The sequence below is a fragment of the Kitasatospora sp. NPDC001095 genome, assembly GCF_053598615.1.
On record NZ_JBSFKQ010000001.1, the window covers coordinates 56,253 to 170,735 of the forward strand.

Below are 114,483 nucleotides of genomic sequence, written 5' to 3' on the forward strand. Positions count from 1 at the left end.
GCTCCTCCAGCGCGACCACCTCGTCCCAGTCCTCCTCCCGGAGCAGCCGGATGCGGTACTCGCTCATGCGCTTCCTTCCTCGCGGCGCCCGCCGACGCAGGTGTACGGCAGCGGCGCGAAGCCGTTGAACCCCTGGGTGGCGTAGGCCGTGGCGTACGCGCCGCAGGAGTGGATCCAGACCGGGTCGCCGGAGCCGAGCGCGCGCGGGACGCGCACCAGGCCGTCCTCCTGCGCGTACGCGTCGTCGCTGTCGCAGGTCGGGCCGGCCACCACGGCGTTGACGAACCGGCCGCCGGGGTGGGTGGGGAACTCCAGCCGGTACTGCAACTGGTCCATCTCGTACAGGCCGTTGAACTTGCCGCAGCTCAGGTAGAGCCAGTCGTCCCTGGTGCCGTCGAGGCGGCGGCGGGAGGTGAGCCGGGAGACGTGGGCGCGGATCGCGCCGTGGTCGGCGACGAGGTGGCGCCCGGGCTCCAGCAGGAACTCCAGCGGCCCTGCGTTGACGGCGCGCAGCCGTTCCATGCCTTCGCGGATCACCGCGAACATCTTGTCCAGTGGCGGGTCGAGCGGGCGGCCGCCGCGGTCGAGGACGCCGAGGGCGGGCAGGCCGCCGCCGAGGTTGATCCGGGTGGGGATGATGCCGCGCCGGTTGAGTGCCTCCAGCACGGCGGCCAGCGAGTCGATCGCCGCGGCCCAGGCCTCGGCGGTCATCTGCTGGGAGCCGACGTGCACCGACAGGCCGGAGGGCACCAGCCCGGCGGTGCGGGCTTCGTCGAGCACCCGCAGCGCATCCTCGGGCGAGCTGCCGAACTTGTGGCTCAGGCCCCACAGGGCGCCCTCGCCGCTGGTCGCGATCCGGCAGAACACCCGTGCGCCGGGGGCGTGTTCGGCGATCGCCGCGACGTCCTCCAGGCTGTCGGTGGCGAAGTCGCGCACGCCCAGCCGGTGGGCCTCGGCGATGTTGCGGTCGGACTTGACGGTGTTGCCGTAGTGGATCAGCCCGGGCGGCACTCCGGTGCGCAGCGCCTGGGCGATCTCCTGCGGGCTGGCCGCGTCGAAGCCGGAGCCGAGCGCGGCGAGGTGGTCCAGCACCTCGTCCACCGGGCAGGCCTTCATCGCGAACCGGACGGCCACGCCGGGGAGTTCGGCGCACAGGGCGGTGTACTGGCGGCCGATGCCGTCGAGGTCGTAGATGATGGTGTCCTCGGTGGCGGTGGCGAGCGCGGCGCGCAGCGCGCGGTGGTCGTGCTCGTCGGGGCGCGGCGGGTTCGCCGGGGGCGCGTCGGTGTGCACCGCGGAGACGACCGGGACGCGGTGTGTGGTGTTCGCGGTCCGGTGTCCCGCGGTCTGGTGTGCCATGGTCTGCGGTGTCACGGCCTGCGGCGGCGCCACGGACTGCGGTGTCACGGCCTGGTGTTTCACGGTCTGGCGTGTCACGTGGAGCTCCCCCTCGGCCTGCGCGGCAGCCGGTCGGCGGGGGTGGTCCTGCTCGCCCGCACCAGCGGGCCCCACGCGTCGATCAGTGTCGCGAAGTCCTCGATGTCCGCCTGCGCCTCGTCGAGCAGGCGCGCCCGCAGGGGCGCCAGGTGGTCCGCGAACTCGGCGTACTTCCCGCCGAGTCGCCGGTAGCAGCGGTCGAGTTCGGCGAGCCTGCGGTGGTTCTCCGCGCGGTCCGTCGCGGCGCTGCGGCGGGCGGATTCGGCGATCGGCTCGGGGCGGACGCGGTGCTGCTCGTCGAGCAGGGCGTCGCCGGCGGCCTCCATCTCGGAGTAGACCGGGTAGAGGTAGAGCATCGACAGCAGGAACTTGGCGTAGCGCAGCTGGTAGGCGGTGAAGCCGGGGCCGGTGCGCCGTTCCGGGGTGTGGTAGTTGACGATGTGGCGGTTGTGGGTGACGCCCGGCAGGGTCGCGTCACGCACCAGGTGGTGCAGGAAGTAGTCGCTGCCTATGGTGTCGGTGGCGGGCGGCAGCGGCACCCGTTCGTACACCTCGTGGTGGAGGGCGATGTTGCACATGTCGATGTGCCAGATGTCGGGCAGGTCGAGCACCGCGAGGTCGGTGGTGAACGGTTCGGTGCCGCCGCCGGTGAAGGATTCGGCGACCAGTTCGCGCTTCTCCTCCTCGCTCGCGCCGGTGGGCGCCCAGAGCGCGACCACGTCGTGGTAGACCTCGGGGTCGAGTTCGCGGATATCGCCGACGTCGACGGAGAGTTCACCGACGAAGGAGGCGCCGACCAGGGCGACCCGTTTGTCCGCGTGCACCGGGTCGAGGGTGTTCCGGGTGACGGCGGCGGCCGCGTCGGCGGCCTTCAGCCCGAGCGTGGCCAGCTCGTGCTCGATCGGGAACACCGGTTCGCCGTCGAGCAGTTGGTAGCGACTGTCGGAGTCCCGGCGGTGCACCGACTCGCAGCCGAGGGCGGCGGCCAGCAGGAACGCCCGGTTGGTGCAGGCCCCGTAGGAGACGGCGCCCGGCAGCATGAGGTCCAGCAGCCGGTCCGGTCCGGCCTCGCCGGCCGCTCCGGAGCGCTCGATCACCGAGCGCAGGAAGTCGCGTTGGGCGTCCTCGTCCAGGTGGTGGACGACCACGCCCTCGACGGCCGGCAGGGCGGCGAGGGCCACGGCGTGCCGCTCCCTGGCCGCCAGGTCGGCGGAGTCCAGCACCAGCAGGTGCACCCGGACGCCGAACCGCCGTACGGCGTGGGCGGCTTCGGCGCCGATCGCGGTGATGGTCTCCGCGCACTCGCGGTTGGTGGGCAGGGTCAGGCAGACGTCGCGCATTCCCGCTCCCCCGTGGCGGCCGGCCGGTCGTTCCCGTGCTCCTCGAAGGGCTTGCCGCTCCAGGACCGCAGGCCGAGCAACTTCTCCCCCAGTTCGGTGAGTTCGGCGGTCCCGTAGCGCTGGGCCTCGGGCCGGTCGGCGTCGCCGACCAGGGTGCGGTTCCAGTCCGGGGTGGCGAGCGTGCGCCAGGACTCCACCCGGGAGCGGCGCAGCTTCTCGGACTCCTCCAGGGCCGGCATCATCGACAGGTACTGCACCGCGCGCACGCCGTTCTCGGAGGTGTTGCGCTCCACGCCGTGGGCGAGCAGACCGTTCCAGATCAGCAGGTCACCGGCCTTCAACTCGGGCCGCACGACGGGGAACTCGGTGCGGTCGACGTCGGGGCGGATCGGGTCGCGGTCGGCCGGCTGGGCGGCCTGCCACTCGTTGAAGCGGCGGAACAGCTCGGGGGAGCACTGGAAACCGCCGTGGTCGGGGGCGGTGTCGTCGAGCGCGATGATGCCCTGGACGCGCTGCGGCAGCATGCCCTGGGTGGTGTCGACGTCCCAGTGCAGCTCGATGTCGAAGCCGCGGTCGGTGGGCTCGATCAGCGCGCGGTCGCGGTTGCGGATGTTGGGCGGGTTGAGGTTGAGCCGGTCGAGGGTGACCCAGAGCTCCTCGCAGTCCCAGACGTCCACGAAGGCGTCGTAGACGCGCTGCGACTGGCGGCTGTCCCAGAGGAGTTGGTGGTGGTAGGCCTCGACGAAGCCGTAGATGTGCAGGTGTCGGTCGAGTTCGTCGCGGTACTCGCGCTCGCGGTACCAGTCCTCGGGGCGGTCCGGTGACAGGCCCTGGAACTCCCAGGCGAAGTCGAGCAGTCGGCGCGCGGCCTCGGCCGGGATCGCCTGCTTCACCACCACGTAGCCGTAGCTCTGCCAGAACGCGTGGTCCTCCTCGGAGAGCACCCGCAGCGGGTGCTTCTTGCGGATGTCGCGCAGGGCGGTGCGGGCGAGGTAGCTCTCGGTGTCGGCGCTGAAGTAGGGGCGCTCCGACGCGGCCCGGTACAGGTACTCCCCGGCGGGCGCGTCGGGGCGTTCGGCAGGGCTCGGCATGGGCAGTCACTCCATGGTTCGTAGTCGGCGCAGCGCTTCCTCATGCGCTCGGTGCGGGCACGGCGGGTCGACGGCCGGTCGACGGCCGTGGCGGGAATCCGGGCGCGCGGCGGAGGGTCCGTCCGCACACGGTCCTTGCCACCTCGCCCCGACGGGCACGGAACAGCGCCACATCAGGGGGCCAACTCGCCCGCCCGGAAGGGTGTCTCACCCCACATCAGCCACTGCCGTACCGCGCTCCCCATACGTTGGACTAGACCAACTAATGGTGTCAACCCTTTCCCGAGGGTTGCCGATTGGGAAATCCGCGCAGCTCACAACGCCTCTCGGGGTTCGCTTTATGTTTCGGAGACTGACATAAGCGCGGGTATGTTTCCGGAATTGACATAAGCGCGAACGGTGAACCGGACGGGCCGGCCGTACGTTGGGCGTATGGCACGCGCGCTGACGGCTCCCCCGTGGCTGACCGAGGGCCTGCGGCCCCGGGCCGCGCCGATCCCCCGGGCCGCGGTCGCCCGCGCCTCCGTCGCACTCGCCGCCCCGCTCGCGGTGGGCACCGCCACCGGGCGGCCCGCGTACGGCGCGCTGGTGTCGATGGGCGCGCTGTCCGGAGTCATCGGGGACACCGCCGACGCGTACCGGATGCGGGTGTTCAACATCGCCGTGCCCCAGCTCTTCGGCGCCCTCGGAATGCTGTGCGGCACCCTGGTGTTCGGCTCCGGCTGGGCGGCCGTCGCGACGCTGACCGTCGTCGCCCTGGTCTCCGGCATGATCTCCTCGATCGGCGCGGTCGCCTCCGTCTCCGGACTGCTCCTGCTGCTCAACGCCGTCGTCGGGGCCGGCCTGCCGCTGCCCTCGCCCTGGTGGCTGCCGCCCGCCCTGCTGCTGCTCGGCGGCCTGGTCGTGCTCGCCCTGACCCTGCTCGCCTGGCCGCCTGCGCCTGGGCGTCCCCGAGCGGGTGGTGGTCGCCGACACCTACCGGGCGGTCGCCGACCTGCTGGCGGCCGCCGGCACCCCGGAGTACGACGGCCGCCGCCGCGAGCTCACCCGCTCGCTCAACCAGTCCTACGACCTGCTGCTCGCCCGCCGGGCCCGGCGGCACGGCCGCTCACCCACCCTGGTGCGGCTGCTCGCCCAGCTCAACGCGGTGATCCCGGTGGTCGAGGCGGCCCCGGCGGCCCAGCTGCGCCCGCCCGAGTTCGGCCCGCTGTCCGCCGGCTACCCGGCCGCCGTGCGCGCGCTGGCCGACGCCGTCGAGCAGGGCCGCACCGGCCCGCCCCCGCCGCTCGACCTGCCGGTCCCGGCCGGCCCGTCCACCCGCGCGCTGGTCGAGGCGGTCCGGCACGCCGCCGCCGTCGTGTACGAGGCCGCGCCCGACCCGTACGCCGACGAGGACCGGCTCGGCCGGCCCGCCCGCCTCGCGGTCCGGGCCCGGCGCGCGGCCAGGGCACTGCTGCTGTCCGACACCTCCTGGCGGTACGGGCTGCGGCTGGCGCTGTGCATCGGGCTGGCGCAGGTGCTGGTCTCGGCGATCGCGGTGCCCCGCTCGTACTGGGTGGCGCTGACCGTGACCTTCGTGATGAAGCCCGACTTCGGCTCGGTGTTCTCCCGCGCGGTGCTGCGCGCGCTCGGCACCGCGGCCGGGCTGCTGATCGCCATCCCGGTACTGGCCGAGGTGCCGCACGGCTGGTGGGACGTCCCGGTGATGGCGGCGCTGGCCGCGCTGATCCCCGCGCTGTCCGCCAAGGGGTACGCCTTCCAGACCGCGGCCATCACCCCGGTCATCCTGCTGCTCTCCGACCTGCTCAACCACCAGGGCTTCCACCTGGTGCTGCCCCGGCTCTACGACTCGCTGATCGGCTGCGGCATCGCGCTGCTGGTCGGCTACCTGCTGTGGCCCGAGTCCTGGCACACCCGGATCGGCGACCGCCTCGCCGACGCCGTCCAGGACACCGCTGCGTACGTGTCGCTGGCCCTCACCACCGCGCCCGGACAGGACGAACCGGCCCGCGCCCACTACCGGCGGCGGCTCTACCGGGACCTGTCCACGGTGCGCAGCGAGTTCCAGCGGGCACTCACCGAGCCCCCGCCGGTCGGCCCCCGGGCGGAGGCGTGGTGGCCGGTGGTGATCGCGGTCGAGCGGATCGTGGACACCACCACGGCCACCCGGGTGCGGATCGAGCACGGCGCGCCGGTGCCGGCCCCCGAGGACGTCGCCGCCGTCACCCGGGAGCTGACCGGCCTGGCCGAGGCGCTGCGCACCGGGGCGCCGCTGCCGGCGGCGGAACCGGACGTGCTGTCGCCGGACTGCGCCCTGGCCCGGCTGCACCACGAGGTGCACGCGGCCCGCTCGGTGGCGGCGCCGGTGGTCTGAGCGGCGCCCGGTGCGGCCGGTGTCGGCCGAGGGCGCCGCCGCCGGGCCTCGGTCCCGGCATCGCCGGGCTCAGTCCTGGATCCGCCGCCAGGGCCGGTCCGCCTCCAGTGCGTAGGCCAGTTCCAGCAGCAGCCGCTCCTGCCCGTGCGCCGCCGACAGGTGCACCCCGACCGGCAGCCCGCCGGGCGCGGAGCCGGCCGGCAGCGCGATGCCCGGGCCGCCGGTCACGTTGTTGACCGGGGTGAAGGCGACGTAGCGCATCAGCCGGTCCATCAGCTCGTCGAAGTCGACGTTCGGGCTCAGGTGCCCGATCGGCGGGGCGGTGTGGGCGAGCACCGGGGAGAGGATCGCGTCGTGGCCGCGGAAGATCCGCGCGTACACGCCCTCGGCCCGGCGCAGCCTCCGCAGCACGCCGGGGGTCCGCGGGAACTCGGCCTGGAACCGGCGGCGCAGCCCGGTGGTCAGTCCGTCCAGCTTCCCGACCCGGAAGCTCGGGTCGATCAGCAGTCGGCCGGTGGCCGCGATGGCCCAGGCGATGTAGCCCCAGTAGCTGACGAAGTCACGGGAGAACTCCTCGCCGAAGGGCAGTTCGGTCGGCTCGACCAGATGGCCCATCGCCTCCAGCCGGGCGGCCGTCTCCTCGACCACCCGCCTGGTCGGCTCGTCGGTCTTGGCGATCGGCGAGTCCACCACCAGGCCGATCCTCAGCCGCCGTTCGCCCGGCCCCTCGACCAGGCCGAGCGGGGGCAGCGCGGGGTTGGCGCGGTGCCGCTCGGCGGCGGCGAAGAAGGCGGCGGTGTCGCGCACCGAGCGGGTCAGCACGCCGTCGGTGACCAGGTCGATCGGCAGTTTGCCGCTCTGGGCGTTGGTGACCAGCCGGCCCCGGGTGGGCTTGAGCCCGACCAGTCCGCAGCAGGCCGCCGGGATGCGGATCGAGCCGCCGCCGTCGTTGGCGTGCGCGATCGGCACCACGCCGGAGGCCACCAGGGCCGCCGAGCCGCCGGAGGAGGCGCCGGCCGAGTGCGAGGGCTTCCAGGGGTTGCGCACCGGCCGGGCGGCGGCGAACTCGGTGGAGGCGTTGAGGCCGAACTCGGGCAGCCTGGACTTGCCGAGGACGGCGAGGCCGGTGGCGAGGAACTGGTCGGTGAAGCGCGCGTTGCGGCGGGCCGGTCGGGCGCGGTAGGCCGCGCTGCCCATCGCCGTCGGCAGGCCGCGCAGGTCCACGTTGTCCTTGAGGTACGTCGGCACGCCCCACAGCGGGCCGCCGATGCCCTCCCGGCTGATCCGCGGCCTGTCGTACGAGGCGTGGGCGACGGGCAGCAGCGTGCCGTCCACCCGGGCCGCCCGGTCGACGGCCGCGCGGACCAGCTCCCTCGGGTCGGCCTCGCCGGCCCGCACCAGTGCGGCGAGCGCCACCGCGTCATGGGCGCCCAGGGCGTCGTCGGCGAACGCGTGGACCCGCTCGTCGGTCATCCGAACTCCCCACTTCCTGCCGGGCGTCCCGCCGTCCGGCGATCGCACCGGCTGGTCGTTCCTGCCCGGTTCTACTGACCGGTAATCCCGCAAGGGCTTCGAGTGTAGGCGTGGCCGGTGGTCCCCGCCGAGCCGGGGCGCCGTTCCGCGAGTGAACGATTCGTCACATCGCAGAGGGCGCACGACCGTTCAACCCGCGCCCCCGCGTTCACCCCGTCCGCCGGTCCACGATCGTTTCGCCGCACGCCGCCGGGAAAGATCACGTTCACGATTCGTCCCGGTCCTCCCGCCCCAACCAAGGTGACGCCCGTGCCGACCCCCTTCTTCCCGACCACCCGGTTCACCGCGGCCCTGGCCCCCGGCGGCCTCCCCCTGCTCGGCCACGCCCCCGCCCTGCTCCACCGCCCGCACGAGTTCGTGGCCCGGCTGGCCGCCCACGGCGACCTCGTCCGGCTGCGGCTCGGCCCGCTCCGCGCGTACGTGGTCTGCCACCCCGAGCTGGTCCACCGGATGCTCGCCGACGATCACACCTTCGACAAGGGCGGGCCCCTCCTCGCCGAGGCCCGGGAGGTCGTCGGCAACGGCCTCGCCACCTGCCCCGCCGCCGTCCACCGGCGCCAGCGCCGGATGCTGCAGCCCGCCTTCCACCGTGAACGACTGCCCGGCTACGCCGCCCTGATGGCCGAGGAGATCGCCGACGCCACCGCCCACTGGCACGACGGCGACGTGATCGACGTCCCCGCCGCGATGCACCGCCTCAGCACCGCCGTCACCGCCCGCTGCCTGTTCGCCGCGCACGAGCGGGCCGGCTCACCGCCGGTGCACCGGAGCATGGACGTCGTGACCCACGGCCTCGCCCGGCGGCCACTGCTGCCACTGCTGCCACTGCCCGGCACCGACCTCCTCCCCACCCCAGGCAACCGCCGCTTGCGCCGCGCCCGGCAGGACCTCCGGGAGATCACCCGGCGGCTGATCGCCGAGCACCGCACCGCCGGCACCGACCGGCACGACCTGCTCTCCACCCTGCTCGCCGCCACGGACGAGGACGGCCGGAGCCTGTCCGACGCCGAGATCCACGAGCAGGTGCTCACCTTCCTGCTCGCCGGCGTGGAGACCACCGCCGCCACCCTCTCCTGGGCCTGGACGCTGCTCGCCGCCAACCCGGCCGTCCGCAGCCGGCTGCACGCCGAGCTGGACACCGTCCTGGACGGCCGTCCCGCCCGCCACGAGGACCTGCCCGCCCTGCCGCTCACCGCCCGGATCGTCAGCGAGACCCTGCGGCTCTACCCGCCGCCGTGGATCCTCAGCCGCACCGCCACCACCGACACGGAGCTCGGCGGCCACCCCGTCCCGGCCGGCACCACCCTGCTGTTCAGCCCCTACCTGCTGCACCGCCGGGCCGACCTGTTCCCCCGCCCCCACCGCTTCGACCCCGACCGCTGGCTCACCACCGCCAGCCCCGCCCCCGGCACCTACACGCCGTTCGGCCTCGGCGCCCGCCGCTGCATCGGCGACGACTTCGGCACCACCGAGGCCGTCCTCGCCATCGCCACCATCGCCGCCCGCTGGACCATCGCCCCCGCCCCCGGCCGGCCGGTCCGCCCCCGGCGCAGCTCCTCCCTCGCGCCCCGGCCCTTCACCGCGCGGCTGACCCGCCGCATCCGCTGACCGGACGCCGACCGGCGTCCGGGGACGGGGCTTCGATACTGTCCCGGCATGGCCGGCCGTACGGGCGCCGGCCGGAACCAGGCCGCTCGACCGGGACACCTCCACGCCATGAACGCTCGAACCCCACGGGGGCTCCTGACCGGGGCGCTGCACGCCGTCCGGACGTACCCGCGCCGCTCACCGCTGACCTTCGGCTACGTCGTCCTGCTCCTGCTCGGGCACGTCTGGGTCGAGAGCGTGCTCGCCGCCGACCGGGCGGACGCGCTCCGCGACCACATCAGCACCAACCTCGACAACCTGCACGACCACCCGGTCACCGCCCTGTTCGGCAGCGCGCTGCTCTTCGACGGCACCCTCACCGAGGTCCTCTCCACCGGCTTCGGCAGCACCCTGATCACCCTGGGCCTGGGCGTCTGCTGCTGCCTCGCCTGGACCGAGCGCCGCTACGGCAGCCTGCGCGCCGCCGCCGTCTTCCTCGGCGGGCACATCGGCGCGACCCTGGTCACCGCCGCGGTGATCGTGCTCGCCCTGCGGCACGGCTGGTACCCGCAGGACGTGCGGCAGGCCTCGGACTACGGCATCAGCTACGGCGCCCAGACCGTTCTCGCCCTCGCCACCCTCGCCGTACCCCGGTGGGCCCGACTGCCCTGGGCCGCCTCCGTCGTCGCCTGGCCGCTCGGCGGCGGCGAATGGCCCGGCCCGCTCCCGGAGTTCACCACCGTCGGCCACCTCCTCGCCGCCGCCCTCGGCTTCGCCCTGGCCGCCGCGGTGGCCCTCACCACCTCCCGCCGCCGTCGCGCCGGGGCCCCGGGGTCCGCCTGACGACACCCGCACCGGAACCGGGCGGGCGTCAGCGGGGCGAGCGTCAGCGGGGCGGGGGCGGGCGTCAGCGAGGTCGGCGTCAGCGGGGCGGGCGACGGTCGGCGGTGAGGACGGCGAGCAGCCGCTCGATCTCCGCCAGCCGGCGCCGCAGGTCCTCGACGTCGCCGCGGGTGGCGTTCTGCTCGTCCGCCTTGATCTCGACCAGCAGCTGCCCGTCCGGCTCCAGCCGGGCGCGGGCCACCTCGCCGAGGTCGTCGCCGTTCTGGATCCGGATGGCGTGCTCCAGCTCGGACGGGCGCAGCGCCAGGTCGTGCAGCGCGCCGGGCACCAGCCTGCCGTCCCGGACCACGGTGGTGGCCTTTCCCTCCAGGATGCGGGCGGCCCTCTGGTCGCGGGCGAGCCAGCGGGTGACGACGGCGTTCACCGCGACCAGGGTGACCGCCCCGATCGCGCCGCCGAGCAGGCTGTTGTCGTTGCCGATGATGGCGTTCTGCACCACGTTGGAGAGCAGGAAGACGACCACCATGTCGAAGGTGTTGAGCCCCGCCAGCCCGCGTTTCCCGGCGAGCCGGAACAGCACGAGGATCAACGCGTAGACGGCGATCGTGCGCAGGATCTTCTCCCCGATCGGGATCTGGACCGCCACCAGGTCGTGCCACACTGCCCCGCTCCTCCCGCCTCGGCTGTTGGGAACGGGGCAGAGGCTACGCCTCGGTCACCGCTTCGGCCTGCCGCGCCGGGCCGCCGCGCCGCGCCCGGCGGCCTTGGCGCCGCCGGCCTTCGCGCCCTTCGGTCCCCCGGCCCGCTGGCCGCCCGCCTTCTGGGCGCCCGTCTTCTGGCCGCCCGCCTTCTGCCCGCCGGACTTCTGCCCGCCGGACTTCTGCTGCTGCGGCTTGCCCTGAGCCGCCTTCCCGGGCCGGGCCTCGGGCGCCGCCTGCCCGGCCCCGCGGCCGCGCGAGCTGTTGACCGTACGGCCGCGGACGATCCCGATGAACTCCTCCACCAGGTCCGTCGTCCGCTCCTGCGGCCAGGACAGCGCCACCTGGGACTGCGGTGCCTCCACCACCGGCCGGTAGGTGAGGTCCCGGCGGTGGTGCAGCCGGGCCAGCGACTGCGGCACCAGGAGCACGCCGACGTTCGCCGCGACCAGCTCGATCGCGTCCGCCGTGCTGTCCGGCCGCGCGATGGCGGGGCGCCCGGGCAGGGTCTCGGCGGTGAAGCCGAGGGAGTCGTCGAGCGGGTGGAAGACCACCTCCTCGGCCAGGTCCGCCAGCGGGACCTCCTCGGCGGCGGCGAGCCAGTGGTCCTTGGGGAAGACCACGACGGTGGTCTCGGTGTAGAGCGGGATCGCGCTCAGCACGTCCTTGTCCACCGGCAGCCGGACCAGCCCGGCGTCCGCGCCGCCCTCGCGCAGGGCGCGCTCGGCATCGCCGAACGGGACCGCGAGGAGGTCCAGCGGCACGTCCGGGAGCCGCTCGCTCCAGACCCGGACCCATTTGCCGGGGATCACGCCCGGGACGTACACGAGCCGGAAGGACGGGTTCACCTGCATGTCTGTCACAGGGCAAGGCTACCGACCGTGACCGGAAGCGCCCGCGCGCTCCCTTACCCTTGTCACCATGACATCGCTCAAGCAGAAGACCAGCCAGACCATGAAGCCGGCCACGGCGGCCAAGAAGCTGGGGATCTACCTCGACGCCGCGCCGACCGACTTCCGGGAGGGCGTGGTCTCCCGCGAGGAGCTGAACGCGCTGCAGGCCGAGCCGCCGCAGTGGCTCCAGGACCTGCGCAAGAACGGCCCGCACCCGCGCCCGGTGGTCGCCGCCAAGCTCGGCATCTCGATCTCCGGCCTGGCCCGCGGCGGCGTGACGGAGGCGCTGACCACCGAGCAGATCGAGGCCGTCAAGGCCGAGAACCCGCTCTGGCTCCAGCACGAGCGCGCCAACCAGGTGGACGTCCGCAAGGAGACCGCCCGGATCAAGGAGAAGCACGAGAAGGAGGCCGCCGCCAAGGCCGCCAAGGAGGGCAAGGCCGCCCAGGCGCGCTGACCCGTCTCCCCTCGGTGCGGCGGTGGCGGAAGGGGTGGAACTCCCCTCCCGCCGCGGCGTATTGACCGGGCCGTCGATCGCTCCGAATAATCGGCGGGATCGGGCGCGGCGGTACGCCGCACCGCGGCAACCGCACCGGGGGAGCGACCAGTGATCGAGCAGCCTCAGGACGCAGCGCGGACTCAGGACACCGGACAGCACCAGCACGCAGGGCGGCCTCAGGACACCGGGCGGCCTCAGGACACCGGGCAGTCGCGGCACGCGGGGCTCGCCGCGCTCGCGGACGAGTTCTTCGCCGCCGAGAACACCCACAACCCGTTCGACGCGACCCTCAGCGGGGTCGAGGGCTACGCCCACCTGGTGCCCGACCCGTCCCGCGAGGCCGCGCACCGCCACCGCGGGACGCTGCGCGGCTTCGCCGACCGGCTGGCCGCGATCCCGCCGGACACGCTGGCCGGCGAGGACCGGATCACCCACCGGGTGCTCGCCCGGCTGATCGACAACGGCATCGGCCAGATCACCCACGGGCTGGCCGAGTTCAGCGTCTCGGCGACCATCGTCGCCCCGCAGAACGAGGCCTTCTCCGCGCTCGCCATGACCTCGGTCGAGCAGGAGGGCGCCGACGCCTACCTGGAGCGCCTCGCCGCCCTACCCGGCTACTTCGACGCCACGCTGCGCCGCACCCTGGACGCCGCCGCCGAGGGCCGCCGCCCGCCGCGCAGCGGGGTCGACGCCGCCGTCGCCCAGCTGGAGGCCCACCTGGCCACCGCCCCGGCCGAGGACCGGCTGCTGCGGCCGCTGGCCGGCCGCCGGGAGTCCGAGCGGGCCCTGGCCATCGTGCGCGACGCCGTCCGCCCGGCGGTGGCCCGCTACCGGGCCGGGCTGGCCCAGCAGCTGGTACCGGTTGCCCGGCCGGACGACAAGCCCGGGGTCTGCCACGTGCCGGGCGGCGCCGAGGGCTATGCGGACGCCGTCGCCCGCTTCACCCGGCCGGGGCTCACCCCGCAGGAGGTGCACCGGACCGGCCTGGGGGCCGTGGCGGCGCTGCGCGAGGAGTTCGCCGAGCTCGGCGGCAAGGTCCTGGGCATCACCGACCCCGCGGCCGTGCTGACCGCGCTGCGCGAGGACCGCTCGCTGCGCTTCGGCAGCGCGGCCGAGATCGTCGCCCTGGTGGACGGGGCGCTGGAGCGGGCCCGCCTGGCCTGCGTCGACTGGTTCCGCCCGTACCCGATCGCCGACTGCGTGACCAGGGAGATCGACCCGATCGAGGCGGAGAACGCGCCGCTGGCCTACTACCAGCCGCCGGGCCCGGGCGGGCTGCCCGGAACCCACTGGATCAACACGCTGCGCCCGGAGAGCCGGTTCAGCTACGAGTACGAGGCGCTCGCCTTCCACGAGAGCGTGCCCGGCCACCACCTCCAGCTCGCCGTCGCCCGGACCCTGCACCACCTGCCGCAGTTCCGGCGGAACCCGAGCGGCCAGCTGACCGCCCACGTCGAGGGCTGGGGCCTGTACACCGAGCGGCTCGCGGACGAGATGGGGCTGTACAGCTCGGAGCTGTCCCGGTTCGGCATGCTCTCGATGGACGCGCTGCGGGCGGTCCGGCTGGTGGTGGACACCGGGATGCACCACTACGGCTGGTCCCGGGAGCGGGCGATGGCCTACCTGCGGGCCAACACCGCTACCCCCGGGGCCAACGTCCGCAACGAGATCGACCGCTACATCGCCTGGCCGGGCCAGGCCACCGCCTACCTGATCGGCCGCCGGGAGATCGTGCGGCACCGCGAACGGGCCGAGGCCGCGCTCGGCGCCCGGTTCGACGTCCGGGAGTTCCACCACCAGCTGATCGGGCACGGCAGCCTGCCGCTGGGGGTGCTGGAGGAGCTGGTGACGGACTGGATCGCGGCGCAGTAGGCCGTACGTCCCGCTGCCCTGCCACCGCTGCGCGTCCCCCTCGGTGTGCCGTCCGGTCGTCGTCAGAACCGGACGGTCCGCAGGACCGAGTCACCGCCCTGGAGCCCGGCCAGGTAGAGGGTGCGCCCGTCCGCCCCGAGCTGGACCTGGACGACGGAGTCCAGGCCGAAGCCGGTGACGGTCTCGCCGGGGACGGCCGTGCCGGTCGCGGGGTCGTACGAGAGCAGCGCGGCCTGGGCGGTCTTCGCGCCGGTGAACACGAAGATCCGGCGCGAGTCGGGGCTCGCCCCGAGCAGCTGGGGGCCGTTGTCGAAGGGCCCCAGGGAGAAGCCGGACCGGAAGGTGTTCGTCGCCGGGTCGAGGGTGTCGAGGGAGACGGTGCCCCATTCGCGGTAGCCGCTCGCGTAGACGGTGCGGCCGTCGGGAGCGGGCACGACGGCCTCGGCGGAGCCGAAGTCCGCCACCCGGTCGATGACCTCCGGGACGGCGCCCTCGACGTCCAGGTGGTACAGGTTGTCCGCGGTGCCGACCCAGGCGTCGGTGGCGTCGGGGCCGAGCACCACCTGGTTCACGGTGAAGCCGGTGAGCGTCACGCTGCCGGGGAAGGTCCGGGTGGCGGGGTCGTAGGCGAGGACGCGGCCGGCCCGGCTGCCCATGCGCACGCCGTAGGGGCCGTACTGGGCCAGCCAGAGCCGGGTGCCGTCCGGGCTGACGGTGACCCCGTGCAGCCCGCCCTTGGTCATCGCTCCGGGGCGGGGCTGGTCGGGCGTGGCGACCCGGGCGAGCAGCCCGCCGGTGACGGCGTCGAAGGTCAGCAGGTCCCAGTTGACGGTCACGTAGACCCGGCTGCCGTCCGGGCTGACGGTCGGACGGCCGACCATGTCGAAGGAGGAGACGGTGAGCAGGTCGGTGCTCACTCCGGTCCGGGTGTCGATGCTGCGGACCGCGCGGGCGCCGTGTCCCGGGTCGACGTCGTAACTGGCCACCACGAACGCGCGGTTGCCGTCCGGACTGACGGCGAACGACTCGCCCTTCGCCCCCAACGCCAGGGTGTCCGGGGCGACGCCCTGCCGGACCGTCACCGCCGGGCCGGCCGGCGCGGCCGCCACCGCCTCCGTCCCGGTCACCAGCAGCGCTCCCGCCGCCACCACCGCGACAAGCCAACGCGCTTTGCGCACAAGCCCGTTCATGCTTTCCCTCCCGCCGGTCGGATCGCGGCTTCGCCGCGTCCGCGTCAGGCTACGACACGTTCGCGGGGCCCGCGTAGCGGTTCGGCCGGAGTCGGTCCCACTCCGGCCGAACACAGCCCCTTCACGACACCGCCGAAACCGGAGCCGGCCTCGGCGTCGGCATTGGCCTCGGCGTCGGCGTCGGCCTCGGCGTCGGCCTCGGCGTCGGTGTCGGCGTCGGCGTCGGCGTCGGCCGGATTCGCCGCCGTCGCGGAAACGGTTCCGCGCGCCCGGTGAAGGCTTCCCGCGCCCGAACCGGCGTCACCCCAACGGCTCTGCCGACACGGTAGGGTCCGCTGGAACGGCCACCGGCACGCCCGGCGACCGCCGCCCGCGCCCACCCGATGGAGGAACCCGTGCCGGCTCCCGCCCGCCGCACCCTGGCCATGGCCGCCGCCGTCCTGTTCGCCGCCGCGGCCGCGGGCTGCTCGCCCGGCGGCGGCCACACCGCCGGGAGCGTCAGGTCCGGCTCCGCGGCGGCCGCCCCGCCCGCCGTCTCGATCGTCACCGGCCCCGGCCCGATGGACAGTTACAAGGTCCAGCCGCAGCCCGCGCCGGGCAGCTGCCACTACCGCTACACCGCGGACCAGCAGCCGCTGCCGGACCCCGCCTGCACCCCGGGCGCGATCAGCCCGGCGGTCAGCCAGGACAACCTCAAGGACACGATCTGCAAGCCGGGCGGCTACACCTCGACCATCCGCCCGCCGGCGAACATCACCGGCAAGGAGAAGGCCGAGAACGCCAAGTCCTACGCCTACACGGGACCGTTGGCCGACGCCGAGTACGACCACCTGATCAGCCTCCAGCTCGGCGGCGACCCCAACGACCCGCGCAACCTGTGGGTCGAGCCGCCCTCCCCCGGCCACGTCCCCGGCAAGGGCCCGAACAACCCCAAGGACACGGTGGAAACCCACCTGCACACCGCGATCTGCAAGGGCCGGATCACCCTGGCCGCCGCCCAGCAGGCGATCGCCACCGACTGGACGACCGCCGAGGGCCGACTCGCCGTCGGCACCGGCTCCGCCCCGACCCCCGAGCCCGACGCCGACGGGGACTGACGGTCTCTCAGGGTCCAACTGCTGGTCACAGCACCGCTGTTGCGACCACTCGGGTGACGGGACACACGAGCGTCGGCCCGCCGCCCGGCCACCGAGGGGTCCGGGAGACGGGCGGAAGGCGCGGGCCCGGCCGGTCAGGCCACCAGCGGGACGACCGGCAGGTTGCGCTTGTGCTCGGTGCGGCGGTAGTGGCCGAGGACAGTCCGGAAGACCTCCTCGCTGACCGGCAGGCCCTCCAGGAAGTCGTCCAGGGCGTCGTAGCTGACACCGAGGGCGTCCTCGTCGGGGCGGCCGGGGGCGAGGTTCTCCAGGTCGGCGGTCGGGACCTTCTTGACCAGCTCGGCCGGTGCGCCCAGCGCCTCGGCGATCGCCCGCACCTGGCGCTTGGTCAGGCCGGACAGCGGCATCACGTCGGCCGCGCCGTCGCCGAACTTGGTGAAGAAGCCGACGGCGGCCTCGGCGGCGTGGTCGGTGCCGACCACCAGCCCGCCCTTGGCACCGGCCGCCGCGTACTGGACCACCATCCGCTGGCGGGCCTTGACGTTGCCGCCGACGAAGTCCTCGTGGCCGTGGTCGGTGTAGGTCAGTCCGGCGGCCTTGAGGGCGGCCAGCGCGCCGTCGGTGGCGGGCTTGACGTCGACGGTCAGCACCTCGTCGGCGCGGATGAAGCCGAGCGCGAGCTGGGCGTCCGCCTCGTCCGCCTGGACCCCGTACGGCAGCCGCATCGCGGTGAAGGTCACCTGGCGGCCCTCGGCCCGCAACCGCTCGACGGCGAGCTGGCAGAGCCGCCCGGCGGTGGTGGAGTCGACGCCGCCGCTGATCCCCAGCACCAGGCTGCGCGCGCCGGTGCTCCGCACCTGGTCGGCCAGGAACTCCACCCGCCGCTCGGCCTCCTCCGCGGGGTCCGGCACGGGCACGACCCCGAGGGCACGGGCGATCTCCCGCTGGACGTCGGCAGGCAGGGGCTCGGTCATTCCGACTCCTCGGGACGGTGGGTACGTGACGCGCAAACGAGGATACGACCCCCGGCGACACGGCCGTCACGGGCGGGGGGTCTCCCCCGGCTCCGCCCGCCCCTCGGGCCCGCCGGGCTTGCGCAGCGAGACCGGCTGCCCCGGACCCGGTCCCGGGTGCGCCAGGATGTCCAGCACCACCCGGCCGTCGACCGTCTCCTGGGCGACCAGCAGCGCCGCGAGCTCGTCCAGGTGGTGCCGGTGCTCGGTGAGCAGGTCGAGGGCCCGCCGCTCGGCCCGGCGCAGCAGACCGGCCACCGCCTCGTCCACGGCGCGCTGGGTCTGCTCGGAGTACGGGCGGCGCAGCAGGTCCTCGGGGTTGTCGCCGAGGTAGTGCGGGGTGCCGCTGGAGTAGCCGACCGGGCCGAGCTCCGGGGAGAGGCCGAACTCGCGGACCATCCGGGTGGCGACCGAGGTGGCGTTGGCGAGGTCGTTGGCGGCGCCCGTGGAGCCCTCGCCGAAGACCACCAGCTCCGCCGCCCGGCCGCCGAGCTGGACGGTGAGCAGGTCGGTCAGGTAGCCCTCGCTGTACAGGTGCCGTTCGGCCTCGGGCAGCTGCTCGGTGGCACCGAGGGCGACGCCGGCCGGGAGGATCGTCACCTTGGCAACCGGGTCGGCGCGCTCGCACAGCGCGGCCATCAGCGCGTGCCCGGACTCGTGCACCGCCACGGCGTGCCGTTCCTCGGGCAGCAGCGCGTTGGAGGACTCCCGGCGGCCGAGCAGCACCCGGTCGCGGGCGGCGTCGAGGTCGTCGGCGGTGAGGACGGACCGGTCGGCGCGCACGGCGTTGATGGCGGCCTCGTTGACCAGGTTGGCGAGGTCGGCGCCGGAGAAGCCGGGGGTGCCGCGGGCGAGCCGCCCGAGGTCGACGTCCGGGTCCAGGTTCTTGCCCCGGGCGTGCACGGCGAGGATGGCGGCCCGTTCGGCCTGGTTGGGCAGCGGGACGGTGACCTGCCGGTCGAAGCGGCCGGGGCGCAGCAGGGCCGGGTCGAGGGCGTCCGGGCGGTTGGTGGCGGCGATGACGACGATGCCGGTGCTCTGGTCGAAGCCGTCCATCTCGGCGAGCAGCTGGTTCAGGGTCTGCTCGCGCTCGTCGTTGCCGCCGAGCCGGGTGCCGCCCGCGCGGCGGCCGCCGACGGCGTCGATCTCGTCGATGAAGATGATCGACGGCGCGCGTTTGCGGGCGTCCTCGAAGAGGTCGCGGACCCGGGAGGCGCCGACGCCGACGAACATCTCCACGAAGCCGGAGCCGGTGACCGAGAGGAAGGGCACCGAGGCCTCCCCGGCGACGGCGCGGGCGAGCAGGGTCTTGCCGGTGCCGGGCGGCCCGACCATGATCACCCCGCGTGGCCCCTTGGCCCCGGCGGCGGCGTACCGCTCCGGGCTGCGCAGGAAGTCGACCACCTCGCTGACCTCCTGCTTCACCCCCTCGTAGCCGGCCACGTCGGCGAACCCCGTGTTCGGCCGCTCGGCCTCGATGATCTTGGCCCGGGACCGTCCGATGGCGCTCAGGCCGCCGCCCAGCGAGCGGGCGGCCATCCGGCCCGACCAGAGGAACAGCGCGCCGAAGACCAGCAGCGGCAGGAACAGCAGCAGGGTGGACCAGATCGAGCCGCCGCCGCTGGTCCGGCTGCCGGTGACGGTCACCTGGTGGTCGGTGAGCGCGCTGCTGAGCTGGGAGGTGTCCAGGGCGGTGGGGATCTGGGTGGTGAAGTGGGTGCCGTCCTTGAGCGTGCCGCTCACCCCGCCGGTGTCGTTGACGTCCACGGTCTGCACCTGGCCGGCGTTGACCCGGTTCACGAAGTCGCTGTAGCCGTAGCGGGTGCCGGGCTTGCCGGGGTTGGAGAAGAGCACCAGCAGGAGCAGCGTCACCAGCACGGCGACTGGCAGCAGCCAGCGGCGCCACGAGGGCGGCGGGGGCTTGCCGGGGCCGCCTGGACCACCCGGGCCGCCGGGCCCCGGGCCCTGGTTGCGGCCCTGGCCCGGGCCCTGGCCGCGCGGCTGGTCCCAGCCCGGCCTCGGGCCGGGTCCGGTGCCGGGGCCGGCGCCCGAGTCGGTGCCCGGGCCGGAACCGGACCCCGGTGGAGTCGTGGGGTGACGGGCAGCGCGCAGCCGGATTCGTACGATCATCCACGCTCACCGCCTCTCGGGGACCGAGCTCTCGGGGCTGAACTCTCGGGGGGCCGAACTCTCCGGGGGCCGAACTCTCCGGGGGGCGAACAGCCTCCGCCCCTCCATGGTGGGACGGTCCGCGCCCGGACGGGAGACCGAACGGGGTGGTAACGGTCCACCCGGGGCACAACGGCGCGTGCGGCGCCCCGGGCCGACAGCCGCAGAGCGCGGGCGTCCGCCGGGCTCCGGCCCCCGGCTGCTCCGCCGGCCACGGCGCCAGCCACGGCGTCGGCCACGCTCACGGCACAGCCGGGCACGGGGAGTTGGCGATCGAGCGGCCCGCGAGGGCGATTCGTGACCTAGAGTAGCCACATGGTCAACGAGGAACTGCCCGCCGTACGCACGACGCCCGAGGCCGCCATGGAACCCCGGGCCGGGGACAGCGACCGGGAGGCGGTGGCCGAGCAGCTGCGGGTCGCCGCCGGCGAAGGCCGCATCGACCTCGCGGAGTTGGAGGAGCGGCTCGACCTGACCTACGCCGCGCGGACCTACCGCCAACTCGACGTCCTGGTGGCGGACCTCGGCGGGCGGGTCGGGCCCGGCGCGGAGTCCGCGGAGGAGGCCCTCGTACTCCGGCCCCGGATGAACAACATGGTGCAGGCCGGCCGGTGGTCGGTGCCCCGCCGGATCGTCGCGGAGACCAGGATGTCGCTGCTCACGATCGACTTCACCGAGGCCGTCTGCCCCCACCGGGAGGTCACGGTGGAGGCGTCGACCGGCATGGGCCACGTGCGACTGATCGTCCCGCGCGGCTGGGGCGTACGGATCGATCCGTCGAGCACCAACACCGGGAACATCGTCAACAAGGCCGCCGAGTCGGCGGAGCCCGGCGCCCCGACGCTGGTCCTGATCGGCCACCCACGGTCGGGGCCGATCAGGATCAAGCAGCGCCGCCGGGACTGACGGGCGGGGACGGTCTGGCCTGGCCTCTGGCCTCGTCGGGCCTGGTCAGGTCGGGCCTGGCCTGGCCTGGCCTGGCCTGGCCTGGCCGGGTCAGTCCTGGTCGGATCAGGAGAAGTCGAGGCCGCCCGTCCGGGTCCGCTTGAGTTCGAAGAACTTCGGGTAGCCGGCCAGCAGCCGCACACCCTCGAAGACCCGTACGGCGTCCTCGCCGCGCGGGATGGCGCTCAGCACCGGGCCGAAGAAGGCCACGCCGTCCACGTGGATGGTCGGCGTGCCGACCTCCTCGCCGACCGGGTCCATGCCCTCGTGGTGGCTCTTGCGCAGGGCCTCGTCGTGATCGGTGCTGTTCGCCGCCTCGGCCAGCTCCTCCGGCAGGCCCGCCGCCGCCAGCGCCTCCCGGATGACGGTGTCGTCGGCGGGCCGGTCCTGGTCGTGCAGCCGGGTGCCGAGCTCGGTGTACAACTCGCGCAGCACCTGCGGGCCGTACTGCTCGGCGGCGGCGATGCAGACGCGTACGGGGCCCCAGCCGGTGGTCATCAGGCGCTGGTAGCGCTCGGGCAGGTCGGTGCGGCCCTCGTTGAGGACGGACAGGCTCATCACCCGGAAGTTCAGGTCGAGTTCACGCTGCCGCTCGACCTCCAGGATCCACCGCGAGGTGATCCAGGCGAACGGGCAGACGGGATCGAAGTAGAAGTCGACCTTGACGGTGTCGCTGTCGGGCCCGTGGCCGTTGTCGAGGGGCTGGATGGCGTGCTGGGCGGGGTGCTGGTCGAGCACGCTGTTCGTCACATCGTTCGTCACGTCGTTCGTCACGTCGAAGAGGCTAGCGGCCGAATGGCCCACCCTCCAGGGCCAATCGACAGCTGCTGTGATGGGCCACTCTCGGACCCGAGCTCACGCCCGACCACCCCGCTCAGGCACACGTCGTCCCGTCCGCCGGCACCGTGCCGTCCAGCAGGTAGGCGTCCACGGTCTGCTTCAGGCACGCGTTGCCGGTGTTGTAGCCGCCGTGCCCCTCGCCCTGCAGGGTGACGCTGACGCCGACCCCCGCGCCGAGCTGCCGCGCCATCGCCCGGGCGCCCTCCACCGGGGTGGCCGGGTCTCCGGTGGTGCCGACCACCAGGATCGGGGCGGCGCCCGGCGCGGAGACCTCCGGATGGGCGGTCTTGCCGGGGACGGGCCAGCCGGTGCAGCCGGTCAGGCCCCAGGCGGTGAAGGTTCCGAACACCGGGGAGGCGGCGCGGAACTGCGGCAGCTGCTGCTGCACGTCCTGGTCCGAGTAGCGCTGCCGGGCGTCCACGCAGCTGATCGCCCGGTTCGCGGCGTTCAGGTTGTTGTAGTGCCCCTGCGGGTCGCGCCCGTTCAGCGCGTCGGCGAGCTGGAGCAAGGTGTCACCGGTCCCCTGTTCCATCGCCTCGGTGAGCCCGCCGACCAGCGCGGGCCAGGTCGCCTGGCTGTACAGGCCACCCGCGATGCCGGTGACCGCCAGGCTCTCGGTGAGCTTCCGCCCCTGCTTGGTGGGCAGCGGCGACTGGTCCAGCCGCTGCAGCAGTGCGGCGACCTTCGCCGTCCCCTCGTCGCCGCCCGCGCCCGTCGGGCAGGCGGCACCGGCCTGGGCCGCGCAGGCCTTCATGAAGTCGCCGAGGGCGAGTTGAAAGCCCTGGGCCTGGCCGAGCGCGGCCTGCTGCGGGTCCTGGGTGGGGTCGACCACCGAGTCCAGCACCATCCGCCCGACGTGCTGCGGGAACAGGTGGGCGTAGACGCCGCCGAGCTGGGTGCCGTAGCTGAAGCCGAAGTAGGACAGCTTCTGGTCACCCAGTGCCTGGCGCATCAGGTCCATGTCGCGTGCGGCGCTCCCGGTGTCCACGTACGGCAGCACCGCGCCGGAGTTGTGCTCGCAGGCGGCGACGAACCCGGCGTTGGTGGCGTCCAGGGCCTTCACCTCGTCGGGGGTTTCGGGGGTGCCGTCGGAGGCGGTGGCGGCGTCCATCGCCCGGTCGTCCAGGCAGGTCACCGGGGCGCTGGCACCGACTCCGCGCGGGTCGAAACTCACCAGGTCGTAGCGGGTGTTGAGGGAGGCGTAGGTCGCGGCGAGGGCGTGCAGGACGACCACGCCGGAGGCGCCGGGGCCGCCGAAGTTGAACAGCAGCGAGCCGATCCGGTGCTGCTCGTCCTTGGCGGGCGTGCGGATCAGGGCGAGGTCGATCGTCGCGCCGTCCGGTTTGCCGTAGTCCAGTGGGACCTTGAGGGTGGCGCACTGCCAGTCGGCCGCGGGCGCGGTGCCGGCGCCCTGGGCGGTGGTGGGGGCGGTGCAGGCGTGCCAGTCCAGGCTCCGGGTGGCCAGGGCGGTGGCGACCTCGGAGGTGCCGGTGGCCGGCGAGATCGGTGCGGGCTCGGCGGCGGAGGGCCCGTCGGCCTGGCAGCCGGTGGCGGCGGTGAGCAGCAGGACGGTGAGGCCGAGCGCTCCGGCGCCGCGGACGACGGTGTGCATGGGGTGGGTCCACCTCTCGGTCGGCCGGGCGCCCCGGCGCGGCCCGGGCCCTTGGGCCTGCGGGCCTGTGAGCTGGCGGGCCTTTGGGCCTGCCGGACGCCCGTGCGCTCGGCGGGACGGCGTACGCCCGGCGGTCGGTTCGTCGACGCACCGCAGACCCTAGGGGCTGGAGCCCGCCGGTACCGTGCGGAGGCCCACGGACGGGGGCGCGCGCCGAACCGGCTGCCACCGGCCGAACGGGTGAGGGACCGGTCTGCGCGGCCCGGCTGCGGGACGCCTGCCTCCCTCACCCCCTGGTCTCCCCCTGCCGATCGGCAGGGGGAGACCAGGGGTTACGCCTCGGGAACCTCCCGATCGGCACATGCGCGACGGGCCGGCAGCACGCAAGGATGACGGGCATCGGGGCCCCGCCGGTGGGGCCCGGGAAGGAGCCCTGCCGTGACCGCCCTGTTCCTGTTGCTCTTCCTGTCCGCCGTCTTCTGCGTCCGCCTCCGCTTCGCCCTCGGCGCAGGCCTCGGCTCCGCGGACTTCGGCTCCGCAGGCCTCGGCTCCGCAGGCTTCGGAGACAGCCGACGTGCCTCCTCAGCGCAGCGCCATGCCCGGGGTTCCCCGCACCGCGTACGCCGGCAGGCGCAGCCCCCCGAGGGCCGCGCGGGGCAGACTCAGCCCGAAGCGCCGTTCGACGGCGCCGAGGGCACGTCGCCGGGCGGCGCCGTCGGCCTCCCGCCCGGGGTCACAGGAGGTCACGCCGTCGGCCTCCAGGACTCTGGCGGCGACGAGGTCCGGCACCAGCAGGTCCGGCTCCTGGCCCCAGCGCCAACGCTCCTCGCCGAGGCCGAAGCCGCACAGCACGGCGCCGTCGCGGGCGTAGTCGAGCAGGGCCGGCCGCTGCTCCGGCATCGGGCGGAAGTGCACCACCTCGGCTCCGTCACGCGCTATCTCGGTGATCAGCTCACCGCCGGTGGAGTCGCCGTACTCGATCGCGAACGACCAGCCTGCGCACCTGCCGACGCGGATCACGCCGTCGCCGTCGTCACCGGGGCGGTAGACCTCGATGTCCAGGTCCCGGATCTGGGCGTCGCTGATCGGCTCGGTCGCGGTGGCCGGGTCGGCGCCCATCCGGCGGGCGAGCTCCTCGGGCGTGATCCCCCGAGCGAAGACGACGCCGCCGAGCTCACCGTCCGTGTCGGCGCCGCCCGTCGGGCATCGCCCGGTGCCGGGCCCGCCGATCTCCGCGAGCCACTGGATGCCGTCGCCGTCCTGCCCCGCTCCCCCGTGCGTGCCGTCGCTCATGCCGCCCTCCCCTCGCGCGCGGCCTGCGGTGACCGGGCGCGCCGGTGGGCACCCTAACCGACCCGGCCGACAGCCGGACTCCGGTCGCCGGATCACTGCCGGAACCATCCGTACGCGGGCCGACAACCACCCCCGATCGATTGGAAGGGGACTGAGTCAAAGCCGAACTCGCCCGGCCCGAGCCGCCGTTCACCCGGACACGGCCGGCGCCTCCTGTCCCACCGCTTCGAACAGCATCTTCGCGGCGACCATCGCCCCGTCGGTGCGGATGCTGCCGGCCACGGCCTCCGCCCGTGTCCTGGTCTCCGGCGCCAGGGCCCTGGTGAGCGCGGCGGAGAGCGAGTCGACGGTCGGCGTGCGGTCGAGGTGCGCCGCACCGATGCCCAACTCCGCCACTCGGGCGGCCCAGTAGGGCTGGTCCGCGATCCGGGGGACGACCACCTGGGGCACCCCCGCCACGGCCGCGGTCGTCGTGGTGCCCGCGCCGCCGTGGTGGACGACGGCGGCCACCCGGCGGAACAGAGCCTGCTGGTTCACCTCGCCGACGACGTGGCAGTCCTCCCGGCCGTCGATCGGGGCGAGCCCGGCCCAGCCACGAGCGAGGAGCAACCGGCGGCCCTGCGCGCGGGCCGCTTCGACGGCCACCCGCGCGATGCCCTCCGGGGCGTGCGCGGCCATGCTGCCGAAGCCGACGTACACGGGCGGTTCACCGGCGTCCAGGAACGCCTCCAGGTCGGCCGGGAGCGGGCGGTCGTCGGGCAGGATCCACGCCCCGGTCGGCACCACGTCGAGTTCCGTCATGCCCTCGGACGGGCACAGCGTCGGGTCCGCCGCCAGCCATGGCCGCTCGGTGAAGACGTGGTCGCGGACGTTCTCCACCGACGGCAGTCCGATCGCCGCCCGGTGGCTGTTGAGCGCCTCCCCGTACAGCGCGTTCACCCGCTGGGCGTCCTGCTCCCACAGCTTCCGGTAGTCGGTCTCGTCCTCCGGGGACGGCGTTCCCGGCCGCTGCCCGGGCCGGAAGTGCCTCGAGGGCAGCCCGAAGATGTGGAAACAGGCCAGCACGTAGTGGAGGCCCAGCTTCTCGGCGACGTCCCGCGCCCCGGCTGGCATCAGCCCGGTCGCCAGCAGCACGTCACAGCCCTCGGCAGCGGCGGTCAGCGTCTCGAACCGCGCGGCGACCAGCTCGCGGGCAAGCCGGAACGCGTCCTCCGCCGTCGGCGGCTTCGGACCTGCGACCACCGACCGCACCGTCGGGCCGAGCGGCACCAACGGCACCCCGGCCCGCGCCAGTACCGCCACGAAATCCTCGTCCGGCGGCGCACACACCCGCACCTCCGCACCGAGCCCCCGCAGCGCCGCCGCCAGCCCGGCCAGCGGCTCGACGTCCCCGCGCGATCCCCACGTCGTCATCAACACACGCATTTCACGACTCCCGTTCCCGCAGGTCATGGCCTTACGAACGGGATTCTGCGACAGATCGGGGGCCTTGCCGCAAGCCCCGGGTCACGCTATAGCTTGATAGTGGCAAGGGGATTGACTCTCCTTGCCCCTTCCTTTGGCCGCGTGGTCCCGCCCGCTCTCCCGAACCGGCCATCCCGTGGCAATCCCGCCGGCCCCAGCGCAGACTCCCGACCGTCCCCAACGGCCCCCGCTGCCCTCGCCAACCCGCAGGACGCGCGCGGCCGTCACCACGCCGGTGACGGTCCGGCCCCGCACCCTGTTGCCGGCCGTCCCGGTCGCCCTCGCCGCGCTCGCCGTCCGGGCGCACGGGTGGGGGCCCGGCGTGGCCTCCGGCTATCTCCCGGTCACCATGATCGGTACGGGCCCACAAGCGGACGGGCCGACGGGCGGACGGGCACGAGACCCGCCCGGCCGGTCCGCGCGCGCCTGTCAGCCCGTGAACCGACCGTCCCGGGCCACCACCCGGCCCGCGCGGACCACCAGTTCGCGCGCCGGCAGGTCGACCACCACCTGCGGCAGGCACTCGCCCGTCACCAGCATGAAGTCGGCGGGCGAGCCCGGCTTCAGGGTGGCGGCCGGCAGGTCCAGCAGTTCGGCGCCGCCGTCGGCCGCCAGCGCGAAGCAGTCGGCCAGCTGCTCGTCGGTGCGGGCGTCGGTGGTCCAGCCGAGCAGGTGGGCGCGGTGCAGGAGGTCGGCGTTGCCGTACGGGCTCCACGAGTCGCGCACGCCGTCCGAGCCGAGGCCGACCCGCACCCCGTGCGCCCGCAGCTCGCGGAACGGCAGCACCTGGTGGGCGGAGGGCGCCACGGTGGTGAGGCCGACTCCGGACTCGGCCAGCTCGGCGGCGAGGTCGGCGAGCGGCGCGCCGGTCAGTTCGGGGACGCAGAAGGCGTGGCTGACGACCACCCGTCCGGCCAGTCCGGCCGCCCTGGTCCGCGCGGCGATCTCGCGCAGCGGGCCGAGGCCGCGCTCGCCCCGGTCGTGCAGGTGGATGTCCAGGCGCAGTCCGTGCTGTTCGGCGAGTCCGAACAGCAGCTCCAGCTGGGCGGGCCCCTCGCCGTCGGAACCCTCGGCCGGGAGGCCGTCGAAGCCCGCCGGGTCGATCCCGCCGATGGCGTCGATCAGGCCGCTCGCCGCCGCTTCGGCGAGCAGCGCGCCCGCGCCGGGCATCCGCCGGACGCCGTGCTGGGGGAAGGCCACCAGCTGGACGTCCAGCACTCCGGGCAGCCGTTCGCGTGCCTCGGCGAGGCCGGTCACCCCGGCCAGTCCGTACGCGGGCGCGACGTCCACGTGGGCCCGCACGGCGCGGTGCCGCGCGTCATCCTGCAGGCACCGCACCCCGTGCCCTTCCTCCCGTTGCTCGTGCTGGCCACCGGACTGCTGGTGCTCATCGGCCTGCTGCCCTGCCGGATCGGCGGGCACCCGGTCCGCTACCCCGTGTCCTGGTGACGGCCGCGCGGCAATGACGGCCACACGGCCACTTGGCCGCACGGCCGCGACCGGCCGCACGGCCACGACCGGCCTCGCGCCGGTGCCTGTTCTCCACTCTCCTGCCGAACGCCGACGGCCGGGTCGCCGTCGCCCGGCTGCTGGTCGAGGCCGGAGCGGACGTCAACGCGCAGGATCCCCGGCTGAACACCCCCTGGCTGGTCACCGGCGTCACCGGCAGCGTCCCGATGCTGCGCGCCCTGCTGCCCGGCGGCCCGGACCTCACCCGCCGCAACCGCTACGGCGGGGTGTCGGTGATCCCCGCCGCCGAACGCGGCCACGCCGCCTACGTCCGCACGGTCCTCGCCGAAACCGCCGTCGACGTCGACCACCTCAACGACCTCGGCTGGACGGCCCTGCTCGAAGCCGTCCTCCTCGGCGACGGCGGCCCGGCACACCAGGAGATCGTCGAGGTCCTGCTCGCCCACGGCGCCGATCCGCTTCTGCCCGACACCGACGGCGTCACCGCGCGCGCCCACGCCGAGCGCCGTGGCTTCCGCACCATCGCCGCGGCGCTGCGCACGGCGGAGACCGCCCACAATGACGGCACGGGCACTACCGGCTGAAGCCCATCCAGGCCCGACGGACCACGGAACCACGGAACCGCGGAACCGCGGAACCGCGGAACCGCAAAGGTGAAGACCCCGACCAGGAACCGTGGAACCGGCCCCGGGTGACTCCCCCGAGTCGGCGGGCGGGCCGGACGGGCACCCAGCCCGCCCCCGCCCGAGGGACCGGGATCAACGCTCGGGCAAGACCCGATCCCCCTGCTCGGCCAGCGACTTGATGCCGTCGAGGGTGGCCGCCATGCCGGTGCGCAGCTCGTTCAGCCGGAAGTCGACGATCTTCTCCTCCAGCTCCGGCGTGGCGTCGATGAACAGGCTGGGGCCGCTGCGGCCCGGACCGATCACCACCGACTGGCGCAGCCGGGTGCCGCCGTCCTCGGGGGTCAGCTCGAAGCGCCACCGGGCCAGCGCCCCGAGGAGGTCGGACACCGGCTCGCCGTAGCGGCCGTCCGCGTCCATCACGCCCCAGGCGAAGACGCGCCGGCCGCCCGGCCCGGCCGGTGCCGTCGCCCCGGTCAGCTCGGTGGTCTCGGTCAGCTCGGTGATCTCGGAGACCGTCCGCCAGTCGGGCATGCCCGCACGGCTGTTGTGCCCCTCGAAGCGGGCGCCCACCGCGGGGCCGTCCGCGCCGTCCAGCCAGGCGACCCGCCGGAGCTCCGGACTGAGCCGGGCGGGCAGGCCGATGTCCGTCACCAGCTCCCACACCCGCTCCACCGGCGCCGCGGCGAACACCTCGCAGTGCGTACCCGGACCTTCGGCGTACCGCATTCCCGTCCCCCCTCTGCCTTCCTACGTCACCGCTCTTGCGCATCGATGCGGGTCGACACCCGCCCGCTGTCCTCGCCGACGTCCGGACGCCGGTGAGGACAGCGGGCGGGTTGCCGCCCTGGGCCCTGGTTCGATGATCGATCCGGCGGAACATCCAAGTCAATCCGCCGATTTACTGGGACACCCCCAAGCGATACCTTGGACCTCCGTGACCATTGACGACCTCCGTGTCTTCGCCGCGGTCTGCCGGGCCGGTTCGCTCAGCGCCGTGGCCCGCGAGCTGAACTGCACCCAGTCCGCCGTCAGCCAGCACGTCAGGCGGCTGGAGCGGGAGGTCGGCCTCGCCCTGATCGAGCGCCACCCGCGCGGGGTCGTCCCCACCACTGCGGGGAGCCTGCTGCGCACGGCGGTCGCCGCCGGCCTCGGCAGCATCGACCACGCGCTGCACCGGATCGCCGAACTCGCCCGCGGCGAGGGCGGATCCGTACGGATCACCACCGGCGCCACCAGCATCCGGCACTTCATGTCCGCGGCCGTGGTGGACTTCCGGCGGCGCTTCCCCCAGGTCAGCCTGGAGTTCCAGACCGAGGTGTCCAGCCGTAGCTGCCTGGAGTCGCTCAACGCCGGGCGGGTCGACCTCGCCTGGATCACCCTCGGCGCCCCGGCCCGGGGCGTCGACCGGCGGCCGGTGGTCGAGCTGCCCTGGGTGCTCGCGGTCGCGGCGGGCGACCCGCTCGCCGCCCGGGCCCGGATCTCGCCCGCCGACCTCCAGGACGCCCGGCTGATCGGGCTGCCGCAGAACTCCGTCTCCCGCTCCCAGGTCGAGGCCTGGCTGGGGAAGTCGGGTATCCGGCCGGTCTTCGACACCAGCGTCGCCGACTGGGACACCGCGATCCTGCTCGCCGAACTCGGCCTCGGCCACGCCGTCGTCCCGGCCCTCCCGCAGTGGCAGGGCCCCGGCCACCCGGGCCTGCGGCTGCTTCCACTGCCCGACCTGCCCGCCCTCACGGCCGGTTGGGCCGTCCGCGACTGGGAGAACCTCGGCCCGCTCGCACGCGCCTTCGCCGACACCGTCGCCACCCACTGCGGCCGCGACGCTCCGCGGCCCGGAGGCCCGGAGGCGGGCTGACCGCGGCGCGGCCGACCGCCGTCACCCCTCGCCCTCCGGGGCCGTCCGGTCCCCGGCCGACAGGAAGCGGCCGACCGGCGTCCACACGCCGTGCCGCTGTCGCATAGTCGTCGTCAGCGGCTGTGGAAGGAGTGGCTGCGCCCGATCTGCGCGAAGCCCCGGCGGGCGTACCACTCGCGCGGCCAGTCCACCGCGTCCGCGAGCAGGAACAGCTGCGGGACGCCGGCTTCGGCCGCCAGTGCCAGGCCGGTGGCGAGCAGAGTGTCGCCGTGCCCCGCACCCCGATGCCGTGAGGCGGTCACCAGGTCCTCCAGCTGGGCCAGCTCGAGGGACGGTTCGAGGTAGAGGTCGCTCCAGGCCGCGATCTCGCCGACCGGCGTCCGGGCGGCCAGGAAGTGCACCCCCGCGGCGCCGCGCAGCCGGGCGGCACGGCGGTCGGTGAGCTGCCGGCCGAGTTCCTCGTCCTCGGTCCACTCCCGCTGCTGGCGCAGCACCGCCTCCCGCATCTCGGCCAACTCCACGGGGATTGCGGCCGGTTCGGGCCGCAGGCAGCCGCCCGTCGGCCGAGCCAGGATCACCACGCTCTCCCGCTCGTACCCCGCCGCCGTCAGCACCGGGGCGGCCCGCTCTCCCGAGGCCGGGTCCAGCACCGTGATGCGGTACCGGCCACGCCGCCCCAGCCATCGGGCGGCGAGCTCGGGCAGCATCGCCGGATCGGTGCCCGGCCCCTCGACGATCAGCTGGTTGTGCTCCTCCGAGCGGGCGAACTCGGCGTCTCGTACGGCGAACACCCCTGGGAACTCGGGACGTTCGAGGAGTTCAGCCGCCTGGCGGCGGGCGAATGCGGAGCGGAAGGTGGTCACGCGCGCAAGCAGATCCGACATCCCGCCATGATCACCCCCGCGGCCCCCGCGGGCAACGGCTTTCCCGGGCCCGCACCCCGCGCGCCCCCACACCCCGCACACCACACACCGACAGACCGGCAGACCGCGCCTCACACACCGCCCCCGGCGGACTAACGATCCAGGAAGCGCCGGATCCCGTCCCGCACGCCGTCCGTCGGCACGGTCGCCGCGAAGGCCGCCGCCTCGACCGCCAGCCCCTCGTCGATCGGCAGGTTGATGCCCCGGGTTACGGCCCGCAGGCAGGCGGCCACGGCGGTCGGCGCGTGACGGATGATCCGATCGGCCAAGTCGCGGGCGGTGTCCAGCAGTTCGTCCGCCGGGGCGACTGAGTTGACCAGGCCGAGCTCGGCGGCCCGGGTGGCCGGGATCGGGTCGCCGGTGAGGATCAGCTCCAGACCGTGCTTGCGGCCGACGTGCCGCGGCAGCCGCTGCGAGCCGCCGAAGGGCGGCGGGAAGCCGAGCGAGATCTCGGGCTTGGCGAAGGTCGCGTGCTCGGCCGCGACGGCCAGCGGGGCGGCCTCGGTGATCTCGCAACCGCCCCCGTAGGCCAGGCCGTTGACGGCCACGATGACCGGCTTGGGGAACTCCTCGATCCGCCGGGTGAGGGTGTGCCCGCGCCGGACGAACTCGCGCAGCGCCCGCTCCGGCCCGCCCGCGATGCTGGCCGCCAGCGACGGGATGTCGGCGCCCGCGCTGAACGCCCGCTCGCCGGCGCCGGTGAGGATCACGGCGCGGACGGTGTCGTCGGCGTCGATCAGGTCGAGCTCGGCGAGCAGCGCGTCGATCGTCGGGTAGTCGAGGGCGTTGAGCTTCTTCTCCCGGTCGATGGTGAGGGTGACGACGTGCCGGTCCCGCTCGCTGCGGATGGTCATGGCCGTGTGCTCCGTTCCTGGCCTCGCTGCTGGATGGGACGAGGCTAGGAACACCCGCCCAGGACAATCCACTTATTGTCCTGGATACACTCCGGTACCCGCCCGCACGCCCGGGGCGGGCCTCCGCCCCCAGGAATCCCGCTCCGAGAACTCCACTCCGGGAACTCCACCCCGAGGAACGGCAGGTGCCCCGTGCGGCCGCCCACCTACAAGGCCGTCGTCGACGAGTACGCGGCCGCCATCCGCTCCGGCGCGCTCCCGGCCGGCACCCGGCTGCCGACCCACCGCGCCCTCGCCCGCGAACGGCGGATCGCCCTCGCCACCGCCACCCGGGTCTACGCCGAACTGGCCGCCGCCGGACTGGTGGTGGGCGAGCAGGGGCGCGGCACCTTCGTCCGGCTGCGGTCCGGCTACGACGGCCCCGAACCCTCACGAGCGCTCCCGGTGCCCCGGGTGGCCGACCTCTCCTTCAACCAGCCGCTCGCCCCCGGGCAGGGCGACCAGCTCCGGCAGGCCCTGCGCGCGCTCGCCTCCTCGGGCGACGCCGAAGCCCTGCTGCGCCAGCACCCGCCGGGCGGCCACCGGCACGACCGGGCCGCGGTCGCCACCCACCTGCTGGACCGCGGGATCGACACTCCGCCCGAGAACGTCCTGCTCACCAGCGGCGCGCAGCAGGCCCTGGACTGCGTCCTGCGCACGCTCACCCGCCCCGGGGACGTCCTCGCCGTGGACGCGCTCGGCTACCCGGGCATCAAGCTGCTCGCCACCGCCCACGGACTGGACCTCGCCCCCGTACCGGCCACCGCCGCGGGCCCGGACCTCGACGCGCTCGACCGGCTCTGCCGCACCCGGCCGGTGCGGGCGGTGTACACCCAGCCCACCGTCCACAACCCGCTCGGCTGGGTGCTCGACGCGGCGCAGCGCGAGCGCCTCGTCCGGCTCGCCGCCGACCACGGCTTTACCCTCGTCGAGGACGGCACCTACGCCTTCCTGGAGGCCGCACCGCCCCCGCCCCTGCACACCCTCGCTCCCGAGCGCACCTGCTACCTCGCAGGCCTCTCCAAGAGCGTGGCACCCGGTCTGCGGTTCGGCTTCGCCGTCCTGCCCACCCACCTGGTCCGGGCCGCCACCACCAACCTGCGCACGGCGGCCTGGGGCGCCCCCGGGCTGATCACCGCCCTCGCCACCGGCTGGCTCACCGACGGCACGGTCGCCCGGCTGGAACGGGAACGCCGTACGGACGCCGCCGCCCGCCAGTCCATCGCCCGCACCGCCCTGGCCGGCCTGCCGACCACCGCCCACCCCACCTCGTACATCGTCTGGCTCACCCTCGAACCCCACCAGCGCCCGGACCACGCGGCCGCCGCCCTGGCCGCCGAGGGCATCCTGATCTCCACCGCCGACGCCTTCGCCACCACCCCCCACCATCCCAACGCCCTCCGCCTCGCCCTCGCCACACCCCCGCTCCCCACCCTTCCCGCCGTCCTCACCCACCTCCGCACCACCCTCGAAGCCATCGCCCCCTGACTCCCCCCCCCCAGCCGGCACGGCATCAGAAGTCGGCCTCGCCGACTTCTCCCTCCCCCGCCGCGCGGGCGAAGCGGGTGCTCCAGTCGGCGAGCAGGCTCCGCAGGGCGGGTGGGGCGAGTACGTGGAACTCGGCGCCGAGGGAGCCCAGGGCCATGGCGGGCCAGTCGAGGGAGTCGGCCGTCATCCGCAGGCGGCAGCGGTCGGGGGTGACGGGTTCCACGGTGGCCCAGCGGCCGACGCGGGCGCGGACGTGGTCGGCCGGCGCCTCGACGAGGGCCTCCACGAGGTGCGGCCGGGGCATGCCCTGGAGGCCCGCGCGGACGAACTCCGCCGCGTCGGCGGCCGGGAGGGCGCGCGGGGCGAAGCGGGCGCCGCTGCCGGACGGGGCGGTGAGGCGGTCGATGCGGAAGCTGCGCCAGTCGGCCCGGTCGAGGTCGTACGCCACCAGGTACCAGCGGCGGTTCAGGCAGACCAGCCGGTGCGGTTCGACGTGCCGCTCCGTGCCGCGCCCGTCGGCGGCCGTGTAGGAGAACCGCACCCGTTCGCCGTCCCGGCAGGCGAGCGCCACCACGGTCAGGACGTCCGGGTCGACCCCCGCGCCCGCCCCGGTCCCCCAGTCCACCGGGACGGTCACCGCGCGCAGTGCCTCCACCCGTCGGCGCAGCCGGACCGGCATCACCTGGACCACCTTCGCCAGCACCCGCACCGAGGCCTCGGCGATTCCCTCCACCGGGCTCTCGGCCGCCGCCTGCAGGCCCACCGCGAGGGCCACCGCCTCCTCGTCGTCGATCACCAGCGGCGGCAGCGCCGCGCCCGCCGCCAGCTGGTAGCCGCCGTCGACGCCGCGCTGCGCCTCGACGGGGTAGCCGAGTTCGCGCAGCCGGTCGATGTCGCGGCGCAGGGTGCGGACGGAGACGCCGAGCCGGTCGGCCAGTTCCTCGCCCGGCCAGTACCGGTGGGTCTGGAGCAGGGAGAGCAGTCGCAGCGTCCGGGTGCTCGTGTTGGCCATGCCCCGATTCTCCCGGGATTCAGGACAGGAAGTGGCCGCAATGGTCCGTAGCGTTGTTCTTGTCCGAGGGAGCAGGACCCGAGCAGGACCCACAAGACCCGCAGAACCAGAGCAAAACCACAGCAAGACCCGAGCAAGTCCCGAGCAGGAACCGTGCAGGACCCGAGCGAAAGGCCGTCACGATGACCACGTCCACCACCCCCGCCGCCACCCCCCGGACCCTCACCGGCGAGCGCGCCGACCTCCTGGGGGCCCTGGAGAAGCAGCGGCACTTCCTGCGATTCACCACCCGCGACCTCACCGACGAGCAGGTCGGCCTGCGGACCTGTGCGAGCGAGCTGTGCCTGGGCGGCCTGATCAAGCACGTGACCAGCGTCGAGCGGCTCTGGGCGGAGTTCATCGTGCAGGGGCCGTCCGCGATGCCCGACTTCACCAGTTGGACCGAGGAGGACTTCGCTCGCCGCGCGGACGAGTTCCGCATGCTGCCCGGCGAGACGCTGGCCGGTGTCCTCGCGGCGTACGCCGAGGTCGCCCGCCGCACCGACGAGCTGGTGGCCGGCCTCCCCGACCTGGACGCCACCCAGCCGCTGCCGAAGGCCCCCTGGTTCGAGCCGGACGCCGAGTGGTCGGCCCGCCGGGTGCTGCTGCACATCGCCAACGAGACCGCCCAGCACGCCGGCCACGCCGACATCATCCGCGAGTCGCTGGACGGCGCGAAGTGCATGGGCTGAGCCGGTCCCGGACCGGCCGGGGTCCGTCGGCAGCCGCCGCCGGGCCCCGGGACCCACGGACCTGCCCCGGAAGCGCCCCGGAACCGCCCTCAGGCCCGCCCGACGAAGGTGAACCCTGCGCCGTCGACCACGTCGCGGACCAGGGCCTCGTCCAGCGGCTGCGCGGAGGCCACGGTGACCCGCCCGCTCGGTGCGTCGGCGCTGACGTCGGTGACACCCGGCAGGACGGCGAGTCCGGCGCTGACCGTCTTCTCGCAGTGGCCGCAGCTCATGCCGTCGACGGCGAAAACAGCGGTGGTGGACATGGCGGCGCCTCCGATGGCAGGTCAGACGGAACGAGGTCGACCCGGACGGATCGACCTGCCCCCACCACACCCGAATCCGACGGCGGCGCCCAGGGACACGCCGCCCGGGTGACACCATCGAGCGGTTCCGGGAACCGCCCGGGCCTCCCGTCCGACTGGCGTCCGCCCGGCGGCCATCCGGCCACCACCGCCCTCCCGCCCGTCCAGGCCCCGAGCAACGCGCCCTGACCTGCCGACACCCGCCCCCCGTGCCGGGCCGCCTGCCGAAAGACGGATAATCCTGGTCGGACCGGACGCACCGCACCGCGCGCCCGGTCCCGGTCGTGTTCCAGTCGGTGCCGGTGGAGGAGAAGCGTTGAACGGTGTGCCCGGCGGGGAGATCCTGGACTGGCCGGTGCTGCTGGAGGCCGCCGAGGCGGCCGCCCGCGCGACCACGGGCCGGGGCCGGGTCGCCGACTACATCCCGGCCCTCGCCAGCGCCGACCCGGAGGCCTTCGGCATGGCCGTGGCCACCGTCGACGGGGAGCTGCACGGCGTCGGGGACTGGGAGCGGCCATTCTCCGTGCAGAGCGTCTCCAAGCTGTTCACGCTCGCCCTCGCGGTGGCCTACGGCGGCGACACGCTCTGGCGGGGCGTCGGCCGCGAGCCGTCCGGCAACCCGTTCAACTCCCTGGTGCAGCTGGAGACCGAGCACGGCATCCCGCGCAACCCGTTCATCAACGCGGGCGCCCTGGTGGTCACCGACCGCCTCCAGACCATGACCGGCGACGCCTCGGGCGCGGTACGGGAGTTCCTGCGCCGCGAGTCCGGCAACCCGCTGCTCGACACGGACCCGGTGGTCGCCGCCTCGGAGGCCGAACACGGCCACCGCAACGCCGCGCTGGCCCACTTCATCGCCAGTCACGGCAATCTGGAGAACCCGGTCGAGACCGTCCTGGAGCACTACTACGCCCACTGCGCGGTCGCCACCAGCTGCCGCGACCTCGTCCTGGCCGGTTCCTTCCTCGCCCGCTACGGCGTGCGCGCCGACGGCACCCGGCTGATGTCCCGCAGCGAGGCCAAGCGGATCAACGCCGTCCTGCTCACCTGCGGCACCTATGACGCCGCCGGCGAGTTCGCCTTCCGCGTGGGCCTGCCCGGCAAGAGCGGCGTCGGCGGCGGCGTCCTCGCCATACTCCCCGGCCGCGCGGCCGTCTGCGCCTGGGGCCCGCGCCTGGACCAGGCCGGCAACTCCGTCGCCGCGGTCGCCGCCCTGGACACCCTGACCACCCTCTCCGGCTGCTCGGTGTTCTGATCCCCGGTGGGGAACCGGGCCCCGGCCGTCCGCACAGCGACCGGGACCCGGTGGTTCGAAGGGCGGCCGACCGCCATCGGGGAGGGCTACTCCACCGTCACGCTCTTCGCCAGGTTGCGCGGCTTGTCCACGTCGCGGCCGAGGGAGACGGCGGCGTGGTAGGCCAGCAGCTGGAGCGGGATGTTGAGCAGCAGCGGGTCCAGCTCGGGCTCGCTCTTGGGCACCAGGATGCAGTGGTCCGCGAGCTTCTCCTCGGGCCGCCGGTGGGCGACCGCGATGACCCGCCCGGAGCGGGCCTTGATCTCGCCCAACGTGGTCAGGTTCTTGTCCAGCAGCTCGTCGTCCGGAACCAGTGCCACGGTGGGCAGTTCGGGGCTGATCAGCGCCAGCGGGCCGTGCTTGAGCTCACTCGCCGGGTAGGCCTCGGCGTGCACGTAGGAGATCTCCTTGAGCTTCTGCGCGCCCTCGCGGGCCACCGGGAAGCCGCGCACCCGGCCGATGAACATCATGCCCGTCGACTCGGCGTACTCGGCGGCGAGTCCGGCGATCGCCTCGCTCTGCTCCAGCACCTCGCGGATCTGGTCGGGCAGCGCCTGGAGCGCCGAGACGATCCGGCGCCCGTCGGCGGGCGACAGGTCGTGGATGCGCCCGAAGTGCAGGGCGAGCAGCGCGAAGGCGACCACGGTGGAGGTGAAGGCCTTGGTCGAGGCGACGGAGACCTCGGGACCGGCGTGCAGGTAGATACCACCATCACACTCTCGGGCGATAGCGCTGCCCACGGTGTTGACGACGCCGAGCACCCGGCCGCCCTTGCGCTTGATCTCCTGGACGGCGGCCAGCGTGTCGTAGGTCTCACCGGACTGGCTGACCGCGACGTACAGGGTGTCCGCCTCGATCACCGGGTTGCGGTAGCGGAACTCCGAGGCCGGCTCGCTGTGCGCGGGGATGCGGGCCAGCTCCTCGATCAGCTGCGCGCCCATCTCGCCCGCGTAGTAGGCCGATCCGCAGCCGAGGATCTTCACCCGGCGGATCTCGCGCAGCTCCCGGGCGTCCAGGTTGAGGCCGCCGAGGTGGGCGGTCGCGAAGCGCTCGTCGAGGCGGCCGCTCAGGGTGCGCTCGACCGAGCCGGGCTGCTCGTGGATCTCCTTGAGCAGGAAGTGCTCGAAGCCGCCGGTGTCGTAGGAGTCGACCTCCCAGTCCACGGTGGACGGCTGGCGGTGCGTGGTGCGGGCGTCCGCGGTGAAGGTGCGGAAGCCGTCGGCCCGGACGGTGGCGAGCTCGCCGTCCTCCAGGTGGACGACCTGGCGGGTGTAGCGGACCAGCGCGGAGACGTCCGAGGCGGCGAACATCTCCTTCTCGCCGATGCCCAGCACGATCGGGCTGCCGTTGCGGGCGACGACGATGCGGTCCGGCCGCTCGGCGTCGAGCACCGCGATGCCGTAGGTGCCGACCACCCGGCTCAGCGCGGCGCGCACCGCGTCCTCCAGCTCCACGCCCTCGGCGACGTTCGCCGCGATCAGGTGGGCGAGCACCTCGGTGTCGGTCTCGGAGTGGAACACGGCGCCGTCGGCGGTGAGCTTGGCGCGCAGCTCGTCGGCGTTCTCGATGATGCCGTTGTGGACGACGGCGATCCGCTCGGCGTTGTCCAGGTGGGGGTGGGCGTTGGCGTCGCTGGGGACGCCGTGGGTGGCCCAGCGGGTGTGGCCGATGCCGGTGGTGCCCTTGAACCGGGCCGGCACGGCGGCGGCCAGGTCGGCGACCCGGCCCTTCACCTTGCGGAGCTTGATCCCGCCGCTGCGCCCGGTGACGGCGACACCGGCCGAGTCGTAGCCGCGGTACTCCAGCCGCGCCAGCCCCTCCAGCAGGAAGGGGGTCGCGTCCTTGGGGCCGATGTAGGCCACGATTCCGCACATGCGTGGTCTCCTCTTCGAAGTCTTCGGAAGGTCGGGAACGGCGGTCCGGTCGGAAGGAACGGCGGATCGGCCGGATCGGACGGCTCAGCCGTAGACGATCCGCCGCAGCTGGCGGGCCGACAGCTCCGGCGCCGAGACCCGGCGCTGCGGCAGCTCCTCGGCGAGCCGGGCGAAGATCCGCTCGTTGGTCAGACCGCGTGCCTGGAGCTCGGTGTGGCGGCGGCGCACGTACTCCTCGGTGCTCTCGGAGAAGTACGCCAGCACCTCCGCCACGACCCGCGCCGCCTCCCGGGGCCCGAGCGGGCTGGTCCGGGTGAGGTGGGCGAGGAGGTCTTCGTGAGGGTGGGATGAGCTCGGCACGAATGAGGAGCCTAGGTCGGGCTCCCCGCCGAAGCCAAAGTTTCTGCCCGAAATCGGGCAGACATTACGACTTTCAGACCACGTTCACGCCTCCTTCACATTGGACCGCCGATCGGCCACCCGGTCACCCCCGTTCTCGAAAGCCCCTTGAAGCGACGCCAACTCCGCACGTAGCGTGACCCCCTGAACACGAAGCGGAAGACCGGAGGCTTGCGGATGTGCGGGATCACCGGATGGGTCGCGTTCGAGCGCGACCTCACCGCCGAACGGGGGGTCATCGAGGCGATGACGGCCACCCAGGTCCGTCGCGGCCCGGACGCCGGCGGCGTGCACCTGGAGCCGCACGCCGCGCTCGGCCACCGCCGGCTCGCGGTGATCGACATCGCGGGCGGCGTCCAGCCGATGACGGTCGAGCACGACGGCCGGACGCTGGCCGTGCTCACCTACAGCGGAGAGGTCTACAACCACCGCGAACTGCGCGCGGACCTGGAGGCGGCCGGGCACCGCTTCCGCACCCGCAGCGACACCGAGGTCGTGCTGCGCGCCTACCTGGAGTGGGGCGAGCACCTGGCCGAGCGGCTCAACGGCATGTTCGCCTTCGCGATCTGGGACGTGCGGCGCGAGGAGCTGCTGCTGGTCCGCGACCGGATGGGCGTCAAGCCCCTGTACCTCCACCGCACCCCGGACGGCGTGATCTTCGGCTCCGAGGTCAAGGCCCTGCTCGCCCACCCCGCCGTCCGCCCGGTGGTGGACCTGGACGGGCTGCGCGAACTGCTCGGCTACACCCGCACCCCCGGCCTCACCCCGTACCGGGACATCCACGAGGTCCGGCCCGGGCACGTGGTGCGGGTGCGCCGCGAGGGCCTCACGGTGCGCCGCTACTGGGCGCTGGAGGCGCGCGAGCACCGCGACAGCCTGGAGGCCACCGTCGCCACCGTCCGGGCCCTGCTGGACGACATCGTGCACCGCCAGCTGGAGGCGGACGTCCCGCTCTGCTCGCTGCTCTCCGGCGGCCTGGACTCCAGCGCCGTCACCGCCCTCGCCTCCCGGACGCTGGGCGCCGCCGGGGCCGGCCCGGTGCGCTCCTTCTCCGTCGGCTTCGCCGGGCAGAGCGAGACCTTCCACGCCAACGACGTCCGGCAGACCCAGGACGGCCCGTTCGCCCGGCTGCTCGCCGAGCACGTGGGCGCCGACCACAGCGTCGTCGAGCTGGACGCCGCCGACCTGACGGACCCGTCCCGGCGCTCCGCCGTGCTGCGCGCCCGTGACCTGCCCAACGGCGTCGGCGACATGGACACCTCGCTGCTACTGCTCTTCCGGGGCGTGCGCCGGCACTCCACCGTCGCGCTGTCCGGCGAGTCCGCGGACGAGCTCTTCGGCGGCTACCGCTGGTTCCACGACCCCGAGACCATCGCCGTCGAGGACTTCCCCTGGGCGCTCGGCCTCACCGGCATCGCCGGCGGCGGAGCCACCCCGCGCGAGTACCTCCTGGACGCCGAACTGCTCCGCAAGCTCGACCTGGACGGCTACCGCAGGGCCCGCTACCGCGAGGCGATCGCCGAGGTCCCGCACCTGCCGGCGGCGGATCCGCTGGAACGGCGGATGCGCGAGATCTCGTACCTCAACCTGACCCGCTTCGTCTGCATCCTGCTCGACCGCAAGGACCGGATGAGCATGGCCAACGGCCTGGAGGTCCGGGTGCCGTTCTGCGACCACCGGCTGGTCCAGTACGTCTTCAACGCCCCGTGGGCGATGAAGACCTTCGACGGGCGGGAGAAGAGCCTGCTGCGCGCCGCCGTCCGGGACGTGCTGCCGCCCGCGGTCGCCGAGCGGCCCAAGAGCCCGTACCCCGTCACCACGGACCCGCACTATCCGGCGAAGCTGCGCGCCGAACTGGCCCGGCTCGCCGTCGAGCGCACCTCACCGGCCCTGGACCTGCTCGACCGGCGGCGCCTGACCGACGCGCTCGCCCCGGACACCGACCCGCAGTCCGTCCGGCTGGCCGTGGACCTCGCGCTGGACTTCGACGCCTGGCTGACGGAGTACCGGGTGACGCTGGAGCTGTGAACGCGGGCGCCCCACGGGCCCCCGGGAGAGGCCCGCGGGGCGCCGGGGCGCCGGGGCGCGGGTGCCACCACCCGGACGGCGCAGTTGGCGACGCCCGCGCCCCCATACTCCGTCCGGGTGATTGTGCGGAGCCCCATCCCGCCGGGCCCCGCGGTCCCCCGGTGCGGTAGCGTCGCCGACACCTCCCGAACGGCGGGCGAATACGCGGATTACCCGCTCATCTGCCGTCAGGATGGAAGCGAAACGTTCACCTCGATCCGCCGGGGGATCCCGTCATGCAGCCGCGAGTCTTCGCGATTCTCACCGCCCTGCTCCTGGGCGTCCTGGGCCTGGGGTCGGTGGCCGTCACCGACTGGTCGCCCGCGGCGGCCACCGCGCCCCAGGCCGCCGCCCCCGGGGGCACCGCCGCCGGCGCCAAGCCGGCCGCGGCCGGTGCCGCGGGCGCCACCCCGACCGGCGACCCGGCGGTGTGGACCCGCTCCACGCTGCGCAACAAGCTGATGGCCGAGATGGACGCCACCGACCCCGGCGTCGCCCTGGCCGACCTCGACAAGATCACCAAGGAGAAGCCGTACACCGTGCGCTTCTGCCACCCGATCGCGCACGAGCTCGGCCACGCGGCGGTCAAGCGCTTCAACGCCGACTTCCAGAAGGTCATCTCCTTCCCGCACGAGACCTGCGCGGCCGGCTACCTGCACGGCGCGGTCGAGGAGATGCTCAACGCCTCCACCCAGCCCGAGACGGACCTGCTCAAGCTCTGCGCGCCCAAGAACAACGGCCCCTGCATCCACGGCGTCGGCCACGGCACGATGTTCGTCGCCAAGCAGGACGTCGCCAAGGCCCGCGACCTGTGCAACAGGTTCCCCTCCGACCAGAACCGGATCCGCTGCTCCGAGGGCCTGTTCATGCAGCTCTTCGGCCCCGACGAGGAGGACGAGCAGGCCAAGGCCAACCTCCCGGCGGACAAGCTCGCCCAGGACCCGCTCTACCCGTGCAAGGACCAGCCGGCGCTGTTCCAGTCCGCCTGCTTCTTCTACGCCCCGACCTTCTACCTGTCCTCGCACGACTACCCGAACCACCCCGAGGTCTACGCCGAGGCCCTCAAGTGGTGCCTCAACGGCAAGGCCGGCGGCGGAGCGGTGGACTGCAGCCGCGGCGTCGGCTCGCGCACCATGAAGTACAACCTGGACCGCGAGGACTGGGCGGCCCAGCAGTGCGCCACCGCCGCCGACGGCTGGCAGCGCAAGGCCTGCGCCGAGGGCCTGGTCAGCTACTACACCGTCAACTACACCGACGGGGGCGCGGCAGGACGGCTCTGCGCCAAGATCACCAACAAGGAGATGCAGGGCTACTGCCGCTCGGCGAGCGGCCTGTCCAGCTCGCTGGACTGAGCCCCGGTCACCCGGACCGACACCCCGCTCTCAGCACGAGGGCCCGCGCCGCACGGCGCGGGCCCGTTTGCGTAGGATCACCCGATCATCGCCTGATCAGGGTGCGCCAAGGACGCCGCGCCCCGCCCCTCCCCGGCCTCCCTGGAGCACGCCATGACCACCGAGGACATCCCCGGCGCCGATTTCCGCCGTGCCGCCCATGCCACCGCCGACCTGGTCTCCGACTACCTCGCCGAACTTCCCGGGCGCCCGGTCTGGCAGCCCATGGACGAGGCCGCCCGACGGGCCCTGCTCGACGCCCCGCTGCCCGCCGAGGGCCGCCCGCTCGACGAGCTGGTCGGCGCCATCGGGCGGGACGTCCTCCCGTACCCGATGGGCAACGGCAACCCGCGCTTCTTCGGCTGGGTCAACTCCGCCCCCGCCCCCGCCGGGGTGCTCGCCACCCTCGCCGCCTCCGCGATGAACCCCAGCTCGGCCGGCGGCGACCACGCCGACGTCCACCTGGAGCGCACCGTGGTCCGCTGGACAGCCGAGCTGGTCGGCTTCCCGCACCCGACCGGCGGCGGCCTGCTCACCTCCGGCACCTCGATGGCGACCATCGTCTGCCTCGCCGCCGCCCGCAACCGCGCCGCCCGGCGGGCCGGCCGGGACGTCCGCGAGGAGGGCCTGGCCGGCCTGCCCCCGCTGGTCGGCTACGTCACCGGCGAGACCCACTCCTGCGTCCGCAAGGCCGCCGAACTCCTCGGCCTCGGCAGCCGCCACCTGCGCACCGTGGCCACCGCCCCCGACGGCCGACTGGACACCTCCGATCTGCGGTCGGCCATCGAGCGCGACCGCGCGGCCGGCCTGCTGCCCTTCCTGGTGGTCGCCTCGGCCGGCACCGTCGGCGCCGGCGCGGTGGACGAGTTCGGCCCGATCGCCGACCTCTGCGAGGAGCAGGGCCTCTGGCTGCACGTGGACGGCGCGTACGGCGCCTTCGGCCGGCTCGACCCGGCCATCGCCCACCGCTACGCCGGACTGGAGCGCGCCGACTCACTCGCCCTCGACCCGCACAAGTGGCTCGGCGTCCCGGTCGACTGCGGCTGCGCGCTGGTCCGCGACACCGAGGAACTGCGCGGCACCTTCAGCCTCGTCCCGTCCTACCTGCGCGACGAGTCGGCCGGCGCGCTCGGCTGGTTCTCCGAGTACGGAACCGAGCAGACCCGCCCCTTCCGAGCCCTCAAGGTCTGGGCCACCATCGCCCACAAGGGCCGCGCCGGCCTCGCCCAGGACATCGCCCACTGCACCGCGCTGGCCCGACGACTCGGCGAACTCATCAAGGCGGACGAGGAGTTGGAGCTGCTCGCCGAGGTGCAGACCTCGATCGTGGCGTTCCGCCACCGCGCCCCCGGACTGGACGAGGCCGCCCGCGACTCCCTCAACCGCGACCTCCCCGTCGCCGTCCAGCGGCGCGGCCGGGTCTTCGTCACCGGCGCCCGCCTCGGCGCCGCCGAGATGCTCCGCGCCTGCTTCCTCAACGCCGCCACCACGGAGGACGACCTGCACCTCCTGCTCGCCGAGGTCAAGGCCGCGGCCGCCGAACTGCTCGGATAGCGGCACCGGATCCGCGCCCACCGCCCCGGCCCGCCCTGCGGGCGCGGATCCGGCCGGCGGTCAGTCCCGCGCCTCAGTCCTCCGCCTCGACCTCGACCTCGACCAGGAACTCGTTCACGGAAAGGCTCCGTTCTCCAGGGGTCCGCGGCGGGGTCACACCTCTCGCCGCCCTTCGCACTCCCAGGTCTCGCAACTGCCCTGAGCCGCCCTCACCGCGCCGGCGGGGGCGCGGTGAGGGCGGGCCGGCTCAGCCCCGCCCGGCGGGGCGCACCGTGCAGGCCGCGTTGGCGAGCATCGGCCCGAAGCCGCCGAGCAGGGCGCCGATCACCTGGTGGCAGGCGGCGGCCTCCTCGGGCGTCTTGGGGCCGTTGTCGGCGGCGCCGGCCGGCCGGGCGAGGGCGAGCGGCACGGCCAGCAGCAGGGCGCAACAGGCCGTCGCCAGTGCGGAGTTCCTCACGGACGTGGAAGCGGACATCGGAAAGCCCCTTCGGAAGGAGTCGGGATCGGCGGAAAGCCGAGCCATCCCTATCCGAAGGGGCTCCCCCGCTCAGGGATCCTGGGCCATCCGTGAGCGTTTCCGGAGCATTCGATCAGAAGCGGCATCCGGTCAGCGGTGCCGTCCGGTCAGCGCCCCGGGCGCTCGCCGGGCACCGTCCGCTCCACCTCCCGGATCGCGGCGGCCAGCTCGGCCACCCCGTGCTCCCGCAGCACCCCGTAGTGGTCACCGGCCAGGTCGACCACGGTGGGCGGGGCGGCCGAGTAGCCGCTGCGGCCCTCGATGAAGGAGTAGTCGTCGCCCGCTGCCTTGAAGAGGGTCACCGGCGCCTCCAGCCGCCGCTCGGCGAGTTCGCGGAAGCTGTACTCGAACTCGTAGGTCTCACCGACGATCCCGGTGATCCGCCGGATCAGCTCCTCGTCCAGCTCCGGCAGCATCCGGTGCACGAAGGCGACGAAGGTCGACTCGTCCACCGTCTCGGCCAGGCAGCGTTCCAGTTCGGGGCCGCCGATCCGACCGGTGAACACCCCGAACAGGATGGTGAGGTACCCCGGGTCGGTGTACGAGGCCTCACGGCCCCGCCGACGGCCGTCGCCGTGACGCACCTTCGGGTTGCCGGGGCAGATCAGCAGCAGGCGCTCCACCCGCTGCCCGGCCCGCTCCAGCTGCCAGGCCGCCTCGAACGCGACCCGGGCGCCGAAGGAGAAGCCCCACAGCGTGTACGGGCCCCGCGGCTGCACCCGGCGCAGCTCGGCGACGTCGGCGGCGGCCATCTCCCGGATGGTCGGGTACGGCGTCTCGCCGGGGTTGATGCCGTACGCCTGGACGCCGTAGAACGCCCGGCCCCCGCTCGCCTCGCGGCCGAGCGGCCGCAGGTTCATCGGGTAGCCGCCGAGGCCGGGCCAGCAGAACACCGCCCGGCCGGCGTCGCCCGGGTGCAGCGGTATCAGCCGGGAGGCCGCGCCCCCGCCGCCGCTCTCCCCGCGGCCCCCGCCGTCGCCCTCCCCGCGCGCCCGCTCGATGCGCCCGGCCAGGTCACCCAGCCGGGGGCACTCGAAGAGCACCTGCAGCGGCAGGGCGACGCCGAACTCCCGGTTGATCCGGTTGACCAGGGCGACGGCGATCAGCGAGTTCCCGCCGACGGCGAAGAACTCGTCCGTCACCGACACGTCCTCGTAGTTCAGCGCCCGCCCCCAGGCCTCGGCCAGCCACCGCTCGCACCCGGTGGCCGGGGCGACGAACTCGCCGCGCACGTCGGCCGTGCGGACGGCCTCGGACGCGGCCAGCGCCTTGAGGTCCACCTTGCCGTTCGCGGTGAGCGGCAGGGCGTCCAGCACCAGCACCCGGCCCGGCAGCATGTAGTCGGGCAGCAGGGTGGCCAGTTCCTCCTTGATGATCTCGGCCGGGCCCTTCATGTGGACGGTGTCCTCGTGCATGCCCTCGCTGCGGATCTGCTCCTCGCTCACCTTGCCGCCGAGGAAGAAGTACGACGGTCCCGGCGTGATGCCGCGGCCGGCCAGGATCTCGTCGATGCGGCGGGCGGCGGGCAGCGGGTGGCCGGATTTGGAGCTGTAGCCGGAGGACATGAAGCCCATGGCCAGGCCGTTGCGCTGGAGGCGGTGCAGCACCGCGCCGAGTTCGACGTACTGCAGCCACTCCTCCTCGGTTCGGCTGACGGCGGTAATGCCGAACGAGGCCCGGGCGTAGACGGCCTGGTTGATCGCGATCACGTGCCGGGACTCCACCACCTCGTCCGAGACGTGCGTCAACTCGCCGTCGGCGTACCGGTAGAGGCCGCCGGGCAGGCCGTCCACCCGGCCCTCGTGGGCCTGGACGTACAGCTCGACGCGCTCGGCCCGCGCCGGGCCGCCGGCCCGGACGACGGCGAAGCCGCCCAGGTAGTGGTCCTCCTCGGCGACGTCCAGCCGGTCCTTGACCGCCGGGTCGAGGCCGAGCGGGCGCACGTCCAGCCCGTACCCGGGCAGCACCTCCGCCAGGACGCCCAGCATGTGGCCGGTCTCGAACTCCAGCACCTCCCGGATGTTGTTCTTGTAGACCGGCTCGACGGCGCCGTGCTTCCCGGAGAAGTGCAGCCTCAGGTAGGGCTCGGACGCGGGCTCGGCGGGCCCGATCCGGACCAGGACGTGTTCGACCGGGTGGTAGTAGTACAGCCCGGCGGCGAGCCCGTCCAGGCCGTCGGTCTCCAGGTACAGCTGGGTCGCGTACAGCGCGCCGGGCGAGGCGTAGGAGTACTTGGGCAGCAGCCGCTCCTCGCTGTGGAACTGGCCGAACCACCGCAGGACGCGGCCGAGTTCCGGCAGGCCCAGGAGCTCCGGGTCGCGGCCGCAGGCGCCGGCCGGGCGCGGGGCGAGCAGCGCGGTGAGGTCGTCCCGGGTGACGGCGCCGCCCTCGTAGAACCGGTAGGTCTTGCGGGCGAAGGTCTCCCGGCGCTGCTCCTCGGTCTCCTTCCGTCCGGGCAGCTCGACCCGTTCGCGGCCGGCCAGTCCGCTCCGGTCGCGCAGGCCCGGGTCGGACAGCTGGGCCTTGACCTGGAGCTTGCTGGCCTTGGACTGGTGGTGGCCGCCGTGGCTGCCCTGGTCCATCAGGGCGGCCTCGCGCGGGTTGAGTTCGACGCAGGCGACCAGGTTCGGGTGCCCGGTGCGGTCGTCCCCGGTGACGACCGCGGCCGCGCGGCGCACCCAGGTGTGCTCCTCGATCGCGCGGGCGATCTCGTCCAGCTCGACCCGGTACCCGCGCAGCTTGACCTGGTTGTCCACCCGGCCGGCGAACTGCAGGGTGCCGTCCGGGTTCCACTGCACGAGGTCGCCGGTGCGGTACAGCCGCTCGCCGGGGTCGAACGGGGCGCGGACGAACCGCTCCGCGGTCAGCTCCGGCCGGTTCAGGTAGCCGCGGGCGAGCTGGACGCCGCCGATGTACAGCTCGCCGACGCCGTCGGCGGCGACCGGCAGCAGCTCCTCGTCGAGGACGTAGCACCGGGTGTCGGCCACCGGCCGGCCGATCGGCACCGAGCCCGCGCCGTCGCCCGGAGCGGCCGGGTCCACCAGGTGCGAGGTGGCGTTGATGGTGCACTCGGTCGGGCCGTACAGGTTGACCAGCGCGGCCTGCGGCAGGGCCTGGAGCAGGTCGCGGGCGAGCCGCCGGGAGAGTGCCTCGCCGCCGGCGAACACCCGGGTCAGGCCGGTGCAGTCGGTGAAGCCCTCGGTGTCCAGCAGCGCCCGCAGCAGGGTGGGCACGCACTGGAGCGCGGTCACCCGGTGCCGCCGGACGGCGGCGACCAGCGCCTCCGGGTCGCGGTACAGGCCGGGCGTGCCGGCCACCACCCGGGCGCCGACGGCGGGGGCGAGGATCTCCCACTGCGCGGCGTCGAAGCTCATCGGGGTCTTCTGCAGCACCGTGACCTCGGGGTCCAGGTGCCCGGCGGAGTGCATCCAGCGCAGCTGGGAGACCACCGAGCGGTGCTCGATCATCACGCCCTTGGGCCGGCCGGTGCTGCCCGAGGTGTAGATCACGTAGGCGAGCGACTCCGGCGCGGCGGCGTCCTCCGCCGCGTCCGGCAGCGGCTCGGCGTCCTCGAAGGTGACGACCGCGGTCCCGGCGGGGGCCAGTGCGGCGAGCCGCTCGCGCAGGTGCGCCTGGGTGAGCACGATCCGGGTGCCGCTGTCCTCGAGCATGTAGCGGAGCCGGTCCTCGGGGTACTCGGGCGACAGCGGCAGGTAGCCCGCCCCGGCGTGGAGCACGCCCCAGGCGCCGGCGACCAGCTCGACGGACGGCTCGACGTACAGGCCGACGCAGCCGTCCGGGCCGGCGCCCAGCCGGCGCAGCCGTACGGCCAGCCGGCGGGCCGTCCCGGACAGCTCCCGGAAGGTGAGGCCGCCGCCCTCACCGAGGACGGCCGGCGCGTCGGGCCGGATGCCCGCCTGCCGGTCGAGCAGCCCGGTCAGCGCGGTGCCGACCGGAGCACGGCGGGCGTGCGGGACGGCGGGGGTGGCGGTGTCGGTGTCGGTGGTGGGGACGGACGGGGTGTCGCGCATGAGGAATGACTTTCGATGGTGCGTGGACGGACGGGCCCGGTGCTCCCGCTCACCAGGAGCACCGGGATCGCCACCCACCGTCGGCCGCCCGGCGTCCCGGCCGCATGAGGCACCGGTCGGGACCTGCGCGGGTGCCGTCCCGGCCGACCCGCCCGACGTCCCGGGCGGGAGCCCGCCCGGTCCCACGCCTCCCGAGCGCCGCCGGGCATTCGCGCGTTCACGATCACGTAACCGAACGGAAGCGCACCGTCGGTAGCGTCGGCGGCATGAAGGCATCCCGCACGCGCCCCGAACGGCTCTGGCACCGGCCCTTCCGCAGGTCCGACCGCAGGTGCGCGGCGCCCCAGGGCCAGGCCACCCGGCTGCCCGCGCTCACCGGCGGCCCGTACCGGACCGGCCGGCCGCAGCCGCCCGCGGAGCATGCCGCCGGCCAGGCACCGGAGGCCCCGTCCCGGCTGTCCCTGCCGGACGGGACCGAGCTGCTGCTGCGCCCGGCCGGGCCGGGCGACCGGGCGGCGGCACTGGCGATGCACGGCCGCTGCTCCCCCGCCGCGCTGCGGCTGCGCTACCACGGCCCGGTCCGCGACGCCGGCCGCTACCTGGACCACCTGCTGGACCCCCGGCACGGCCGCAGCCTCGTCGTGACCGCCCCGGACGGGCGGATCGTCGCGCTCGGGCACCTGATGTGGGACGACGGCGAGGCCGAGCTGGCCGTCCTGGTCGAGGACGCCTGGCAGCGGCGCGGGCTGGGCCTGGCGCTGCTGCGGCGGCTGTCGGCGGCGGCCCGGGCGGCCGGCGTGGGGACGGTGTACGCGGTGACCCACGGCGACAACGCCGGGCTGATCGCCGCGATGCGGCGGCTGGACGCGCCGCTGGACTTCCGGGCCGAGGACGGCACCCTGGTGATCACCGCCACGTTGGCCGCCGCGGATCCGGCCGGATGCGCCCACCGTCCGCACCGCTGATCATTTCTTCACCAGATCCTTACCCGGGTCGCTCGGGAACCCCGCGGTGCCCGTGGAGCGTCGTGAAGGAGTGGGGGTTTGGAGCCGATCCCTTGGGGCCGCTCCGTACACCGCTCTCCCCGGCAGGCCGTCAGCGACGCCCGCGAACGCGTCGCAGCAGGCGGCACGGGGTCCGGATCGTCCGGTCGGGCTACGGAGTCGGTAGGCTGACCCCCGTCCCCGCCGCCCGTCGGCCCGTTATCCGGCCACGGGTGGTGCCGCAGCAAGGAGGAACCACTGAGCATGGCAGGCACCGAATCGGAGCCCACAGGCGCACGCGACGCCTCGCTGCCGGCCCGCGCCAAGATCGCGGTCACCGCCGGCCGGGTCGCCGCCGCCGTGTCGCGCAAGGCCGGGCGCGGGAGCGGCTCGGTGATCGGCGGCAAGGTCGCCCTCAAGCTCGACCCCGACCTGCTCGCCACCCTCGCCGACCACCTCGACGTCGTCCTGGTCAGCGCGACCAACGGCAAGACCACCACCACCCGCCTGATCGCCGAGGCGCTGCGCGCCGCCGGCCCGGTGGTCTCCAACGCCCTGGGCGCCAACATGCCGGCCGGCATCACCTCCGCCCTGGCCGGCGGCACGGACGCCCGCTTCGGCGTGATCGAGGTCGACGAGAAGTACCTGGCGACGGTCGCCCGCGACACCCGCCCCAAGGCGATCGCCCTGCTCAACCTCTCCCGCGACCAGCTCGACCGCGCCGCCGAGACCCGGATGATGGCCGAGAAGTGGCGCGAGGGCCTGCAGAACACCGAGGCCGTGGTCATCGCCAACGCCGACGACCCGCTGGTGACCTGGGCCGCCTCCTCCTGCAAGAAGGTGGTCTGGGTGGCCGCCGGACAGGCCTGGAAGGAGGACGCCTGGTCCTGCCCCGCCTGCGGCGGTGTCATGCAGCGCCCCGGCGACGACTGGTTCTGCCAGGACTGCGGCTTCCGCCGTCCCAACCCGCACTGGGCGCTCCAGGGCACCCACGTGATCGACCCGCAGCGCGGCGCCTGGCCGATCCAGCTCCAGCTGCCGGGCCGGGCCAACCTGGCCAACGCCACCAGCTCCGCCGCCGTCGCCGCCGTGTTCGGCGTCGCCCCGCAGGTCGCCCTGGAGCGGATGCGCTCGGTGGCCGCCGTGGCCGGCCGCTACGACGTGGTCCAGTACCAGGGCCGGGACATCCGCCTGCTGCTGGCCAAGAACCCGGCCGGCTGGCTGGAGACCTTCTCGCTGATCGACGGCCCGCCCGCCCCGGTGATCCTCTCCGTCAACGCCCTCGACGCCGACGGCACCGACACCTCCTGGCTGTGGGACGTCGACTACGAGCGCCTCGCCGGGCACCCGGTCTTCGTGATGGGCCAGCGCAAGCTGGACCTGGCCGTCCGCCTGGAGGTCGCCGGGCTCCAGTTCCACGTGGTGGACACCCTGGAGCAGGCCGTCCGGATGGCCCCGCCCGGCCGGATCGAGGCCATCGCCAACTACACCGCCTTCCAGCAGCTGCGGAAGGTCGTGGCCGGCTGATGCCGCGCCCGCACACCAGTCTTTACGTGACGGAAGGCCTTCGAGGATGAGTGAGAGCAGCCTGCGCGTGGTCTGGGTCTACCCGGACCTGCTCAGCACCTACGGCGACCGGGGCAACGCCCTGGTCGTGGAGCGCCGGGCCCGCCAGCGCCACCTCAACGTGACCCGGATCGACGTCCGCTCCGACCAGGCGATCCCCACCAGCGGTGACATCTACCTGATCGGCGGCGGCGAGGACCGCCCGCAGCGCCTGGCCGCCGAGCGGCTGCGCGCCGACACCGGCCTGGTGCGGGCCGCCGAGAACGGTGCGATCATCTTCGGCGTCTGCGCCGGTTTCCAGATCATGGGCCACGAGTTCATCAACGACCTCGGCGAGCGCGAGCCGGGCCTGGGCCTGCTCGACGTCTGGACCACCCGCGGCGAGGGCGCCCGCTGCGTCGGCGACGTGCTCGCCGACGTCGACCCCCGGCTCGGCCTGCCGCAGCTGACGGGCTTCGAGAACCACCAGGGCGTCACCCACCTCGGCCAGGGCGTGCAGCCCTTCGCCACCGTCAACGTCGGTCGGGGCAACGGCACCGGTGACGGCACCGAGGGCGCCTGGCGGGACACCGTGTTCGGCACCTACCTGCACGGCCCGGTGCTGGCCCGCAACCCCGCCGTGGCCGACATGCTGCTGAAGCTCGCGCTGGACGTCAGCGCGCTGCCGCCGGCGGACACCACCTGGTACGACGCGCTGCGCGCCGAGCGCATCGCGGCCGCGACGCGCCCCCAGTAGTACATCCGTACGCCCCGGCCGGGTGCCCGCCATGCGGTCACCCGGTCCGCGGGCGGCCCCGGAAGTACCACAATGGGGCTGCCTACTGCACACCCTCCTCGGCAGCAGGCTGCAATTCCGCGCGGGGGCGCCGACGGCGCCGCTCCCGCGTCGGCTCCTGCCCGGCCGGACCAGGGGCCGTATGCTCGACTTCGCGGCCGTTTTCGGACGTTCTGTCCGGATCGGCCGGTCCTTCACCCCTCGGCCACCTCCCCGCCACCCCGGTGTGGGAGCGACCCGTTACGGTGACGGCTCGTCGTCCCAGCCTGTAGTCCGGCCGTTCCTCGGTTCTGCTCGGGAGTTGCAAAGCTAATGCGTATTGGAGTGCTGACCAGCGGCGGTGACTGCCCCGGCCTGAACGCGGTGATCCGTTCCGTGGTCCACCGGGGGGTGGTCGACCACGGCGACGAGATCATCGGGTTCGAGGACGGGTGGCGCGGGTTCCTGGAGGGCCACCACCGCCCCCTGACCCTGGACTCGGTGAGCGGCATCCTGGCCCAGGGCGGCACCATCCTCGGTTCCTCCCGGGTCCAGCCGAGCCACCTCCGGGACGGCGTCGAGCGGGCCAGGAAGTACTGCTCCGACCTCGGTCTGGACGCGGTCATCCCGATCGGCGGCGAGGGCACCCTGAAGGCCGCCAAGCTGATGAGCGACGCGGGCCTGCCGATCGTCGGCGTGCCGAAGACCATCGACAACGACATCGCCGCCACCGACGTGACCTTCGGCTTCGACACCGCCGTCTCGGTGGCCACCGAGGCGCTGGACCGTCTGAAGACCACCGCCGAGTCCCACCAGCGGGTCATGGTCGTCGAGGTCATGGGCCGCCACACCGGGTGGATCGCGCTGAACGCGGGCATGGCGGCCGGCGCGCACGCCATCGTCGTCCCGGAGCGCCCGTTCCACATCGACAAGCTCACCGAGGTCGTCCGCGAGCGCTTCGACCGGCAGAAGAAGTTCGCCATCGTGGTCTGCGCCGAGGGCGCCAAGCCCGAGCCCGGCACCATGCACTGGGAGGAGGGCACCAAGGACATCTACGGCCACGAGCGGTTCACCGGCATCGCCACCCAGCTCTCCCGCGAGCTGGAGCACCGTCTCGGCAAGGAGGCCCGCCCGGTGATCCTCGGCCACACCCAGCGCGGCGGCACCCCGACCGCCTACGACCGGGTGCTCGCCACCCGCTTCGGCTGGCACGCCGTCGAGGCCGTCCACAAGGGCGCCTTCGGGCACATCACCGCACTGCAGGGCACCAACATCAACCTGGTGCCGCTGGCCGAGGCGGTCGCCGAGCTGAAGACCGTGCCACAGGACCGTTACCTGGAGGCCGAGACGGTCATCTGACCGCCCGCCCGCACCCACAGGCCCCCGGACCCCGCCCCGCGCGGTCCGGGGGCCTCGTGCTCGCCGGATCCAGTGGACGACGGCCCCGGCTTCGGGTGGGCGCGGTCTCCCGCCTCGGGTGGGCGCGGCCCGACCCCGGCCGTTAGCGTGTCCGGCATGGAGATCCTCGCGTACGGAGTGCAGGCCGACGAACGGCCACTGCTGGAGCAGGCCTTCGCCGGCCGGCACGGGCTTCGCTGCCTGGACGTGTTCCTCAACCGCGACACCGCGCCGCTGGCCGTCGGCTACCCGGCCGTCAGCAGCAGCGTCAACGCCGTCCTCGACCCCGAGACCCTCGCCATCCTCGCCGCCGGCGGCACCAAACTCGTCGCCCAGCGCTCCACCGGCTTCAACAACATCGACCTCGACGCCGCCGCCAAACTCGGCCTCACCATCGCCCGGGTCTCCCACTACAGCCCGTACTCGGTGGCCGAACACGCCTGGGCCCTCGCCCTGGCCGTCAACCGCCGCCTCACCCGCGCCGCCAACCGCACCCGCGAGTTCGACTTCCGCCTCGACGGCCTGCTCGGCCGGGACGTCCACGGCATGACCGTCGGCGTGATCGGCACCGGCAAGATCGGCGAGTGCTTCGCCCGGATCGCGGCCGGCTTCGGCACCGAACTCCTCGGCTGGGACATCGCGCAGAACCCGGCCTGCCTGGAACTCGGCATGACGTACACCGAGCTCCCCGAACTCCTCACCCGCGCCGACCTGGTGAGCCTCCACGTCCCCCTCCTCCCCGCCACCCACCACCTGATCGACGGGGGCGCGCTGGCCCGGATGAAGGACGACGCCATCCTGATCAACTCCAGCCGCGGCGGCCTCATCGACAGCGCCGCCCTGGTCGAGACCCTGCGCGCCGGACGCCTCTCCGGCGTCGGCCTCGACGTCTACGAGGAGGAGACCGGCCTCTTCTTCACCGACCGCTCCATCCAGGGCATCACCGACGACACCCTCGCCCGCCTCGTCACCTTCCCCCAGGTCGTGGTCACCAGCCACCAGGCCTACTTCACCCGCACCGCCGTCGGCCAGATCATCGACGCCACCGCCCGCAACATCGACGACTTCGCCGCCGGCCGCCGCAACGAGAACACCCTCGTCCCCACGAGCAGGTGAGCCGCGGTGCGGCGGCATCCCGGGCCCCAACACGGCGCAGTAGCATGGCCCTTCGGGCACGCCCGCCCCAGTGAACCGACTGGAGGGTGGAACATGGAGCTCGTCGGCCGGCACCAGCAGGTGGGCCTCCTGACCCGTCTGCTGTCCGAGTCGCGGAGCCGGGGCAGTGCCGTGCTGGTCCGTGGCCCGGCCGGAATCGGGAAGACGGCCCTGCTCGCCGAAGCCGCCGTCCTTGCCGAGGCCTCGGGATACCGGGTGTTGCGCACCAGCGGCGTCGAGGCCGAGAGGGGCATCCCCTACGCCGGCCTGCGGATGCTCCTGCGCCCGCTGGCCGCCGGGACGGCGGAGCTCGCGGCGCCGCACCGACAGGCGTTGGAGGCCGCCCAGGGGCACGCCGAGGCCGACATCCCGGACGTCTTCCTGGTCGCCCTGGCGGCCCTCAACCTGATCGCGGACACCGCGGCGGTCGCCCCGGTGCTGGTGCTGCACGACCCGGCGGACCCCGCGTTCCAGGTCGCCCTGCGGCTGACCACCCTCGGCGACCTGGTCGACGCCGCGACGCACTGCGGACGCACGGCGGAGGTGCTGCCCGTCGTGGCGGAACTGGAAGCGGTGGCCGAACTGACGCCCGCCCCGGTCCTGCACGCCGACCTGCGCCTGGCCCGGGCGCTGCTCGCCGCCGACGGCGACGCCGGACCGCTGTTCGAGACCGCGCTGGGCACCGACCTCAGCGCCCTGCCACTGGTCCGGGCCCGCACCCACCTGGCCTTCGGCGAGTGGCTGCGCCGCCGCCGGCGCAGCGTCGAGTCCCGGGACCACCTGCGCACCGCCCGCGACATGTTCGACGCGCTCGGTGCCATCCCCTGGGGGGAGAAGGCCCGCCGGGAGCTGCGGGCGGCCGGCGAGACCAGCCGCGGCCGGGCGCCGGACGTGCGCGACCGGCTGACCCCGCACGAACTGCAGATCGTCCGTCTCACAGCCGACGGCCTGACCAACCGCGAGATAGGCCAGCGGCTCTACCTCTCGCACCGGACGGTCAGTTCGCACCTGCACCGAATCTTCCCCAAACCCGGCGTCGTCTCGCGCACCGAACTGCGCACGGTGGCCGGCGTGCTGCGCCGATCGGCCGTCATGTGACGCTCGATCATCACGCCACGGTGCGCCTACCGTTCCCCCGTCGGGGTTGCGAGGACGAGGGGGTCTCCATGGCGGGGCACGGGCCGCGGACCGGCGCGGGACGGCCACTGGTCGGCCGCTCGGCCGAACGCGAGGTGATCGGACGGTTGCTCGACGCGGTGCGCGAGGGGCTCGGCGGCGTCCTGGTGCTCGTGGGCGAGGCCGGGATCGGCAAGACGCGGCTGCTGGACCACGCGGCGGCCCTGGCCGCCGGCGTGGAGCTGACCAGGCTGGTCGGCGTCGAGGCCGAACAGCCGCTGGGCTACGGCGCGCTGCACCGGCTGCTGCGCCCGCATCTGCACCGCGTCGACCGGCTGCCCGGCAGGCAGCGGGACGCGCTGAACGCGGCGTTCGGCCGGGCCGACGCCGCCCCGCCGGACCGGCACCTGGTGGCCCTCGCGGCCCTGACCCTGCTCTCCGACGTCGCCTCCGAGCAGCCGATGCTCTGCCTGGTGGACGACGTCCACTGGCTCGACCGGGAATCGGCCGAGACGCTGGCCTTCGTCGCCCGGCGACTGCACGCCGACTCGCTGGGCCTGATCTTCGCGGCCAGGGACGACCCCGGCGGCCGCACACTCTTCGAGGCCGTGCCGCACCTGCGGGTCGGCGGGCTGCCCGCCGCCGACGCCCGGCACCTGCTCGCCCTCGCCGTGCCCGGCCACCTGGACTCCGCGGTCGCGGAGCGGATCGTGGCCGGCACCGGGGGCAACCCGCTGGCGCTCATCGAACTGGGCGCCAACCTGGGCGCCGAACAGCTGGCCGGGGTCGCGCCGGTGCCCGAGCCACTGCCGGTGGGCAGGCTGCTGGAGGAGCACTTCCGGCAGTCGGTCGCCGCCCTGCCCCCGGACACCCGGACACTGCTCCAGCTGATGGCGGCGGCGCCGACCGACGACATGGCGGTGGTGTGGCAGGCGGCGGGCGTGCTCGGCCTGCCGGCCCGGGCCACCACCGCGGCCGTCGACGCGGGAATCCTCAACCACGGGGCCGGCGGCGGGTTCCGGCACCCGCTGATCCGGTCGGCGGTCTACGCGGCCGCCTCCGGGGACGACCGGCGGCGGGTCCACGCCGCGCTCGCGGCGGCCAGCGATCCGGCCCGCGCGCCCGACCGGCGCGCGTGGCACCGGGCCGAGGCGGTCCCCGGCCCCGACGACTCCGCGGCGGCGGACCTGGACGCCGCCTCCGACCGGGCCCGGGCCAGGGGCGGCCACTGCGCCCAGGCACTGTTCCTGTCCAGGGCCGCCGAACTCACCACCGACCCGACCCGACGCGCCGAACGCTACCTCGCCGCGGCCGAGGCCCACCTGGCCTCCGGCGACCACGCCGCGGTGCAACCGCTGCTCGACCTTGCCGTACCCGCCCTCGACCGTCCCGCCGCCCGGGCCCGCGCGCTGCGCATCCGGGCCACGGTCGAGCTGTTCAACACCCGGATCGACCGGGTCCCGGCCATGATGCTCGACGCCGTGGCCGAACTCGGCGACGCGGACCCCCGAACAACCCGGGAACTGCTCTACGAAGCCGTCCACGCCGCCCTCATCGCCGGAGGCCCGGTCTACCGCACCACCTCGGCCGCCGTGGCCCGGGCCGTGACGGCCGCCCCGCCCGAGCCCGACGACCCGGCCTGGAGCCCCGGCGGGCTGATCGAAGGCTTGTGCCTGCGCTCGACCGGCGACTACCGCGGCAGCGTGACGGCCATCCGGGCGGCCCTGGCCCGGCTCCGCTCCGCGGCCGAACCGCGCAACACGGCAAGCCCGTTCAGCGTCATGGTGAGCATCGCCGCGATCGAGGTGTGGGACATCGAGGCGTACGTGGGGATCGTCGGCCGACTGGCGGCCGTGGACCGCGGCAACGGAGCGCTCTACGGCCTCAGCCTGTCCCTGTCGGACCTGGCGTACACCGAGATCTGGAACGGCCGGCCGGACGTGGCGGAGGCGCTCTACGCGGAGGCCGACGACTACGCCACCGCGATCGGGCTCACGACGCACGGGGACCTGCGCCGGGCCCTGCTGTACGCGTGGACGGGCCGGGAGGCCGAGGCGCGCGCCGCCGCGGCGATGACGGAGGCCGTCGCCGGTGCCCACGGACTGGGCCTGCTGCGCCAGTTGGCGCTCCACGCACTCTGCGTCCTGGAACTCGGCCGGGGGTGCTACGAGGAGGCGCTGCGCCATGCGCTGACCGTCTGCCGCGAGGACGCGCCGTCCCAGGGCAACCAGGTGCTGCCGCTGCTGGTCGAGGCCGCCGTCCGCACCGGCGACCGGAGCACGGCGGCGCGTGCGCTGGAGCGACTGGAGGAGCGTGCGCCGCTCGCCGGAACGCCGTGGGCGCTGGGGCTGCTGGCCCGGTGCCGGGCGCTGGTGGCCGAGGGCGACGAGGCGGAGGGGTGGTACGCGGAGTCGGTCGATCTGCTGGGGCGGGTGCCGTTGGCCGCGGAACGGGCCCGGTCGCGCCTGCTGTTCGGCGAGTGGCTGCGGCGGCGCCGGCGCCGCTCCGAGGCCAGGGTCCAGCTGCGGGCCGCCTACGAGCAGTTCGAGGCCGGGGGCGCGGCGCTGTTCGCCGAACGGGCCCGGACCGAGCTGCTCGCGACCGGGGAGACGGCGCGCAGACGCGTCCCGGGGACCAGGCTCGATCTCACCCCCCAGGAACGGCGGGTGGCGCTGCTGGCCGTGTCGGGACTGACCAACGCCGAGATCGCCTCCCGGCTCTTCATCACGACCTCGACGGTCGAGTTCCACCTGAACAAGGTGTTCCGCAAGCTCGGCATCACCTCGCGGCGGAAGATCGCCGCCGCCCTCGACCCGACCGCCCTCGACCCGACCGCCCTCGACCCGACCCGGCTCGCCGACGGTTCCTCGACCTCCGGGTAGGGCCCGCCTCCTGGACTCCGACGGATCACAGCGCGGGCACGGGCCCGTGGCTGCGGGTCTCAGGCAGGGGTCGTTCTCCTCCCGCGGCGAGGGAGGCGGGACCGCGCGTCGTCGCGTGGTCCCGCCGCCCCGGAGCCGGTCCTCGATGGTCAGGGCCGACCGAGGAAGTCGAGCAGTGCGGCGGTCAGCTCCTCGGGGTGCTCCTCGTAGATCCAGTGGCCGGAGTTCGGGACGGTCACGCCGGTGACGTCGGTGGCGTACGCCTTGACCTGGTCGCCGACGGCCGGGCCGAGGCTGCCCGACGCGCCGATGGCGAGCACCGGCATCGGGAGCGGGGTCCGCTGGAACCGCTCGTCGTCGTGGATGTCCTGCGGGAACACCCGGAACGAGGCCAGGCTTGCCGCCAGGTGGGCGGGGTCGCGCAGGTAGTGGGCGTACACCCGGATGTCGTCCTGGCTCACCGCGCCCGGAACGCCCTCGAACCCGCCGATGAAGCCGGCGGTCCAGGTGACCTCACGGCCCCGGATCATGTTCTCCGGCAGGCCGTCGGTCAGGTTGAAGAACCCGAAGTTCCAGACCCCGGGGCCCCGCTCGGTCAGCGAGGGGAACTGGTAGATGCCCTGGTCCGGGATCGGCGCCTCGCTGAGGACCAGCTTCTTGACGGTGGCGGGGTACTGCGCGGCGTAGGAGTAGGCGACCATCGTGCCGATGTCGTGGCCGACGATCCGCACGTCGTCGTCCTTGCCGAGCGACACCAGCAGCGCGTGCAGCTCGGCGGCCATCGTCTTCTTGTCGTAGCCCGAGGGCGGGGCGTCGCTCTGCCCGGCGCCGGGCAGGTCCGGGGCGATGACCGTGTAGTGCTCGGCCAGGGCGGGCATGATGCGGTGCCACTCGTACCAGGTCTGCGGGTAGCCGTGGAGCAGCACCAGCGTCGGCCCGTGGCCGCCGGTCACGTAGTGCAGGCCGATGCCGCCGGCCCGGGTCCGGTGCTCGCTGAACCCCGCGGGGATCCGTTCACCGGCGGACGAGAGGGAGGAGGCGGACGTGGGGGCAGCGGCGGTGCTGACCGCCGTCGTGCCCACGGCGACGGCCACGGCCAGGGCCGCGCCGAGCAGTCGGCGGTTGCCGCGGGTTCCGGGCAGGGGGAATCTCACTGGGCGCTCCAGGGCGGGTGACGGGTGATGGAGGATCGGCGACCCCTGGCTGGGTGCCGGGTTCGGCGGACGTCGGTCGTGCCGCCGTCCGCGAGGTGGTCAGGCCTGCCGGCTCTGGCGGCGCAGCCAGGTCAGCGCCGCGTCCGCGACCTCGCGCCAGCCGCTGTCGATGGTCAGCGAGTGCCCGCGGTCGGGAAAGGCCATGAACTCGGTGACCGCCTCGGAGTGCCGGTACTGCTTGAGCGCGGCCCGGGTGACCGACTCCGGGACGGTGTGGTCCTTGCCGCCGGACACCAGCAGCAGCGGGCCGCGTCCGGAGTTGGCGGTGGCGACCTTGGCCGGCGAGTGGGGGTTGAAGTTCGCCGCGGCGGCCTCGAACAGGGGCTTGCCCGGTGCCGGGATGGTCCACCGCTCGAACAGCCCGTCGGACTCCTCCTCGCTCAGCGCGTTGCCGAACGCGAAGCGGAACTGCTCGGCGGTCAGGGACACCGCGCGGTGCTTGTTCGCCGGGTTCTTGAACACCGGCAGCGTCGACCGCAGTGCGGACAGCGGAAGCGGCAGGACGCCCTTGATCTGGGCCGCGTCGATCGCCACGGCCGCCGCCGCCAGGTCCTGGCCGAGGAGCTTCTGGGCGATCATGCCGCCGAAGGAGTGGCCGATGAGGATCGGCGGTGTTGCCAGGCCGCGGATGATCGTCGCGTAGTGCTCGACGACGTCGTCGATGCCGTGGTCGGCGATGCTCTCCGGGTTCTGCCGGGCCTCCTCCACAGTGTCCGGGTCACCGGGCCAGCCCGGCGCCGACGGGGCGTAGCCCTCGTCGTGGAAGAGGTCGATCCACGGCTGCCAGGAGGCGCTGTGCAGCCACAGGCCGTGGATGAAGAGGACGGGGGTCGGGCCGGTCATGGTCGTGTGCCCTTTCTCGGGAACCGGATCGGGTGGCACTCGGGCCGCTCCTGACGAAGCGGCAGAGACGCGTCAGGGGCGGGTGCTGAAGGGGCCGAGGGTCCCGGCGTCGATCCGGAGGGACTCGACCATGGCCGCGGCGTTGTCGAGCGTGAACACGTCGGCCGCGGCGAGGACGCCGGTGTACTTCGCGATCACCGGTGCGGCGGCCCGCTCCGCCACCGCGTCGAGGTAGGTCTTGAAGATCGCCCACGAGTTGCCCTGCGGGCCGTACTTCGCGAAGTACGGGGTGGGGTCCAGGTTCATCGAGGCCCGGGAGGAGGCTTCGAGGTCGGCCGTGTAGGCGCGCTGGAGGTCGCCGTCGGCGCGCACGCCCAGCCGGCCGAGGTGGCCGCCGACCAGGGTCCGCCACGGGTAGCCCATGGCGATGTCCTGCGCCCGCAGCCAGGCCGGGATGTCCTGGGAGACCGCGAGGTTCTTGAACGGCACCCAGCCCGGGTACAGGACGTCGACGACCATCAGGGTCCGGTGTTCCGGCGCGTGGATGAAGATGTTGTCCGGGCTGTGGTTGGGGCCGTGGTAGGCCAGCTCCAGGCACTCGCCGCCGACCTCCAGTGTGTAGCGGTCCTCGAAGGTGACGGTCGGCGCGGGACGGTTCGGGTCGCCGTCGCGCAGCAGCAGGCGCCGGCATTCGGCGTGGCCGATCCGCACGACGTCCTTGCCGAGGATCGACGAGGCGCCCGCGTGGTCGGCGTGCGAGTGAGAGTAGACGAGGTGCGTGACCCGCGACGGCCGGCCGTTGGCCCGCGTCACGTCGGTGATCGCCCGCAGCAGGTTGTGCCCGATGGTCGGCGGGGCGTCGACCAGGACGACGCCTTCCCGGGTGCTGAGGAACATCGCCTGGTAGTTCCCGTCGGTGACCCAGTGGAGGTTCCCGTCGATCCGGCCGACGTGGTAGCCCGCGTCGTTGATCGCCGGCCCCTTCGCCGCGGGCGGGACCGGTGCGAAGTCGGGGAGGCCGGGGGTGCCGGTCGGGGCGGCTGCCGCTGTGCCGCCGAGGGCGGTGCCGGCGGCGGCGACCGCGGGCAGCACGGCAGCCGTGCGCAGCAGGGTCCGGCGGTTCGCCGGGGCGTTCATCGGCTGGCTCATGGAGTGGCCTTTCGCTTCGGTGGGCACTCCCGACAGGACAGCACCGGACCCGGTCCGTTCGAACCGTGGAAAGACCCCAGTCCCAGGGCGCCGTGACCGCATGGCACGACTGGGGACGGCCCCGGTGACGACCGCCGGCCCCCTTCCCGCCCCCGAACCTCACGATCGCCTTCTGAGCGGGATCGGCCGGCGGTGCCGGCACGATGACCGACGTCCTGGTCGTCACGGGCGTGCAGAGGAGCACCCCGACCGCGCTGCCGGCCCGGGTGCGCCGCCGACCCGTGTTCCGTCGCCGTTCTCCGAGCCTCCCTGCCGACCGGTCGGTCGGTCCGGCCAGGACGGGCGCGCGGTGGGGAGCCACCCGTACGGAGGGGGCGGGGGTAGGCCCGAGGTAAGGCCCGCCTAGGCTGTATGCCAAGCAAAAGGGGCGAACCGGACCCGCACCAGGGACCACGAGGACGGAAAGCAGGACCCGCCGATGGGCGACGGAATGTCAGGAATGCACCACCACGGCGGGATGACCCAACTAGGCCCGTTCACCTTGTCGAACGTCTGGACCTGGTCCCCGGACTGGGTGTTCCTGCTCGGCGGTCTCGTCGTCCTGGCGCTGTACGCGGCGGGCGTGGTCCGGCTGTACCGGCGCGGCGACCGCTGGCCGATCGGCCGGATGGTCGGCTGGGCCCTGGGTGTCGCCAGCATGCTGCTGGTCACCTGCACCGGGCTGAACGACTACGGCATGGTGCTGTTCAGCGCGCACATGATCCAGCACATGGTGCTCTCCATGCTGACGCCGATCCTGCTGCTGCTCGGCGCCCCGATCACGCTGGCCCTGCGGGCGCTGCGCCCGGCCGGCAAGGGCCGTCCGCGCGGGCCGCGCGAGCTGCTGGTGGCGCTGCTGCACAGCCGGTACATCCGGATCGTGTCGCACGCGGCGTTCACCATCCCGATGTTCATCGCGAGCCTGTACGGGGTCTACTTCACCCCGCTGTTCGACTTCCTGATGCAGTACCGCCTCGGGCACATCTTCATGATGGTGCACTTCCTGCTCACCGGTCTGGCCTTCTTCTGGCCGATCATGGGCGTGGACCCGGGCCCGCACCGCCCCGGCCACGTGATGCGGATCATCGAGCTGTTCATGGGGATGCCGTTCCACGCCTTCTTCGGCGTGGCGGTGATGATGGCCGGCCACCCGCTGGTCACCACCTTCACCGTGGAGGGCGCACCACCGGGGACGAACCTGCTGGAGGACCAGAAGCTGGCCGGCGGCATCACCTGGGCGTTCGGCGAGATCCCGACCGCGATCGTGCTGATCGCGCTGGTCTACCAGTGGATGGGCTCCGAGCAGCGGCAGGCCCGCCGCCGCGACCGTTCCGAGGAGCGCACCGGCGACGCCGAGCTGGAGGCGTACAACGCCTACCTGGCCTCGCTGCACAAGCGCGACCGCCGCGCGGGTGCGGCTCCGGCCGCCCCGGTCGCCGGCGCCGCCCCGGCGGCCGACGCGGGCTGAGGCCCGCCCTCCGCCGCGGAACGCTCGTTCCCGGGACCCCCGTTCCGCCTCCGGAACGGGGGTCCCGCCGTTACCGGGGCCCGGGACAGCGGTGCCACCCGGTGCGGAACGGTCGTTCCGGCGCGGGCGTTCGAACAGACATGCACGTCCTGCTGATCGTCGCCGTCCTGCTCTGCGGGTACGTCCTGCTCTGGCTGCTCGGCTTCCTCGGCTTGGCGCTGTACCACCGCCACCGCCGGCCCGCGCCGACCGGCTCGGACTACCTGGTGGTCCTGGGCGCCGCGCTGGACGGCTGTGAGCCCGCGGCCCCGCTGGCGGCCCGGCTGGACGCCGCGCTGGAACGTTTCGCCGCCGAGGAGGCCGCCGGGCATGCCCCACTGGTCCTGGTGACGGGTGGGAAGGGCCCGCACGAGGAGTGCACCGAGGCCGCCGCGATGGCCCGCTACCTGGTGGCCAGGGGCGTCCCGGCCGAGCGGATCCGGCGCGAGGAGCGCGCCGTGAACACCGCCCAGAACCTCCGCTTCAGCGCCGCCCTGATGGCCGCCGAGCGCCCCGGCTACCGCTGCACGGTGGTCACCAACGGCTTCCACACCGTCCGCTCCGCGCTGGCCGCCCGCCGGGCCGGCGCCCCCGCAGCGGTGCTCGGCGCGGACGGCCCGCTGGCGCACGGCCCGTACCTCCTGCTGCGCGAGGCCGTCGGCACCGCCCTCGCCCTGCTCGGCCGCGCCTGAACCGGGACAGCCCGAAGGCCCCGGGTCCGATCCGGACCCGGGGCCTTCGTCAGCTCGACTCGACCGGAATCAGCCGAGGTTGGCGAGCGCCTCGTTGAAGGTCTTCGACGGGCGCATCACGGCGGCGGCCTTGGCCGCGTCCGGCTGGTAGTAGCCGCCGAGGTCGACCGGCGAGCCCTGGACGGCGATCAGCTCGTCCACGATGGCCGACTCCTGCTCGGTCAGCGTCGCGGCCAGGCCGGCGAAGGCCTGGGCCAGCTCGGCGTCGGCGGTCTGCTTGGCCAGCTCCTGGGCCCAGTACATGGCCAGGTAGAAGTGGCTGCCGCGGTTGTCGATGCCACCGAGGCGGCGGCTCGGCGACTTGTCCTCGTTGAGGAAGGTGCCGGTGGCGCGGTCCAGGGTGTCGGCCAGCACCTGGGCGCGGGCGTTGTCCGTGGTGCTCGCCAGGTGCTCGAAGCTGGCGGCCAGCGCGAAGAACTCGCCCAGGCTGTCCCAGCGCAGGTAGTTCTCCTTGACCAGCTGCTGGACGTGCTTCGGGGCGGAGCCGCCGGCGCCGGTCTCGAACAGGCCGCCGCCCGCCATCAGCGGGACGACCGACAGCATCTTGGCGCTGGTGCCCAGCTCCAGGATCGGGAACAGGTCGGTCAGGTAGTCACGCAGCACGTTGCCGGTCACCGAGATGGTGTCCTCGCCGCGGCGGATGCGCTCCAGCGAGAACTTGGTGGCCTCGACCGGGGACTTGATCTCGATCTGCAGGCCGGCGGTGTCGTGCTCCGGCAGGTACTGCTTGACCTTCTCGATCAGCACCGCGTCGTGGGCGCGGGTCTCGTCCAGCCAGAACACCGCCGGGACGCCGGTGGCGCGGGCGCGGGTGACGGCCAGCTTGACCCAGTCCTGGATCGGCAGGTCCTTGGTCTGGCAGGCGCGGAAGATGTCGCCCGGCTGGACGGCCTGCTCCAGCACCACGTTGCCCTCGGTGTCGACCAGGCGGACGGTGCCCGCGGCGGCGATCTCGAAGGTCTTGTCGTGCGAGCCGTACTCCTCGGCCTTCTGGGCCATCAGGCCGACGTTCGGCACCGAGCCGATGGTCGCCGGGTCCAGGGCGCCGTGGGCGCGGCAGTCGTCGATGACGGCCTGGTACACGCCGGAGTAGCTGCTGTCCGGCAGCACGGCCAGGGTGTCGGCCTCCTTGCCGTCCGGGCCCCACATGTGGCCGGAGGTGCGGATCATGGCCGGCATCGAGGCGTCGACGATGACGTCGCTCGGCACGTGCAGGTTGGTGATGCCCTTGTCGGAGTCGACCATGGCCAGGGCCGGGCCCTCGGCCAGCTCGGCCTCGAAGGAGGCCTTGATCTCGGCACCCAGGTGCGGCACGTTGTCGAGGCCGGCCAGGATGCCGCCGAGGCCGTTGTTCGGGTTCAGACCGGCGGCGACCAGCGCCTCGCCGTACTTGGCGAAGGTCTTCGGGAAGAACGCGCGGACCACGTGGCCGAAGATGATCGGGTCGGAGACCTTCATCATGGTGGCCTTGAGGTGCACCGAGAACAGCACGCCCTCGGCCTTGGCACGGGCGACCTGCGCGGCCAGGAACTCGTTCAGGGCGGCGGCCCGCATCACCGAGGCGTCGACGACCTCGCCGGCCAGCACCGACACCTTGTCGCGCAGCACGGTGGTGGTGCCGTCCTCGCCGAGCAGCTCGATGCGCAGCGCACCGTCGGCGGCGATCACGGCGGACTTCTCGGTGGACCGGAAGTCGTTCTCACCCATGGTGGCGACGTTGGTCTTGGAGTCGGCCGACCAGGCACCCATGCGGTGCGGGTGGGTCTTGGCGTAGTTCTTGACCGACTGCGGGGCGCGGCGGTCCGAGTTGCCCTCGCGCAGGACCGGGTTGACGGCGCTGCCCTTGACCTTGTCGTAGCGGGCGCGGACGTCCTTGTCCTCGTCGGTCTGCGGGTCGTCCGGGTAGTCCGGCAGGGCGTAGCCCTGGGCCTGGAGCTCGGCGATGGCGGCCTTGAGCTGCGGCACCGAGGCCGAGATGTTCGGCAGCTTGATGATGTTGGCACCCGGCGTCTTGGCCAGCTCACCCAGCTCGGCCAGCGCGTCGCCGATCCGCTGCGCCTCGGTCAGACGCTCCGGGAAGCTCGCGATGATCCGCCCGGCCAGGGAGATGTCGCGGGTCTCCACCCGCACACCCGCGGTCGAGGCGTAGGCCTGGACCACCGGCAGGAACGAGTAGGTCGCCAGGGCCGGAGCCTCGTCGGTGTGCGTATAGATGATGGTCGAGTCAGTCATCGGTACTCCGCTTCACGTCTCCAACGTCTTGACGTCAAGATATCTCGTCACAGGCCTCCGACTCCACCTCCCCCCGTCTTCGGGCGCCCACCGGTCCGGCGGAGGGCGTGACCGGGGGAGGCGAGGGAGGCCGAACTCCACGGTGGTCCGGGTCGGGACGCGTGGCAAGCGGAGGGCCCGGGCAGTGGTTTGGCCAGTCGGGTGAGCCGGGCGTCAGGAGTGCGTCAACGCACGACCCCATTCGGTCAACGGCGCGTCAGGACCGGGGATCTCCGGGCCGGGCCGCCCTAGCGTCGAGGCAGTAGTTCCGGCAGGCACCACCACCCCACTCGGGAGCATCCGCATGGCCCGCGTCGTCTGGCACGTTCCGGTCACCACCTCCGGCACCGGAAGCACCACCGCCCTCCGCCTGTTCCGCCTGCGCGACGGCCGCCGCTGCGCGGTCGGATTCTCCAACCCCGAGGCCCTCGCCGCCCTCCTCGGGCCCGGCCAGGCCCACACCGAGCTCGCCGAGCCCGCCCTCCGCGAGCTCACCGCCCCGCTCGGGATCGACACCCTGGTGCTGGACCCGCGAATGGTCGCCCCCTCCGTGTCCACGCCGTCCGCGACCACACGGTCCCTGACGGCCCCGCCCGGCACCGCCCCCGTCGCCCCGGCCCCGACCGTCCAGTTCCAGCACCGGTGACCGCCCCGCTCCAGCTCGTCCCGGACGATCCGGCCCCGGGCCGGCCGGGACCGGGGCGGGCCCGGCCGGCCCGGGCGCTGCACGCGATCGCCCGGATCAGCCACGGACCGGTCCCGCTCGACTTCGACCGTCTCGCGGCGCAGTTCCCGGCCGTCCAGAGCGGTCTGGCCCTGGCCGGCGAGGCCGACCTCGAGCTGCGCCTCGCCTGTACCGGCCCCGAGGAGTTACGGGCGATCGCCGCCGCCCTGCACCGCGCGGGCGCCGCCAGGGTGCACATCGACCTCGTCCTGCGCTCCCTCACCCCCGCCCCGGTCACCCTGCGCCCGGTGCCGTGACGCCGGTGGCGGACGGCGCCCCGCTCCCCTGCCCGGGGGCGGGGCGCCCGGCCGTGCTCACTCCTCCCCGGGGCGCGGATCCGGGTTGATCGCCTGGCCGTCGATGGGCTGGCCCCAGGCGTCGTCGCCGGCCGCGTCGACGCAGTAGCCGCTGCCCTCGACGTGCCCGCCCGCACTCCGGCACTGGTCGGCGGTGACGTCCCGGCGCCCGCTCGCCGCCGCCGGTCCTGCGGCGGCGAGCAAGGCCCCGGCGGCGCCCCCGGCGACGGCGGCGAGCAGGAGGACGGAGGCGGCCGCGGCGGCCGACCGGGCCGGGAGTGAGCTGTTCATGCGGACCACGACAGCACGCCGCCAGGCCCCCCGGCGACCACAGGACGCCCGCCCGGGTGGCCGCCGCCCACCGCCCGCCGGTCTACGGCCGCGCCAGCGCCGCGATGGCCGCGAGCAGCAGCGCCGAACCCGCCAGCAGGCCCGCCGTCAGCGGCTCGCCGAGGAACAGCACGCCGATCACCGCCGCGGTCGCGGGCTCCAACAGGACCAGCACCGCGGCCGTGGTGCTGGGCACGGCGGTCAGGCCGGTGAAGTACCAGCGGTAGGCGAACAGGGTGGGGACCGTACCGAGGAAGAGCAGCGCCACCGCGCTCACCACCGGGTCCCCGCCCGTCGGCAGGACGCCCTGGGCGCCCTGGACGGCCGCGAGCGGCAGCAGGCAGAGCAGGCCGGTGGTGAAGGCGCCGGTACCGGCCCTGGCCGAGCCGCCGCCGCGGGCCCAGAGGGTGAGGCCGCTCTGGCCGGCGCCCGCGAGGACGGCCAGCGCGACGCCGAGCGCCGGGCGCGGGCCCGCCGCCGGGGCGGCGACCAGCAGGGCGAGGCCGGCCAGGGCCAGGGCCACCGCGGCCGCGGCGCGACGGGTCAGCCGCTCGCCGATCAGCAGGTGGGCCCCGAGGCTGGTGAACACCGGGCCGGCGCCGATGGTGATCAGGGTGCCCAGCCCGAGCCCGGCGTACCGCACCGAGCCGAAGTAGGCGCACTGGCTGACCGCCAGGGCGAGTCCGGTCAGCCCGGCGGCGCGCCACCGGGCTGTGCCGCGCTCACCGCGCGGTTCACGGCTCGGCAGCAGCACCAGGCAGAGCGCGGCGACGCCGAAGCGCCAGCAGGAGACGCCCGCCGGGCCGAGCCCGCCGGTGCGCATCAGCAGCGCGGACACGGCGCCGCCCACGCCCCAGGCGACGGCGGCGGCGGAGATGGACAGGAGGCCGTGCCGGAAGGGCACGGCGGCGTTCGAGGTCATGCGTAGGTACTCCACGATGAGTTGCCGGTTCGGGTCCGCGGGGTACGCGGGCGGCAGTCATCGCCCCGGCTGCGGGCTGGTCCCGTCAGGCCGGAGTGGGTGGAGTGGGCCGCCCGCTAGCGGGCCGGCGGGGCGAGGATCACGAGACGCACCGGAACAGCCTATGCCGCCGTTCGGTGATCGCTTCAGGCCCCCTCGGGCCACCTACGGGACACCACGGACCAGCCGACCTGCGGCGAGATCGGGTCGGCCGGGCGTCGGCCCCCGTCGAGCGGCGGGCGCTCCCCGCGCCCGCCCCGGCACAGCCCCTCGGCGCGAACCTCGGTGCCCGCGATTTGGCAGGCCGTCATTCCGGTCCGCCATCGCAGGCAGGCCGACAGCACTCCAAATGAGCGAGGGGGGCGGGGCGCGATCCCGCCAACCTCGTCCGCACCGTCAACTCGCGTTGCAATCAGGGGATTTGAGGCAACGTGACAGCCAGACAAATCGGCCCGGGGGACAGTTCGACGGCGCATCTGACCACCCATTCGGCCCCCGCCGTCAACCATTTGGCACGGATTAATATGACAAGGAATTAGCCAGTCGATACGTTCATTCATGTCGGCACCAAGCCGATCCAGTCCAGAACAGGAAACCAGGAGAAGGTCCATGAAGAACATGACCACCGCCATTGTCCTCGCGGCGTCGGCGGCCGTGGCCGTGACCGGCATCACCTACGCCTCGGCCGCCTCCGAGCCCGTGACTCAGGCGGCCCCGGTCGTTCAGAAGGCCGTCCCGGCGGCCGCCCCCGCCCCGGCGGCCGCCCCCGCCCCGGCGGCCGCCCCCGCCCTGGCTCCGCTCGACGGCGGCTCGAAGGGCAACGAGGGCAAGGGCAACGAGGGCAAGGGCGAGGAGCGTCGCCACCACAAGGGTCACGAGCGTCGCGGCATCATCCACGTCAACGAGCGGTCGTACTCCGCCGACGACTTCGGCTGCATCACCGTGATCAGCGGCCTGGGTGCCAAGTCGCTCAACGTCCGCAACGACAGCCACCGGTCCGTCGAACTCTTCAGCGGCGCGGTCTGCGACAACGGCGCCCCCATCGCCACCGTCGGGCCCCACAGCTCCAGCGACGGTGTGCGCCCGCGCCTCCACCACGGTGAAGGCATCGAGGTCGAGGACGGCGTCGTCGGCAGCTTCCGCGTCGTGAGCCACGACTTCGGCTACGGCTACGGCGAGCACGGCGGCGGCGGGCACGGCGGCGGCTACGACAAGAAGAACTGATCCAACGGCATAAGTGGAGCCCCGGCCCGCCGTAATCGGGCCGGGGCACCGACATGGGCATCCTCCCACAGGTCCACGCGCTCCGCCGCGAACGATCACCGCTGCGGCGGCGCGGCAGCGACCGCCCTCCCCCTGATCCGGATACCTGAACTCACCACATCCACAGCACCTCGGGGCGACGCTGCGCGGAGGTCCCGCGATCCGGTCGATCGGATCGCGGGACCTCTTCACGGTCACCCGCGGCCACCGCTCGACACCCGCCGGCCCGCGCCCGCCCACCCCGTGTCATGGCTATGCGAAAGCTGCCATTCCCATGCGCGGCCGGGCGCTCCACCTTGCCAGGACCGAAGAGGGAAGCTCAATTCGCGCTCAAACGGTGAACCTACCCACCGGTCACGTAACAGACGACTGAACAGACAGCCTCCTACCTGCAAGGACGTCCAGAAAAAAATGTAAACATTCAGTAATGAAATCTGTGCAGGGGCACCTGAAAAGTCCTACTGTGTGGCAACTCTCATCGCTCCGCCCACCTCGGGGCCCCCACCCACAGAGAGATCGTTCATGGCTTCCCTCAACCAGATCTCACCGCCCGATCAGGGCACCGGCTCCGATTCCGGGACCACCCACCGGTCGCTGCGTCGCCACGTCGGGCTCGTCGGCCTCATGTGGGCCTCGGTCGGCTCGATCATCGGCTCCGGCTGGCTCTTCGGCGCGAAGGAGGGCGTCATGGCGGCGGGCCCGGCCGCCGTCCTGTCCTGGGGCATCGGCACGGTCGCGATCGTGCTGCTCGCGCTCGTCCACGCCGAGCTCGGCAGCATGTTCCCGGTCTCGGGCGGCACCGCGCGCTACCCGCACTACGCCTTCGGCGGCCTGGCCGGCATGTCCTTCGGCTGGTTCTCCTGGCTCCAGGCGGCCACCGTCGCGCCGATCGAGGTCGAGGCGATGATCGGCTACGCCCGGCACTGGCCCTGGGCGGCCGGCCTGCTCAACGACAACAACACCCTCACCGTCAGCGGCTTCGTCGTCGCCACCGTGCTGATGGCGGTGTTCGTCGCGGTGAACTTCCTCGGCGTGCGCGTGCTGGCCCGCACCAACAACATCGCCACCTGGCTGAAGATCTTCGTCCCGCTGCTGACCATCTTCGTGCTGGCCGTGACCAACTTCCACGGCTCCAACTTCACCTCGCACGGCTTCGCGCCGTTCGGCGCCAAGGGCGTGCTCGCGGCGATCAGCACCAGCGGCATCATCTTCGCCCTGCTCGGCTTCGAGCAGGCCATCCAGCTCGCCGGCGAGAGCCGCAACCCCAAGCGCGACATCCCCCGCGCCGTGCTCGGATCCGTCGCCATCGGCAGCCTGATCTACACCCTGCTCCAGGTCGTCTTCATCGGCGCCCTGCCGGTCAGCACCTTCGCCAACGGCTGGGACAAGCTCGACTTCCCCGGCATCGACGGCCCGTTCGCGGGCCTCGCCACCCTGGTCGGCCTCGGCTGGCTGGCCTGGGTGCTGTACGCCGACGCCGTGGTCTCCCCCGGCGGCAGCGGCCTGATCTACACCACCTCGACCTCCCGCATCTCCTACGGCCTGAGCCGCAACGGCTACGCCCCGCAGCGGTTCGAGGAGCTGGACAGGAACGGCGTGCCGTGGTTCGGCCTGGTGATCGCCTTCGTCACCGGCGTGATCTGCTTCCTGCCGTTCCCGAGCTGGCAGGAGCTGGTCGGCTTCATCACCTCCGCCAGCGTGCTGATGTACGCCGGCGCCCCGCTGGCCTTCGGCGCGATGCGCCGCCGCCTGCCCGGACACGAGCGCCCCTACCGGCTGCCGGCGGGCGGGCTGATCTCCCCCGCCGCGTTCGTGGTCTCCAGTCTGATCATCTACTGGTCCGGCTGGCACACCCTCTCCCGCCTGGGCATCGCGATCGTGCTCGGCTACCTCCTGCTCGGCAGCTACGCCGCGTACGCGATCAGGAAGGGCCTGCCGAACGCGCCCCGGCTGAGCTGGAAGTCCGCCCAGTGGCTGCCCCCGTACCTGGTGGGCCTCGGCCTGATCTCCTGGCAGGGCGGCTTCGGGGACGGCACCGGCCGGATCCCGATGTGGGGCGACATGGCCCTGGTGGCGGCGTTCTCGCTGGTCATCTACTACTGGGCGATCCGGGTCGCGCTGCCGACCGAGGCGATCGAGCAGGAGATCGCCGACGTCGAGGTGGTCGACGAGGGCGGCCACTGACCGACCCCGGACAGACGCGGAAGGGCCCGCCGGCCGTGCGACCGGCGGGCCCTTCCGCGTCCCGTCCTCAGAGGCCCAGAACCGTCCGCAGCACCGTGGCGAACTCGGCCTCCGCGTCCTGCGCCGGGCCGGTCGAGCGCCAGGCGACGAAGCCGTCCGGGCGGACCAGCACCGCACCCTGGGGGCCGATGCCGTGCAGCGCGGCGAAGTCCGCGCCGGGCTCCGGCGCCAGGTCGTCCTCGGCGCCGTCGCCGATCCGGAAGCCGTCCAGCGGGACGGCCAGCCGGTCGGCCGCGCGCCGGGCGCCCGCCTGCCAGGCGCCGCCCTCCGGGCCGGTCAGCAGCACCATCGCCTGCTCGTACAGGTCCAGCGTGGACAGCCGCACCCCCGCCCGCAGCAGCCACTGGTGCGGGGCCCGGCTGCCCGGCTCGCCCGCCGACTCGAACTGCTCGGGGACGACCGGGCCGTCGCGGTCCGCGCCGACCACCGCGCCCACCGGGTAGCGGTAGCCCAGCGCCACCGCCAGCACCCCGGCCTGCCGGCCGACGCCCGTCACCACCGCGTAGCCCGGGTGGCTGTGCTCGGCGGAGCGGGCCGAGGCCCGCTCACTGGTCACCCGGGCGACCGGGCGGCGCTCCTGCCCGTACGACTCCAGCAGCCGCGGCCCGGCCCAGCCGCACAGCACGGCGGCGATCTTCCAGGCCAGGTTGTGGGCGTCCTGGATCCCGGTGTTGGAACCGAACGCGCCGGTCGGGGACATCTCGTGGGCGGAGTCCCCGGCGAGGAAGACCCGCCCGGCGCCGTACCGGTCCGCCACCCGCTCGGCGGCGTGCCAGGGCGCCCGGCCGGTGACCTCGACGTCCAGCTCCGGCAGCCCGACGGCGGTGCGGATGTGCCGCTCGCAGCGCTCGTCGGTGAAGGCCTCCAGCGCCTCGCCGTGCTCGGGGTGCCAGGGCGCGTGGAAGACCCACTCCTGCTGGTTGTCCACCGGCAGCAGCGCGCCGTCCGCCTCCGGGTTGGTCAGGTAGCAGGCGATGAAGTGGCGGTCGCCGACCACCTCGGCCAGCCGTTTGGACCGGAAGGTGATGCTGACGTTGTGGAACAGCTCGCCCTTGCCCGACCGGCCGATGCCCAGCCGCTCACGGACCGGGCTGCGCGGGCCGTCCGCGGCGATCAGGAACTTCGAGCGCACCACCCGCTCCTCGCCGCTCTCCCGGCTGCGCAGTACCGAGGTGACGCCGTCCGCGTCCTGCTCGAAGGAGACCAGCTCGGTGCTGAACCGCAGGTCGCCGCCGAGCTCGCGGGCGGCGCGCCGCAGCACCGGCTCCAGGTCGTTCTGGCTGCACAGGCACCAGGAGCTGGGGCTGAACCGGGCCAGCCGGCCGCCCGGGTCGATCTCCCGGAACAGCCACTCCTGCTCGGCGCCGGTCAGCGACGGCGCCTGGAGGATGCCGTGGTTGGGAGCGAGGATCGAGGCCGCCTCGCGGATCGCCGGCTCGACCCCGGCCACCCGGTACAGCTCCATGGTGCGGACGTTGTTGCCGCGCCCCCGCGGATGGTGCGAGGTGTCGGCGTGCTTCTCGACCAGCAGGTGTCCAACCCCGAGCCGACCGAGGAAGAGTGAGGCGGACAGCCCCACCAGCGAGCCGCCCACGATCAGGACCGGCACCCGGTCGTCAACCTTCGGATTCATCGATTGCTCCGCCCTGTCAGGGGATTCCGCGGCCCGGCGGTTGGGCTCGGCGCCGCCCACGACGGGCCCGCTCAGCCGGGGGCCCCGCTCTTCCATCCCCCGCCGGAGGGGGCCTGTGGCGCCCCTTCGCCCGGATGGCCCGCAAATCTCGCGCCGCGCCCGGTGCGCCGCCCACGATCGACCTCAGGCCTGGCGCCGACTCGCCCGGCCGAACCGCCGTCGCACCGCACTCCCAGGCCGGGGAGCACCCGCCGGACACGGCCGACACGGCCCGCAGCGTGCGGCCCAGAGCAGAAAGTGGATCATGACGACTCTGTCAGAACCCCAGCCGAAGCAGCAGGACGAGGCCGACACCCGGCTGCGGGTGGTGCTGATGCTGGAGATCCAGGACGGCGCCCAACAGCGCTTCCTCGACGTGTACGAGCAGCTGCGCCACCAGGTGGCCTCGGTCCCCGGCCACGTCAGCGACCAACTGTGCCAGTCGATCAACGACCCGCGCCAGTGGCTGATCACCAGCGAGTGGAAGGACCAGGAGACCTTCCTGGAGTGGGTGGACAGCCCGGCCCACCGGGAGATGGTCAAGCCGATGCACGGCTGCGTCAGCGACAACTTCCGCTCGCTGCGCTACGCCGTGCTGCGCGAGACCTCGGCGGCCGGCTCGACCGGCACCCGGGCCCCGATGGAGGTGCCACCCGGGCTGCCGCGCACCGCGCCCGCCGGGCACGTCGGCCCGCCCAAGGCCGAACCGGGCCCTGACGGCATCGTCCGCCACGCGCTGACGTTCACCGTCAAGCCCGGCAGCGAGCCCGAGGTGGCCCGCATCCTCTCCGGCTACTCCTCGCCCCGGGCCGACGTGGACCAGCACACCCGGCTGCGCCGCACCTCGCTGTTCATGCTCGGCAACCGGGTCGTCCGCGCCGTCGAGGTGATCGGCAACCTCGGCGACGCGCTGCGCCACGTGGCGATGCAGCCCGAGGTGCGGGCCGTCGAGGAGGCGCTCAACCCGCACCTGGAGGAGGCCCGCCAGCTGGGCGACCCGCAGGCCGCCCGGGCGTTCTTCGCCAGGGCCGCGCTGCCCGCCCGGCACCAGGCGATCGCCAGCTCCCCCGCCTCCGCACGGCTGCACCGGCACGCCGTGCTCTACCCCGTCCGCCCTGGCCGCGGGCAGGCCGTGGCCGAGCTGCTGGCCGAGCACGACAACCTGGCCACCGCCGACCCGACCGGGCCGGTCGCGGCGGCCACCGTCTTCCACCGCGAGGACGTGGTGGTACGCCTGGTCGACCTGCGGGTGCCGGCCGAGGCCGACCCGGCGGCCGCCCTCGGCGTGGCCGACGACGAGCGGGCCGCCGTGCTCGCCGGGCTGCTCGACCTCGGCCCGCACGGCGACCTGCGCACCGCGGCCGGACTCGGCGCCTTCCTCGCCGCCCGCGCGATGAACCCGGTCACCGACCGCACGTCCCCCGATCCGATCAACAACTGACGCTCCGACACCTTCACGGGAGAACTCCATGACCACGCAGTCCCCACGGATCGTCAGCGTCCACGAGGCACCGGAGAACCGCCGCCACGGCGCCGAGCTGCGCACCATGCTCACCCCGACCACCTGCGGCGCGACCAGCGGCTTCATGGGCCTGGCGATCGTCAAGCCCGGCGAGCGGATCGGCGAGCACTACCACCCGTACTCCGAGGAGTTCGTGTTCGTCGTCTGCGGCGAGCTGGAGGTGGACCTCGACGGGAAGCCCCATCCGCTCAAACCGGACCAGGGCCTGATGATCCCGATCAACATGCGCCACCGCTTCCGCAACGTCGGCGACACCGAGGCCCGGATGGTCTTCCACCTCGGCCCGCTCGCCCCACGCCCCGACCTCGGCCACGTGAGCACCGAGGGGACCGCGGCCTCCGGCCCGCCGGAACACGCCAAGGTGGGCTCGTGACCCGGCGCGTCGCCGTCACCGGGATCGGTGTGGTCGCACCCGGCGGGGTCGGCGTCCCGGCGTTCTGGGACCTCCTGACGGCCGGCCGCACCGCGACCCGGGGCATCACGCTCTTCGACCCCACCGGGTTCCGCTCCCGGATCGCCGCCGAGGTCGACTTCGACCCGGCGGCCCACGGGCTGGGCCCGGAGGACGTCCAACGGGCCGACCGCTACGTGCAGTTCGCGATGGTCGCGGCCGACGAGGCGATCGCCGACGCCGGCCTGGACCTGGCCACCGAGGACCCGTGGCGGATCGCCGTCTCGCTCGGCACCGCCGTCGGCGGCACCACCCGGCTGGAGCACGACTACGCCCTGGTGAGCGCGTCCGGCGCCCGCTGGGACGTGGACCACCGGCAGGCCGAGCCGCAGCTGCACCGGGCCTTCGCGCCCAGCACGCTGGCGTCCGCGGTGGCCGAGCGGACCGGCGCGCACGGCCCGGTGCAGACCGTCTCCACCGGCTGCACCTCCGGACTGGACGCGATCGGCTACGGCTTCCAGGCGGTCGAGGAGGGTCGCGCCGACATCTGCGTCGCCGGCGCCTCCGACTCCCCGATCTCGCCGATCACCGTCGCCTGCTTCGACGCCATCAAGGCCACCAGCGAGCGCAACGACGACCCGCAGCACGCCTCCCGCCCCTTCGACGCCGACCGGGACGGCTTCGTGCTCGGTGAGGGCGGCGCCGTCCTGGTGCTGGAGGAGCTGGAGCACGCCCGCCGCCGCGGCGCCCGGATCTACGGCGAGATCGGCGGCTTCGCCACCTTCGGCAACGCCTACCACATGACCGGCCTCACCAAGGAGGGGCTGGAGATGTCCCGGGCGATCGACCACGCGCTCGCCCACGCCCGGGTGGACCGCACCGAGGTGGACTACGTCAACGCGCACGGCTCGGGCACCAAGCAGAACGACCGGCACGAGACCGCCGCGGTCAAGCGCTCACTGGGCGGGCACGCCTTCGGGACCCCGATGAGCTCGATCAAGTCGATGGTCGGGCACTCGCTCGGCGCGATCGGTGCCATCGAGGTGGTCGCCTGCACCCTGGCGCTCGTCCACGGCGTGGTGCCGCCGACCGCCAACTACGAGACTCCGGACCCGGAGTGCGACCTCGACTACGTGCCGCGCACCGCGCGCGAGCTGCCGCTGAGCCACATCCTCTCGGTCGGCAGCGGATTCGGCGGATTCCAGTCCGCCGTCGTGCTCAACAGAACGGGGTGAGTTCCATGACGTCACGTCAGCAGGGCCGCCGGGCGGTGGTCACCGGCCTCGGCGTGGTAGCGCCGAACGGCGTCGGGGCCGACGCCTTCTGGAAGGCCACCAGGCAGGGCGTGAGCGTCCTGGACCGGATATCCCGCGAGGGCTGCACCGATCTGCCGCTGCGGATCGCGGGCCAGGTGAACGGGTTCGATCCGCATTCGGCGATCGACAACCGCTTCCTGGTGCAGACCGACCGCTTCACGCACTACGCGATGGCCGCCGCCGACATGGCAGTGTCGGACGCCGGGTTCCGGCCCGACCCGGAACAGCCCTTCGCGGTCGGCGTGGTGACCGCCGCCGGCTCCGGCGGCGGCGAGTTCGGCCAGCGCGAGCTCCAGCAACTCTGGGGCCAGGGACCGAAGTTCGTCGGCCCGTACCAGTCCATCGCCTGGTTCTACGCGGCCAGCACCGGCCAGATCTCGATCCGCGGCGGCTACAAGGGCCCCTGCGGGGTCGTCGCCAGTGACGAGGCCGGTGGGCTGGACGCCGTCGCGCACGCCGCCCGGACGATCGAACGCGGCACCGACGCGGTGGTGGTCGGCGCCGCCGAGGCCCCGCTGGCGCCGTACTCGATGGTCTGCCAGCTCGGCTACCCCGAACTCAGCCTGGCCGAGCGGGCCGATCGGGCGTACCTGCCGTTCACCGCGCAGGCCTGCGGCTTCTCCCCCGCCGAGGGCGGCGCGATGCTGCTGCTGGAGGACGAGCAGTCGGCCCGCCTGCGTGGCGCCCGCGTCCGGGCGCAACTGGCCGGCCACGGCGCCACCTTCACCGGGGCCTCCCGCTGGACGGAGTCCCGGGAAGGACTGGCGGCCGCCATCCGGATCGCGTTGGAGGACGCCCGCATCGCGCCCGAGGAGATCGACGTGGTCTTCGCGGACGCCCTGGGGCTGCCCGCCGCCGACCGCGCCGAAGCCCTGGCACTGGCCGACGCGCTCGGCCCGACCGCCGAGCAAGTCCCGGTCACCGCGCCCAAGGCCGGTACGGGGCGCGCCTACTGCGGCGCGCCGATGCTCGACGTGACCGCCGCCGTGCTGGCCATGGAGGACGGCGTGCTGCCGCCCACCCCCAACGTCACCGAGATCTGCCACGACCTCGCCCTGGTGACCGGCCGCGCCCGCCCGGCCGAACTGAACACCGCGCTGGTGCTCAGCCGCGGGCTGATGGGCTCCAACTCCGCGCTGGTGCTCCGGCGCGCGCGGCCCTGAACCACTCCTCACACCTCCGAAGGGAAACCCCGTGAGCAACACCCTCAGCTATCCGGAACTCGCCGAGCTGCTCCAGGCCCGGGCCGGCGTCACCGTCGCCCCGGGCGACCTGGCGCAGCCGGGCGCGGAGTTCGACACGTTCGGCATCGACTCGCTCGGCCTGCTCGGCGTCGTCGGCGAGCTGGAGAACCGGCACGGCTTCAAGGTCACCTCGGGCGCCGAGTCGGCCAAGACCCCGGCCGAGTTCCTGGAGCTGGTCAACTCCTCCCTCTCCGCGAAGGCTGGTGCCTGAGATGCCCGGACACACCGACAACGAGATCGTCATCGCCGCTCCGCTCGACCTGGTCTGGGAGATGACCAACGACCTGGAGAACTGGCCGCAGCTGTTCAGCGAGTACGCCTCGGTGGAGGTGCTGGACCGGCAGGGCTCCCGGGTCCGGTTCCGGCTCACCATGCACCCGGACGAGAACGGCCAGGTGTGGAGCTGGGTCTCCGAGCGGGAGACCGACCGGGACGCGCTCTCGGTGCGCGCCCGCCGGGTCGAGCCCGGCCCGTTCGAGTTCATGGAGATCCGCTGGGAGTACGCGGAGGTGCCGGCCGGCACCAGGATGCGCTGGATCCAGGACTTCGCGATGAAGCCGACCGCCCCCGTCGACGACGAGGGCATGACCGGCCACATCAACCGCAACTCCAAGATCCAGATGCAGCTGATCCGGGAGAAGGTCGAGAAGCGGGCGGCGGAGCTGTGACCGGCGTGCACAGGGCGCTGATCGTCGCCCGGATGAAGCCCGAGGCCGCACCGGACATCGCCGAGGTGTTCGCCGAGTCCGACCAGGGCGAACTGCCGCACCTGATCGGCGTCACCGGCCGCAGCCTCTTCCAGTTCGGCGACGTCTACCTGCACCTGATCGAGGCCGACCGCCCGCCGGGCTCGGCCGTCGCCAAGGTCGTCGGACACCCGGAGTTCCGGACCGTCAGCGACCGCCTGACCGCCTTCGTGCAGGCGTACGACCCCGCCACCTGGCGGGAACCCAAGGACGCGATGGCGCGGGAGTTCTACCGCTGGGACCGGTGACCCCGCGCCCCCGCTGATCCGCGGCTCCCTGATGGGCCCGCCCCCGGCCGCGTGCCGGGAGCGGGCCCACGCGTGTCCGGCGGCCGGGTGACCGGACGGATTCACCCGGATCGACCGGCCGACCGGGTGAACACTCCCGGGACTCCACCCGAAGGGCGCACGCTGCGCACCGGCGCTGCCACGCTCCGGTGGCAGGCGGCCGCACGGTGGATGACGGTGGATCAGGCGCACCCACCGCGAGTCCCCTTGTCCGACACCGTGTCGGACAGTCGCGGTCCTGCGCGCCGGAAGGATCATCCTCATGCGTTCTGCACGCACGCTGCTCGCCGGGGCGGCCGTCGCCGCCGCGCTCACCGTCGGCACCCCCGTCGCATTCGCCGACGGAGCCGCCGACCAGGGCAAGAACCTCACCTGGCAGGAGAAGCAGGACAAGTCCGAGAGGGCCTCCGACAACGAGCGGAACTCCGGCAATTCCAAGGGCGACGACGACAGGAAGGGGGGTGGCTCCGAGGAGCGCAAGGGTTCCGACGAGCGCAGGGGCGAGGACCACAAGGGCTCCGACGAGCGCAAGGGTTCGGACGAGCGCAGGGGCGAGGACCACAAGGGCTCCGACGAACACAAGGGCGAGGACCACAAGGGCTCGGACGAACACAAGGGCTCCGGCGAGCACAAGGGCTCCGAGGCCAAGGGCGAGGACCACAAGAGCCCGCACGGAGGCGTGCACACCGGTGGCGGCGGCCTGGCGCTGTCCGGTGGCGGGCTCGCCTCCGGCGCGGTGCTGCTGCTCGGCGGGCTCGGGGCGGGCGCGTTCGCCCTGCGCCGCCGCCGTTCCTCCGGCGCGGTCGCCTGATCCCCGGCGCCATGCTTCCGCCGCCTCCGGGCGCCCGCCCCGCACGGGGCGGGCGCGCCGGGGGCGGCGGGCCGTTGCGGAACCGGTCGATCGGAGGACAGGAATGACGGGCGCTCCCGCCTCTGGAATGCCCCGGCTGCTGCGCGCGGGAATGGGCGCGGCGGCGGTCGGGCTGCTGCTGATCTACAACTCGGTGGACACCGGGCCGAACGCCGGCGCGCAGGACGGCCGGCCCGCTCCCCCGGCGGCCGCCGCGCCGGCCGCCGCGCCGGCCGTCCCCGGGCCTTCCGCCGCCGCCCCCACGGCCCCGGGCGCGACGTCACAGGCGCCGGTGCTCAAACGCGCCAAGCCGACCCGGCTGCGGATCCCGCAGATCGCCGTGAACGCGCCGTTCACCGAACTGGCCCTCAACCCGGCCGGCCAACTGGACGCGCCGCCACCGAACGACAAGAACCTGGTCGGCTGGTACCGGGACGGCGTCAGCCCGGGCGAGCGCGGCAGCGCGGTCGTCGCAGGGCACGTGGACACCTCCAAGGGCCCGGCGGTGTTCCTGCTGCTGAGCTTCCTGCTGCCGGGCAACAAGATCGAGGTGAGTCGCGCGGACGGGACGGTCGCGGTGTTCTCGGTGGACTCCGTGGAGACCTTCGCCAAGAAGGACTTCCCCGACGCCAAGGTGTACGGCAAGACCCCCGACGCCCAGCTCCGGCTGATCACCTGCGGCGGCACGTACGACAAGAAGCGGCGGGACTACCTGGACAACGTCGTGGTCTTCGCCCACCTGGAGTCCTCGCACCCCGGGTGACCCGGCCGGCCGCGCGTGTACGACCGCCGGCCCCCGGCCCCCGGGGAATCCGGGGGCCGGGGGCCGGCGGTCGTGCGGCCGTACGCGCGTAGGGGTGTACGGGCCGGGGCGGCGGTTCAGCCGTTCACGACGGCCTCGAAGGCGTGCAGATAGGGGTTGACCGGGCAGACCCCGGTGACCGTCAGTCCGGCCTCGGCCATCAGCCCGACCATGCTCTCCTCGGAGTGCTTGGCACCTCCCACGTTGAGCATCAGCATCAGGTCCATGGCGGTGGTGAAGCGCATCGACGGGCTGTTGTCGACCAGGTTCTCCACGACCACGACGCGGGCACCGGAACCGGCCGCCTTCACCACGTTGGAGAGGGTGCGGCGGGTGCTGTCGTCGTCCCACTCCAGGATGTTCTTGATGATGTAGAGGTCGGCGTGGACCGGGATCTCCACCCGGCAGTCGCCGGGGACCAGCCGGGCCCGGGCGGAGAAGACGCCGCCCTCCTGGAGCCGGGGATCGGCGCCGGCCACCACCTTGGGCAGGTCGAGCAGGGTGCCGTGCAGCCCCGGGTGCTTCTCCAGCAGGCTGGCCAGCACGTGGCCCTGGCCGCCGCCGATGTCCGCCACCGAGTCGATGCCGGTGAGGTCCAGGTACTCGGCGAAGTCCTCGGCGGACTGCCGGCTGGAGGTGGTCATCGCCTTGTCGAAGACCTTCGCCGAGTCGCCCGCGTCGCTGTGCAGGTACTCGAAGAACTCCTTGCCGAACAGGTCGGGGAAGACGTTGCGGCCGGAGCGGACCGCCTCGTCCAGCTTCGGCCAGGCCTCCCACGTCCACGGCTCGGTGCACCAGAGGGAGATGTAGCGCAGCGAGTTGGGGGCGTCCTCGCGCAGCAGCCGGGACATCTCGGTGTGCTCGAAGCGGTCGTCGCCGCTCTCCGCGAAGATGCCGTAGCAGGCGAGCGCGCGCATCAGACGGCGCAGCTGGCGGGGCTCGGTGTCGAGGGCGACGCCGAGGTCGGTGACGCTGGTCGGGGTGTCGCCGAGCACGTCGGCGACACCGAGCCGGGCGGCCGCGCGGACGGCCGCGGCGCAGGCGGCGCCGAAGACGAGCTCGCGCAGCCGCATCGCGGCCTGGGAGGTGGTGTGGGCGGTTGCGGTGGTCATGGCTGGGTTTCCTCGGGTCCTTGGAGTTCCTGGGCGGCGGGCGGCGAGGGGGTGCCGGGGCTCAGCAGCGGTCGTCCGGCTCGGAGCGCTCACAGGTGTTGTGGGCGAAGGTGTTGTCCGCACCGGAGTCGCGGTCGGCGAGGTCAGCCGGGCCGTTCCCGCTCAGCGTGTTGCCGATGATCACGGCGCGGGCGTTGGAGACGCCGACGACGCTCCTGAAGAGGACGATGCCGCCGGAGAAGTCCGAGGTGCCCGTGTTGTCGCGGACCTCGTTGTCGGTCACCCGGACGTCCTCGGTGCCGGTGAGCACGATGCCGGCGCCCTGGATGGCGCCCAGGCGCGGGTTGGCCGGGCAGAACTTGTTGTTGGCGACGACGGTGTTGCGCCGGACGTCGAGGTCCCCGGCGCGCGGCACGCCCTCGTCGCCGACCACGAAGACGCCGGCGCAGTTGCCGCTGATCCAGTTGTCCTGGACGGCCAGTCCGCGCAGCCGGCGGACGGTGACGCCGACCCGGTTGCCGGTCAGCTCGTTGCCCTCGACCACGGTGCCGCCGGTGTCGGGCGAACCGCCCTCGCGATAGGCGTAGTTGGCGAGGAAGACGCCGGACTGGCCGTTGTCCGTCGAGCGGTTGTCGCGGATGGCGGCCCGGGTGGACATCTCCTGGCTGATGCCCTGCTGGGCGTTGTCGTGGACGTAGGTGCGGCTGACGGTCAGACCGGTGGTGCCGCTGGCGTCGATGCCGTTCTTGCGGAAGCCGGTGACGGCGAGGCTGTCGATGGTGACGTCGGACAGCGGCTGCTCCTCGGTGCCGACCACGCAGATGCCGTGCCCGGCGGTGGCGCAGGCGTTCTCGGTGCCGTCCCCGGGGGTGATCACGGTGTCGGCGCCGGAGCCGCGCAGGGTGAGGCCGGGGGTGGTGATGCGGACGCTGCCGTGGAAGGTGCCGGGGAGCACCTTGACGGTGTCGCCGGGGCTGGCGGCGTCGACGGCTTGCTGAATCGATTCGCCGGGGTGGACGAAGTGCATCGGGAAGCCACTGTCGGCGTGGGCCGCGGGGGCGGCGGCCAGCGTGGTGAGGACGGTGGCCAGGACGGTGGTCAGGGCGGTGGCGGCGGCGGTGGCCGCGGCGAGGTGGTGGACCCGTCGCGTGGGCATGAGTGGTGACCTGGTTTCTCTCGGCGCGTTTCTTTCGGCGCGCGCGGTGTTCGTGCGGGTGTGTCGTGGTCTCCCGCACGATCCGGCGGTGTGCGCTGACGCGCTGTGCACGGGCGGGGACGGCCGGTGGGTGCGGCCGTGTCGACGGTATGGGCGGCCGGGTGGGCCCGCCACCAGGGCTGGGCTGCGGGGCTGAACGGGGCGTCGACCGGAGGTGGGACGGCCCGGCGTGGCGCGGGGGCGGGCGCGCCGGGCGTGGCGCGGGGGCGGGGGCGGGCGGGCGACGGGGGGTGGGCGACGGGAGGCGCCTTGGTGTGAGCCTTGGGTGGATCTTGGGTGGGGGATGGGGCGACGCGCCCGACCGCGGGCGGCGGTCGGGCGCGTCGGGTGCGCCGGCTATGTCGCGTGTGTCAGGTCGCGGCCTGCGGCCCGAGGCGGACGGGCAGCGCGGCGAGGTGCCAGGCGGCCGGGTTCGGTCCGCGCTCGACGGCCTCCGGCCCGACGGCGAGCGCCAGCTCCGGGTACGTCCGCAGCAGCGTGCCGAAGGCGACCACCGCCTCCTGGTGCGCCAGCACCGCGCCCAGGCAGCGGTGGGTGCCGTGGCCGAAGCCCAGGTGAGCCTCGTGGTGCCCGGCGCGGTCCGGCCCGCCCGCCCGGCAGACGTCCAGGCGCTCCGGCTCGGCATAGGCCCGCGGGTCGTGGTTGGCCCCCGCCAGGATCGGCATCACCGCCTCGCCCTTGCGGACCGGGGTGCCCGCCAGGATGAGGTCCTGCGTCGCGTAGCGCGGCACCCCGCCGATCGTCGGGCCGCACCAGCGCATCAGCTCGTCGACGGCGGCGGGCAGCAGGCCCGGGTCGGCCCGGACCAGCTCCCGCTGTTCCGGGTGGGCGAGCAGCGCGGCCGTGCCGTTGCCGATCAGGGTGGCGGTGGTCTCGTGGCCGGCCACGATCAGGTTGAGGATCAGCGAGACGGTCTCCACCGGGGCGAGGGTGTCGCCCTCGGCGGCGGCCAGCCGGGAGACCAGGCCGTCGGCCGGCTCGGCCCGGCGGCGCTCGACCAGCTCCCGGGCGGCGGCCACCATGGCGCGCAGCGCCTCGTCCAGGCCGGGCCCGGCACCCCGGCCGAGGTAGGAGCTCCAGCGGCGCCACTGCGGGCGGTCCGCCTCGGGGATGCCGAGCAGCTCGCAGATCACCGCGACGGGCAGCGGGTAGGCGAAGTGCGCGACCAGGTCGACCACGCCGTCCGGGCCGGCGTGCTCGGGCAGCGCCCGGGCGTACTCCGCGGCGAGACGTTCGATCCTGGGCCGCAGCCGCTCCACGGCGCCGGCCGTGAAGGCGGGGTGCACCAGGCCGCGCATCCGGCGGTGCCGGGCGCCGTCGGCCCCGAAGACCCCGGCGCGCAGGTGTTTCCGGGCCGGATTCACTCGATCGGGGACAGCGGATCGTTTCTCCGGTTCGCCGGGAGCCCGGCCTCCGGGCCCCTGACCTGGCCCGCCCGACGACCGCGTCCGGGCGCGTGACATGCTCGGGGCCATGACCACCGTGCCCGTGCCGTCCGTACCCTCCGTAGCCGCCCTCCGCAACCCGATCGGCGCCCACGTCCCGGTGGCCGGTCGCGGGCTGGCGGGCACAGGACTGGCGTACGCGGACCGGGTCGGCGCGGAGACGGTGCAGGTGTTCGTGGCCAACCCGCGAGGCTGGGCCACTCCCCCGGGCAACCCGGCCCAGGACGAGGAGTTCCGCACCGCCTGCGCCGAACAGGGCGTCCCGGCCTGGGTGCACGCCCCGTACCTGATCAACTTCGGCTCGGACAACCCGGCCACCCGGGAGCGCTCGGCCGACTCCCTGTGGCACTCGCTGCGCCGCGGCCACGCCATCGGCGCGCTCGGCGTCGTCCTGCACACGGGCTCGGCGGTCGGCACCGCGCCCGGCGGCGGCTCGCGCCGGGCCGAGGCGATGGCGCAGGTCCGGGCGGACGTCCGGCCGTTGCTGGAGGAGCTGGACAAGCTCGGCGAGGACGCGCCCTGGCTGCTGCTGGAGCCGACGGCGGGCCAGGGCAGCTCGCTCTGCTCGCGGCTGGAGGAGCTGGCCGAGTACGTGGAGGCGCTGGACCACCACCCCAAGGTGGGAGTTTGCCTGGACACCTGCCACGCCTTCGCCGCCGGGCACGACCTGGCGAAGCCGGGCGGGGTGACGGCCGCGCTGGACGCGCTGGCCGCCGCGGCCGGGCCCGGCCGGCTGCGGCTGATCCACGCCAACGACTCCGAGGACGTCGTCGGCGCCCGCAAGGACCGGCATGCCAACATCGGGGCCGGGATGATCGGTGCCGAGCCGTTCCGCGAGCTGTTCGAGCACCCGGAGACGGCCGGGGTGCCGCTGGTGGTGGAGACCCCGGACCGCAAGCACGGCGGGGACGGCACCGGGCACGCGATGGACATCGCGGTGCTGAAGGAGCTGCGGGACCGGGCGGCGGTCCGCGCCTGAGACCGCCTGGCCGGACCAGCCACCGTCTGGCCGCAGGGCCGCGGCCGGACAGCCGTGAGCCCGGAGGCCGACGGACGGCCTCCGGGCTCGGGGAGCTGAGGAGATCAGCAGCCGCAGTCGCTCTCGCCGTGCTCGGCGAAGTTGAACCAGGTGGCGTGCGGGCCGAACAGGCCGACGCCCGCGCTGCCGGACTCCAGGCTCTGTCCCTCCGACTGCGTCGGAGCGAAGCCCCCCGCCATGGCCGAGGTCGGGACCGCCACCACGGCACCGGCCACGGCGACGATCACGGCGAGCTTGCGGATCTTCCCACGAAGCGACATCTGATGTCCTTTTGGTTCGTCTCTGGTCCTCGGACCCGTGCCCCCGACCGGCCGGACCGGCCGCCCGACGGACCGGGCGACGCCCCACCGGGGAGGCGCCGGGCCCACGCTTGCACACGAACCCGCACCTCAGGGCACGCGCCGCAACCGGGCTGAGGCATTCGGGTGAGGCAACTCCCCCGGCCGGGCGAACCTGGGCGCACACCGGACGAATCCGGGCGTACATCCGTGAATCCGATCGAACGGCCTGCCGGAGGGCGCCGGACGAGTGCCCGTCCGGGCGCCCCGCGACCGCAAGTCTTGCGGTGACGGACCGGGCGAACTGAACAAATCCCGGCGATTTGGCGCACGGTCCAGCCTCATCCGAGCATGAAAAGTCGCTCCACGGCGCTCCACCGGGAGCGAGCAGGACCACGAAAGGCGCACCACCCTCATGCAGACCAGTCCCGCCGCACCCCCGCAGGCGGCTCGACCGAGCGTTCCGGAGACCCCGGGGCCGGTCGGCTCCGCGTCCCCGGGCCCGACGCCCCAGAAGAACAGCCGCCGCTTCGGGCTGGCGACCGCCACCGCCCTGGTGATGGGCAACATCATCGGCGGCGGTATCTTCATGATCCCGGCCGCCGTGGCCCCGTTCGGGACGGTCAGCCTGCTCGCCTTCGCGGTGCTCACCGTCGGCGCGATCGCGCTGGCGCTGGTCTTCGGGCAGCTGGCCCGCCGCAGTCCGCGCACCGGCGGACCGTACGTCTACGCCCGCGAGGCCTTCGGGGACTTCGCCGGCTTCCTGTCCGCCTGGTCGTACTGGATCACCACCTGGGTCAGCAACGCCGCGCTGGCCGTGGCCGCCGTCGGGTACCTGGACGTTCTGCTGCCGCTCCACCACTCCATCCCGCTGGAGATCACCGCCGCGCTGGCCTTCCAGTGGCTGCCGGCGCTGGCCAACCTGGCCGGCACCCGTTACGTCGGGGCGGTCCAACTCGTCTCCACCGTGCTGAAGTTCATCCCGCTGGTGCTGGTCTCGATCGGCGGCCTGTTCTTCTTCGACCCGAAGAACCTCGGTCCCTTCGACGCCACCGGCCACGGCTGGGCGGGCGGCATGTCCGCCGCCGCGGCGATCCTGCTCTTCAGCTACCTGGGCGTGGAGTCGGCCGCGATGAGCGCCGGCCAGGTCCGTGACCCGGAGCGCAACGTCGGCCGGGCCAGCGTGCTCGGCACCACCGGTGCGGCGGCGGTGTACCTGCTCGGCACGGTCGCGGTGTTCGGCACCGTCGCGCACGAGCAACTCGTCCACTCCAGCGCGCCGTTCTCGGACGCCGTGGACGCCATGTTCGGCGGTACCTGGGGCGGCACGGTGATCGCGGTCGCCGCGCTGGTGTCGATGGCCGGCGCCCTGAACGGCTGGACCCTGCTCTCCGCCCAGGCCCCGTACGCGGCCGCCAAGGACGGCCTGTTCCCCGCCGCCTTCGGCAAGGAGCGGCGCGGGGTGCCGACCTTCGGTGTGGTGGTCGGCGTCTCCCTGGCCTCGGCCCTGACCGTGATCAACTTCGCCAGCGGCGCGAAGGGCGCCTTCGAGATCCTGGTGCTGGTCACCACCTTCACCGCCACCGTGCCGTACCTGCTCTCCACCGCCGCCCAGCTGTACTGGCTGGTGCGCGGGGCCGGCGAGCGGGTCGACCGCGGACGGCTGGTGCGGGACGCCGTCCTCGGCCTGGGCGCCTTCGGCTTCTCGCTCTGGCTCGTCGCCGGAGCCGGCTACGCCGCCGTCTACCAGGGTGTCCTGTTCCTGTTCGCGGGCGTCCTGGTCTACGTCTGGATGGCGGGCCGCCGCCGCGACTGAACGCCCGGCCGCACCTTGGCAGCGGCCGGAAAACCGGACACATCAACATGAACCACCGTGACGCGCACCGGACTTGTCCGGTGCGCGTCCAATATCCACGAGGATTTCACTTCCCCGATCTACCCGCGTAGGTGACGGGATCGCCACACTGGCGCACGCAATTCAGCAGTTCATCCGATCTGATGATGGAGCGTCCGCCATGGCCCCCACCGCACCCGCGCGCCGGTTCCTGTCCGTCATACCGGCCGCCGCCGCCCTCGCCGCCGTGACCGTGGTCACGGCCGGCACCCCCGCCCAGGCCGCCCTGCCGACCCCGATCTCCGCCGCCACCGCCCGCAGTTACCTCGCCGCGATGCCCGCCACCGCGGAGACCCACGGGGACACCTACGACCGCACGCTGTTCCCGACCTGGATCACCATCAGCGGCACCTGCGACACCCGCGAGTGGGTCGTCAAGCGGGACGGCAGCAACGTCGCCACCGACACCTCCTGCAAGTCCACCAGCGGCAACTGGTCCTCGCCGTACGACGGCGCGACCACCACCAACGCCTCCTCCTTCGACGTCGACCACCTGGTGCCGCTCTCCGAGGCCTGGGCCTCCGGCGCCTGGTCCTGGACCACCGCGCAGCGCCAGGCCTTCGCCAACGACGTCACCCGCCCCCAGCTGCTGCTGGTCTCCGCCAGCAGCAACCGCTCCAAGGGTGACCGCGACCCGGCCGAGTGGCTCCCCCAGGCCTCCTACCGCTGCACCTACGCCCGCGCCTGGGTGCAGGTGAAGCAGTACTACGGCCTCAGCGTGGACAGCGCCGAGAAGACCGCGCTCACCGGCATCCTCGACAACTGCTGAACCCGGCAACCACCGCGGCCCGGCGCTCACCCCGCGCCGGGTCGCGGTGCCGTGCGCGTCGGACCGGTCGACCGGTGCTCGGGGCAGCCGGCCCCGGGCCGGTCGACCGTCGAACCGGTCAGTCGGTCGAGTCCGGCGGGAAGGCGACCGGGTAGGCCTCGGCGAAGTCGGCCGAGCGGGCCACCTCGCGCCACCTGGTGTCCTCCGCCAGGAGCTGTCGGTCCATGGCGATCGAGCCCTCGGCCGCGTTCACCCCGAGCGGCAGGTGGTGCGGGATGTCGCGGCGCTTGGCCACCCGCACCAGGATCTCGGCGGCGCGCACCGGGTCACCCGCGGCGCCGGCGCCGCCCTGCCGCAGCCGCCGGTTCATGGCGCCGACCGTCTCCTCGTAGGCCTCCGGGACGTCGTGGACGACCATCGAGGAGCCGGCCCAGTCGGTGCGGAAGCCGCTGGGTTCGACCACCAGCACCCGCACGCCGAACGGCGCGGTCTCGGTGCGCAGCACCCGGCTGAACCCGTCGATGGCGAACTTCGCGGCCTGGTACGAGGCGATGCCCGGCGAGCCGCCGACCCGCCCGCCCACCGAGGAGAACTGCACGACCAGCCCGCCCTTCTGCTCGCGCAGCAGCGGGAGCGCGGCCTTCGTGACGTGGTAGACGCCCCAGAAGTTGGTCTCGAACTGGGCGCGGAAGTCCGCGTCCTCGGTGGTCTCGATCGGCGAGACGTTGGCGTAGCCGGCGTTGTTCACCAGCACGTCGATCCGGCCGAAGGCGGCCCGCGCCTCGGCGATGGCCGCGCGGGCCGCCGCCGGGTCGGTGACGTCCAGCGCGATCGGGTGGATCCGGTCGCCGAACTCCTCGACGAGATCAGCGAGTTGCTCGGGCTTGCGGGCGGTCGCCGCCACCCGGTCGCCGGCTTCCAGCGCGGCGCGGACGAGGGCGCGGCCGAAGCCGCGCGAGCTGCCGGTGATGAACCACGCCTGTTCCGTGCCCTGCTCCGTGTTCTGCTCCATGCCGCTAGTAAAACACCGTTGCGTTATTAGTGCAACAGCGTTGCGCTAATACGGCAACAGCGTTGCCCTACCATGGGTGAGTGGATGAAGCATCGGAGTTCCAGCGGGCGCGCTCTCCCGAGGCCAAGCGCCGGCGCGAGGCCGCGATCCTGGCGGCGGCGCGGTCGCTCGGCCGCGAGCAGGGCATCAGGGACATCACCCTGACCGACATCGCCGCGGCCGTCGGGATGCACAAGTCGGCGCTGCTGCGGTACTTCGAGACCCGCGAGGAGATCTTCCTGCGGCTGACCGCCGAAGGCTGGGCCGAGTGGTCGGACGCCCTCACCGCACGGCTGCGGAAAACCACGGAACCCGGCCCGGCCGCCGTGGCCGGGGCGTTCGCCTCCACCCTCGCAGCCCGCGGGATGTTCTGCGACCTGCTCGCCCACGCACCGCTCAACCTCGAACGCAACGTCTCGCTCGACGCCGTACGCGACTTCAAACTCGCCACGCTCGCCGCCCGCGTGCCGATCAGCGCGGCCGTCCGAGCCCAGCTGCCCGCCCTGGACGAGCAGGACGTCGTCGACCTGGTCGCCACCGCCGTCTCGCTGGCCGGGGCCCTGTGGCAGATCGCGAACCCGGGCAGCGAGGTCGCCGCCCTCTACCGCTCCGACCCCCGGCTGGCCCACGCCGTCATCGAGGTCGAACCCCGGCTCACCCGCATCCTGACCGCCACCATCACCGGGCTGGCCACCGGACGGAGCTGAGCGCGGCCCGCCCCGTCCGCCTGCCCCGTCCGCCCGGGCCGGCACCCGTTCCGGGCCGCCGCTGTGTGCACTCGGATGGATCATCTGACGTGCCGCGCAAGGGATTTGACCCTACGGTGCAGTGCCAGGGGGTCATCCGAGCGGAAGGCTGATTCTGAACATGGCTGGCAAATTCGAGCTGTTCGTGGACGAGGGCGGCATGCACCGGTTCCGGCTCAAGGCGAGCAACGGGGCGATCGTGGTGACCGGCGACCCGAAGGAGAGCAAGGACGACTGCCTCAAGAGCATCGAGTCGATCCGCAAGCTCGCGCCGTACGCGGAGCTCAAGGAGACCGCCGGATCGGTGTGACGGGCCGGACTTCCGAGGACGCGGGTCGGTGGTGCAAATCGCCGACCCGCGTTCGCCTCCACGACAGATCCCTTTGGCCGGGTGCACGCCGGACGCGGACAGAACATCGGCATGCGCGTCGTCATCGTCACCGAATCCTTCCCGCCCGAGGTCAACGGAGTCGCCCACAGCGTGCTGCGGACGGCCGAGCACCTGGTCCGCCGGGGCCACCGGCCCCTCGTCGTCACCCCCGCCCCGGCACGGGGCGCCGAGTGCCCGCCGGAAACCTTCGGCGGCGGGCACTCGGCCGGGGAGATTCCCGTGGTGCGCATCCCGTCGGTGCCGCTGCCGGGGTACCCGCAGGTGCGGATCGCACTGCCCAGCCGGCAGCTGGCGGCCGCCGTCGCCGGGCACCGGCCCGACATCGTCCACCTGGCCAGCCCCTTCGTGCTCGGCGCGCGCGGGATGCAGGTCGCGGCACGGCTCGGGGTGCCCGCCGTGGCCGTCTACCAGACCGACCTGGCCGGGTACGCCCACGCCTACCGGGCCGGGCGGGGCCTCGGCGAGGCCGCCGCCTGGCGGCGGATCCGGGCCGTGCACCGCGCCGCGGCCCGCACCCTGGCACCCTCCACCCCCGCCGCCCAGGACCTCACCGCGCACGGGGTGCCCCGGGTGCAGGTGTGGCCGCGCGGAGTGGACTCGGCGCGGTTCCACCCCCGGCACCGGGACGAGGCGCTGCACCGGGCGCTGGCACCGGGCGGGGAGGTGCTCGTCGGGTACGTCGGACGGCTGGCGCCGGAGAAGCGGGTCGACCTGCTGGCCGCCGCCTCGGCGCTGCCCGGCGTCCGGGTGGTGGTCGTCGGGGACGGCCCCTCGGCGCCCGGCCTGAAGGCCTCGATGCCCGGCACCGTGTTCCTCGGCCGCCGCACCGGTGACGAGCTGGCGCGCTGCTTCGCGACCCTCGACGTCTTCGTGCACACCGGCCCGCTGGAGACCTTCTGCCAGACCATCCAGGAGGCGATGGCCAGCGGCGTGCCCGTGATCGGCCCCGCGGCGGGCGGGCCACTGGACCTCGTCGCCCACCACCGCACCGGCCTGCTGGTGCCGCCCCGGGACGGCACGGCGGTGGCCCGGGCGGTCGCCGAGCTGGCCGCCGACCCGGCGCGGAGGGCCGCGTACGGGCAGGCCGGGCGGGCCGAGGTGACCGCCCGCACCTGGGAGGCGGTCGGAGACCTGCTGCTGCGGCACTACGCCGAGGTGCTGGCGGAGCACCGCGGGCTGCCGCTGCCGGCGGCCGCCGCCGCGCCGGCCGAGCCGGTGGCGCCCGTCCTGCCGGAGGAGCTGCCGGCATGACCTCCGGAACCGGCCGCGAGACGCCGACCGCTTCCGACGACGGGGCGCCGACCGCTCCCCACGGTGCGACGCCGGCGGTCGGCCGGGCGTCGGAGGTCGGCGCGGCGCCGAGCGCGGGTGAGGCCCTGACGATCGTCCGGCTCGCCAACTTCGTCACCCCGGTCTCCGGCGGCCTGCGCACCGCGCTGCGCCACCTGGGTGCCGGGTACCGGGCAGCCGGGCACCGCCCGGTACTGATCGTCCCCGGGGAGCGGCGCTCCGAGGAGGAGACCGAGCAGGGCGTGGTGGTCACCCTGCCCGGCCCGGTACTGCCGGCCAGCGGCGGCTACCGGCTGCTCACCGACCGGCGGGCGGTGGCCGCCGAGCTGACCAGGTTCTCCCCCGACCGGCTGGAGGTGTCGGACCGCACCACGCTGCGCTGGACCGGCGCCTGGGCGCGGCGGCACGGGGTGCGCTCGATGATGGTCTCGCACGAGAGCGCCGCCGGAGTGCTGCGCACCCGGGGCCTGCCCGGCCCACTGGCGGACGCCGCGGCCGACCGGCTCAACGCGGCCACCGCCCGCGCCTACGACTCGGTGCTCTGCACCACCGACTGGGCGGCGGCGGAGTTCCGGCGGCTGGGCACCCCGAACCTGGTCCGGGCCCCGCTGGGAGTGGACCTGGACGCGCTGCGACCACCGCCGCCGGCCGCACGGGCGGCCGAGCGGGCACGGTACGCCGCGCCGGACGAGACCCTGCTGGTGCTCTGCTCGCGACTCTCGGCGGAGAAGCGGCCCGAACGGGCGATCGACGCCCTGGCCGCCCTGCGGGCCGGACGGCGGCCCGCCGTCCTGGTGGTGGCCGGCACCGGCCCGCTGCGGGAGCGACTGGCGGACCGGGCCGCCCGGCTACGGCTGCCGGTGCGCTTCCTCGGACACCTCGGCGGACGCGCGGAGCTGGCCCAGCTGCTGGGCTGCGCGGACGTGGTGCTCGCCCCCGGGCCGGTGGAGACCTTCGGGCTGGCCGCGATGGAAGCGCTGGCCTGCGGGACCCCGGTGGCGGTCAGTCGCTCCTCCGCACTGCCCGGCCTCGTCGGGCTCGCCGGGGTGGCGGCCGTCGACACCGGCAGTGGATTCGCCTCCGCCGTAGGGCAGTTGCTGGACCGGCCGGAGGAACTGCGGCGGGCCGCCGCCCGGGCGCAGGCCGAGCGGTACGGCTGGCCGGCGGCGGTGGCGGCGTTCCTGGCGGCGCACGGCGTACGCGACGACGAAGCGGTGGACGGGGGTCGGGATGAGCATGCTGGAAGCCGGGCGTGACCGGACGGCGCGGGAGCACCCTGCGGCGGGCGAGCCGCTGCGCTTCGTCGCACTCGGGGACTCGCTCACGGAGGGGGTCGGTGACCAGGTCGGCGAGGGCTGGCGCGGCTGGGCCGCCGTGCTGGCCGACTCGCTGGCGCCCGAGGGGCGGAGCGTCGAGTTCACCAACCTGGCGTACAGCGGGGCGCTCACCACGGACCTGATGACGCGTCAACTGTCGGAGGCGATCGCGCAGCGGCCCAAGCTCGCGGCGGTGGTGGTCGGCGGCAACGACACCCTGCGCACCGGCTTCGACATCCGGCGCGCCACCCTGGAACTGGACGCCACGATGGGTGAACTCTCCGGCTACGGGGCCAGGTTGCTCACCGCCTGCCTCCCCGACCCGGGCAGCCTGCTCCGGCTCCCCGCGCCACTCGCCCGCCCGCTGGCACGCCGGATGCGGGCGGTCAACACCGTGGTGCACGCCCTCACCGAACGCCACCGGGCGGTGCACCTGCACATCGCCGAACTGCCCTGGCTGACGGAACGACGGCTGCTGAGCGTGGACCGCCTGCACCCCAGCGCCGAGGGCCACCACCTGATCGCCCGACGGTTCCACGACCTGCTCACCGAGGCCGGCCACCCCCTCGGCCCACCCCCGGCCGCCGCACCCGCCGAACCCCCACCGACCCTGGCCGCCGACCTCTGGTGGATGGCCACCCGGGGCACCCGCTGGCTCGCCGCCCGCAGCACCGACCTCCTGCCGGGCCTCCTCGCCCTCGCGGCCACCGAAGGCGCCGCCCGCCTGCGCGGCGGAAGCGGGCGACACGACGAGCAGATGGCCCGGGCGGCGGCACAGGCGCTCGCCTCCCTGGGGTGAGGAGCGCGGCAGGGGCAGAAACTCACCGGCCCCACGGCCCCCACCACTTCGGCGGCAGCGGATCAGCCGGGGCCGACGTCGGCTGGTCGGGGTGCAGCCCGAGCCGCCGAAGAGCGTCGGCGCGGAAGCGAACCGCGACGGTGCCGTGCCAGTGCCCGTCCGGGCCCACGCCGCACATCAGGTCGCACCTGACCTCATCGTCGGCGAACGGGTACCAGTCGATCCCCCGGTCCCGCAGTCAAGCCGCCGTCAGCCGGCCGGGCCGCGGGGAGCCGGCGACGTTCTGGTGGCAGAAAAGGGTCACCCATTCGAAAGCCTGATCGCCCATGTCGGCATGATGCCTCATCGCGGCAGTCCGCTGCTCGGGTATTCGCGCCGCCGGCCGGGGCGCTCACGGCCGATGCGGGTGGCTGGTCCGCCGGGGCGGCGCAGGGGCGGGCCAGCAAGTCGGCCGGAGCTGCCGGGCGTTGAGCCGACGACTCCGCCGGGACGGCGTGAGCTGCGAAGGCGACAGGCCCCCGGGCCCGCCGGGGCGGCCTGGGGGCGGTCACGCCGGGGCTCCGGCGCGGGGCGCTCGCCCCGGGAGGCCAGGGCCTGCGCTGCTTCGCGGGCCGTCTGCTCGTCGAGCCGCCCGCCTGCGTCGAGGGGCCGGGCGTGTCCCGGCCGTGAACCCCGGGTCGCCCGATCGTGGTGGTCGGGGGTGCCGTCGGGTGGGAACCATCGGGGTGGCCCGGGTGGTCGTGTCCGGGGAGGGTGCGGCGGAGGGAGTCAGGGTGGAGAGCGCGGGTGCGGGCGGCCGGGAGGTCATGGCGGCGGCGGGGGTGCTGTTCCCGGACGCGGCGGGGCGAGTGCTGGTGGTGCGGCTGCCGTACGACCGGAAGCATCCGGTGGCGATCCCGGGAGGCGGCTGGGAGCCGGCCGACCGGTCGCCCCGGGAGACCGCGCTGCGGGAGATCCGCGAGGAGTTGGGCTTCACGCCCCGGCTGGGGCCGCTGGCCGGCGTGGACTGGGCGCTACTGCGGGACGGCGACCGACCGATCGTGGTGTACCTGTACTGGGCCGAGCCGCTGACGTCCGAACAGGTCGCGGCGTTCCGGCCGGACGCGGCGGAGGTCGGCGGCTGGACCTGGCTGACGACGGAGCAGGCCGGGCACGCGCTGCCGCCACGGCTGTCGCGCCGGATGACGGCCTGTCTGCGGGCGCCGCGCGAGGCCTGGCCGCTGGAAATGGAGGACAGCCGGCCGGTCGGGCACACGCTCGGCTGGCTGCCCGCCGACGGTCCGGTACCCGCGTACGCCGGGCTGGCCGCCGCCCCCGGGCTGACGCCGTCGGCCGAGGAGCGGCCGGAGCCGCCGATGGACCGGGACACCTACTACGCCACCCGGCCCCGCATCCGGGCGAAGGCGCGGGCGCTGTTCACCGACGACGCCGGCCGGGTGCTGCTGGTGCGGCTGCGGCCGTGGGACGGGCCGCGCGGGCGGGTCCCGTACTGGACGCTGCCGGGCGGCGGGGTCGAGGCGGACCGGGAGATGCCCCGGGCGGCGGCCCGGCGGGAGATCCGCGAGGAACTCGGCTGGGAGGTCGAGCCGGGGCCGCTGCTGGCACTGGACTGGCAGCCGGGTGCGGCGGCCGACCCGAAGGCGGACCCGGCGACCGGCCGGGACACCGCCGTCCTGGTGTACGTGTACGACGGGGGCACGGTGACGGAGCGGATGCTCGGTTCGATCGTGCTGCCGGAGGCCGAGCTGGTGGAGTGGCGGCTCTGCGATCCGGCCGAGGCGCGGACCCTACTGACCGGCCCCTCCTGGGACCGCACGGCCGCCGCGCTGGCCGCCCGGGAGCGGCCGGGCGGGCCGGTCGAGCTCGTGCGCGGACGGGCCGTGGAGCCGGACCCGCCCCGGGGGTGAGGACTGACGGAGGGGACCCCGGCGGGCCTGAGCCGCCGGGGTCTCGTCCGGTCCGGAGGTCCGACCCGCCGGGAGCGGTGCGTCAGACCTCCAGATCGGCCTCGATCCGGCTCAGCTGGTGGCGGGCCATCGCGAGGTTGGCGCGCGACTTGTCCAGGGCGAGGTAGAGGAACAGGCCCTTGCCGGTGCGGCCGGTGAGCGGGCGGATCAGGTGGTACTGGCTGGTGAGGGTGATCAGAATGTCCTCGATCCCGTCCTGGAGGCCGAGCATGTCCATGGTGCGCATCTTGGCGCGGACCACGTCGGTGTTCCCGGCGGCGGCGACGTTGAGGTCCAGGCCGCCGGGGCCGTCGAGGGTGGCCAGCGCCATGCCGCTGTTGTAGTCCACCAGGGCTGCGCCGATGGCGCCCTCGATGCTGGTCATGGCCTGCTTGAGCGCGCCGGCTGCGTCGGTCATCTGGGTAACTCCCGTTCGATGGTGGGTGGTTCGGGTGGGTTATGGCGGCGGTGGTCGGCCCGGGTCAGCCCGCTTCGCGCGGGTCCTTGGGCACGAGGGCTTCGTTGAGCAGCCCCGCGATGCGCTGCGCGCTGCGGCGGGCCTCGAGGTGCAGTCGGCCGACGTTGACATCGGGGTGCGCCAGCAGGGTCAGCACGCAGCTGCCGCCGGCCGCGTACGTGGCGACGTAGCCGTTCTCACCGCGCACCAGCGACTCGCGGAACTCGCCCTGGCCGGTGGTGTCGGCGAGCCGCTGGGCCAGCGAGAGCGAGGCCGCCGTCATCGCGGCCAGTCCGGAGGGTTCGGTGCCGTGGGTGTCGTGCGCGATCAACAGGCCGTCCACGCTGGCGACCAGCCCACCCGCGAGGTGCGGGACGCGGTGTTTGACGGCACGCAGTTCGGCGAGCAACTCGCTCTCCAAGGCGATCAGTTGTCTCCTTCCGACACGCTGTTTGAGGGCCCGCCTCATGGCCGGAAGAACGGGGTCGCGGGCGGGGAGTGGGTCAAAGTCGGGCCTCCAGAAGGTTTCGGACCCGGGTCAGCAGCGCGATGTCCGGGTCGGGGACGGCCAGCGGGTGGGCCGCTGCCGCGGTGGGCGGGCGTTCGGAGCGTGTGGGGGCGTCGGGGGTGGCGTGGCTCCCGGCTTCGGCCCCGGCGTGGGTCCCGGTGCGGGGTGCGGCGGGTGCGGGCGCGAATCCGGGTGTGGCCGTGACCGGGGCGCCGGGGAGTCCGGCACCCCGCAGGCTGGCGCCGGGGACCCTTCGGTGCAGCCCTCCGGCCGGTCTGCTTGCGACCGGCGGGCCGACTCCGGCCGCAGGTAAGGCTATTGACGGATCGTCGCGCAGCGGGGCCGCCTTCGGCACGTCGGCCGGGTGCGCGCCCTCCGGGTGCGCAGCGGCCGGGTGCGCAGCGGCCGCTTGGCGCGAGGCGCCCGGCGGACGCTGGACGTCGGGCGGCCGCTGCGCGTCCAGCAGTCCGGCGGCGGCCAGTCGGCGGACGTCGGCCGTCACGCCGAAGCCGGAGCGGCCGAGCAGTCGGGCCAGGTCCGCCGGGGTCCTGCGGCCGTCGGCGTGGTCCAGCAGCTCGCAGCGCCGGCGGCCGGAGGGGCGATGGGACGGCCGGCGGCCGTGCACGGCCGGTCGGACGGGCGCGGTGTCGAGCTGCCCCCCGGGCCAGATCCCGTCGAGGAGTCGGCGTCGGCGCTCGACCTCACGGCGGATCCGGGCGGCGGCGACCTGGGCGACCGGTCCGAGCCAGTGCCTGGCGTCGGCCTCGAACCGCCAGACGCCGCCGCCCGGGTCGGCGAGGACGAAGAAGGCGGCGTCGAACAGCGTTCCCAGGTGGCCGAGTTCGAGCTCTCCCCGGGTGAGCAGCCGCCGCTCGACGAGCGCGTCGCCGACCGTGGCGCGTGGGCCGTGGACCCGGAGCAGCTCCGTCCAGTCCTCGGGGGTGATCCGGCCGCAGCCGGTGAGCAGGTCGGCCAGGCCGGGCGCCCGGGGGGATTCGGCGGCGGTCACCTGGCCGTCGACCAGGTGGAGGCTGCCGAGCGGCCCGTGGAGGGCACCGGTGACGCGGCGGTCGGCGAGCAGGGTGAGTGCCTCGCCCGGGGTCCTCGGGGTGGCGGTTTCCAGCGGGGGCGGCGGCACGGTGCCGGTTGCGGCGGTCACGCGCTCACCCCAGCACCAGTTCCTCGGTGAGCGCCTGGAGGCGGAAGCGGGCGGCGGCGAGGTTGCCCTCCGCCCGGTCCAGCCAGAGGTGCAGGACGAGCCTGCTGTCGAAGACGGTGTCGATGAAGCGGATCAGGTGGTAACTGCTGCCGGCGGTGACGATGATGTCCTCCAGCGGGGCCCGCCGGTCCTCCGCCGCGGTGAAGGTCTGGCTCTCGACGGCCGCCCGGACCAGGTCGGTTGCCTCGGCGGCTGAGGTCTCGTGCTCTCCGGTCGGGCTGTCGCCGAGGCTCCCGAGGGCGAGCCCGCTGCTCCAGTCGACCAGGCTCGCGGCGCGGGCCCCGGGGATCGCCATCGCTCCGGAGAGGCATTCGTCGATACCGGGCACACCGGCTCCTTCGCGGGGTCTGGGCGGCCGGGCACGGCGCCGACCGATTCACCACCAGCAGTGGCTACTTCGACACGGAAGGCTACTGCCGGATTCCGTACGACGAACATTCCAATGGCATATTCACATCAGTAGAGACCAGTTCCGGCCAAGAACTGAGGTGGCATCAGAACGGGTCGGACGGCCGCGCCACTGGTGGACCGGGACCGTTGGGGCACCGTTCATCGGCCACCTGGCACGGCACCTTGGCCGACATCGAGCCCCGAGAGAGGGTTTCGAGCCTGAAAGTGCGATAAGAGGACATGGCCTTGGGGTGCGAACACGACGAAGGGGCCCGTTCCGCTGGACGGAACGAGCCCCTTCGATGGGAGCGCCAGGCCCGGATCGCACGGACTCTCCCTACTGAAAGTAGGGCGTGCTCTGGTAGCACCGCTGACGCCTGTTCGAGATCCGTTTCCCGGAAGGTCACTTCCTCTCGACGGGAGGAACACTAGCAGGTCATCACGCCTGGTCAGAAATCCCGGCCGGGGCGCCCGGACCGGCCTGAAGCGGTCGGTCCAGCAGCGCCCGGTAGCCCTCGACCAGCGCGGTGAGCCCGAGCCCGAAGGCCCGGTCGGCGCGCTCGCGCCCGGCGGGGACGGCGTCCAGGGCCCCGGCCAGTCGCGGGGTGGCGGCGCGGTCGACGGCGTCGACCATGACGTCCGGGGCGACGAGGTCCAGCGCCGAGCCCAGGATGAAGCTCTCCAGGGCGGTGATCAGGCCCATCACGTCCTGGGCGGCGAAGCCCGCGTCCTCCAGGGTGGCGACGGCCCGCTCGTACAGCTCGTGCATGAACGATTCGGCAAGCGGCGCGGTAGCCAGCAGCCGGACGATCCCGGGGTGTTCGGCGAAGGCGTCCCGATACGCGTGCGCCCAGGTGCGCAGCGCGGCGTCCCAGGGCTGGTCCCACACCGACTGCTCGCCGATCGTGCGCACCAGCTCGGCGCGCATCAGGGCGACGATCTCGGCCCGGCCGGCCACGTGGTGGTAGAGCGCGGACGGGCTCACCTTGAGCGCACCGGCCAGCGCGGGGATGGTGAGGTCCCCCGCCTCGTCGACCAGCCGGAGCGCGGTGTCCACGATGCGCTGCCGGTCCAGCAGGGGTGTGCGCGGCCTGGGCATGCCCGGCTCCTCACCTTCGGGGTCGCCGAGCCGCCCGTCGGCCCCGGCAGACCAAGATCGTCGTTATCCAAGCGTTACTGAACGGCTTTCAGTAAAACCCTTCCGCACCCGCCGGTGCCGCGCCTACGGTAACCGAACCCCATTCGGTTAGGCAGGCCGCGCACCCGTCGGCCCGCCCTGCCCCGGAGAGGACGCACACCCCCGCATGCGTGCCGAAACGATCTTCACCGGCGGCCGGATCCACACCGGTGACCCCGCCCTCCCCCGCACCCACGCCCTCGCCGTCAGCGCGGGGCGGATCGCCGCCCTCGGCGACGCCGCCCTCGCCCTGCGCGACGAAGGCACCGAGACCGTCGACCTCGGCGGCGGCGCCCTGCTGCCCTCCTTCGGCGACGGCCACGTCCACCCGCTGCTCGGCGGCATCGGCCTGCGCGGCGTGCCGGTCCGCGACTGCACCAGCCTGGAGCAGGTCGTGGCGGCCGTCCGCGACTGGGCGCAGCGCCACCCCGAGGCCGAGTGGATCACCGGCGACGCCGTGGACCCGTGGCTGGCCGAGGGCGGACTGTTCGACGCCCGGCTGCTCGACGCCGCCGTCCCGGACCGGCCGGTGCTGCTGCGCACCATGGACCACCACACCGGCTGGGCCAACAGCGAGGCGCTGCGCCGGGCCGGGTACGGGCCGGACACGCCCGAGCCGGTGGGCGGCGAGATCGTCCGCCGGCCGGACGGCAGCCCGCTCGGCACCCTGCGCGAGTTCGGCGCGCTCAACCCCGTCCTCGCGCTCGTCCCGCCACCGCCGTTGGCCGAACAGGTCACCGCGCTGCGGGAGACCACCGCCGCGCTCGCCGCCGCCGGACTCACCTGGCTCCAGGACGCCTGGGTCGAGCCCGCGCAGGTGGACACCTGGCTGGCGGCCGTCGCCGGGGAGGGCCTGCCGGTCCGGGCCGGGCTCGCCCTGCTGCTCGAACCGGACGGCTGGCGCGAGCGGCTCCCCCGCCTGGCCGCCGACCGCGACCGGGTCGAGGCCGCCGGACGCGGGCAACTCACCGCGCGGGCGGTCAAGTTCTTCGCCGACGGCGTCATCGAGTCCGGGACGGCCGCGCTGCTGGAGCCGTACAGCGACTGCCCGCACTCCCACGGCGTCGCCAACTGGACCGGCGCCGAGCTGGCGGACGCCGTCACCGCCGTGGACGCGCTGGGCTTCCAGCCGCACATCCACGCGATCGGCGACCGCGGTGTGCGGATCGCGCTGGACGCCGTCGAGGCCGCCGTCCGCCGCAACGGCACGCGCGCCCGCCGGCCGGTGATCGCCCACGTCCAGCTGGTCCACCCGGACGACCTGCCGCGCTTCGCCGAACTCGGCGTGATCGCCAACTTCGAGCCGCTGTGGGCACAGACCGACCCGCTGATGACCGAGCTGACCCTGCCCCGGATCGGCCAGGAGCGCGGCTCCCGGCAGTACCGGATCGCCGCCCTGCTGCGCGACGGCGCCCGGGTCTCCTTCGGCAGCGACTGGCCGGTCACCCGCTACGAACCACTGGCCGGGCTGGCCACCGCCGTCACCCGGCAGACCCCGGACGGCCTGCCCGACGGCGGCTGGCTGCCCGAGGAGCGGATCGGGCTCCCCGAGGCGCTGGCGGCGTACTCGGCGGGCGTGGCGCACCAGGCCTTCGAGGAGACCGAGTGGGGTGTGCTGCGGCCGGGCATGCGGGCCGACCTGGTGCACCTGGCCACCGACCCCTACGCGGTGCCGGCCGGCGAGCTGGCCTCGATCGAGGTGGCCGGCACCTGGCTCGGCGGGCGGCGCACCCACGGTGGGCCGCCCGGTGGCGACCGCGGCCGCGGCCGCTCGACGGGCTCCACGCGCGAGAGCCGCTGAGGCGTCCCGTTCGCCCGGCCGTCCGGCCGCGTACCCGCTCCGACGGGCTCGCGACCGGTTCCGGCTGGTTCCGACTGGTTCCGGCCGTCCCCCACGGTGGCCGTGCCTCGTTCCCCGGTCGGCGGCCGACGCCCCGTCCGCCGCCGACCGTCCCACCCCCGTTCGTACGACCCCAGGAGAGCTCCCCCATGACCCCGCCCTCCGACGCGGCCTCCTCCTCCGCACTCCGTCCGCCCGGCTCCGCTGCTCCCAACGCCTCATCCGCCGCCGCACCAGACCCGGCCGGTTCGGCCGGGTCGCCCGGCGGGCTGGGGCGCGGGGTGCTCGGCACCGGCGACATCGTCTTCTTCGTCGTGGCCGCCGCCGCGCCGCTGACCGTGATGGCCGGCGTGGCGCCGTTCGCGATCTCCTTCGGCGGCATCGGCGCGCCGGTCGCCTACCTGGCCACCGGGGTGGTGCTGGCGCTCTTCGCGGTCGGGTTCACCGCCATGACCGCGCACATCCGCAACGCGGGCGCCTTCTACGCCTATGTCACCCGCGGCCTCGGCCGGGCGGCCGGACTGGGCGCGGCACTGCTCGCGGTGCTCTCGTACAACGCGATCCAGATCGGCATGTTCGGCGCCTTCGGGTTCTTCGCCCACACCACGGCCGCCGACCTGCTCGGGCTGGACCTGCCCTGGCCGGTCTGGGCGCTGCTCGGGGTCGCGGTGGTCTGGTTCCTCGGCTTGCGCTCGATAGACCTCGGGGCCAAGGTGCTCGGGGCGCTGCTGATCGCCGAGACCGGCATCCTGCTGGTGCTCGCGGTGGCGGTGCTGGTCAAGGGCGGGGCGCACGGGCTGAGCCTGTCCTCGTTCGCCCCGGAGCACGTGTTCTCCGGCGGGATGGGCGGGGTGCTCGGGCTCTCCTTCGCCGCCTTCATCGGCTTCGAGGCCACCGCGATCTACCGCGAGGAGGCCCGGCAGCCGCACCGGACCGTGCCACGCGCGACCTACGCCGCGATCGCCTTCCTCGGCCTCTTCTACACCTTCGTCACCTGGATGATCGTGCAGGCGTTCGGCGACGCCGAGGCCGTCACGACCGCCACCGCCGACCCGGCCGGGATGTTCTTCACCGCGATGACCGACTACGTCGGCGGCTGGGCGACGGACGTGCAGCGGGTGCTGATCGTCACCAGCCTGCTCGCGGCGCTGCTCGCCTTCCACAACACCATCACCCGGTACGGCTACGCGCTGGCCGCCGAGGGGGCCGCCCCGGCCGCGCTCGGCCGGATCCACCCGCGCCACGGCTCGCCGTGGATCGGCGGCATCGCGCAGTCGGTGCTGGCGGCGGTGGCCGTCGGGGTGGCGGCGCTGGTCGGCGCGGACCCGTACAACCAGTTCTTCCTCTGGGTGAACTCCCCCGGGGTGGTCGGCATCCTGGTGCTCCAGGCGCTGGCGGGCCTCGCGGTGTTCGCCTTCTTCCGCCGCGAGCGGGCGGCCGCCGCGAGCACCGGGGCGTTCCGTACCGTCGTGGCGCCGCTGGCCGCCACGGTGCTGCTGTGCGGGGCCACGGGGCTGGTGGTGTGGCGGCTCGACCTGTTCACCGGCGCCGGACCGGAGGTCAACTGGCCGCTGGTCGCGATCGTGCCGGTGGTGTTCCTGACCGGCGTCGGGATCGCGTTGCGGCTGCGGGCCCGCCGGCCCGAGGTGTACGCGCGGCTCGGCACGAGCGAGGTCGACGCGGGCTGAGCGGCGGGCGGCTGTCGGGTGGCGGGTGAGCGGGGTCCGGGGGTCCGGGGCCCGGTGAGGCCCCGGTTCGCCCCGGGCCCCGCTCAGGCCTGGCCGACGGCTTCGGCGAGGAGCCGGTACGAGTCGAGCAGCGCGGTGCGGTCGTAGGTGCTGGTGGTGACCAGGAACTCGTCCGCCCCGCTGCGCTCGACCAGCGCCGCCAGCTCGGCGGCGGCCTGCTCCGGGGTGCCCACGATGTGGCCCTTGGACGACTGCTCGAACGCGGCCCGCTCCCGGGCGGTCATCTCCCGGGCCAGGATCTCGGCGGCGGGGGCCAGTGGCGGGAACTCCCCGTGGGTGCGGGAGTACGCCCCCGACCAGGCCTCCGGGACGAGCAGCTCACGCGCCCGCTCGGCCGTCTCGGCGACGGCCACCGTGCCCGAGACCACCACGTACGGCTCGGCGGCCTGCGCGGAGGGGCGGAACCGGCTGCGGTAGCGGTCGATCGCCGCGAGCATCCGCTCCTTCCCGCGCGGGGCGGCGACCACCAGCGGCAGCCCGGCCTCGGCGGCCAGGTCGGCGCCCTCGCCGGTGGCCAGGACGAAGGCCGGGACGTGCAGGCCCTCGGCGGGCCGGGCGTGGACTCCGCGGTGCGCCTGCTGCGAGCCGTCGAAGTAGCCGAGCAACTCGGCCAGCTGGGCACCGAAGCCGTCCGCGGCGTCCTTCTCCCGCCCCAGCGCCCGCCGGACACCGTCGGTGAAGCCCACCGAGCGCCCGAGCCCCATGTCGATCCGCCCCGGGAACAGCGCGGCCAGCACCCCGAACTGCTCGGCCACCACCAGCGGCTGATGGTTGGGCAGCATCACCCCGCCGGTGCCGACCCTGATCCGTGTGGTGGCCGCCGCCACCGCCGCGGCGAGCACGGTGGGCGCCGATCCGGCCGCCCCCGGCACGCCGTGGTGCTCGGACACCCAGAACCGGTGGTAGCCGAGCTGCTCCGCCTCCCGGGCGAAGGCCACCGTGTCCCGCAGTGCCTGGGCCGGCTCCTGGCCTTGTCTGGTCCGGGAGCGGTCGAGCACGGAGAGCCTGATCGTGGGCACGGCACTGGTCACTCGACGGACAACGCCCGCCCGCCGCACGGGCATTCCCGAACAGCCGGGCCGGGGCCGACACCGACTGCCGGAGCCGGGGCGAAGACCGAAGGTCGGAGCCGAGACCGAGACCGAAGGCCGGCCGGTCAGGCGCCCGCCCCGGGTATTCGGCCCGGGCGGGGATGCGCGGGCTCGACCCCGGTGCCGGCCCCGGCTCCGCCCCCGGCCGTGACCTTGCGGCGGCCCCAGGGCTTGTACACCGAGAGGACCACGCTGACCAGGTAGAGCGTCAACGCCACCGCCGGAACGATCACCGTGTTGTAGCGGACGAAGCCGAGGTCCGCCACCGTGATCGGGCCGGTCGGATGCGCGTCCGCCACCCGCACCGCGTCGTGCAGCCGGTCGGGGAGGGCGAGGACGGAGGCCGTCACCGCCCCGAGCGTCAGCCAGAACTTGGCGCTCACCCAGTGGTACCGGAACAGCCCCCAGGGCGTGCCGAGCCCGAGCACCACCCCGCTCAGGAAGGTGAGCAGGCTCAGCGGCAGGATCAGCGTGTCGCCGAGCAGGCCCATCGCCCGGTAGGCGGTGCGCAGCCGCTCGGCATCCCCGGCCGTCAGCGCCGTCACCGCCAGGGTGAGCAGGCAGAGCATCAGCGCCAGCCAGCTCACCGAAGCGACGACGTGCAGGATGACCAGTGGTTTGCGCGCCGCCGGCGGCAGGCGGCGGCCCGCGGACGCGGACGCGGACACGGGCACGGGCACGGATGCCGCCCCGGCCTGTGGCGTCGGCTCGGACGCCGGGACGGCGCCGGTGGGCGAGCGCACGGGTACCTCCTTCGAGTCGGGGTCACGAGGACGGCCCCAGGCTCTCCCGTCCGCGCCTCATCAGGCATCTGACGGTGGAAGTAACCTCGCCTACTCCCAGGCGAGTACGCGCCCCCGACGGCAGCGGCGCCGCGCCTCCCCCGGGAGCAGCGCCGCTCTCAGTCGACCACCGCGAACCCCTGTGCCGCGCCGAGCCGGTTCAGCGAGGCCTGCCCGGGAATCCCGTCCGCCGCGCCCGCCTCGTACCCGCACCGCCGCTGCCAGGCCGCGTACGCGGAGACCGTCCGGCTGCCGAACGAGCCGTCCACCCACCGCTGGTCGAGCAGCCCCTCGTCGACGAGCGCCTGCTCCACGATCGCCGCCTCGGGCCCGTACGTCAGGTGCCCCTGCTCGGCTCCCGGGTCGGTGCGGGCGGCCGCGATCACGTGGGACACCGAGACCGTCCGCGGGCCGGGCAGGTAGCCGAGCAGCCGGCGCAGCGAGCCCTCGCCCGGGACGCCGTCCGCCGCCTGCCCGGAGTAGCCCAGACTCCTTTGGTAGTCCGCGTAGTTGTCGGTGTCCGCGTCCGTCCATTCCGGGCCGGGGCCGGAGCGGTAGTGGTCGCCGAAGCCGTGCGAGACCAGCGCCCGCCCGACCACCGTCACCTGGTAGCCCCGGGCGCCGTAGCCGTACGGCAGGCCGTTGATGCTGACCTGGTAGCGGGCGGGCGTGGCCGGGGGCACCGGGTGCTGCTGCGAGGGCGGGTCGTCCGGGAAGCCGGGCCCGGCGGTGAAGTCGGGCCAGGAGCCGGGGTCGGTGTGGTCGTTGTAGGGCACGTGGGCGTGCGCGTACCAGCCTCCGAAGGCCTCCCAGGCCCGCTCGTCACGGTGGCCGGAGAAGTCGGTCGGCCGGCCCATCGGCCAGATGTCGGGCACGCCCCAGGAGGAGATCCAGGCGTGGATCCGGTTCCAGCCCGCGCAGGGGGTGTCGACCAGCCGCGGGTAGACGCGGCCCTGGTAGCGGCAGTAGGGGAAGAACACCGCCTCGATCTGGATCACCACCCGCCCGGCCCGGTTGGTGCGGGTGGGGCTCTGGGCGGGGCTGAGCAGGCTCTTCGAGCGGGAGTCGGCCGGGAACAACTGCGCCGTGCGGCCGCTGAACGGGTCCCAGACCAGGTGCGGCGCGTCACCGGCGCCGCTGCCGGTGAAGTAGCCGACCAGGTCCTCGTAGGGGCACCATTCCTGCGGCGCCGTGGCGGTCGCGTTGCGGTCCCAGGTGATGTGGGCGATGGCCTTCGGCGGGTACTGCTGATCGGTCGGCGCGTGGTCGCCGAGGTCGTGGATCTCGGCTCCGGGCAGCCACAGGTCGGGCATGACGGGCTCCTCCGAACGGCGTAACGGCATCACCTCCGGTATCGGCAGCCGGGGCTCGCGGATTGACCCCGACGGCGTGATGCCCGGCGGTGAACCCCCGGCGCCCGTAGGGCCGTTCGACTCGACGGGGGACATTCGCCCCCGCGTGCGATTCGAGCGCCCGTGCGGGGGCACCCGGTCGCCCGGAAGGGGGCGCGTTCCACCCCCGGCGGGGCCTCGCTGTCAATCCTTGACCTCACAAGTGGTCTGGTCCACGGTTGTCCGGCGGACCGGTCCGAGCTTGCACAAGGGGTCCTCGTGTGCGCCCAACCGGCCTTTGCCGAAGGGAATCTGACGAAACCGACGGAGACGCGCGGCGCACCTGCGCAACGACGACTTCGACTACCAGGTCGTCGACGGCCGGAAGACGGCCGGAAGATGTTCCCGATCCACCACGAGCTGCTCTCGATCGGCCGGCCGGCGAGGCGGTAGCCGTGATCCGGGTGGGCAGCGTGCCGCTGCTCGTACGCGTCGAGGCTCCTGGCACCGACCTCGACACGGCCGGGCCCCTCGGACTCGCCCGGTCGGCAGCCGAGCGCGCCCGGCAGGCACAGGAGGGGGAGCTGCCCGATTCCTCCCGGCCGACGGCGACCCGACGGGACCGACCGGAGCCGCGGCCGGCCCGGGCCCGCCAAGCGCCGACTGCCGGGCAGCGGGCCGTCGCCCGAATGCATGTATCGGTCTCTTGACTGGCGTCACCGACGCGCGATACTGGGCTCACTCCCAGCTCGCACAACGAGGTGCCGCCCATGGAGCTCTCACCCTCGGCGCACGTGGACACGTTCTGTCGAGACCACCTCCCACCCTTCGAGCAGTGGCCCGAACTCCTCTTCGAAATCCCCGAGTTGGCGTATCCCGACCGTCTGAACTGCGCCGCCGCCCTGCTCGACGACACCATCGAAAGCCTCGGACCCGACCGCCCCTGCCTGCTCACCGCCACCGAGCGGTGGACCTACGGCGAACTGCGCGACCACGCCGACCGGATCGCCCGCCTGCTGACCGAGGACCTCGGCCTCGTCCCCGGCAACCGGGTTCTGCTGCGCGGCCCCAACACCCCCTGGCTGGCGGCCTGTTGGCTCGGCGTACTGAAGGCCGGCGCAGTGGCCGTCACCACGGTGCCGCTGTTGCGCGCCGCCGAGCTGACCGAGCTGCACGACATCGCCGGGCCCGTCCTCGCCCTGTGCGACCACCGCTTCCTGGACGAGCTGCACCGGGCGCGGACGCCCGGCCTGCACGTCCTCGGCTACGGCGGCACCGGCCCCGAGGACCTCACCGCCCGCTGCGCCGCGAAGCCCGCCGGATTCCCCGCCGTCCCCACCGCCGCCGACGACGTCGCGCTGATCGCCTTCACCTCCGGCACCACCGGCCGCCCCAAGGCCACCCTGCACTTCCACCGCGACGTGCTCGCCATCGCCGACACCTTCTCCCGCCACCTGCTCCGCCCCACCCCCGAGGACCTCTTCACCGGCACGCCGCCGCTCGGCTTCACCTTCGGCCTGGGCGGCCTGCTGGTGTTCCCGCTGCGGGCCGGGGCCGCCAGTCTGCTGCTGGAGCAGGCCACCCCCGAGCAGCTCGCCGAGCAGGTCCGGCGCCACGGGGTGAGCGTGCTGTTCACCGCGCCGACCGCCTACCGGGCGATCCTCGCCGCCGGGCTGGCCGACCGGCTGGCCGGGGTGCGGCACTGCGTCTCGGCGGGCGAGCCGCTGTCCGCCGCCCTCTGGCAGGCCTTCCACGCGGCCACCGGGCAGCGGCTGATCGACGGCATCGGTGCCACCGAGCTGCTGCACGTGTTCGTCTCGGCCGCCGGCCAGGACATCCGCCCCGGCTCCACCGGCCGGCCCGTCCCCGGGTTCCGGGCCGCGGTGCTGGACGGGCAGGGCCGCCCGGTGCCGGACGGCGAGCCCGGGCTGCTCGCCGTCAAGGGCCCGACCGGCTGCCGCTACCTGGACGACGAGCGCCAGCTGGACTACGTCCGCGGCGGCTGGAACCTCACCGGCGACACCTACGTCCGGGACCACGACGGCTACTTCTGGTTCCGGGCGCGCGACGACGACATGATCGTCTCGGCCGGTTACAACATCGCCGGGCCCGAGGTGGAGCACGCGCTGGCCGCCCACCCCGACGTGGCCGACTGCGCGGTGGTCGGCGCGCCGGACGAGCGGCGCGGCACGGTGGTCAAGGCGTACGTGGTGCTGCGTGCGGGCGTGCCGGCCGGGCCCGAGACGGCGCGCGGGCTCCAGGAGCACGTCAAACGCACCATCGCACCGTACAAGTACCCGCGGGCGGTCGAGTTCGTGCCCGAGCTGCCGCGCACCGCGACCGGCAAGCTGCACCGCGCCGAGCTGCGCCGACGGGCCGCGCGGACTCCCGCCAGTGTCAGCATCGAGCGGCGGGTGGAGTGGTTCGACACCGACGCCGCCGGGCACTACCACTTCTCCGCCGTGCAGCGCTGGGCCGAGGCGGCGGAGGCGGCCCTGCTGCGCCGGCTGGGGCTGGCCGACCTGTTCGGGCGGATCCCCCGGGTGCACTTCGAGGCCGACTACCGCGAACGGCTCTGGTTCGGCGACCTCGTCCGCACCGAGCTGCGGGTGGACCGGGTCGGCGGATCCTCGCTGCACTACGCCTTCGAGGTGCACGGTCCGCACGGGCTGGCCGCGAGCGGACGGATGTCGGTGGTGCACTCGGCACCGCACGACGGGGGCGCCCAGCCGTGGCCCGCGCAGGTCCGCCGGACGCTGGCGGAGGCCGGGCCGCAGCGGCCGGAGGTGGTCGCATGAGCCCCCGGGCAGCCACGAGCCAGGAACCGGCCACCAGCCCCGAGGCGGCCACAAACCCCGACGCGGCCACCAGCCCCGAGGCAGAGACATGACCGCGGCACGCGACCGCGCCCGGATCGCGGTGGTCGGCGCCGGCCCCGGCGGGCTCTACTTCGCCGCCCTGGCCAAGCAGTCGGCGCCCGACCGGGAGATCACCGTCTTCGAACGGGACGCCCGGGACGACGAGTCCGGCTTCGGCGTGGTCTTCTCCGACGAGACCCTAGACGGCATCGCCCGGGCCGACCCGCGCGTCTTCGCCGCGATCAGCGCCGAGTTCGCCCGCTGGAGCGACATCGACATCCGCTACGCGGGCGAGGTCCGCACCAGCGGCGGCCACGGCTTCGCCGCCCTGGACCGCAACCGGCTGCGCGCCATCCTGCAACAGCGCTGCGCCGAGCTGGCGGTGGACGTGCGCTACCGCACCCCCGCCCCGCCGGTGGACCGGCTCTGCGCCGAGTACGACCTGGTGGTGGCCGCCGACGGCATCCGCTCCGGCACCAGGGCCGCGTATCCGCAGAGCTTCCGCCCCGACCTGGACGAGCGCCACTGCCGCTACATGTGGCTCGCCACCGACAAGGTCTTCGAGGCCTTCACCTTCATCGTCGAGCGGTTCGACTTCGGCGTCCTCCAGGTGCACGCCTACCCGTACAGCGCCACCCGCTCGACCTTCATCGTCGAGGCGGCCGCGGACTCCTGGCGCCGTGCGGGCTTCGAGGCGCTCGCCGCGCGGGAGCAGGCGCGCGGCGAGAGCGACCTGGCGAGCGTGCGGCGCTGCGCGGAGCTGTTCGCCGGGCACCTGGACGGCCACCGGCTGATCCCCAACGCCTCCCGCTGGATCCGCTTCACCACGGTGCGGAACGCGAGTTGGCGCCACCGCAACGTGGTCCTGCTCGGCGACGCCGCGCACTCCGCGCACTTCTCGATCGGCTCGGGCACCAAGCTCGCCCTGGAGGACGCCCTCGCCCTGGCCGCCGCGCTGGGTGAACAGCCCACCCTGGACGAGGCCCTGGCCGCCTACGAGGCCGAGCGGCGCCCGGTGGTGGAGTCCACCCAGCGTGCCGCGCAGGCCAGTCTGGAGTGGTTCGAGACCATCGGGCGGCGTGTCGGCCAGGGCCCCGACCAGTTCGCCTTCAACCTGCTCACCCGCAGCCGGCGGGTCACCTACGGCAACCTGCGGGCCCGCGACCCCGCCTTCGTGGACGCCGTGGACACCGCCCTCGGCGGCGCGCCCGGGGTGCCGCCGATGTTCCGGCCGCTGGAACTGGGCGCGTTGGAGCTGCGCAACCGCGTCGTGGTGCCCCCGCTCGCCACCTACACCTCCCCCGACGCGCTGCCCAGCGACTTCGACCGCGCCCAGCTGACCGGCCACGCGCTCGGCGGCGCGGGGCTGGTGCTCGCCGGAATGACGGCGGTCTGCCCCGAGGGCCGGGCCACCGACCGCAGTCCGGGCCTGTGGACCGACCGCCAGGAGGGCGCCTGGCGTCAACTCGTGGACGCGGTAAGGGCGGTGAGCAACACTCCGCTCGGCATCCAGCTGACCCACGCCGGACGCCGGGGCGCGACCGACACCCCCGGGCCGGACGGCGTCGGGCGCCCGCTCGCCGACGGCTGGCCGCTGATCGCCCCCTCGGCCATCCCCTGGGACCCGGACAGCCCGGTGCCGCACGAGGCCAACGACATCCAACTGGCCGCCGTCACCGCGGACTTCGCGGCCGCCGCCGAGCGGGCCGCGCGGGCCGGCTTCGACGTGCTGGAGCTCCAGTTCGGCCACGGCCACCTGCTCTCCTCCTTCCTCTCCCCGCTCACCAACCACCGCACCGACCGCTACGGCGGCCCGCTCTCCCACCGGCTGCGGCTGCCGCTGGAGGTGCTGACGGCCGTGCGCGCCGTCTGGCCCGCCGGCCGGCCGCTGCTGGTGCGGATCTCGGCGAGCGACTGGGCGCCCGGCGGCACCACCGAGGAAGAGGCCGTGGCGATCTGCCGCGCGCTCGCCGGGGCCGGGGCCGACGCGCTGGACGTCTCCACCGGCGAGGTGGTGTCGCACCAGCGGCCGCCGTACGGGCGCGGCTACCAGACGCCCTTCGCCGAGCTGATCCGCGCCGCCACCGGAGTGCCGACCATCGCGGTCGGCGCGATCTCCGGCTTCGACGACGCCGATTCCGTGCTGCTGGCCGGACGGGCCGACCTGGTCGCGGTCGGCCGCGCCCAGCTGTACGACCCGCTCTGGACGCTGCACGCCGCCGCCGAGCAGGGCTACACCGGGCCGGGCGCCCGCTGGCCGGAGCCCTGGCGAGCGGGCAGCCGCAAGCCGCCGGGCCCGAACGCCGACCGGGTCGCCCCGCACCTGCGGCTGCTGCGCGAGCCGTCCCCGCCCGTCCACCGCCGCTGGTCACCGCCCCGTCCCGACGACGCCCCCGAGGAGTGACGAGGAACCATGCCGCAGCTGCCCCGCTTCACCGCCGCCGCCGTCCAGGCCGCCCCGGTCTACCTGGACCCGGCCGCCACCGTCGACAAGGCCGTCGCGCTGATCCACGAGGCGGCCGGGCACGGCGCCGAACTGGTGGTCTTCCCCGAGGTCTTCGTGCCCGGCTACCCGTACTGGAACTGGACGATGAACCCGGTGCAGGGCTCGCCCTGGTTCGAGCGCCTGTACCGGGCCGCCGTGGACGTTCCCGGCCCGTACGTCGACACCCTGCGGGCCGCCGCCCGGCAGGCCGGCGTGGTGCTGGTGATCGGGGTCAACGAGCGCGGCGGCCCCGGCCTCGGACTGCTGCACAACACCCTGCTGACCATCGACGCGGACGGCGAACTGCTCGGTGCGCACCGCAAACTGGTGCCGACCTGGGCCGAGAAGCTGACCTGGGGGCAGGGCGACGGCAGCACGCTCACGGTGCACCCCACCGCCGTCGGCCCGCTCGGCGCGCTGGCCTGCGGCGAGAACACCAACCCGCTGGCCCGCTTCGCCCTGCTGGCGCAGGGCGAACTGGTCCACGTCGCCTGCTACATCGCGCTGCCGGTGGGCCCCGAGGACTACGACATGGCGGACTCGATCGCGCTGCGCACCGCCGCGCACTGCTTCGAGGGCAAGGTGTTCTCCGTGGTCTCCTGCTCCACCGTCTCGCCCGAGATCGTGGACCTGATCGCCGGCGACGACCCGCAGGTCCGCAAGCAGCTCGCCCGGCCGCACAGCGCCCTGTCCGGGATCTTCGGCCCGGACGGCCGCCCGGTCACCGAGCCGCTGGTGGACGAGGAGGGCGTCGTCTACGCCGAGATCGACCTCGGCCGCTGCGTCCAGCCCAAGCAGATGCACGACATCGTCGGCCACTACAACCGCTTCGACGTCTTCCGGCTGCACGTGGACAACCGTCCGCTGCGGCCGCTGGTGCTCCCCGAGGAGGAGGCATGACCAGCACCGACCCCACCTCCGGGCCCGTCACCGCGAGCGCCCCCGAACCCCTCGTCGAGCGCGCCCCCGCCCGTGACGACGACCGTGACGATATCCACGACGACGACCGGATCGGCCGGGCCAGGGTCACCGACAGCCCCGAACTGCTGGCCTACTACGAGGAGTTGGCGGAGCACCAGGCCGGCGCCCTGTGGACGGTCGCCAACGAGATCGAGCCCTGGTACCCCCAGCCGCGGTCCGTCCCGGTGCTCTGGCGCTACGCCGACCTCCGTCCGCTGGTGCGCAAGGCGCTGCCGCTGGTGAAGGCCGACGACGCCGGGCGCCGGGTGGTGATGCTGGTGAACCCCGGCCGCCGCGAACTGAGCGCCGCTGTCGGCCTGTTGTACACCGGACTGCAGATCATGGGCCCCGGCGAGGCGATGACCGCGCACCGCCACCAGGCCTCCGCCCTGCGCTTCGTCCACGAGGGCACCGGCGCCTGGACCGTCGTGGACGGGCAGAAGCTCAAGGTCGGCCCGCGCGACTTCGCGATCACTCCGAACAACACCTGGCACGAGCACGGCAACGAAGCCGACGACGCCCCGGTGATCTGGCAGGACGGCCTGGACATCCCGCTGGTCAACACCCTCGACGCCAACTTCTACGAGGTCCACCCGGAGCTGTACCAGCGGCCCGGACCGGTCGTCAACTCCTCGCTGCTCAGCCACGGCGGCAACCTGCTGCCGTACGGCGTCGAGAAGTGGACCCGGCCCTACTCGCCGCTGCTCGGCTGGCCCTGGGAGCCCAGCTACGAGGCGCTGTGCCGGCTCGCCCGCGCCACGGAGGGATCGCCCTACGACGGCGTGATCATGGAGTACACCAACCCCGTCACCGGCGGGCCGGTGATGCCGACCATGTCCGCCCACCTGCAGCTGCTGCGCCCGGGCCAGGCCACCCGCGCCCACCGGCACACCGGCTCGGTGGTGTACACCGCGGCCAAGGGGCGCGGCGTCTCGGTGATCGCCGGACGGCGCTTCGAGTGGCGGCAGGGGGACGTCTTCGTCGTCCCGTCCTGGGCCTGGCACGAACACGCGAACCTCGACCAGGGCGAGGACGCCTGCCTGTTCTCCTTCAACGACTTCCCGGTGATGCACTCGCTCGGCCTGCACCGCGAGGAGGCCCACCCGGACGGGCAGCAGCCCACCACCACCGCCTGACCAGGAGCCCCGCCACCATGCACCTGCTGACCTTCCGCACCGACGACGCCGACGGCACCGACGGCACCGACACTCCCCGTCTCGGCGCCCGGATCGACGGCGACCGGGTCGCCGACCTGACCGCCCTCGCCACCGCCGCCGGGGCCCAACTGCCCCCCGACCTCCTCGGGTTGATCCGCGCCGGGGAGCCGGCCCTGGCCACCGCCCGCCGGCTGCTCGCCGGGGCCCCCGCCACCAGGCCGCTCGCCGAGGTCTCGCTGTGCGCGCCGCTGCGCCCCGGCAAGATCGTCGGTGTCGGCCTCAACTACGTGGAGCACGTGGCGGAGTCGCACCGCACCCTGGACACCGACCGCGAACTGCCCGACCGCCCGGTGCTGTTCGGCAAGCCCTCGACCGCCGTCACCGGCCCGGGCGGGCCCATCCCGCACAACGCCGCCCTCACCAAGCAGCTCGACTGGGAGTGCGAACTCGCCGTGGTGATCGGCGCACCGGCCTTCCGGGTCGCCGAGGAGGACGCGCTGCGGCACGTCTTCGGCTACAGCATCGTCAACGACATCAGCGCCCGCGACCAGCGCCGCTCCGGCCAGTGGTTCTTCTCCAAGGGCCAGGACGGCTACGCCCCCTTCGGCCCGGTCGTGGTGACCGCCGACGAGATCCCCGACCCGCAGCGGCT

95 protein-coding genes and 2 pseudogenes (2 of these 97 running past the window's edge) are annotated in these 114,483 nt (G+C 74.1%); 53 read left to right on the plus strand and 44 right to left on the minus strand.

Translation table 11 applies throughout. The features are described from left to right. From ACWDBB_RS00250 to ACWDBB_RS00265, 4 genes are all read right to left on the minus strand, one after another. Window positions 1-67: the 5' end (the start) of a GNAT family N-acetyltransferase gene (locus ACWDBB_RS00250; RefSeq protein ID WP_449787466.1), read on the minus strand. 521 nt of this gene lie to the left of the window's left edge; the window shows 67 of its 588 coding nt (coding positions 1-67); it begins with the start codon at window positions 65-67; its stop codon lies off the left edge, out of view. Continuing rightward, entirely contained in the window at window positions 64-1,359 is a 1,296-nt protein-coding gene (locus tag ACWDBB_RS00255) for a type III PLP-dependent enzyme (protein WP_449787467.1), read from the minus strand. The genes ACWDBB_RS00250 and ACWDBB_RS00255 overlap by 4 nt, the downstream gene beginning before the upstream one ends. Before the next feature lie 74 nt (window positions 1,360-1,433). Then, complete coding sequence (locus tag ACWDBB_RS00260; protein ID WP_449787468.1) at window positions 1,434-2,777, minus strand: DUF6271 family protein; 1,344 nt, start codon at window positions 2,775-2,777, stop codon at window positions 1,434-1,436. Next, window positions 2,759-3,868, minus strand: a complete 1,110-nt coding sequence (locus ACWDBB_RS00265; protein ID WP_449787469.1) for a phytanoyl-CoA dioxygenase family protein — start codon at window positions 3,866-3,868, stop codon at window positions 2,759-2,761. Before ACWDBB_RS00265 ends, ACWDBB_RS00260 begins: the two co-directional genes overlap by 19 nt. 432 nt (window positions 3,869-4,300) lie before the next feature. Between ACWDBB_RS00265 and ACWDBB_RS00270 the strand changes: the two are divergent. After that, window positions 4,301-6,242, plus strand: a pseudogene (locus ACWDBB_RS00270) (FUSC family protein). A 69-nt stretch (window positions 6,243-6,311) separates the two neighbouring features. Here the strand turns inward: ACWDBB_RS00270 and ACWDBB_RS00275 are convergent. Further along, complete coding sequence (locus ACWDBB_RS00275) at window positions 6,312-7,715, minus strand: amidase (RefSeq protein ID WP_449787470.1); 1,404 nt, start codon at window positions 7,713-7,715, stop codon at window positions 6,312-6,314. 309 nt (window positions 7,716-8,024) lie between these two features. Here ACWDBB_RS00275 and ACWDBB_RS00280 point away from each other — a divergent pair, with 309 nt between their 5' ends. Next, the gene (locus ACWDBB_RS00280) at window positions 8,025-9,383 is read left to right on the plus strand and encodes a cytochrome P450 (protein WP_449787471.1); all 1,359 of its coding nucleotides are present in this window, start codon (window positions 8,025-8,027) and stop codon (window positions 9,381-9,383) included. A 108-nt stretch (window positions 9,384-9,491) separates the two neighbouring features. Further along, the gene (locus ACWDBB_RS00285; protein ID WP_449787472.1) at window positions 9,492-10,205 is read left to right on the plus strand and encodes a rhomboid-like protein; all 714 of its coding nucleotides are present in this window, start codon (window positions 9,492-9,494) and stop codon (window positions 10,203-10,205) included. Window positions 10,206-10,284: 79 nt separating this feature from the next. Here the strand turns inward: ACWDBB_RS00285 and ACWDBB_RS00290 are convergent, their stop codons facing one another. Both ACWDBB_RS00290 and ACWDBB_RS00295 read right to left on the minus strand, forming a co-directional pair. Next, window positions 10,285-10,866 (minus strand): DUF421 domain-containing protein, encoded by a 582-nt coding sequence (locus ACWDBB_RS00290; RefSeq protein ID WP_449787473.1) that lies wholly within the window; start codon window positions 10,864-10,866, stop codon window positions 10,285-10,287. Window positions 10,867-10,920: 54 nt separating this feature from the next. After that, on the minus strand, window positions 10,921-11,757 hold the full coding sequence (locus tag ACWDBB_RS00295; RefSeq protein ID WP_449787756.1) for a LysR family substrate-binding domain-containing protein: 837 nt from the start codon (window positions 11,755-11,757) through the stop codon (window positions 10,921-10,923). A gap of 67 nt (window positions 11,758-11,824) precedes the next feature. On the opposite strand from ACWDBB_RS00295, the gene ACWDBB_RS00300 reads away from it, so the two are divergent. Both ACWDBB_RS00300 and ACWDBB_RS00305 read left to right on the plus strand, forming a co-directional pair. After that, entirely contained in the window at window positions 11,825-12,253 is a 429-nt protein-coding gene (locus tag ACWDBB_RS00300) for a DUF5997 family protein (RefSeq protein WP_449787474.1), read from the plus strand. A 150-nt stretch (window positions 12,254-12,403) separates the two neighbouring features. Then, on the plus strand, window positions 12,404-14,167 hold the full coding sequence (locus ACWDBB_RS00305) for a DUF885 domain-containing protein (RefSeq protein ID WP_449787475.1): 1,764 nt from the start codon (window positions 12,404-12,406) through the stop codon (window positions 14,165-14,167). 62 nt (window positions 14,168-14,229) lie between these two features. On the opposite strand, the gene ACWDBB_RS00310 is transcribed toward ACWDBB_RS00305, so the two are convergent. After that, a complete protein-coding gene (locus tag ACWDBB_RS00310) occupies window positions 14,230-15,357 on the minus strand; it encodes a hypothetical protein (protein WP_449787476.1) in 1,128 nt (375 codons plus the stop codon). 425 nt (window positions 15,358-15,782) lie between these two features. Between ACWDBB_RS00310 and ACWDBB_RS00315 the strand changes: the two genes are divergently transcribed. Continuing rightward, window positions 15,783-16,454: a hypothetical protein gene (locus ACWDBB_RS00315; protein ID WP_449787757.1), complete on the plus strand. Its 672-nt coding sequence runs from the start codon at window positions 15,783-15,785 to the stop codon at window positions 16,452-16,454. Between the two features lie 134 nt (window positions 16,455-16,588). On the opposite strand, the gene nadE is transcribed toward ACWDBB_RS00315, so the two are convergent. Together nadE and ftsH are read right to left on the minus strand one after the other, a co-directional pair. Further along, window positions 16,589-17,428 (minus strand): ammonia-dependent NAD(+) synthetase, encoded by an 840-nt coding sequence (gene nadE / locus ACWDBB_RS00320; RefSeq protein ID WP_449787477.1) that lies wholly within the window; start codon window positions 17,426-17,428, stop codon window positions 16,589-16,591. Between the two features lie 66 nt (window positions 17,429-17,494). Continuing rightward, window positions 17,495-19,597, minus strand: a complete 2,103-nt coding sequence (gene ftsH, locus ACWDBB_RS00325; protein WP_449787478.1) for an ATP-dependent zinc metalloprotease FtsH — start codon at window positions 19,595-19,597, stop codon at window positions 17,495-17,497. A 354-nt stretch (window positions 19,598-19,951) separates the two neighbouring features. Here ftsH and ACWDBB_RS00330 point away from each other — a divergent pair, with 354 nt between their 5' ends. Further along, window positions 19,952-20,542, plus strand: a complete 591-nt coding sequence (locus ACWDBB_RS00330) for a DUF1707 SHOCT-like domain-containing protein (RefSeq protein WP_449787479.1) — start codon at window positions 19,952-19,954, stop codon at window positions 20,540-20,542. 105 nt (window positions 20,543-20,647) lie between these two features. Here the strand turns inward: ACWDBB_RS00330 and ACWDBB_RS00335 are convergent, their stop codons facing one another. From ACWDBB_RS00335 to ACWDBB_RS00355, 5 genes and pseudogenes are all read right to left on the minus strand, one after another. Next, window positions 20,648-21,289, minus strand: coding sequence for a mycothiol-dependent nitroreductase Rv2466c family protein (locus tag ACWDBB_RS00335; RefSeq protein WP_449787758.1), 642 nt, complete (start codon window positions 21,287-21,289; stop codon window positions 20,648-20,650). A gap of 166 nt (window positions 21,290-21,455) precedes the next feature. After that, on the minus strand, window positions 21,456-23,033 hold the full coding sequence (locus tag ACWDBB_RS00340; RefSeq protein ID WP_449787480.1) for an alpha/beta hydrolase: 1,578 nt from the start codon (window positions 23,031-23,033) through the stop codon (window positions 21,456-21,458). A gap of 582 nt (window positions 23,034-23,615) precedes the next feature. After that, the gene (locus tag ACWDBB_RS00345) at window positions 23,616-24,326 is read right to left on the minus strand and encodes a DUF6461 domain-containing protein (protein ID WP_449787481.1); all 711 of its coding nucleotides are present in this window, start codon (window positions 24,324-24,326) and stop codon (window positions 23,616-23,618) included. A 189-nt stretch (window positions 24,327-24,515) separates the two neighbouring features. Next, window positions 24,516-25,751 (minus strand): glycosyltransferase, encoded by a 1,236-nt coding sequence (locus ACWDBB_RS00350; RefSeq protein WP_449787482.1) that lies wholly within the window; start codon window positions 25,749-25,751, stop codon window positions 24,516-24,518. Between the two features lie 468 nt (window positions 25,752-26,219). Beyond that, window positions 26,220-27,098 (minus strand): annotated as a pseudogene (locus tag ACWDBB_RS00355) (amidohydrolase family protein); the annotation flags it as partial. 227 nt (window positions 27,099-27,325) lie between these two features. Between ACWDBB_RS00355 and ACWDBB_RS00360 the strand changes: the two are divergent. Beyond that, a complete protein-coding gene (locus ACWDBB_RS00360; protein ID WP_449787759.1) occupies window positions 27,326-27,844 on the plus strand; it encodes an ankyrin repeat domain-containing protein in 519 nt (172 codons plus the stop codon). 174 nt (window positions 27,845-28,018) lie between these two features. Here ACWDBB_RS00360 and ACWDBB_RS00365 read toward each other — a convergent pair whose 3' ends face one another. After that, window positions 28,019-28,612, minus strand: coding sequence for an SRPBCC family protein (locus ACWDBB_RS00365; RefSeq protein WP_449787483.1), 594 nt, complete (start codon window positions 28,610-28,612; stop codon window positions 28,019-28,021). Window positions 28,613-28,820: 208 nt separating this feature from the next. On the opposite strand from ACWDBB_RS00365, the gene ACWDBB_RS00370 reads away from it, so the two are divergent. After that, a complete protein-coding gene (locus tag ACWDBB_RS00370) occupies window positions 28,821-29,741 on the plus strand; it encodes a LysR family transcriptional regulator (RefSeq protein ID WP_449787484.1) in 921 nt (306 codons plus the stop codon). Window positions 29,742-29,854: 113 nt separating this feature from the next. Here the strand turns inward: ACWDBB_RS00370 and ACWDBB_RS00375 are convergent, their stop codons facing one another. Together ACWDBB_RS00375 and ACWDBB_RS00380 are read right to left on the minus strand one after the other, a co-directional pair. After that, entirely contained in the window at window positions 29,855-30,625 is a 771-nt protein-coding gene (locus ACWDBB_RS00375; protein WP_449787485.1) for a GNAT family N-acetyltransferase, read from the minus strand. A gap of 131 nt (window positions 30,626-30,756) precedes the next feature. Further along, on the minus strand, window positions 30,757-31,518 hold the full coding sequence (locus tag ACWDBB_RS00380; RefSeq protein ID WP_449787486.1) for a crotonase/enoyl-CoA hydratase family protein: 762 nt from the start codon (window positions 31,516-31,518) through the stop codon (window positions 30,757-30,759). Window positions 31,519-31,710: 192 nt separating this feature from the next. Between ACWDBB_RS00380 and ACWDBB_RS00385 the strand changes: the two genes are divergently transcribed. Further along, window positions 31,711-33,045 carry an aminotransferase-like domain-containing protein gene (locus tag ACWDBB_RS00385; protein WP_449787487.1) on the plus strand — a complete coding sequence of 445 codons (1,335 nt, stop codon included), beginning with the start codon at window positions 31,711-31,713 and terminating at the stop codon, window positions 33,043-33,045. Between the two features lie 25 nt (window positions 33,046-33,070). Here ACWDBB_RS00385 and ACWDBB_RS00390 read toward each other — a convergent pair whose 3' ends face one another. Further along, entirely contained in the window at window positions 33,071-34,057 is a 987-nt protein-coding gene (locus ACWDBB_RS00390; RefSeq protein WP_449787488.1) for a helix-turn-helix transcriptional regulator, read from the minus strand. Between the two features lie 182 nt (window positions 34,058-34,239). On the opposite strand from ACWDBB_RS00390, the gene ACWDBB_RS00395 reads away from it, so the two are divergent. Then, a complete protein-coding gene (locus tag ACWDBB_RS00395) occupies window positions 34,240-34,788 on the plus strand; it encodes a DinB family protein (RefSeq protein ID WP_449787489.1) in 549 nt (182 codons plus the stop codon). 89 nt (window positions 34,789-34,877) lie between these two features. On the opposite strand, the gene ACWDBB_RS00400 is transcribed toward ACWDBB_RS00395, so the two are convergent. Next, a complete protein-coding gene (locus ACWDBB_RS00400; RefSeq protein WP_449787490.1) occupies window positions 34,878-35,093 on the minus strand; it encodes a heavy-metal-associated domain-containing protein in 216 nt (71 codons plus the stop codon). 382 nt (window positions 35,094-35,475) lie between these two features. On the opposite strand from ACWDBB_RS00400, the gene ACWDBB_RS00405 reads away from it, so the two are divergent. Beyond that, window positions 35,476-36,387, plus strand: coding sequence for a glutaminase (locus ACWDBB_RS00405; RefSeq protein WP_449787760.1), 912 nt, complete (start codon window positions 35,476-35,478; stop codon window positions 36,385-36,387). 86 nt (window positions 36,388-36,473) lie between these two features. Here ACWDBB_RS00405 and glmS read toward each other — a convergent pair whose 3' ends face one another. Together glmS and ACWDBB_RS00415 are read right to left on the minus strand one after the other, a co-directional pair. Then, entirely contained in the window at window positions 36,474-38,300 is a 1,827-nt protein-coding gene (glmS, locus tag ACWDBB_RS00410; protein WP_449787491.1) for a glutamine--fructose-6-phosphate transaminase (isomerizing), read from the minus strand. Window positions 38,301-38,384: 84 nt separating this feature from the next. Further along, window positions 38,385-38,660 (minus strand): hypothetical protein, encoded by a 276-nt coding sequence (locus ACWDBB_RS00415; protein ID WP_359817625.1) that lies wholly within the window; start codon window positions 38,658-38,660, stop codon window positions 38,385-38,387. Window positions 38,661-38,876: 216 nt separating this feature from the next. On the opposite strand from ACWDBB_RS00415, the gene asnB reads away from it, so the two are divergent. The 3 genes from asnB to ACWDBB_RS00430 all read left to right on the plus strand — a co-directional run bounded on the left by asnB (window position 38,877) and on the right by ACWDBB_RS00430 (window position 43,711). After that, the gene (gene asnB, locus ACWDBB_RS00420; protein ID WP_449787492.1) at window positions 38,877-40,727 is read left to right on the plus strand and encodes an asparagine synthase (glutamine-hydrolyzing); all 1,851 of its coding nucleotides are present in this window, start codon (window positions 38,877-38,879) and stop codon (window positions 40,725-40,727) included. A 275-nt stretch (window positions 40,728-41,002) separates the two neighbouring features. Then, window positions 41,003-42,118, plus strand: a complete 1,116-nt coding sequence (locus ACWDBB_RS00425) for a hypothetical protein (RefSeq protein ID WP_449787493.1) — start codon at window positions 41,003-41,005, stop codon at window positions 42,116-42,118. 153 nt (window positions 42,119-42,271) lie between these two features. Continuing rightward, window positions 42,272-43,711 carry a pyridoxal phosphate-dependent decarboxylase family protein gene (locus ACWDBB_RS00430; RefSeq protein ID WP_449787494.1) on the plus strand — a complete coding sequence of 480 codons (1,440 nt, stop codon included), beginning with the start codon at window positions 42,272-42,274 and terminating at the stop codon, window positions 43,709-43,711. 247 nt (window positions 43,712-43,958) lie between these two features. On the opposite strand, the gene ACWDBB_RS00435 is transcribed toward ACWDBB_RS00430, so the two are convergent. Further along, on the minus strand, window positions 43,959-44,186 hold the full coding sequence (locus ACWDBB_RS00435) for a hypothetical protein (RefSeq protein ID WP_449787495.1): 228 nt from the start codon (window positions 44,184-44,186) through the stop codon (window positions 43,959-43,961). A gap of 149 nt (window positions 44,187-44,335) precedes the next feature. Then, complete coding sequence (locus ACWDBB_RS00440; protein ID WP_449787496.1) at window positions 44,336-48,259, minus strand: non-ribosomal peptide synthetase family protein; 3,924 nt, start codon at window positions 48,257-48,259, stop codon at window positions 44,336-44,338. 266 nt (window positions 48,260-48,525) lie between these two features. Here ACWDBB_RS00440 and ACWDBB_RS00445 point away from each other — a divergent pair, with 266 nt between their 5' ends. From ACWDBB_RS00445 to ACWDBB_RS00475, 7 genes are all read left to right on the plus strand, one after another. After that, on the plus strand, window positions 48,526-49,224 hold the full coding sequence (locus ACWDBB_RS00445; protein WP_449787497.1) for a GNAT family N-acetyltransferase: 699 nt from the start codon (window positions 48,526-48,528) through the stop codon (window positions 49,222-49,224). A gap of 282 nt (window positions 49,225-49,506) precedes the next feature. Beyond that, window positions 49,507-50,769: a MurT ligase domain-containing protein gene (locus ACWDBB_RS00450; RefSeq protein WP_224281748.1), complete on the plus strand. Its 1,263-nt coding sequence runs from the start codon at window positions 49,507-49,509 to the stop codon at window positions 50,767-50,769. Window positions 50,770-50,815: 46 nt separating this feature from the next. After that, window positions 50,816-51,544 carry a type 1 glutamine amidotransferase gene (locus ACWDBB_RS00455; RefSeq protein WP_392876158.1) on the plus strand — a complete coding sequence of 243 codons (729 nt, stop codon included), beginning with the start codon at window positions 50,816-50,818 and terminating at the stop codon, window positions 51,542-51,544. Window positions 51,545-51,895: 351 nt separating this feature from the next. Next, a complete protein-coding gene (locus ACWDBB_RS00460; protein WP_392876160.1) occupies window positions 51,896-52,921 on the plus strand; it encodes a 6-phosphofructokinase in 1,026 nt (341 codons plus the stop codon). A 156-nt stretch (window positions 52,922-53,077) separates the two neighbouring features. Further along, window positions 53,078-54,076 carry a 2-hydroxyacid dehydrogenase gene (locus ACWDBB_RS00465; protein ID WP_449787498.1) on the plus strand — a complete coding sequence of 333 codons (999 nt, stop codon included), beginning with the start codon at window positions 53,078-53,080 and terminating at the stop codon, window positions 54,074-54,076. A gap of 93 nt (window positions 54,077-54,169) precedes the next feature. Next, window positions 54,170-55,213, plus strand: coding sequence for a helix-turn-helix transcriptional regulator (locus tag ACWDBB_RS00470; protein ID WP_449787499.1), 1,044 nt, complete (start codon window positions 54,170-54,172; stop codon window positions 55,211-55,213). Between the two features lie 68 nt (window positions 55,214-55,281). Beyond that, entirely contained in the window at window positions 55,282-58,113 is a 2,832-nt protein-coding gene (locus ACWDBB_RS00475) for an AAA family ATPase (protein WP_449787500.1), read from the plus strand. Between the two features lie 149 nt (window positions 58,114-58,262). Here the strand turns inward: ACWDBB_RS00475 and ACWDBB_RS00480 are convergent, their stop codons facing one another. The 3 genes from ACWDBB_RS00480 to ACWDBB_RS00490 all read right to left on the minus strand — a co-directional run bounded on the left by ACWDBB_RS00480 (window position 58,263) and on the right by ACWDBB_RS00490 (window position 61,319). Beyond that, window positions 58,263-59,267, minus strand: coding sequence for an alpha/beta fold hydrolase (locus ACWDBB_RS00480; RefSeq protein WP_449787501.1), 1,005 nt, complete (start codon window positions 59,265-59,267; stop codon window positions 58,263-58,265). Between the two features lie 99 nt (window positions 59,268-59,366). Next, window positions 59,367-60,170 (minus strand): alpha/beta hydrolase, encoded by an 804-nt coding sequence (locus ACWDBB_RS00485; RefSeq protein ID WP_449787502.1) that lies wholly within the window; start codon window positions 60,168-60,170, stop codon window positions 59,367-59,369. A 72-nt stretch (window positions 60,171-60,242) separates the two neighbouring features. Then, a complete protein-coding gene (locus ACWDBB_RS00490; protein ID WP_449787503.1) occupies window positions 60,243-61,319 on the minus strand; it encodes an MBL fold metallo-hydrolase in 1,077 nt (358 codons plus the stop codon). 499 nt (window positions 61,320-61,818) lie between these two features. Here ACWDBB_RS00490 and ACWDBB_RS00495 point away from each other — a divergent pair, with 499 nt between their 5' ends. Together ACWDBB_RS00495 and ACWDBB_RS00500 are read left to right on the plus strand one after the other, a co-directional pair. Next, on the plus strand, window positions 61,819-62,826 hold the full coding sequence (locus ACWDBB_RS00495; RefSeq protein WP_449787761.1) for a cytochrome c oxidase assembly protein: 1,008 nt from the start codon (window positions 61,819-61,821) through the stop codon (window positions 62,824-62,826). Window positions 62,827-62,966: 140 nt separating this feature from the next. Then, complete coding sequence (locus tag ACWDBB_RS00500; RefSeq protein WP_449787504.1) at window positions 62,967-63,557, plus strand: YdcF family protein; 591 nt, start codon at window positions 62,967-62,969, stop codon at window positions 63,555-63,557. Between the two features lie 69 nt (window positions 63,558-63,626). Here the strand turns inward: ACWDBB_RS00500 and ACWDBB_RS00505 are convergent, their stop codons facing one another. Then, entirely contained in the window at window positions 63,627-65,849 is a 2,223-nt protein-coding gene (locus ACWDBB_RS00505) for an NADP-dependent isocitrate dehydrogenase (protein WP_449787505.1), read from the minus strand. A gap of 343 nt (window positions 65,850-66,192) precedes the next feature. On the opposite strand from ACWDBB_RS00505, the gene ACWDBB_RS00510 reads away from it, so the two are divergent. Then, window positions 66,193-66,534 (plus strand): SAV_915 family protein, encoded by a 342-nt coding sequence (locus ACWDBB_RS00510; RefSeq protein ID WP_449787506.1) that lies wholly within the window; start codon window positions 66,193-66,195, stop codon window positions 66,532-66,534. Then, window positions 66,531-66,869 (plus strand): hypothetical protein, encoded by a 339-nt coding sequence (locus ACWDBB_RS00515; protein ID WP_449787507.1) that lies wholly within the window; start codon window positions 66,531-66,533, stop codon window positions 66,867-66,869. The genes ACWDBB_RS00510 and ACWDBB_RS00515 overlap by 4 nt, the downstream gene beginning before the upstream one ends. Window positions 66,870-66,926: 57 nt before the next feature. Here the strand turns inward: ACWDBB_RS00515 and ACWDBB_RS00520 are convergent, their stop codons facing one another. Further along, window positions 66,927-67,199 (minus strand): hypothetical protein, encoded by a 273-nt coding sequence (locus ACWDBB_RS00520; RefSeq protein WP_449787508.1) that lies wholly within the window; start codon window positions 67,197-67,199, stop codon window positions 66,927-66,929. An 82-nt stretch (window positions 67,200-67,281) separates the two neighbouring features. Then, window positions 67,282-68,160, minus strand: coding sequence for an EamA family transporter (locus ACWDBB_RS00525; RefSeq protein ID WP_449787509.1), 879 nt, complete (start codon window positions 68,158-68,160; stop codon window positions 67,282-67,284). A gap of 648 nt (window positions 68,161-68,808) precedes the next feature. On the opposite strand from ACWDBB_RS00525, the gene ACWDBB_RS00530 reads away from it, so the two are divergent. Further along, the gene (locus ACWDBB_RS00530; RefSeq protein ID WP_449787510.1) at window positions 68,809-69,423 is read left to right on the plus strand and encodes a hypothetical protein; all 615 of its coding nucleotides are present in this window, start codon (window positions 68,809-68,811) and stop codon (window positions 69,421-69,423) included. A 561-nt stretch (window positions 69,424-69,984) separates the two neighbouring features. Then, window positions 69,985-71,646 (plus strand): APC family permease, encoded by a 1,662-nt coding sequence (locus ACWDBB_RS00535; RefSeq protein WP_449787511.1) that lies wholly within the window; start codon window positions 69,985-69,987, stop codon window positions 71,644-71,646. Between the two features lie 67 nt (window positions 71,647-71,713). On the opposite strand, the gene ACWDBB_RS00540 is transcribed toward ACWDBB_RS00535, so the two are convergent. Further along, entirely contained in the window at window positions 71,714-73,435 is a 1,722-nt protein-coding gene (locus ACWDBB_RS00540; RefSeq protein ID WP_449787512.1) for an FAD-dependent oxidoreductase, read from the minus strand. A 208-nt stretch (window positions 73,436-73,643) separates the two neighbouring features. Between ACWDBB_RS00540 and ACWDBB_RS00545 the strand changes: the two genes are divergently transcribed. From ACWDBB_RS00545 to ACWDBB_RS00585, 9 genes are all read left to right on the plus strand, one after another. Beyond that, on the plus strand, window positions 73,644-74,819 hold the full coding sequence (locus ACWDBB_RS00545) for a SchA/CurD-like domain-containing protein (protein ID WP_449787513.1): 1,176 nt from the start codon (window positions 73,644-73,646) through the stop codon (window positions 74,817-74,819). A 28-nt stretch (window positions 74,820-74,847) separates the two neighbouring features. Next, window positions 74,848-75,273 carry a cupin domain-containing protein gene (locus ACWDBB_RS00550; RefSeq protein WP_392876212.1) on the plus strand — a complete coding sequence of 142 codons (426 nt, stop codon included), beginning with the start codon at window positions 74,848-74,850 and terminating at the stop codon, window positions 75,271-75,273. Then, the gene (locus tag ACWDBB_RS00555) at window positions 75,270-76,526 is read left to right on the plus strand and encodes a beta-ketoacyl-[acyl-carrier-protein] synthase family protein (RefSeq protein ID WP_449787514.1); all 1,257 of its coding nucleotides are present in this window, start codon (window positions 75,270-75,272) and stop codon (window positions 76,524-76,526) included. The genes ACWDBB_RS00550 and ACWDBB_RS00555 overlap by 4 nt, the downstream gene beginning before the upstream one ends. Window positions 76,527-76,531: 5 nt before the next feature. Then, entirely contained in the window at window positions 76,532-77,770 is a 1,239-nt protein-coding gene (locus ACWDBB_RS00560) for a ketosynthase chain-length factor (RefSeq protein WP_449787515.1), read from the plus strand. A gap of 31 nt (window positions 77,771-77,801) precedes the next feature. Further along, window positions 77,802-78,062, plus strand: coding sequence for a phosphopantetheine-binding protein (locus ACWDBB_RS00565; protein ID WP_449787516.1), 261 nt, complete (start codon window positions 77,802-77,804; stop codon window positions 78,060-78,062). 1 nt (window position 78,063) lies between these two features. Next, on the plus strand, window positions 78,064-78,519 hold the full coding sequence (locus tag ACWDBB_RS00570) for an SRPBCC family protein (protein WP_449787517.1): 456 nt from the start codon (window positions 78,064-78,066) through the stop codon (window positions 78,517-78,519). Window positions 78,520-78,524: 5 nt separating this feature from the next. After that, window positions 78,525-78,845: a TcmI family type II polyketide cyclase gene (locus tag ACWDBB_RS00575; RefSeq protein WP_449787762.1), complete on the plus strand. Its 321-nt coding sequence runs from the start codon at window positions 78,525-78,527 to the stop codon at window positions 78,843-78,845. A gap of 301 nt (window positions 78,846-79,146) precedes the next feature. Then, window positions 79,147-79,695, plus strand: a complete 549-nt coding sequence (locus ACWDBB_RS00580) for a hypothetical protein (RefSeq protein WP_449787518.1) — start codon at window positions 79,147-79,149, stop codon at window positions 79,693-79,695. A 103-nt stretch (window positions 79,696-79,798) separates the two neighbouring features. Then, window positions 79,799-80,497: a class F sortase gene (locus ACWDBB_RS00585; protein WP_449787519.1), complete on the plus strand. Its 699-nt coding sequence runs from the start codon at window positions 79,799-79,801 to the stop codon at window positions 80,495-80,497. A gap of 116 nt (window positions 80,498-80,613) precedes the next feature. Here the strand turns inward: ACWDBB_RS00585 and ACWDBB_RS00590 are convergent, their stop codons facing one another. The 3 genes from ACWDBB_RS00590 to ACWDBB_RS00600 all read right to left on the minus strand — a co-directional run bounded on the left by ACWDBB_RS00590 (window position 80,614) and on the right by ACWDBB_RS00600 (window position 84,228). After that, window positions 80,614-81,648, minus strand: coding sequence for a methyltransferase (locus tag ACWDBB_RS00590; protein ID WP_449787520.1), 1,035 nt, complete (start codon window positions 81,646-81,648; stop codon window positions 80,614-80,616). A gap of 61 nt (window positions 81,649-81,709) precedes the next feature. After that, the gene (locus ACWDBB_RS00595) at window positions 81,710-82,804 is read right to left on the minus strand and encodes a right-handed parallel beta-helix repeat-containing protein (RefSeq protein ID WP_449787521.1); all 1,095 of its coding nucleotides are present in this window, start codon (window positions 82,802-82,804) and stop codon (window positions 81,710-81,712) included. Between the two features lie 410 nt (window positions 82,805-83,214). Next, on the minus strand, window positions 83,215-84,228 hold the full coding sequence (locus tag ACWDBB_RS00600; protein WP_449787522.1) for a cytochrome P450: 1,014 nt from the start codon (window positions 84,226-84,228) through the stop codon (window positions 83,215-83,217). Window positions 84,229-84,337: 109 nt separating this feature from the next. Between ACWDBB_RS00600 and ACWDBB_RS00605 the strand changes: the two genes are divergently transcribed. Beyond that, on the plus strand, window positions 84,338-85,288 hold the full coding sequence (locus ACWDBB_RS00605) for a deoxyribonuclease IV (RefSeq protein WP_449787523.1): 951 nt from the start codon (window positions 84,338-84,340) through the stop codon (window positions 85,286-85,288). 104 nt (window positions 85,289-85,392) lie between these two features. Here ACWDBB_RS00605 and ACWDBB_RS00610 read toward each other — a convergent pair whose 3' ends face one another. Further along, complete coding sequence (locus ACWDBB_RS00610; protein WP_049652123.1) at window positions 85,393-85,608, minus strand: hypothetical protein; 216 nt, start codon at window positions 85,606-85,608, stop codon at window positions 85,393-85,395. 433 nt (window positions 85,609-86,041) lie between these two features. Here ACWDBB_RS00610 and ACWDBB_RS00615 point away from each other — a divergent pair, with 433 nt between their 5' ends. Then, window positions 86,042-87,442, plus strand: a complete 1,401-nt coding sequence (locus ACWDBB_RS00615) for an amino acid permease (RefSeq protein WP_449787524.1) — start codon at window positions 86,042-86,044, stop codon at window positions 87,440-87,442. A 199-nt stretch (window positions 87,443-87,641) separates the two neighbouring features. Beyond that, complete coding sequence (locus ACWDBB_RS00620; RefSeq protein WP_449787525.1) at window positions 87,642-88,289, plus strand: HNH endonuclease family protein; 648 nt, start codon at window positions 87,642-87,644, stop codon at window positions 88,287-88,289. A gap of 118 nt (window positions 88,290-88,407) precedes the next feature. On the opposite strand, the gene ACWDBB_RS00625 is transcribed toward ACWDBB_RS00620, so the two are convergent. Further along, window positions 88,408-89,301, minus strand: a complete 894-nt coding sequence (locus ACWDBB_RS00625) for an SDR family NAD(P)-dependent oxidoreductase (protein ID WP_449787526.1) — start codon at window positions 89,299-89,301, stop codon at window positions 88,408-88,410. An 80-nt stretch (window positions 89,302-89,381) separates the two neighbouring features. On the opposite strand from ACWDBB_RS00625, the gene ACWDBB_RS00630 reads away from it, so the two are divergent. The 6 genes from ACWDBB_RS00630 (at window position 89,382) to ACWDBB_RS00655 (ending at window position 95,789) form a co-directional block, all read left to right on the plus strand. Then, a complete protein-coding gene (locus ACWDBB_RS00630) occupies window positions 89,382-90,047 on the plus strand; it encodes a TetR family transcriptional regulator (RefSeq protein WP_449787527.1) in 666 nt (221 codons plus the stop codon). 160 nt (window positions 90,048-90,207) lie between these two features. Beyond that, entirely contained in the window at window positions 90,208-90,396 is a 189-nt protein-coding gene (locus ACWDBB_RS00635) for a YegP family protein (protein WP_449787528.1), read from the plus strand. 111 nt (window positions 90,397-90,507) lie between these two features. Further along, window positions 90,508-91,728, plus strand: a complete 1,221-nt coding sequence (locus ACWDBB_RS00640) for a glycosyltransferase family 4 protein (RefSeq protein ID WP_449787529.1) — start codon at window positions 90,508-90,510, stop codon at window positions 91,726-91,728. Then, a complete protein-coding gene (locus tag ACWDBB_RS00645; protein ID WP_449787530.1) occupies window positions 91,725-93,023 on the plus strand; it encodes a glycosyltransferase in 1,299 nt (432 codons plus the stop codon). The genes ACWDBB_RS00640 and ACWDBB_RS00645 overlap by 4 nt, the downstream gene beginning before the upstream one ends. Continuing rightward, window positions 92,998-93,882 (plus strand): SGNH/GDSL hydrolase family protein, encoded by an 885-nt coding sequence (locus ACWDBB_RS00650; protein ID WP_449787531.1) that lies wholly within the window; start codon window positions 92,998-93,000, stop codon window positions 93,880-93,882. Before ACWDBB_RS00645 ends, ACWDBB_RS00650 begins: the two co-directional genes overlap by 26 nt. Window positions 93,883-94,655: 773 nt before the next feature. Further along, window positions 94,656-95,789 (plus strand): NUDIX domain-containing protein, encoded by a 1,134-nt coding sequence (locus ACWDBB_RS00655; RefSeq protein ID WP_449787532.1) that lies wholly within the window; start codon window positions 94,656-94,658, stop codon window positions 95,787-95,789. Window positions 95,790-95,871: 82 nt separating this feature from the next. Here the strand turns inward: ACWDBB_RS00655 and ACWDBB_RS00660 are convergent, their stop codons facing one another. The 5 genes from ACWDBB_RS00660 to ACWDBB_RS00680 form a co-directional block, all read right to left on the minus strand. Further along, a complete protein-coding gene (locus ACWDBB_RS00660) occupies window positions 95,872-96,246 on the minus strand; it encodes a hypothetical protein (RefSeq protein ID WP_449787533.1) in 375 nt (124 codons plus the stop codon). Window positions 96,247-96,310: 64 nt separating this feature from the next. Further along, window positions 96,311-96,706: a roadblock/LC7 domain-containing protein gene (locus ACWDBB_RS00665; protein WP_449787534.1), complete on the minus strand. Its 396-nt coding sequence runs from the start codon at window positions 96,704-96,706 to the stop codon at window positions 96,311-96,313. An 82-nt stretch (window positions 96,707-96,788) separates the two neighbouring features. Then, window positions 96,789-97,952 (minus strand): hypothetical protein, encoded by a 1,164-nt coding sequence (locus ACWDBB_RS00670; protein ID WP_449787535.1) that lies wholly within the window; start codon window positions 97,950-97,952, stop codon window positions 96,789-96,791. A 4-nt stretch (window positions 97,953-97,956) separates the two neighbouring features. Further along, window positions 97,957-98,340, minus strand: coding sequence for a hypothetical protein (locus ACWDBB_RS00675; RefSeq protein ID WP_449787536.1), 384 nt, complete (start codon window positions 98,338-98,340; stop codon window positions 97,957-97,959). 501 nt (window positions 98,341-98,841) lie between these two features. Then, window positions 98,842-99,501 carry a TetR/AcrR family transcriptional regulator C-terminal domain-containing protein gene (locus tag ACWDBB_RS00680; protein WP_449787537.1) on the minus strand — a complete coding sequence of 220 codons (660 nt, stop codon included), beginning with the start codon at window positions 99,499-99,501 and terminating at the stop codon, window positions 98,842-98,844. Between the two features lie 205 nt (window positions 99,502-99,706). On the opposite strand from ACWDBB_RS00680, the gene ACWDBB_RS00685 reads away from it, so the two are divergent. Then, entirely contained in the window at window positions 99,707-101,380 is a 1,674-nt protein-coding gene (locus ACWDBB_RS00685) for an amidohydrolase (RefSeq protein ID WP_449787538.1), read from the plus strand. A gap of 188 nt (window positions 101,381-101,568) precedes the next feature. Then, window positions 101,569-103,107 (plus strand): APC family permease, encoded by a 1,539-nt coding sequence (locus tag ACWDBB_RS00690; protein WP_449787539.1) that lies wholly within the window; start codon window positions 101,569-101,571, stop codon window positions 103,105-103,107. 83 nt (window positions 103,108-103,190) lie between these two features. Here ACWDBB_RS00690 and ACWDBB_RS00695 read toward each other — a convergent pair whose 3' ends face one another. From ACWDBB_RS00695 to ACWDBB_RS00705, 3 genes are all read right to left on the minus strand, one after another. After that, window positions 103,191-104,198: an LLM class flavin-dependent oxidoreductase gene (locus ACWDBB_RS00695; RefSeq protein WP_449787540.1), complete on the minus strand. Its 1,008-nt coding sequence runs from the start codon at window positions 104,196-104,198 to the stop codon at window positions 103,191-103,193. 125 nt (window positions 104,199-104,323) lie between these two features. Further along, window positions 104,324-105,001: a DUF2269 domain-containing protein gene (locus ACWDBB_RS00700; RefSeq protein WP_449787541.1), complete on the minus strand. Its 678-nt coding sequence runs from the start codon at window positions 104,999-105,001 to the stop codon at window positions 104,324-104,326. Window positions 105,002-105,159: 158 nt separating this feature from the next. Next, on the minus strand, window positions 105,160-106,353 hold the full coding sequence (locus ACWDBB_RS00705) for a peptidoglycan-binding protein (protein ID WP_449787542.1): 1,194 nt from the start codon (window positions 106,351-106,353) through the stop codon (window positions 105,160-105,162). A gap of 788 nt (window positions 106,354-107,141) precedes the next feature. Here ACWDBB_RS00705 and ACWDBB_RS00710 point away from each other — a divergent pair. From ACWDBB_RS00710 to ACWDBB_RS00730, 5 genes are all read left to right on the plus strand, one after another. After that, entirely contained in the window at window positions 107,142-109,169 is a 2,028-nt protein-coding gene (locus ACWDBB_RS00710; protein ID WP_449787543.1) for an AMP-binding protein, read from the plus strand. Window positions 109,170-109,257: 88 nt separating this feature from the next. Continuing rightward, window positions 109,258-111,633, plus strand: a complete 2,376-nt coding sequence (locus ACWDBB_RS00715) for an oxidoreductase (RefSeq protein ID WP_449787544.1) — start codon at window positions 109,258-109,260, stop codon at window positions 111,631-111,633. 9 nt (window positions 111,634-111,642) lie between these two features. Beyond that, entirely contained in the window at window positions 111,643-112,614 is a 972-nt protein-coding gene (locus ACWDBB_RS00720; protein WP_449787545.1) for a carbon-nitrogen hydrolase family protein, read from the plus strand. Then, window positions 112,611-113,810, plus strand: a complete 1,200-nt coding sequence (locus ACWDBB_RS00725) for a cupin domain-containing protein (RefSeq protein WP_449787546.1) — start codon at window positions 112,611-112,613, stop codon at window positions 113,808-113,810. The genes ACWDBB_RS00720 and ACWDBB_RS00725 overlap by 4 nt, the downstream gene beginning before the upstream one ends. Window positions 113,811-113,827: 17 nt before the next feature. Further along, window positions 113,828-114,483, plus strand: partial view of a fumarylacetoacetate hydrolase family protein gene (locus ACWDBB_RS00730; RefSeq protein ID WP_449787547.1) — the 5' portion only. The gene runs 256 nt beyond the window's last position; only the first 656 of its 912 coding nucleotides appear in the window; its start codon is at window positions 113,828-113,830; its stop codon lies off the right edge, out of view.

Coding starts and splice junctions, on each gene's coding strand:
- ACWDBB_RS00255 (WP_449787467.1), bottom strand. CDS start 1,359: ATGGCACACCAGACCGCGGGACACCGGACCGCGAACACCACACACCGC.
- ACWDBB_RS00260 (WP_449787468.1), bottom strand. CDS start 2,777: ATGCGCGACGTCTGCCTGACCCTGCCCACCAACCGCGAGTGCGCGGAG.
- ACWDBB_RS00265 (WP_449787469.1), bottom strand. CDS start 3,868: ATGCCGAGCCCTGCCGAACGCCCCGACGCGCCCGCCGGGGAGTACCTG.
- ACWDBB_RS00275 (WP_449787470.1), bottom strand. CDS start 7,715: ATGACCGACGAGCGGGTCCACGCGTTCGCCGACGACGCCCTGGGCGCC.
- ACWDBB_RS00285 (WP_449787472.1), top strand. CDS start 9,492: ATGAACGCTCGAACCCCACGGGGGCTCCTGACCGGGGCGCTGCACGCC.
- ACWDBB_RS00295 (WP_449787756.1), bottom strand. CDS start 11,757: ATGCAGGTGAACCCGTCCTTCCGGCTCGTGTACGTCCCGGGCGTGATC.
- ACWDBB_RS00300 (WP_449787474.1), top strand. CDS start 11,825: ATGACATCGCTCAAGCAGAAGACCAGCCAGACCATGAAGCCGGCCACG.
- ACWDBB_RS00310 (WP_449787476.1), bottom strand. CDS start 15,357: ATGAACGGGCTTGTGCGCAAAGCGCGTTGGCTTGTCGCGGTGGTGGCG.
- ACWDBB_RS00315 (WP_449787757.1), top strand. CDS start 15,783: ATGGCCGCCGCCGTCCTGTTCGCCGCCGCGGCCGCGGGCTGCTCGCCC.
- nadE (WP_449787477.1), bottom strand. CDS start 17,428: ATGACCGAGCCCCTGCCTGCCGACGTCCAGCGGGAGATCGCCCGTGCC.
- ftsH (WP_449787478.1), bottom strand. CDS start 19,597: ATGATCGTACGAATCCGGCTGCGCGCTGCCCGTCACCCCACGACTCCA.
- ACWDBB_RS00330 (WP_449787479.1), top strand. CDS start 19,952: ATGGTCAACGAGGAACTGCCCGCCGTACGCACGACGCCCGAGGCCGCC.
- ACWDBB_RS00340 (WP_449787480.1), bottom strand. CDS start 23,033: ATGCACACCGTCGTCCGCGGCGCCGGAGCGCTCGGCCTCACCGTCCTG.
- ACWDBB_RS00345 (WP_449787481.1), bottom strand. CDS start 24,326: ATGAGCGACGGCACGCACGGGGGAGCGGGGCAGGACGGCGACGGCATC.
- ACWDBB_RS00350 (WP_449787482.1), bottom strand. CDS start 25,751: ATGCGTGTGTTGATGACGACGTGGGGATCGCGCGGGGACGTCGAGCCG.
- ACWDBB_RS00365 (WP_449787483.1), bottom strand. CDS start 28,612: ATGCGGTACGCCGAAGGTCCGGGTACGCACTGCGAGGTGTTCGCCGCG.
- ACWDBB_RS00375 (WP_449787485.1), bottom strand. CDS start 30,625: ATGTCGGATCTGCTTGCGCGCGTGACCACCTTCCGCTCCGCATTCGCC.
- ACWDBB_RS00380 (WP_449787486.1), bottom strand. CDS start 31,518: ATGACCATCCGCAGCGAGCGGGACCGGCACGTCGTCACCCTCACCATC.
- ACWDBB_RS00390 (WP_449787488.1), bottom strand. CDS start 34,057: ATGGCCAACACGAGCACCCGGACGCTGCGACTGCTCTCCCTGCTCCAG.
- ACWDBB_RS00395 (WP_449787489.1), top strand. CDS start 34,240: ATGACCACGTCCACCACCCCCGCCGCCACCCCCCGGACCCTCACCGGC.
- ACWDBB_RS00400 (WP_449787490.1), bottom strand. CDS start 35,093: ATGTCCACCACCGCTGTTTTCGCCGTCGACGGCATGAGCTGCGGCCAC.
- glmS (WP_449787491.1), bottom strand. CDS start 38,300: ATGTGCGGAATCGTGGCCTACATCGGCCCCAAGGACGCGACCCCCTTC.
- asnB (WP_449787492.1), top strand. CDS start 38,877: ATGTGCGGGATCACCGGATGGGTCGCGTTCGAGCGCGACCTCACCGCC.
- ACWDBB_RS00425 (WP_449787493.1), top strand. CDS start 41,003: ATGCAGCCGCGAGTCTTCGCGATTCTCACCGCCCTGCTCCTGGGCGTC.
- ACWDBB_RS00430 (WP_449787494.1), top strand. CDS start 42,272: ATGACCACCGAGGACATCCCCGGCGCCGATTTCCGCCGTGCCGCCCAT.
- ACWDBB_RS00435 (WP_449787495.1), bottom strand. CDS start 44,186: ATGTCCGCTTCCACGTCCGTGAGGAACTCCGCACTGGCGACGGCCTGT.
- ACWDBB_RS00440 (WP_449787496.1), bottom strand. CDS start 48,259: ATGCGCGACACCCCGTCCGTCCCCACCACCGACACCGACACCGCCACC.
- ACWDBB_RS00445 (WP_449787497.1), top strand. CDS start 48,526: ATGAAGGCATCCCGCACGCGCCCCGAACGGCTCTGGCACCGGCCCTTC.
- ACWDBB_RS00450 (WP_224281748.1), top strand. CDS start 49,507: ATGGCAGGCACCGAATCGGAGCCCACAGGCGCACGCGACGCCTCGCTG.
- ACWDBB_RS00455 (WP_392876158.1), top strand. CDS start 50,816: ATGAGTGAGAGCAGCCTGCGCGTGGTCTGGGTCTACCCGGACCTGCTC.
- ACWDBB_RS00460 (WP_392876160.1), top strand. CDS start 51,896: ATGCGTATTGGAGTGCTGACCAGCGGCGGTGACTGCCCCGGCCTGAAC.
- ACWDBB_RS00465 (WP_449787498.1), top strand. CDS start 53,078: ATGGAGATCCTCGCGTACGGAGTGCAGGCCGACGAACGGCCACTGCTG.
- ACWDBB_RS00470 (WP_449787499.1), top strand. CDS start 54,170: ATGGAGCTCGTCGGCCGGCACCAGCAGGTGGGCCTCCTGACCCGTCTG.
- ACWDBB_RS00475 (WP_449787500.1), top strand. CDS start 55,282: ATGGCGGGGCACGGGCCGCGGACCGGCGCGGGACGGCCACTGGTCGGC.
- ACWDBB_RS00485 (WP_449787502.1), bottom strand. CDS start 60,170: ATGACCGGCCCGACCCCCGTCCTCTTCATCCACGGCCTGTGGCTGCAC.
- ACWDBB_RS00490 (WP_449787503.1), bottom strand. CDS start 61,319: ATGAGCCAGCCGATGAACGCCCCGGCGAACCGCCGGACCCTGCTGCGC.
- ACWDBB_RS00495 (WP_449787761.1), top strand. CDS start 61,819: ATGCACCACCACGGCGGGATGACCCAACTAGGCCCGTTCACCTTGTCG.
- ACWDBB_RS00500 (WP_449787504.1), top strand. CDS start 62,967: ATGCACGTCCTGCTGATCGTCGCCGTCCTGCTCTGCGGGTACGTCCTG.
- ACWDBB_RS00505 (WP_449787505.1), bottom strand. CDS start 65,849: ATGACTGACTCGACCATCATCTATACGCACACCGACGAGGCTCCGGCC.
- ACWDBB_RS00510 (WP_449787506.1), top strand. CDS start 66,193: ATGGCCCGCGTCGTCTGGCACGTTCCGGTCACCACCTCCGGCACCGGA.
- ACWDBB_RS00520 (WP_449787508.1), bottom strand. CDS start 67,199: ATGAACAGCTCACTCCCGGCCCGGTCGGCCGCCGCGGCCGCCTCCGTC.
- ACWDBB_RS00525 (WP_449787509.1), bottom strand. CDS start 68,160: ATGACCTCGAACGCCGCCGTGCCCTTCCGGCACGGCCTCCTGTCCATC.
- ACWDBB_RS00530 (WP_449787510.1), top strand. CDS start 68,809: ATGAAGAACATGACCACCGCCATTGTCCTCGCGGCGTCGGCGGCCGTG.
- ACWDBB_RS00535 (WP_449787511.1), top strand. CDS start 69,985: ATGGCTTCCCTCAACCAGATCTCACCGCCCGATCAGGGCACCGGCTCC.
- ACWDBB_RS00540 (WP_449787512.1), bottom strand. CDS start 73,435: ATGGAAGAGCGGGGCCCCCGGCTGAGCGGGCCCGTCGTGGGCGGCGCC.
- ACWDBB_RS00545 (WP_449787513.1), top strand. CDS start 73,644: ATGACGACTCTGTCAGAACCCCAGCCGAAGCAGCAGGACGAGGCCGAC.
- ACWDBB_RS00550 (WP_392876212.1), top strand. CDS start 74,848: ATGACCACGCAGTCCCCACGGATCGTCAGCGTCCACGAGGCACCGGAG.
- ACWDBB_RS00560 (WP_449787515.1), top strand. CDS start 76,532: ATGACGTCACGTCAGCAGGGCCGCCGGGCGGTGGTCACCGGCCTCGGC.
- ACWDBB_RS00570 (WP_449787517.1), top strand. CDS start 78,064: ATGCCCGGACACACCGACAACGAGATCGTCATCGCCGCTCCGCTCGAC.
- ACWDBB_RS00580 (WP_449787518.1), top strand. CDS start 79,147: ATGCGTTCTGCACGCACGCTGCTCGCCGGGGCGGCCGTCGCCGCCGCG.
- ACWDBB_RS00585 (WP_449787519.1), top strand. CDS start 79,799: ATGACGGGCGCTCCCGCCTCTGGAATGCCCCGGCTGCTGCGCGCGGGA.
- ACWDBB_RS00590 (WP_449787520.1), bottom strand. CDS start 81,648: ATGACCACCGCAACCGCCCACACCACCTCCCAGGCCGCGATGCGGCTG.
- ACWDBB_RS00595 (WP_449787521.1), bottom strand. CDS start 82,804: ATGCCCACGCGACGGGTCCACCACCTCGCCGCGGCCACCGCCGCCGCC.
- ACWDBB_RS00605 (WP_449787523.1), top strand. CDS start 84,338: ATGACCACCGTGCCCGTGCCGTCCGTACCCTCCGTAGCCGCCCTCCGC.
- ACWDBB_RS00610 (WP_049652123.1), bottom strand. CDS start 85,608: ATGTCGCTTCGTGGGAAGATCCGCAAGCTCGCCGTGATCGTCGCCGTG.
- ACWDBB_RS00615 (WP_449787524.1), top strand. CDS start 86,042: ATGCAGACCAGTCCCGCCGCACCCCCGCAGGCGGCTCGACCGAGCGTT.
- ACWDBB_RS00620 (WP_449787525.1), top strand. CDS start 87,642: ATGGCCCCCACCGCACCCGCGCGCCGGTTCCTGTCCGTCATACCGGCC.
- ACWDBB_RS00625 (WP_449787526.1), bottom strand. CDS start 89,301: ATGGAGCAGAACACGGAGCAGGGCACGGAACAGGCGTGGTTCATCACC.
- ACWDBB_RS00635 (WP_449787528.1), top strand. CDS start 90,208: ATGGCTGGCAAATTCGAGCTGTTCGTGGACGAGGGCGGCATGCACCGG.
- ACWDBB_RS00640 (WP_449787529.1), top strand. CDS start 90,508: ATGCGCGTCGTCATCGTCACCGAATCCTTCCCGCCCGAGGTCAACGGA.
- ACWDBB_RS00645 (WP_449787530.1), top strand. CDS start 91,725: ATGACCTCCGGAACCGGCCGCGAGACGCCGACCGCTTCCGACGACGGG.
- ACWDBB_RS00650 (WP_449787531.1), top strand. CDS start 92,998: ATGAGCATGCTGGAAGCCGGGCGTGACCGGACGGCGCGGGAGCACCCT.
- ACWDBB_RS00660 (WP_449787533.1), bottom strand. CDS start 96,246: ATGACCGACGCAGCCGGCGCGCTCAAGCAGGCCATGACCAGCATCGAG.
- ACWDBB_RS00680 (WP_449787537.1), bottom strand. CDS start 99,501: ATGCCCAGGCCGCGCACACCCCTGCTGGACCGGCAGCGCATCGTGGAC.
- ACWDBB_RS00685 (WP_449787538.1), top strand. CDS start 99,707: ATGCGTGCCGAAACGATCTTCACCGGCGGCCGGATCCACACCGGTGAC.
- ACWDBB_RS00690 (WP_449787539.1), top strand. CDS start 101,569: ATGACCCCGCCCTCCGACGCGGCCTCCTCCTCCGCACTCCGTCCGCCC.
- ACWDBB_RS00705 (WP_449787542.1), bottom strand. CDS start 106,353: ATGCCCGACCTGTGGCTGCCCGGAGCCGAGATCCACGACCTCGGCGAC.
- ACWDBB_RS00710 (WP_449787543.1), top strand. CDS start 107,142: ATGGAGCTCTCACCCTCGGCGCACGTGGACACGTTCTGTCGAGACCAC.
- ACWDBB_RS00715 (WP_449787544.1), top strand. CDS start 109,258: ATGACCGCGGCACGCGACCGCGCCCGGATCGCGGTGGTCGGCGCCGGC.
- ACWDBB_RS00720 (WP_449787545.1), top strand. CDS start 111,643: ATGCCGCAGCTGCCCCGCTTCACCGCCGCCGCCGTCCAGGCCGCCCCG.
- ACWDBB_RS00725 (WP_449787546.1), top strand. CDS start 112,611: ATGACCAGCACCGACCCCACCTCCGGGCCCGTCACCGCGAGCGCCCCC.